Below are 110425 nucleotides of genomic sequence, written 5' to 3'. Positions count from 1 at the left end.
AACGACACCGAGTGGGACCGCGCGGTCGGCCCGATGCAGTTCATCCCCTCGACCTGGCAGGTCGTCGGCGTGGACGCCGACGACGACGCCGCCCGCAACCCGCAGGACATCGACGACGCCGCGCTCGCCGCAGCCGTCTACCTCTGCTCCGGCGACGGCGACCTCTCCACGGTCGTCGGCCAGCGGGCCGCGGTCTACCGCTACAACCACAGCCAGGCGTACGTCGACCTGGTCCTCAAGATCATGAACGCCTATCTCGAGGGCGACTTCACCTCGGTGCCGAACAACTCGACCGCCGCGGGCTATGTCGTCCCCGAGCCGCCGAGCTACGACGTCCGCGGCCCCGGCAGCATCAAGAAGGGCAAGGGCTCGAAGGGCACCACCACCGGCTCGCCCACCCCGCCCCCGACCACCGGCACCGACGGCGGCACCGGCGGCGGCACGGGTGGCGGCGGCACCGGCGGCGGTGGCGGCGGCACCGGCGGCGGTGGCGGCGGCACCGGCGGCACCCCGTCGATCCCGAAGACCAACACCCCGCTCGACCCCGTCATCGAGGGCGTCGACGAGGGCGTGGGCGCGGTCACCTCGAACCTGATCAGCGGCGTCCTCGGGCTCCTCGCCAAGGACGACGCCCAGGCCGCCTGCCAGTCGGCGTACCCGAAGCTGACCCAGTCGCTGCAGCTGGTCAACTGCCTGCTGAGCTACGGCCTCAAGACGCCGTAGCACCCCGCACGACCCGCGAGAGCCCCGGACCTGTCCCCCCAGCCCGGGGCTCTCGGCGTTTGTGGGCCCGAGCGTGGCGCAGATCGGCGGCCGCGCACGGACCCTTCGGGCCCATGCTTGCCACCGATGCGGCTTCGCCGCCGTGCGCCACGCTGCCGGGCGCGCGGTCGGGGTTCGCTCGGTGCAAGGTCGCCCGGCGGCCAGACGTCCGCACCATTCGGAGGTCGAGGTGCGAGGAGCGCCAGCGACGAGCCTCGAGACCCTCAGCGCAGCCAGCCGGCGGCCTCCGTGGCCCAGTAGGTGAGGATGACGTCCGCGCCGGCGCGGCGGATCGAGGTGAGGGTCTCCACGATGGCGGCCTCCCGCTCGATCCAGCCGTGCGCGGCGGCGGCCTCGAGCATCGCGTACTCCCCCGAGATGTTGTACGCCGCAGTCGGCACGCCGAGCTCGGCGGCGGCGTCCGCCACCCGGCGGAGCACGTCGAGATAGGCCAGCGCGGGCTTCACCATCACGATGTCGGCGCCCTCCTCGATGTCGAGCAGGGCCTCCCGCACCCCTTCCCCCGCGCTGCGGCGGCCGTCCTGCTGGTAGGTCCGCCGGTCACCCTGCAGGGCGCTGTCGACGGCCTCGCGGAAGGGACCGAAGAAGGCGGAGGCGTACTTCGCCGAGTAGGCGAGGATCCCCGTGTCGGTGAACCCGGCGTCGTCGAGGGCCGCGCGGACCACCGCGACCTGGCCGTCCATCATCCCGCTGGGACCCACCATGCCGGCGCCGGCCCGGGCCTGCACCACCGCCATGTCGGCGTACCGCGCCAGGGTGGCGTCGTTGTCGACGCGACCGGCGGCGTCGAGGACGCCGCAGTGGCCGTGGTCGGTGAACTCGTCGAGGCACAGGTCGCCCATGACCACGAGGGCGTCCCCTACCTCGGCCGCCACGTCGGCGATCGCGACGTTGAGGATGCCGTCCGGGTCGGTGGCACCGCTCCCCACCGCGTCCTTCGTCGTGGGTACGCCGAACAGCATGATGCCGCGCAGCCCCGCCTCGGCCGCCTCGACCGCCGCCTTCCGCAGCGAGTCGCGCGTGTGCTGCACGACGCCCGGCATGGAGCTGATCGGGGTGGTCTCCGTGGCGCCCTCGCGGACGAAGGCCGGCAGCACGAGCTGGGAGGGCCGCAGCGTGGTCTCGGCCACCAGCTCGCGCATCGCCGCCGTGGTCCGCAGGCGACGGGGACGGACGACGGGGGGCAGGATCTCGGTCACCCGCCCATTGTCGCGCAGGCCCCTCAGCCGGCGTGCCACCTGGCCAGCCACTGGGTGGCGCCGGGGATCGGCTGCTCGGGGCCGGGCGCCTCGCCGACCGGGGTGTCCCACAGCAGGTAGCCGGGCGGCGTCGGCCCGCCGAGCCCGAAGGACGAGTTGGCCTCGGAGACGCGGGTCAGCCTGCCGCTGTCGGGCTCGTAGACGAAGGTCCCAGCGCGCTCGCGACCGTGCGAGGACACCTTGACGACGCCTCCGGTCACCCACCCGTCGATGCCGTCCCCCTGGATCGTGGTGACCAGGTCCCCGCCGGTCGTGTAGACCCCGATGCGGTCGTCGCGGCCGTCGTCGTAGGTGCCGCAGTACTGGCTGAGGACGATCCGGTCGTCCACGGCGCCGAAGCCGAGCAGGTTGCACCGCTCACCCGAGCGCGGGTCGAAGTCGTGCTCGTCCCCGGTGGCGAGGTCGCGGACGTGGATCCGGTCGTTGGTCCCGTTGGTGGTCTCCGACCAGATCATCGCGTCGTCGGTGAAGGCGAGGGCGCCGTACCGGATCCCCTCGTCGCGGACGTCGGCCGGGTCGGTCGGCGACACCGACCAGAGGTCGTAGGTCTCCCCCTCGGCGCCGGCGTCGTCCGCCTCTCCGTCCGGCCCGGTCGGCCAGCCTCCGGGGGGCGGGGAGCCCTGCGTGGCCGGGACGCCGACGTAGATGCGGCCGTCGGGGCCCATCACCGGGCTCCGGCTCCCGGAGGTCCTCGGGAGCCCGGGCCAGGACACGGTCGTCCAGGCCCGCGCGGCCCGGTCGTAGACGTGGGCGCGCAGCGTGCCCCCGAACGGCTCGGTGTCGTCGTAGGCGACGCTGGCCAGCGTGAGCCGCTGCGCACCGAGCTCGACGGGCCAGGTCTGCTCCCGCTCGTCCAGGCCGGGCAGCCAGTCCCGCTCGCCGGTCGCCGGGTCGAGCAGCGCCAGGCGCACCTTGTTCCGCAGTCCCCGCGGACCGTCGCGGAACAGGATCAGCCCGTCGTCCGTCACGCCGTCGTAGTACTGCCCGTTGGCGGCGTCGAGGTCCTCGTTCGTGTACGACGCGATCACGTCGTAGTCGACGCCCTCCCGCGCCTGCCGGGCGTCGGCGAGCCGGAGGACCGGCCCGTCGGGGCGGGGCACGGCGGTGGCGGCGGGGGCGTCCCGGCCGGCGTCGGGCCGTCCGACCAGGGCGGTCGCCGCGACCGCGGTGGCGAGGGTCAGCGCGACCCCACCGGCGAGCCCGGCCCGGCGCCGCCGTACCTGCCGGCGTCCGCCGGCGAGGACCGCGGCCAGGTCGATGTCGTCGGCCGGCGGGCTCGCCGCGGCCTCGTGCAGCAGGGCACGCATCTCGTTCACCATGTCATCACCACGTTCCAGCTCCCAGGGTCAGCTCGCCGAGCGACGAGTCCTCGAACACGGAGCGGAGCCGGTCCAGCGCACGCGCGGTCTGGCTCTTGACGGTGCCCTCGCTGCAGCCCAGCGCCTTCGCCGTGTCGGCGACGCTGAGGTCCTCGAAGTAGCGCAGGACCACGCAGGCACGCTGCCGGGGCGGCAGCTCGGCCATCACCTGCAGCAGGGTCGCCCGGGCGCTCACCAGCTCGGCGACGTCGACATCGGCCGCCCGCTGAGGGTCGGCCTCCGCGACGAGCTCCGTGCTCGACCGGCGTCGTGCGTGGTCGAGCACGACGCTGACCACCGCCTTGCGTGCGTAGGCGTACTCGCGCCCCGCCCGGGTCAGCCGCGGCCAGGCGACGTACACCCGGATCAGCGCGTCCTGCACGTGGTCCGCCGCCCGGTCCCAGTCGCCGCACAGGAGGTACGCCGTACGCCGCAGCCGGTCGCGTGCCCCGTGGGCGAAGGCGACGAACTCGTCCTCGTCACGCATCGCTCATCCGCTCCATGCCGGGTCAAACGTGGTGAGCACCCGACCAGGTTGCACCGACCCGGCACGAAACTGTCGCCGAACTGCGCCGACCCGGCAGAAAGCAGCGCGCGCGGAGCTACTTCCTGCCGGGTCGGCGTCAGATGCGGGTCGGCTTCTGCCGGGTCAGGCCTTCCGGCGGCGGGCCGACGGCTTGCGGTCGCTCGGCTTGGTGACCGGCTCGCCCGCCTCGATCATCGCGGCCCGGCGGCTCGCGCCGAACCCGGCGAGAGCCTCGACCAGCAGCTCGACGTCCGGCTTGGGCGCCATCACGTCGACGCGCAGGCCGTGCTCCTCGGCCGTCTTGGCCGTGGCGGGCCCGATCACGGCGATGACCGTCGAGGGGTGCGGCTTGCCCGCGATCCCGACCAGGTTGCGCACCGTCGAGGAGGAGGTGAACACGACCGCGTCGAACTTGCCGGTCTTGATCGCGTCGCGGGTCGGCGCCGGCGGCGGGGCCGCCCGGACCGTGCGGTACGCCGTGACGTCGTCGCACTCCCAGCCGAGGTCGATCAGGCCGGCGACGAGGTTCTCGGTCGCGATGTCGGCGCGCGGCAGGAACACCCGGTTGATCGGGTCCAGCTGCTCGTCGTACTCGGGCCAGTCCTCCAGCAGGCCGGCGGCGGACTGCTCGCCGGAGGGGACGAGATCGGCGCGCAGGCCCCAGTCGGCGATCGCCTGGGCGGTCTTGTCACCGACGGCGGCGATCTTGAGCCCGGAGAACGCGCGGGCGTCCAGGCCGTACTCCTCGAACTTCTCGCGCACGGCCTTCACGGCGTTCACCGAGGTGAAGGCGATCCACTCGTAGCGGCCCTCGACCAGACCTCGGACCGCCTTGTCCATCTGCTGCGGGTTGCGCGGCGGCTCGACCGAGATCGTCGGGACCTCCTCCGGGACGCCGCCGAACTCCCGCAGCCGGTTGGACAGCGACGCGGACTGCTCCTTGGTGCGCGGCACCAGGACCCGCCAGCCGAAGAGCGGCTTGGTCTCGAACCACGAGAGCTTCTCGCGCAGGTCCACCACGGCGCCGATGACGGTGATGGCCGGGGGCGAGATCCGCGCCGCGCGGGCCTCGGCGGCGATCTGCTCCAAGGTGGAGGTGATGGTCTGCTGCTCCGTCGTGGTGCCGACCCGGGTCATGGCGACCGGCGTCTGCGGCGAGCGACCGGTCGCGATGAGCTGCTTCGCGATCTCGGCGATCTGGCCGACGGCGGAGAGGAGCACGAGCGTCGGGGTGTCGGCGTACCGGGTCCAGTCGACCTTGTCCCCGCAGGTCACCACGGCCACCTCGCGGTGGTCCTTGGTGGTCAGCGGGATGCCGGCGTACGCCGGGACCGCACCGACGGACGAGACGCCCGGGACGATCTCGAACGCCAGGTTGGCCTTGGCGACCGCCTGGGCCTCCTCCGGTCCGGACGCGTAGAGGAAGGGGTCCCCGCCCAGGAGGCGGACCACCCGCAGGCCGCGCTTGGCCTGCTTGACGACGACCTTCGCGCGGGCGGCGTGGGTCAGCGGCTGGCCGTCCTCGCCGAATCCGCCGTCGACGATCTCGGGCTCCCGCGCCGGCTCGTCGCCCACCTGCTCGGCGCGCGCCCGCACCACGGCCACCAGGTCGGCGTGACCGGGCTCCTCGGTGATGACGACGTCGGCGTCCTGGATCAGCCGCACGGCCCGCACGGTCAGCAGGTCGGGGTCGCCGGGACCGGTGCCGACGAACGCCGTGAAGCCGGGGCCCTGCGGCTGTCCGGGCTGGACCTGGGCTGCGGCGGGAGTCGAAGCAGCCTTCTTGGCTGTCGTGGCTCGCGTCATGGGTTGTGCACCTCTGCAGATCGTGCGGATGGGTGGGAGTTCGAGCGGGGGGTGGAGGACTCGTGGTCCCGTTGTCGTGGGTGCTGCTGGTCGCCCTGCTGGACGCCCTGTTGGACCGTGTGCTGGGCCGTCATCTGGGCCATCAGCTCGGCGCCTCCGTCGGCCAGCATCTCGGCCCCGAGGTCGCCGCCGAGCTTCGCCGCGGCAGCGGGCCAGGACGCCGCGTCGGCGTCGAGCCCGGCCGACGCGGAGCGGCGTACGGCGAGCGCGCCGTCCTCGGACAGCACGATCGCCCGCAACCACAGCTCGGGGCCGTCCTCGCCCTCGGCGACCTCCGCGAGGGCGCCGATCGGTGCGGCACAGCCGCCCTCGAGGGTGGCCATCAGGGTGCGCTCGGCCGTGACGGCGGCGCGGGACCAGACGTCGTCCAGGCGAGCCAGCAGGGCGAGGGTGGCGGCGTCGTCGGCGCGGCACTCGACGGCCAGGGCACCCTGGCCGGGGGCCGGGAGCACCTGGAGGGGGTCGAGCACCTCGGTGACCTCGCCGAGCCGGCCGAGCCGGGCCAGGCCGGCGCGGGCGAGCACGACGGCGTCGTACGCCCCCTCACGGATCCGCGCGATCCGGGTGTCCACGTTGCCGCGCACGCCGACCAGCCGGACGCCCAGGCCGAGGGCCTCGATCTGGGCGACCCGCCGGGGGGAGCCGGTAGCGACCAGGCTGCCCTGCGGCAGCTCGCCCAGGGTGAGCCCGTCGCGGGCCACGACCACGTCCCGCGGGTCCTCGCGTGGCGGCACGGCGGCCAGCGCGATCCCCTCGGTGCCGTAGGTCGGCAGGTCCTTGAGGGAGTGCACCGCGACGTCCACCTCGCCAGCGAGCAGCGCGTCGCGCAGCGCGCTCACGAAGACGCCGGTCGACGGCGCGCCGGCGAGCGGCGTGCCGCTGGCCTGGCTGCGGTCGCCGTCGGTGGTGATCTCGACCAGCTCGGTCGCGACGCCCAGCGCCTCGAGCGCCTCGGCGACGTGGCCGGACTGGGTGGTGGCGAGGGCGCTGCGGCGGGTGCCGATGCGCAGGGCCGGACCAGTGCTCATGACCGGCCCTCCTCGTTGACGACGGGCCGCGTGACGGCGTCGACGGCGTCCGGGTCGAGCGCGAACAGCTCGGCCAGCGCGGCGGCATAGGACACCGCGCCCTGCTCGTTGGCGAGCTCCTTCACCCGCACCGTCGGCTCGTGGAGCAGCTTGTCCGCCACCCGGCGCACGGTCTGGCGGATCTCCTCGCGGGTGGCGTCGTCGAGGCCCGCGAGCCGGCCCTCGAGGCGGGTCATCTCGGCGTCGACGACGTTGGTCGCCATCGACCGCAGGGCGACGACGGTCGGGGTGACGCTCGCCTGGCGGCGGGCGGCGAGGAAGGCGGTGACCTCCTCGCCGAGGATGCGCCGCACCTCCTGGACCTCGCGTCCGGTGGCGCCGCCGTGGAGCAGCTCGGCGAGCTCGGCCAGGCCGACCAGGCGCACCCCGGGCAGGTCGGCCACGTCGGGCGCGATGTCGTGCGGGAGCGCGAGGTCGATGAGGGCCAGCGGACGCTCGCTCGCCGACCGGACGCGGGACAACAGCGCGCGGTCCACGATCGTGCCGGACGACCCGGTGCAGCTGATCACGATGTCGGCGCGGGAGAGCTCGTCGCCGAGGTCGGCGAGCCGCACGGCCTCACCGGAGTACTGGCTCGCGAGCCGGACCGCGCGGTCCACCGACCGGTTGACGACCGACAGGTGCCCTGCGCCGAGGCGGCTGGCGGTGGCGGTCGCGAGACCGGCCATCGCGCCGGCTCCGACCACGACGACGTACTTGCCCTCGACCGCGCCGACGACCTTGGCGGTCTCCTCGAGCGCGGCGCTGACCAGGGTCGGGGCGACCTGGTCGATGCCCGTCTCCGCCCGGGTGCGCTTGCCGACCCGCAGGGCCTGCTGGAAGAGGAGGTTGAGCGCCGGCCCGACCGTGCCGAGCTCCTGGCCGCGGCGCAGCGCCTCGCGGGTCTGGCCGAGGATCTGGCCCTCGCCCACCGCCATCGAGTCGAGCCCGGCGGCGACCTGGAACAGGTGCGAGATCGCGCCGTCGTCGTAGTGGACGTACAGGTGCGGCAGCATCGCCTCGGTCGTCTCGCCGGCGCGCTCGACGAGGAGCCGGGAGATCTGCTCGATGCTGCCGTGGAAGCGCTCGACCTCGGTGTAGATCTCGAGCCGGTTGCAGGTGGCGATCACGGTCGCCTCGCTGACGTGCTCGCACGAGGCGGCGTCGGTGATGAGCTTCTGGACGCCGTCCCGGTCGAGCGCGACCCGCTCCAGCAGGGACACGGGCGCCGAGTTGTGGGAGATCCCCACGACGAGCACGCTCATGCCGCACCTCCTCCCGCGTCGGCGCCGTTGGCCTTGCGCTGCTCGTGGTAGGCGAGGATCTGCAGCTCGATCGACAGGTCGACCTTGCGCACGTCGACGCCCTCGGGCACCGCCACCACGGCCGGCGCGAAGTTGAGGATGCTGGTGATGCCGATGGCGACCATCCGGTCGGCGACGTCCTGCGCCGCGATCGCGGGCGTCGCGATCACGCCGATCGCGACGTCGTGCTCGCGGACGATCTCCTCGAGGTCGTCGAAGGGACGGACGACGACCCCGGCCACGGTCTGCCCCACCACCGACTCGTCGGCGTCGAGGAGGGCGACCACGCGGAAGCCGCGGCTGCGGAAGCCGGAGTAGTTGGCCAGGGCGTGGCCGAGGTTGCCGATGCCGACGATGACGACCGGCCAGTCCTGGGTCACGCCGATCTCGCGGGCGATCTGGTAGCGGAGGTAGTCGACGTCGTAGCCCACCCCGCGGGTGCCGTAGCTGCCGAGATAGGACAGGTCCTTGCGCAGCTTGGCGCTGTTGACGCCCGCGGCGGTCGCGAGGTCCTCGCTCGAGCACGTGCGGATCCCACTGTCGGCCAGCGCCGTCAGGGCCCGCAGGTAGACGGGCAGACGCGCGACCGTGGCCTCAGGGATGACCCGGGCGGCATCCGTCGAACTCCGTGTGGTCACAGCTCCACTTTCCAGCCGCGCAGCCGAACGTCAGTGGCGCGGCTCGATCACTGTAGGAGTTTGTGAACGTGAGAACAAAATGGACGGAACCACAATGCAGCCCGGTGACTGAAAGGTCACACCGGGCGGGCCCGCGCCGCCGCCGCGCGACCGCTCAGCCGCCCAGCGCCCGGCGCAGCCGTTCGGGGCTGACCCGCCAGAAGTCGTGCTGGCGGCCGTCGACGAAGGTCACCGGGATCTCGTTCGCGAAGCGGTCGGCCAGCTCGGGGTCGTCGTCGATCGAGACCTCCGTGTAGCGCTCGCCCAGCTCGGCGCACACCGCCTCGATCACTGCGCGCGCGTCGTCGCACAGGTGGCAGCCGGGCCGGCTGTAGAGCGTGACGCGGGCCGTCACTCGAGGATCCCCAGCGCCTTGCGCCGCTCGGCCCCGCGCAGCACGCCCTTGCGGATCTTGCCCGTCACGGTGCGCGGCAGGGCCGCCACCACCTCGACCCGGACCGGACGCTTGTACGGCGCCAGCCGCTCCTGCGCCGCGGCGCGCACCGCGCTGACGACGTCCTCCGCGGGTCCGCCCGCCGTGGCGTCGTCGGTGGGCACGACGTACGCGACCACGGCCTCGCCCGTCTGCGCGTCGGGCACGCCCAGCACCGCGGCCTGCCGCACCCCCGGGACCTCCTCGATGACGGCCTCGACCTCGGTGGGGTAGACGTTGAAGCCCGAGACGATGACCAGCTCCTTGACCCGGTCGACGAGGAAGAGGTCGCCGTCGGCGTCGAGGAAGCCGACGTCGCCGGTCGACCACCACCCGTCCTCTCCCGGCCCGTCGTGACCGTCGGGCCAGTAGCCGCTGAACAGGTTGCGCCCGCGGATCTGGATCTCCCCGGGATCGTCGGCCGCGGCGTCCTCGAGCGGGACGCCCTCGTCGTCGACCAGGCGGATGTCGATGCCGTCGAGCGCCGCGCCGACCGAGCCCGGCTTCACCTGCGCCGAGCGCAGGGTGCTCGTCACCACGGGCGAGGCCTCGGTGAGGCCGTAGCCCTGGTGGACCGGGACCTGGGCGACCGCGCCGAAGGCCTCGACGGCCTCCGCGGCCAGCGGGGCCGATCCGGACAGGATCATCCGGACCGGGCCGAGCCGCTCGGCGAGGGCGTCGACGCCCTGCCAGGCCGCGAACACCGGCGGCGCGACCGGGACCACGCTGCAGGCCTCGTCCTCGATCAGGTCGAGGGTGCCCTCGGGGTCGAACCGCTCGGCGAGGACCAGCTTCGCGCGGTGGCGGATCACCCCGCCGAGGACGGCGCCGAGCCCGTAGACGTGGAAGAGGGGCAGAACGCCGAGCACCACGTCGTCGGAGTGGATCATCGGCGGCTCGACCGAGGCGACCTGGTCGACATTGGCCAGCAGCGCGCGGTGGGTCAGCATCGCGGCGCGCGGGCGGCCGGTGGTGCCGCTGGTGTAGAGCAGCACGGCCAGCTTCTCCGGGTCCTGCAGCGGCGGCACCGGCACGGCCTCCCGCGCGCGCAGCTCGTCGTAGGCGAGCTCGCCGTCGTCCGGGTCCTCGCCCACCAGCACCACCCGCGGTGCCGGGCGATGCTCGTCGAGCGCGGCCGCCGCGACCTCCGGGCGCGCCACCGCGTCGCGGACGGCGGCGACCGTACGACCGTCGGCGACCACGAGCCGGGCGCCGCAGTCGACGAGCAGCGCCGCCAGCTCCGTGGGCGTGGAGCCGGGGTTGACCGGAACGGCGACCGCCTGGGCGCGCAGCACACCGAGATAGGACGTGACGAACTCCAGCCGGTTGCCGAGCACCAGCATCACGCGGCTCCCCGCGAGCACGCCCGCCCGGCCCAGGCCGGTCGCGACCCGGCCCACCTCGTCCTCCAGCTCGGCCCAGGTGAGCCCTCGGCCACCGGCCTCGACGACCGCGAGCCGACCAGGGTGGTCGGCGGCGGCGGAGGCGACCAGCGCCGCCACGTCCGGCGCGCCCGCGCCACCGGGGGCGTAGGGGGCGTCGTGGGCGTCGAGCGGCGTCCCGGGCCGCTGCGGCGACTCCCGAGCACCGGACTGCTCCGGCGAGGACTCCGGCGAGGACTCCGGCGAGGACTCCGGCGAGGACATGGAGGGATACTAGGAGATCGTGTCGATCCGGGCCTGGCCCGGAGCCGGCCGGGTCCTTCTAGGCTGGACCCATGGTGCCGCCCTCCGACCGACCCCGCCGCCTGAACCTGCAGCAGCGGTCCCGGCTGGCCGGCGAGGCGGCCGCCGCGGCCGCCGAGGTGGAGACCGCGCTGGCGCACCCGGCCGACGCGCGCGCCGCCGCGTTCTTCGACGTCGACAACACCGTCATGCAGGGCGCCAGCATCTTCCACCTGGCGCGAGGGCTGTACCGGCGCAAGTTCTTCACCACCCGCGACATCCTCGGCGCGGCGTACAAGCAGGCCTACTTCCGCATCGCCGGCGTCGAGGATCCCGAGCACGTCGCCGAGGCCCGCAACTCGGCGCTCGCGTTCATCGCCGGCCACACGGTGCAGGAGCTCGAGGAGATCGGGGAGGAGATCTTCGACGAGGCCATGGCGCACCGGATCTGGCCCGGCACCCGCGCCCTCGCACAGATGCACCTCGACCAGGGCCAGCGGGTCTGGCTGGTCACCGCCGCGCCGATCGAGATCGCGAGCCTGATCGCCCGCAGGCTCGGCCTCACCGGGGCCCTGGGCACGGTCGCCGAGCACGTCGACGGCGTCTACACCGGCAAGCTCGTCGGCGACATGCTGCACGGGCCCGCGAAGGCGGAGGCCGTGACGGCCCTCGCCGAGCGCGAGGGCCTCGACCTGTCCCTGTGCTCCGCCTACAGCGACTCCGCCAACGACCTGCCGATGCTGGGCCTGGTCGGCGACCCCTGCGCGATCAACCCCGACGCCCGCCTGCGGGCCCACGCCCGCGCCCACGGCTGGCGGGTCCACGACTACCGGACCGGGCGCAAGGCCGCCCGGATCGGGCTGATCGCGGGCTCGGCCGCCACCGGCGCGGCGGTCGCCGGCGCCGTCGTACGGCACCAGGTGCGCCGCCATCTCTCCTGAGCCGTCCTTACCGGACGGTAACCAGTCCTTTCGGGTGGTCCGGGATCCGGTCGACCGGTTGTCGCGTTCCGGTACCACTGCGCAAGGATCCGCCGTAGGATCCCCTGCGGGGGCAGTAGGGAGGGAACCCGCATGACCTGGCAGCGCACTGACCTGTCGCGAGGGCTCGACGCCCTGCGCGAGGCCGTGCTGACTGCACTCTCCGCGGCGTCGGGCGGTCCCGCTGTGGCGCTCGCGGGCTCCCCCGCCTCCTCCGGGTCGTCCCGGCCGTCCGCCCAGCGCGGGTACGCCGAGCACTGGTTGCTCAGCGAGGCCCCGGTCGAGGGCAGCGGCACGAGCGAGTTCGGCGACGCCACCTTGGCGACCTCCTCGGAGGAGTCCGCCGAGGCGCGCGAGCGGCTGATCGGCCTGGTCGAGCTCGCCCGCGGCGGCGACGCCGAGGCCTTCGGCCTGCTCTACGACCACTACCAGCCGTCGGTCTACCGCTTCCTCTACTACCGGACGCGGTCCGTGGTGATCGCCGAGGACCTCTGCTCCGAGACCTTCTTCCGCGCCCTGCGCAACATGGCCTCCTTCCGCTGGCAGGGCAAGGACTTCGGCGCCTGGCTGATGACCATCGCGCGCAACCTGGCCACCGACCACTTCAAGGCCGGCCGCACCCGCCTCGAGCTGACCACCGAGGACATGGGCCAGCACGACGACGCCACGGAGGGGCCCGAGAACGCCGTCCTCGCCAGCCTCACCAACGAGATCCTGCTCGAGTCGCTCACGAAGCTCCCCAACGAGCAGCGCGACTGTCTGATCATGCGCTTCCTGCAGGGCATGAGCATCGCGGAGACGGCCGCGGCCCTCGGCCGCAGCGACGGCGCCATCAAGCAGCTGCAGCTGCGCGGCGTGCGCAACCTCGCCAAGCTGATGCCGGAGGGGATCCGATGAGCGCCCGTCCGAGCGTGCCGCTCCTCGGCCCGGACTGCGCACCGGCGCACGCAGGCATGGTCACTTCGGGCTATGCCCGGCCGACCGTCCGGACCGTAACCACCGGGACCCTCCCGTCGTTGGTCCTGCGACAGGGCACGATGGGTCGGGCGACCCTTCCGACACGAGGACGGACGTTGTGATGCGCGGGAACGGCGGGACGCGCGGCGCCGAGGAGTTCGCGGCGCTGGTCTCCGGCCACGCCCAGGACGCCGGCGAGAGCAGCGCGAGCCGCCAGCGTCACGCCGAGCTCCTCGAGCTCGTCGAGGCCCTGCGCGCCGTCCCCCCGGTCACGGCCCGCCCCGAGTTCGTCGCCTCGCTGCGCAGCCAGCTCGTCGCGGCGGCCGAGCGCGAGCCGGCCCGAGCCGACGAGGCCCTGGCCGCCCGGCTCACCCCGCGCCAGCGTCGCGGCTCCCGGGAGCGCCGCCTGGCCACGGTGATCGGCGGCTTCGCCGTCGTCTCCGCCACCGGCTCGATGGCGATGGCCTCGCAGGACGCGCTCCCCGGTGACGTCCTGTACCCGGTCAAGCGGGCGATCGAGAACGCCCAGACGAACCTCCAGCCCGACGGCGCCGGCAAGGCCGACGCGCTGATCTCCCACGCCGAGGCCCGCCTCGGGGAGCTGCGCGTGCTCGTCGACCGCGGTGCCGACGCCGACGCCATCAACGACACCCTGCAGGACTTCACCGACCAGGCCCGCCAGGCCTCCGAGCTCGCGCTCGACGACTACGCCGCGACCGGCAAGTCCGACCGGATCGCGGACCTGCGCTCCTTCGCCGACTCGAGCATGAGCGTGCTGGGCGCCGTCGGCCCGCTGGTGCCGTCGGAGAGCCGCTCGGTCGTCATCACCGCATCCCAGACGATCCGCCAGATCGACGCCGCTGCGTGGGAGGCCTGCCCGAGCTGCTCGGGCGGCGCCATCACCGAGATGCCCGCGTTCGCGACGCTGCCGCTCAGCGCCGTCCTGAACCCGGACATCACCGCGTCCGTCACCCAGACGCCCGAGCCGGCCAAGAAGAAGGACAAGCCGGCCGGACAGCAGGCGCCGCCGGTCTCGACCGAGGCAGCGACGACGTCGCCGTTGGACGCGCCCGTCACCCTGCCCGGTGTGCCCGAGGCGACCAAGGCGCCCAAGAACACGGTGGGTGGCACGGTCGACCAGGTCACCCGAGGCCTGACCGGCACCCTCGGCATCGACGGGCAGAGCCAGCCGACGCAGGGAGCCACCGACCCCTCGCTCGCGGGCGCGCTCATCGACGGCGTGACGGGCATCGTCGGCGGCCTGCTCGGCACCAACACGCCCAAGGCGCCGACGACCCCGTAGGCCCGGCTGCCCCCTGGACGGGCCGGCCGGCCGGCGGGCGGCCGCGGGTCAGCGGAAGACCGACTCCCGCTGCATGAGCAGGCTGTAGAGGGTCTGCTGGATGGTCTCGCGGACCTGGTCGGTGACGTTGAAGACCAGCATCGGGTCGTCCGCCGCGCCGTCGTCGTACTCGTCGGTGCGGATCGGCTCACCGAACTCCAGGAGCCACTTCGACGGCAGCGGCACCAGCCCGAGCGGGCCGAGCAGCGGGAAGAAGGGCGTGATCGGGATGTACGGCACGCCCAGCAGGCGCGCCAGCGAGGGGATGTTGCCGACCAGCGGATAGATCTCCTCGGCGCCGACGACCGAGAGCGGCACGATCGGGACGCCGGTGCGCAGCGCGGCGGACACGAAGCCGCCGCGGCCGAAGCGCTGCAGCTTGTAGCGGTCGGAGAACGGCTTCCCGATGCCCTTGAAGCCCTCCGGCCAGACCCCGACCAGCTCGCCGCCGCGCAGCATCCGCTCGGCGTCCTCGGTGCAGGCCAAGGTGGCGCCGCCCTTGCGCGCCACCGAGCCCACGACGGGCAGCCGGAACACCAGGTCGGCACCGAGCGGGCGCAGGAAGCGCCCGGTGTGGTCGTGGATCGACACCATCGTCATCAGCCCGTCGACCGGGATGGTGCCGGAGTGGTTCGAGACCACGAGAGCGCCGCCCTCGGTGGGAATGTTCTCGACGCCGCGCACCTCGATCCGGAACCACTTCTGCGCGACCGGACGCAGCGCCGCCATGAAGAAGCGCTCGGTGACCTCCGCGTCGAAGCCGTACTCGTCCACGGTGTAGTCGCCCGTGACGCGGCGGCGCAGGAAGGCGAGGAAGCGCGCGAGCTGCGGCTCCCACTGGTCGCCGAAGAGCTCCTTGCTGGCGTGCTGGAAGGCCGCCAGCCAGTCGCCGACCGGGATGCCGGCGAGCGGTCCGGTGGTGCCGCGCTCGGCGGTGCGGGCCGCGGGTGTCGCGAGCGGCAGGTCGCGCGGCGCGTCGAGCAGGCTCGGGGCGTCGACGACCGGCGCGCTCCGGTCCGCTCGCTCCGCAGCGGGCTTCGCGGCGGCGTCGTCGGCGGGCTTCCTCGCCGCGGGCTTCTTCCCCGCGGGCTTCTTCCCCGCGGGCTGCTCACCAGGGGACTTCGCGGCGTCGGGCTTCGCCGCGGTGGGCTTCTTCGCCGCGGGCGGGCGCGGGGTGCCGCTCTTCGGCGCCAGCCCGCGAGCGGCCGCCGAGGGGCGCTTGCCGGTGCCACGGCCGGGCTGGCCGCGGGTGCCGATCGGGATGATCTCGGCGTCAGCCATCCGTGCCTCCAGCGAGGGTGAGCTGAGCGGGACGGTCGTCCTCGACCGCGGGAAGGCGCTCGGCCAGGGCGCCGAGCACCCGTTCGGTACGGCGGGCTCCCGGGGGGAGCGTCGCGGCGAACTCGGCGAACGCCGAGGCGGTCGTGTACTGGGGCTCGAAGCCGAGCTCGGCGCGCATCCGGGTGGTGTCGACGCCGCGACCGTAGGTCAAGAACGCGACCAGCTCCGGCGACAGGTCGGCGCGCCGGGTCGACTTCAGCGTGGAGCCGAGGCCGCCGAAGGCGAACCCGGGCACCGGCACGCTCGGGCGGCCGGCGCGACGCAGCGCCTGGGAGAGCATGAGCAGGCCGTCGCCGGCCACGTTGAACGTGCCTCCGCGGTCCTCGCGCACGGCGTGGCGCAGGACCCGGTAGAGGTCGGTCTCGTGCAGGAACTGCAGCCGCGGGTCGAAGCCCAGGACGGTCGGCACCACCGGCAGCCGGAAGTACGACGCCAGCGGGCTGACCACGCGCGGGCCGATCACGTTGGCACAGCGCAGGAGGGTGACCGTGACGTCGGGCCGCCGGCGGGCGAAGCCGCGGACGTACTGCTCGACCTCCGCGACGTCCTTGGCGTACCCGGTGCGGGCCGGACGGCGAGGCTCCATGTCCTCGGTGAACATGGCGGGGTCACGGCTGCTGGCGCCGTACGCGGTGGTCGAGGACTTCACGACCAGGGTGCGCACCCCGTCGGCCTTCTGGCAGGCCGCGAGGAGCTGCATCGTCCCGATGACGTTGAGCTCCTTCATGGTGCCGCGGGCACCGGCGGAGCCGGGGGTCGCGATCACGCTCATGTGGACGACGGTGTCGACGTCCTCCTTGGCGATGACCTTCGCGATGACCGGGTTGCGGATGTCGGCGCGCACGAACGTGACGTCGCCGAGGTCGCCCCGCGGGGGGATGACGTCGACGCCGATGACCCGGTCGATCCCGGGGTCGGTGGCCAGGCTGCGGGCAAGGGTCCGGCCGAGGTCGCGCGAGACCCCCGTGACCAGGACCGTGCGTCCGGCGCCCATCTCCACCGACTCCTCGGAATCAGGCCGACGCGCGCGAGGCGCACCGGCGAGGTGAGACTGCGTGAGCTACTGGCTCGCTCGGATCACTTGCCGAGCTTGCGACGCTGGACGCGCGTCTTCTTCAGCAGCTTGCGGTGCTTCTTCTTCGCCATGCGCTTGCGGCGCTTCTTGATGACAGAACCCACGTGGAACCTCTCCAGAGCGCCGGGCGCGACAGCGCTCGGCGTGACGTACGACGCCCCGGGAGACCCCGGAGCACCGGGTCAGCCTATCCGGACCCTCGTGAGCGCAGTGAATCAGCGCAGGAGATGGGATGAAGATCGCACTGCCGGGTGGCGCCGGGGCGACGGGCGGGAGCGGGTCGGGCCGCGATCAGCCCGCGGAGTAGAAGGACTTGCGCAGGTACTCGTTGACGTCGTCCTCGGTGACCCGGAACGACCGACCGACACGGACGGCCGGCAGCTCTCCGCCGTGGACCAGGCGGTACACGGTCATCTTGGAGACGCGCATGACGGAGGCGACCTCCGCGATGGTGAGGAACTTCGGGTCCGGAAGGGACTCGGCGCGCTCGCGCGACGTAGGAGCCATGACCAACCACGCTTTCTGTGCGCGTCCGTCACCGCCTTCCCCAGCTGTGAACACCGGACGCCCTGTGCGTGACAATAGGGCCAGATGTGACTCGTGGGGAAGAGATTCGTCCGTGAAACTTTCCGCGCTCGGCGTGTCGCCTTGACCGGAGGCCCTTGGGGGCGCGTCACCCGGCTCTCGTGGCCCGGCTCTTGTCGTACACCCCTGTTCGACTTATGATCTCGAACATCGACGTCCGACTTACTGGCCGCGGGCGTCCGTCACCGGAGGTCACCGTGAGCGCACGCCAGGTCCGTAGGTTCGCACTGCACTACGGCGAGATGGTCGCCGCGATGCTCATCGGGATGATGGTGCTCTGGCCGCTGTGGATGCTCGCCACGCGCGCCGCCGGCGACGGCTCGTGGCTGCGCTCGGCGAGCGTCGAGGCGCTGGTGATGGCGACCACCATGGCGCTCCCGATGGCCGGCTGGATGCGGGTGCGCGGGCACCGCTGGGCACCGGTCCTGGAGATGTGTGCGGTCATGTACGCCGGCTTCGCGGTCGCGCTGCCGCTGTACTGGGGTGGCGTCCTCGACGGCGGCGGCCTGATGCTGGTCGGTCACGTCGCGATGTTCGTGCTGATGCTGGCGGCGATGGCGTGGCGCTGGCAGGAGTACGCGGGCTGCGCCAGCGCCCACCGGTCGTCGATGCTGACCTCGTGAGCGCCCGCCCCCTGCGCGCCGACGCCCGGCGCAACGTGGAGGCCATCGTGGACGCGGCGACCGCGACGCTGGCCCGCGACCCCGACGTCAGCATCAACGACATCGCCCGCGCGGCCGGCGTGGGCCGGGTCACCCTCTACGGCCACTTCCCGAGCCGTGCCGTGCTCGTCGCCGCGGTCGTCGAGCGGGCCATGCGGGAGTCCGAGGCCTCGCTCCGCGGCGTCGACCTCACCGGCGACCCCGCTGCCGCCCTGGTTCGGCTGGTGGAGGCGACCTGGCAGGTCACCCTGCGCTACGGCGCCCTCGTGGTCGCCGCGGAGAAGAGCCTGCCGGTCGCCGACATGGCCGCCGCGCACGCCGAGCCGCGCCGCCGGGCCGAGCGGCTGCTCGAGCGCGGCCGCGCCGAGGGCCGCTTCCGGACCGACCTCCCGGTCTCGTGGCTGGTGACCACCCTGCACACGCTCACCCATGCCGCGGCGACCTCGGTGTACGCCGGGGAGCTGGGCGAGGACCAGGCCGCCCGCGCCATCGCGGCGACCATGCTGGGCGCGCTGACCCCGCCCGGCCGGGCCGTCCCGGACGCCGCCGGCCTGCGGTGACGGCGGGGCCGGGCGCGAGAGAGCGGGGAAGGTGAGGGTGGCACCAGTGTGTCGGCGGCCGCTGGCAGACTGCACCGCATGACGTTCCGGGCCCTGCTCCTCGACCTGGACGACACCCTGGTGGACCACCGCGGCGCGGCCGACCGCGGCCTCCGGGCGTGGCTGACCGGCCTCGGGCTGGCCGAGTCGCCCGCCGAGCTGGAGTCGCACGTCGAGCGCTGGTTCCTGCTGGAGGCGCGTCACTACGAGCGCGCGCAGCGCGGCGAGGTGAGCTACCTCGAGCACCGGCGCGCCCGGATCCGCGACTTCCTGCCGGGCTGGGACCTGACCGACGACGCGCTCGCCGACGACGTGTACGCCGGCTTCCTGGGCTGCTACCGCGCCGCGTGGCGGGCCTTCGACGATGCCGCGGCCGCCATCGAGCGGGCCCGCGGCGCCGGACTGCCGGTCGGCATCCTCACCAACGGCGAGCAGGCGATCCAGACCGAGAAGCTGCGGCGCACCGGGCTGCTGCGGGCCGACGTACCGGTGTTCGCGTCCTCCGCGCTGCCGGCGGCCAAGCCCGACCCGCGCTCCTATCTCTCGGCATGCGCCCGCCTCGGGTCCGAGCCCGCCGCGACGCTCATGGTCGGCGACTCGCTGCGCCACGACGTGGTCGGCGCCCAGCGCGCGGGCCTGCAGGCGCGGCTGCTGGACCGCTACGGCCGCCACGACCCCCGCCGGTCCGGCGTACGGGTGCCGACCGTGCGCGGCCTCGCCGAGGTCGCCTGAGCCCACCCCCCGGGGTTGAGTCGTCACTTCTGACCCGTCGACTCGTCACATCCGACCCGTCCAGTCGTCGCTTGTGGCCAGTGGCGCCTCATGACCACTCGAGCGGTCGGAACTGACGGCTCGGCCGGTCGGATGTGACGACTCGACGGGTCAGAACCGACGACTCAACGGCCGAGCGGGGTCAGCTGCCGAGCTCGCGGGAGCGGTCCCGCGCGGCCTCGAGGGCGGCGAGGAAGGCGGCCCGCACGCGGTGCACCTCGAGCTCGCGGAGGGCGGCGGCCGTCGTGCCGCCCGGCGAGGTCACCTGCTCGCGGAGCACCGCCGGGTGCTCCCCTGTCTCGCGGAGCATCGTCGCCGAGCCGACCAGCGTCTGGACCACGAGCTCCTGCGCGATCGTGCGCGGCAGGCCGAGGTGGACGCCGGCCTCGATCATGGACTCCACGACGAAGAAGACGTACGCCGGTCCGGAGCCGCTGATCGCGGTGACGGCGTCCTGCTGCTTCTCGGGCACCTGGACGACGCGGCCCACCGAGGCCATCAGGTCCTCGGCCTCCGCGAGATGGCCCTCGTCGCAGTGGGTCCCCGGCGAGATCGCCGCCATGCCCTGGTCGACGAGGGCGGGCGTGTTGGGCATGACCCGGACGACGGCGACCCCATCGGGCACGCGCGACTCGACGAAGCCGGTGGTGATGCCCGCGGCGAGGGACACGAGCAGCTGCCCGGGGTGCAGCGCCGGGGCCAGCTCGGCGAGTACGTCGGCCATGTCCTGCGGCTTGACGACGAGCAGCACCGTGTCGGCCTCGCCGGCGGCGGCGACGTCGCCGACCACGCGTACGCCGTACCGCTCGGCGAGCTCGGCCGCGCGGTCGGCCCGCTTCTCGACGACGACGAGGGCATCGGCGCTGCGCCCGGCGCGGATCAGCCCGGACAGCAGGGTCTCGCCCATCACTCCCGCACCGACGACAGCGGTCCGCTTCTCAGCCACGCTCTGCTCTCCCACCTCTCGGGTCACCGTCCGGGGACCAACGACGTGAGGAAGAGTCGCAGGTTGGCCGGATGCTCCGCCAGTCGCCGCATCACATAGCCGTGCCAGCCGGGGCCGTAGGGCAGGTAGACCCGCACCTGCTCGCCGGCCTCGTCCAGCCGGTGGTGCTCGGCGGGTCGGACGCCGTAGGCCAGCTGCAGCTCGTAGGTCGAGGGCGCCCGTCCGTAGCGGCTGGCCAGGGCGACGGCGATCTCGACGAGACGCGGGTCATCGGTGGCCACGCTCGGGTGGCCCTCCCCCGACAGCAGCACCTTGAGGCAGCGCACGAAGGACCGGTCGACCTCCGCCGGGTCGGTGAACGCCAGCTCGGCCGGCTCGTCCCGGGTCCCCTTGTCCAGCCGGACCCGGCTGCCGGGGCCGGCGAGGGCGCGACAGTCGTCCTCGGTACGGCGCAGCTGGGCGTGCAGGAGCACTCCGGTCCCCGGGAACTCCTCGCGCAGGGCGGCGACGATCCGCAGCGTGGCATCGGTGGTCGCGTGGTCCGCAACGGCCAGCGTGACGCTCGCGCCGGCGCGCGCCGCCGTACGGCAGACCTTGTGGGCGCCTGCCAGGGCGAGGGCCTCGCCACCGGGCAGGCGCAGACCGAGGGAGGTCAGTCGCACCGACACGTCGCAGCCGGCCGCGAGACCGGCGTCCGCCAGCTGGTCGAGCAGGGTGCGGTACGCCGCCACCGCGGCGAGTGCCTGGGTCTCGGCGGCGGGCGCCTCGGCGAGGAGGTCGATGGTGACGGCGAAGCCCTCGCGCTGTAGCGCCCGGGCCGCGGCGACCGCGTCGTCGGCGCGCTCGCCGGCGACGCAGCTGCGGACCACGGTCGACGAGACCGGCAGCAGGGACACCAGGCGCTTCACCGCGGAGCTGTGCGAGAGCGACAGCAGCGGGTCGCGGAAGGGGCGCATGCCCCCAAAGTACGGGCCTTCCGGTGGTCGCGGTCAGTCGGTACGACGTCGCAGGGTCACCGCGCCCAGCGCCAGCGCCGCGAGGGCGAAGCCCGTCACGACCGCCACGTCCCGCCACACCTCGCCGGTCCGGGTGGTCGTCGCGAGATGCTCCATGGCGTCCACGGCCCAGGTGAGCGGCAGCACGGCCGCCACCGCCTCGAGCACCTGCGGCAGCCGCTCGCGGGGGACGAGCAGGCCGCACAGCAGGATCTGCGGTACGACGACCGCCGGCAGGAACTGCACCGCCTGGAACTCGGTGCGGGCGAAGGCGGACACGAGCAGGCCGAGCGCCGTGCCGAGGACGGCGTCGGCGACCCCCACGACGACGAGCAGCGCGTCGGGACCGCGCAGGTCGAGGTCGAGCAGGCCGATCGCGACCCCGGCGGCCAGGGCGGCCTGGACGGCGGCGACGGCCCCGAAGGCGAGGGCGTAACCGCACAGGAAGTCCAGGCGGCCCATCGGCAGGGTGAACAGGCGCTCCAGCGTGCCGCCGGAGCGCTCGCGCAGGGTGGTGATGCTGGTGACGAGGAACATCACGAAGAACGGGAAGATCGCCAGCAGCGCCGGGCCGATCCGGTCGAAGACCAGCGGGGTGTCCTCGAAGATCCACCACAGCAGGGCCTGGAGCAGGCACGGCAGGACCAGCAGCATCGCCAGGGTGCGGTGGTCGCGGCGCAGCTGGGTGAGCACCCGCATCGCGATCGCGCCGGTGACCCGCGGCGTCAGGGGCGCGCTCATGCGACCCCCTCCTCGACGAGGGCGAGGAAGGCGGACTCGACGTCCGCCGCGCCCCGGGCGGCCTTGATCTCCGCCGGTGTCCCGTGCGCGATGATCCGGCCCTCGCGCATGAGCAGCAGTGCGTCGCAGCGCTCGGCCTCGTCCATCACATGGCTGGAGACGAGGACGGCGGTCCCCGCGCCGGCGATCCGGTGGAACAGCTCCCACAGGTCGCGGCGCAGCACCGGGTCGAGGCCGACGGTCGGCTCGTCGAGCACGAGCAGCGCGGGCGTGCCGAGGAGGGCCACCGCCAGGCCGACCCGCGAGCGCTGACCGCCGCTGAGCCGGCCGGCCACCGTGTCGCGGTGCGGACCGAGGTCGACCGCGGTCAGGGCCTCGTCCGCCGCAGCGAGCGGCAGGCCGAGCACGCGCGCGAAGAAGCGGAGGTTCTCGCCGACCGTGAGGTCGTCGTACGTGCTCGCGGACTGGGTCTGGTAGCCGACCCGGTGGCGCAGCGGCGCCGACCCGGCGGGATGCCCGAGCACCGTGACCGTGCCGGCCGCCACCCGCTGGACGCCCACGATGCTGCGCAGCAGCGTGGACTTGCCGCAGCCGGAGGGTCCGAGCAGCCCGGTCACCCCCGCGCCGATCTCCAGGTCCAGACCCGGCAGGACCGGCCGTCCCCCGCGGACCACGTGGAGACCACGGATCGCGATCACCGAATTCATCATGTGTTGAATAGTGCGCCCGGGGCAGCGGTGTGCGCAAGGGCCGCCGACGACGTCATGGCGCCCGGGACGGGCGAGCCGTCACAGCGGACCGGCGAGGAAGCCGTCCAGGACCGGCGCGTACGCCGTCACGAGGGCGTCCGCGTCCATCGCGACGATGGCCTCGGCCCGGACGACGTAGCGCAGCACGATGACCCCGATGACCTGGCTGGCGACCAGCTGCATCCGCCGCTCCGGGTCGTCGACGCCGAGCGCCGCGCCGAGCGGCGCCAGGACGACGGGGAGGAAGCCCTCGCGGAACAGCGTCTCGCCGCCGGGCTCGATCAGCCGGCGCACCATCGCCAGCAGTGCGGGGCGGACCTCCGGGTCGTCCCAGACCGACAGCAGCGCGCGCAGCAGCCGCTCGCCCGCTCCCTCCAGGGGCCCGGCGACCCGCTCGGCCAGCACCGCCCTCGGGTCCACGGGCAGCTCCAGGGCCGCCACGAACAGGTCGTCCTTGGAGCCGAAGTAGTGGTGCACCAGGGCCGGGTCGACGCCGGCGTCCGCGGCGACCCCGCGGATCGTCGTACCGGAGAAGCCGGCGTCGGCGAAGCGCGCGCGGGCCGCCTCGAGGATCGCCGCGCGCGTGTCGGGGCTGCCGCGGCGCCGGCCCCGGCCACTCGGCGCGGTCGTCACGACGGGTCGCCCGCGCCGGAGGGTGCCGTGGGAACGGCGAGATGCTCGAGCGCGAAGTCCAGCGACGCGCGCAGGTCGGCCTCGCGCTCCTCGCGGGTGGCGCAGCGGCGGGTGTTGATTTCCAGCACGACCTCCCCGGCGAAGCCGGTGGCCGCGAGATGGCGCAGGAACCGGTCGGCGCCGATGTCGCCGCGGCCTGGCACGAGGTGCTCGTCCTTGGCGGAGTCGGTGCCGTCGGTCAGGTGGACGTGGCGCAGTCGCGGGCCGAGCCGCTCGGCCATCGCGACCGGGTCGGACTGCGCGATCGCCGCGTGGGAGAGGTCGATGGTCGTATTGGCGTAGGGCTCGGTCGAGGGGTCCCAGCCCGGGAGGTACATCTCCATCCGGCGGCGCGAGGCCCGCCAGGGGTACATGTTCTCCACGGCGAAGGCGACGCCGGAGGACTCCTCCAGGGCGGCGATCCCGTTGACGAAGTCCCGTGCGTACTCCCGCTGCCACCGGAACGGCGGATGCACCACGACGACCTCGGCGCCCACGGCCCTCGCCATCGCGGCCGAGCGCTCGAGCTTGCCCCAGGGCTCGACCCCCCAGACCCGCTGCGTGAAGAGCAGGCAGGGGGCGTGGACGGCGCTGACCGGGATCGCGTGGTGCTCCGCGAGCTGCCGGACGGCGTCGACCTGCTGGGAGAGGGCGTCGATGCCGACCATCACCTCGACCGCCTCGTAGCCCACCGACGCGGCGTAGGCGAACGCGTGCGCGGTCGACTCCGGGTAGACCGAGCTCGTGGAGAGCCCGATCCGGGGACGCCCCGGCGCGTCGGCGGTCATGACGGGTCGTTGACGCTGAGCTTGTCGATCCGCTCGAGGATGACGCCCTCGCGCAGCGCCCACGGGCAGATCTCCAGCTCCGCCAGGTCGAAGATGTCCATGCAGGCCTCGGCGACGAGCGCCCCCGGCACGATCTGGTGGGCGCGGCTCGGCGAGACCCCCGGCAGTGCGGCCAGCTCCTCGGGGGTCATCGCGACCAGCTTGGGGATCCACTGGCGCAGCTCCGCCAGCGGCAGGGTCCGCGGCACCAGCGGGCCCTCGGCCGACGGCGCCGCGCCGCAGATGCGAGCGAGCGAACGGAAGGTCTTGGAGGTGGCCGACGCGCGGTGCGTCGTACCGGCGCGCAGCAGGTGGCCCGCGTCGCGCGCGATGTCGGCCCGGATCCGGCGGCGGATCTGGCGCAGCTGGTCGTCGTCGGGCCGCGCCGCGAACTCGGCGCGCGCCAGCCGGGCCGCACCCAGCGGCAGGGACCAGGCGACATCGGGCCGCTCGTCGGACCCGGCCGCGATCTCGAGGGACCCGCCGCCGATGTCGAAGACGGCCAGGCGCCCGGCCGACCAGCCGAACCACCGCCGTACGGCGAGGAAGGTCAGCCGCGCCTCGTCCTCGCCCGGGAGCACCGCGATCTGCACGCCGGTCTGGGCCGCGACGTGGGCGAGCACCTCCTCGGAGTTGCCCGCGTCGCGCACGGCCGAGGTGGCGAAGGACAGCATCTCCTCGCAGCCCTTCTCCTCGGCCACGACCAGCGCCTGCGCGGTGAACGCAGTCAGCGCCGCGATGCCGGTCGGCGAGATGTCGCCGTCGGCGTCGAGGTGCTCGGCGAGGCGCAGCGGCTCCTTGTAGGAGTACGCCGGCAGCGGCGCCGCGCCGCCGTGGGCGTCGACCACCAGGAGGTGGCCGGTGTTCGAGCCGATGTCGAGGACACCCAGACGCATACGTCCACGGTACTAGTGGACGGCCAGGGACACGCGAACAGCCCTTATCGTAGGGCGATGCTCCGCCATCACCGGACGACGGGCCGGCCGGCTCTCGTCATCCTCAGCTGCCTGGCGACCCTGCTCGCCGTCCTCGCCGGCCCGGCGCCGGCCCAGGCAGGGGAGAAGTCGGCGAAGGACCCCGCCGACACGAGACCGAGCGTCGACATCCGCAAGGTGCGCTTCGTCAACACCGCGACGTCCTACAAGGCGGTGGTGCATATCCCCCATCTGCGGCGACGCGCGAAGCTCGGGGTCGAGCTGGTCGTCGTGCGGTGCCCGCACCTGGACACCGTCTGCCCGAGGGAGTGGACCGCCTCCGCGGAGTTCGACGCGCAAGGCCAGCTGGTCACCGGCCTGTACGTATGGGACCTCGGCTACTCGAACCGGGTGGAGTGCCCGGGGCTGAGCGCCTCCGTCCATCGCAAGCGGGTGACCATCGAGGTGCCGAACGGCTGCGCCGGCGCCGGCGAACCGGGAGGCGAGGTCCTCTGGATGCAGATCCTGACCTACATCCGAAAGTACGACGTCCATCCCGACAGCGCACCGTCATCCATGACCTGGCGCGGAGACCGCTCTCCCCAGCGCGCCGTTCGGCGCTGACCGTGCCTCACCGGCTCTGCACTATCGTGGCCCGGCCCTGACCCTTGAAAGGACCACCGTGCCCGAGGTCCCGCTCGACTTTCCCCGTGCGTGGGTGGAGTTCGCCAACCCGGCCGACGAGTCCGAGGTCCTCAAGTGCGACCTCACCTGGCTCACGTCGTCCTTCACCTGCATCTTCGGCAGCGGCTGCGCCGGCATCTACGCCGACTCCCCCGACGTCGGCTGCTGCACGCTCGGCGCGCACTTCGCCGACAAGGACGACGAGCGCCGCGTCCAGGGCTTCGTCGAGCAGCTGACGCCGGCGCACTGGCAGGCCCATCCGGGACGGCCGGTCAAGCGCAAGGACTGGGTCGAGAAGGACGAGGACGGCGAGCGCAAGACCCGGATGCACGAGGTCGACGGCCAGCGCTCGTGCGTGTTCTCCAACCGGCCCGGCTTCGCCGGCGGCGCCGGCTGCGCCCTGCACGGGCTCGCCCTCGAACTCGGGCGCAACCCGCTCGAGACCAAGCCGGACGTGTGCTGGCAGCTGCCCATCCGCCGTACCTTCCGCGAGATCGAGCGGATGGACGGGACGTCGTACGTCGAGGTGACGATCACCGAGTACGACCGGCGCGGCTGGGGTCCCGGCGGCCACGACCTGGACTGGTACTGCTCGGGCAACACCGAGGCCCACGTCGGGATGGAGCCGGTCTACGTCACCAACCAGGCCGAGCTGGTCGCCCTGATGGGCCAGGCGGCGTACGACGAGCTCGTCCACCACTGCGAGGCGCACCTGCGCTCCCGCTCGGCGCTGGCGCTGCATCCGGCCGACCCGCGCTGACGGTTTGTGGGGCGCGAGACCTAGGCGGTGCGGATTCACCACGGGATGTAGCCGAATCCGCCTGGGCGGTGCGGATTCACCACGGGATGTAGCCGAACCAGCACTTCTGTAGCGGAATTCCACGCGGGAAGCTCCGCTTCGCCTACATCCCGTGGTGAATCCGTCCCCCGCCAACCACCCCACCACGACTCTCGACATCAAGAGACAGCGACCCCGATTCGTCGGACCATCGGCCGCATGCTCAGAATGTCTGGCATGCGCCTGGATCATCTCTCCTACGCGGCTGGCCCCGACGGACTCGCGAGCACGGCTGCCCGCCTGGGCGCGGCCATCGGGCGTGACTTCGTCGACGGCGGCGTCCACCCGCGCTTCGGCACCCGCAACATGATCCTTCCGCTGACCGACGGCACCTACCTGGAGGTCGTCGAGGCTCTCGACCACCCGGCCTCCGACAAGGCGCCCTTCGGGCAGGCGGTCAAGGCCCGCTCGGCGCTCGGCGGCGGCTGGCTCGGCTGGGCGGTGGCGGTCCCCGACATCGCGATCGTCGAGGAGCGCCTGGGCCGCCCGGCGGTCCCCGGCTCGCGGCACCGCCCCGACGGCACCGAGCTGCGCTGGAAGCAGATCGGCATCAACGGGCTGATCGCGGACCCGCAGCTGCCGTTCTTCCTGCAGTGGGACGTCCCCGGCGAGCTGCACCCCTCGACCGGCGGCGACGGCACCGTCTCGCTGGCGGGCATCGAGATCGCCGGCGACCCGCAGCGCGTCAGCGAGTGGCTGGGCGAGACCGTCGAGGCGCCCCTGGAGGACGTCAAGGTCGAGTGGGTCGCCCCCCACGGCACGCCCGGCATCCTCGCCGCGCAGGTGCTGACCCCCGGCGGCATCGTCCGCATCTGAGGCGGATGCAGCCGCGGGGCACCATCCCCAGCCCCAACATCTGGCACCACACCGCGACGTACGAGCTGGAGAACCGCGCCGCCGACCCCGACGGCCGGCTCTGGGCGGCGATGCGCGAGCGTGCGGACTGGGCCGGGCGCACCGTGCTCGACCTGGGCTGCGGTACGGGCTTCCATCTCCCCTCCTTCGCCGAGACGGCGTCGCAGGTGATCGGCGTCGAGCCCCATGCCGGGCTCGCCAGGCTCGCCGCCCGACGCCTGCGCACCCGCGGCATCGCGCACGCGGAGGTACGCCGCGGCACGGCGCAGGAGATCCCGCTCCCCGACGCGTCGGTGGACGTGGTGCACGCGCGGTGGGCGTACTTCTTCGGGCGCGGCTGCGAGCCGGGCCTGGCGGAGCTGGACCGGGTCGTGCGCCGCGGGGGCGTCGCGCTGGTCATCGACAACGACGGCTCGCGCTCGACCTTCGGCGGCTGGTTCCGACGCGGCTACCCGCAGCTGGACCCGCCCGAGGAGACGGAGCGGTTCTGGACGACCCGCGGCTGGACCCTCGACCGGGTCGATATGGGCTGGCGGTTCGACTCCCGTGCGGACCTGGAGGCCGTCGTGCGCATCGAGCTGGCGCCGGCGCTCGCCGACGAGGTGCTGCGCGAGCACCACGGCCTGGAGGTCGACTACGCGGTCAACCTCTGGTCCAAGCGCTTCTGAGCCTTCTGGCCGAGCGCGTCGCCGATCGACGGCGGCGCGCAGGCCCTTCGGGCCCACGCTTGCCGACGATGCGCTCCGGGCTACCGGACACTGGACGCCCGGACCTGAAGGGACGGCTGGAGCAGGACCGCGTCGCGCTCGGCACGGCCCGGTGCGAGCAGGGCGCGCAGCGCGGCGACGAGGTGCACCGCGACCTCCTCCAGCGGCTGCCGCACCGACGACAGGCCCATCACCTGCGCCACCTGCGAGTCGTCGAAGCCCACCACCGCGACCTCGCGCCCCGGCGCGCGACCTCGTTCGGCGAGGGTGTGCAGCACGCCGACCGCCAGCGTGTCGGAGGCGCAGACGAACGCCGTGGGCGCGCTCGTGTCGAGCAGCGTCGCCGCCGCCTCGCGGCCGGCGTCGACCGTGTCGGGCACCGCGGCCTCCAGGCCGGTGGTCGTCAGCCCGTGCGCGGCCATGCAACGGTGCCAGCCCGCCCGCCGGTCCTCGCCGATCCGGGAGCCGGGCTGCCAGCCCAGCCAGGCGATCCGCTCGTGCCCCTGAGCGCGGACGTGCTCGGTGGCCGCCTCGACCCCGGCCGCCCCGTCGACGTCGACCCACGGATGGGTCGCCGCGGGGTCGTCCCAGGGGCGCCCGAACGCCACGAAGGGCGCCCGCCGCTGCGCCAGGCCGACCGTCTGGGGGTTGCCGAGATAGGTGTCGGTCACGACGAAGGCGTCGACCGCGGTCGAGCGGAGGAGGTCGTCGTACCCGCCGAGCGGGTCGGGCAGCTCCCCCTCGGCCACGCGGCCTCCGGAGAAGAGGAGCACGTGGTAGCCGGCCTCGCGCGAGGCCTCCACGAGCGCGTGCACGAAGCGGTCCATCGCCATGTTGGCGGTGAACTCCTGCGCCGGGCTCAGCCGCAGCCCGACGAGATGGGAGGAGCGGGTGCGCAGGTGCCGCGCGGCCTGGTTGGGGGTGTAGTCGAGGTGCTCGATGGCCTCCTGCACGCGGGCCAGGGTGTCCGGGCGCAGCAGGTCGGGGTTGTTCACCGCATTGGAGACCGTCTGCCGGGAGACGCCCGCGCGCTCGGCGACGTCGGCCAGGGTCGCCGGTGGCCGGGGGGTGTCCATCGCGCGATTCTCCCACGAGCCCGCGGTGCCTCGTGCCCGCGCTTTCCCTCCGGCCGCCGCGCGCCGGGTCCCTTCTGTCGGCAGGGTGTCCTACTGTCGGCCCATGGCTGGTTCGAAAACACGTTCGACCTATCGGTGCAGCGAGTGCGGCTGGTCGACAGCGCGCTGGGTGGGCCGCTGCGGCGAGTGCCAGGCCTGGGGGTCGGTGGCCGAGGTCGCCGCCTCCGCGGCCGGCTCCTCGGGTCGTACGACGGCGGCGCCGGTCACCCAGGCGGCGGTCCCGATCGGCCAGGTGTCCGCGGAGCGTGCCGGCCACCAGCGCTCCGGCGTCCCCGAGCTCGACCGGGTCCTCGGTGGCGGCCTGGTGCCCGGCGCCGCGGTGCTCCTGGCGGGCGAGCCGGGGGTCGGGAAGTCGACCCTGCTGCTCGAGGTCGCCGCGCGCACCGCCGCGGCTCGGCAGCGGACGCTCTACGTCACGGGCGAGGAGTCCGCCGCCCAGGTGCGGCTGCGCGCCGACCGCACGGGCGGCATCCACGACCAGCTCTACCTCGCCGCGGAGACCGACCTCGGCGCGGTGCTCACCCACATCGAGCAGGTCCGGCCGAGCACCGTCGTCATCGACTCGGTGCAGACGATCGGCGCCTCCGGCGTCGACGGCGTGCCGGGGGGCGTCACTCAGGTCAAGGAGGTCGCGCAGGCGCTGGTCCGGATGGCGAAGAGCCGCAATGTCACCGTCGTGATGATCGGACACGTCACGAAGGACGGGGCGATCGCCGGTCCTCGGGTCCTGGAGCACCTCGTCGACGTCGTGCTCCACTTCGAGGGCGAGCGCAACTCGCGCTTCCGGATGCTGCGCGCGGTCAAGAACCGGTTCGGCCCCGTCGACGAGGTCGGCTGCTTCGACCTCGGCCCCGACGGCATCCGCACGGTCGAGGACCCCACCGGCATCTTCGTCGAGCGCCACCACGGCCGGGTGCCGGGCACCTGCGTCGCCGTGTCGATGGAGGGGCGTCGCCCGATGCTGGCGGAGGTGCAGGGCCTGGTCACGCTCTCGCCGGCCGAGCGGCCGCGGCGGACGACGTCGGGCATCGACGGCTCCCGCCTGGCGATGGTCCTCGCCGTCCTGCAGCAGCACTGCGGTCTCCGGCTCCACCAGCACGACGTCTTCGCCTCCACCGTCGGCGGCGCACGGCTCAGCGACCCCGGAGCCGACCTCGCCCTCGCCGTCGCGGTCGCCTCGGCCCACTTCGTGAGCGCGCCACCCGCGGGGGTGGTCGCGCTCGGCGAGATCGGCCTCTCCGGCGAGCTGCGGCGCGTCCGCGACCTGCCGCAGCGCCTCGCCGAGGCGGCCCGCCTGGGCTTCGCGATGGCGGTCGTGCCGGCCGACCCGGGCACCGCGCAGGGGGTGCGCCGCACCGGAGGCGAGCGCACGGTGGACGGGATGCGGGTCGTCGAGGTGCCCGACGTCGCCTCCGCGCTGCGTGCGCTGCACGTCGACCAGCGCACGAAGCACGCGCTGGAGGTGGTCGAGTAGGACGATCCCGGCCCGGGGATGCCCCCGCGGCGCGCACCACCGGCACCTCGGCGCCATCGATCGGGGCACGAAGCGCATAGCCGAGGGCCGGCGCGGATAGGGTGACACCGTCCGAGCAGCACGTCAGCAGGGAGCACCAGTGGTCACGTCGGCCGATCCGCGACTTCGCGAGGCCCTCGCATCCATCGCCCCGGGCACGCCGCTGCGCGACGGACTCGAGCGGATCCTGCGCGGACGCACCGGCGCACTCATCGTGCTCGGCCAGGACCGCCTGGTCGACAGCCTGTGCACCGGCGGCTTCGAGCTCGACGTGCCCTTCAGCGCCACGGGGCTGCGCGAGCTGGCCAAGATGGACGGCGCGATCATCATCGACGGCGCCGTGAGCCGGATCATCCGGGCAGCGGTGCACCTGATGCCCGACCAGAGCATCCCCTCCGACGAGACCGGCACCCGCCACCGCACAGCGGACCGGGTCGCCAAGCAGACCGGACACCCGGTCATCTCGGTCTCGCAGTCGATGCAGATCATCGCGGCGTACGTCGGCGAGACCCGGCACGTCCTGGAGGACTCGGGCCAGATCCTGTCCCGCGCCAACCAGGCCCTGGCGACGCTGGAGCGGTACAAGCTCCGTCTCGACGAGGTCTCCAGCACGCTCTCGGCCCTCGAGATCGAGGACCTCGTGACGGTCCGCGATGTCGCGGTCGTCGCCCAGCGACTCGAGATGGTCAGCCGCATCGCCCGCGAGATCGAGGACTACGTCCTCGAGCTCGGCACCGACGGCCGCCTGCTCGCCCTCCAGCTCGAGGAGCTGGTGACCGGCGTCGACACCGAGCGCGAGCTGGTCATCCGCGACTACGCGCCCTCGCGCCGCCGCAGCCGCGAGCCCAGTGACCTCCTGGTCAAGCTGGAGCAGCTCTCCTCCACCGACCTGGTCGATCCCTCGGCCGTGGCCAAGGTCCTCGGGATCGGCACCGGCGAGCACCTCGACGGCGCCGTCGCGCCGCGCGGCTACCGCCTGCTGACCAAGGTCCCCCGCCTGCCCGCCACCGTGATCGAGGGCCTGGTCGACCACTTCGGGACCTTGCAGAAGCTGCTCTCCGCCGGCATCGACGACCTGCAGGCCGTCGAGGGGGTCGGCGAGCTGCGCGCCCGCAGCGTCCGCGAGGGCCTGAGCCGACTGGCCGAGTCGACGATCCTCGAGCGGTACGTCTGAGGCCAGTCGGCGCGGGATTGCGAGCGAGGACCGGCCTAGCAGCTGGCGGCCGGTGGAGCGCTGGCGTCGTCGACCGCGAGCGCGATCAGCTGGCTGACCTGCGCCACCCCCGGGATCGCCCGTAGGGCGAAGTTGTCGTCGGCGACCAGGAGCAGGCTCCGCTCGCCGGTGGGGAGACCAGGCCCCCACGTCATCCCCTCCACGATGCCCGGCTCCACGCCGAGGTCGGCGAGGTCGGCGACCAGCTCCTTGTGAAGCGGCCGGAGGGTGCGCCCCGGCGCCAGGTCGGCGAGCGCGTCGATCCCGGCGATGTCGGTGGCGGGCGGACCCGGCCACTCGCCCGCGGCTCCTCGGGCTCCCGGGACTGCGGGGAGCGTCACGGCGTACAGCCGGACCCGGGTGCCCGCGCCGAGCACGACCGCGCGCTCCAGCACCAGGTACCGCCCCGGCCGACGTGGGTCCTCGAGGATCGCCGCGACCCCGTTGGCGCCGGGCGTGCCGTCGACGGCGTCCATCGGGTAGGCGTACTGCGCCCGGAGCGTCCCGCCCCGGCTCTGCACCGAGAGCCGCGCCAGCGCTCCCTCGGTGGCGGTGGGCTCGGGCCCGTCCTGGAGGAGGGGGCCCTCGACGACGGAGGTCACCAGGCGGCCGCATGCGGCGAAGGTGAACGCCTCCAGCCCGAGGTTGGCCCGGGGTCCGCGCGGCCCGGCGTCGACCCGCAGCATCTCGGGAACGCGCATCTGCCCGGCGAAACCACCGTCCCTCTCGGCCCGCCGGATCGACGGGTCGGACAGGAAGGGGACGGGGCCGGTCTGCCGGTCGCCCTCCTGGCTCCACCAGACCGTCCCGGAGCGGGGGTCGACGCGGACGTCCTCGGGGTCGACCGTCGCGCGCCGCTCGCACACCGCCTCTCCCTGCCGGCAGGGCTCGGACAGCCAGCTCGTCAGGCTGGGGTACGGCATGGCGTCGTCGCGCAGCAGGATGTGCCTCCCGGTCAGCGCGACGTCCGGCGCACCGCCGTCGAGCGTGATCCGAGCGGTGTAGAACCGCGCCGGCGCCAGTTCCGAGCGGTCGTTGGAGATCAGGACGTAGTCACCACGACGGGGGTCGCGGTCGATCCCCGACAGGCCGCCGACGGTCGTACCCGCGTAGCGCATCCCCGAGGGAAGGGTCGTGACGCCGAGCAGGCGGACGTCCGGCGCACCGGCCGTCGAGCCCGGGGCGGCCCCGGGACCGAGCAGTGCGGACGCGCTCAGCAGCGCGGAGACGAGGAGAGCACGACGGCGCGGGACCATGCGCGGATGCCACCAGGCCCGAGCCTCGGCCAGAGCGGGGGTCTCGGACAGCGGGACCGGCCGAGGGCCGCTAGTTCACCGGCGTGGTCGGCTTCTTCGCCTTCTTCGTCTTCGGCGCCTTGGGGGTGACCTGGATGGTCTCGGGGGCGGGTGCCCCCAGCACGAAGTCGGCCTGGGCCGGCTCGCCGCCGAGCGCGGCCGCAGCGACCGTGAACGTGCCGGGCAGGACCCAGTCCGCGCGGCGCGTACAGCCCTCGGTGGACTCGCGCGCCTCGTGCCACACCACCTGGACCGTCGTCGGCACCGCACGTCGTATGACGACCGCCTGGTCGGTCACGGCCTGCGGACACTGCCGGGTGGTCCAGACGTCGTCTCCGTCGCTGACCACCTTCACCACGACCGTGCTGGCGCTGACCTGCCAGGTGCAGGCCTCGGACTCGCGGGTCTGCAGCGAGAGCGTCACCGGCACGTCGCGGCCGGCGACGGCGCCCTCGGCGACCGAGGGCGTGACGACCACGTCGGCGGCCGCGCACTCGCCCTGGGGCTCGGCCAGGGTCGGTGTCGTCGGGACGGTCGCGGGCGCCGTCGCGCCCTCGCCGTCTGCCTCGCCCGCGTCGCCCGCTTCGGTCGCACCGTCCGTCGCGGACCCCTCGCGGTCCGCGGCCGCAGTCCCGCTCGCTCGGTCCGGCTCCCGGCCTGGGCTGCCGCGGGATCGTCCGAGCGGGCGTCGCTGCCCGCGGTCAGGACCCGCGCGATGAGGAACACCAGGGCGAACGCGATCCCGAGCACGAAGGCCCGGCGACGCCAGTAGACCCCCGGCGGGAGCGGACGACGGCTCGCCGCGCCGCGAGCGGGGCTCGGGCGGCGCGTCGTGGGCATGGGACGACGGTAGTCAGGCGGGCGGCGCGATCCCCGGTGACCCGCCGTGACGGACGCCGATCGGGCACAGGTCACAATGAGGGCGCCATGACGAGCCCCCTGGTCGCGCCCATCGTGCGCTGGTACGACGAGAATGCCCGCGACCTGCCGTGGCGGCGCCCCGAGGCGAGCCCGTGGTCGGTCCTGGTCAGCGAGTTCATGCTGCAGCAGACACCGGTCGCGCGGGTGCTGCCGGTCCACGAGGCCTGGCTGGCCCGGTGGCCCACACCGGGCGCACTGGCCGCGGAGCCGTCGGGCGAGGCGGTGCGCGCGTGGGGCCGGCTCGGCTACCCGCGGCGGGCGCTGCGGCTGCACGCGGCGGCGGTCGCGATCACCGAGGAGCACGCCGGGGAGGTCCCGTCGACGTACGACGCGCTGCTGGCCCTGCCGGGCGTCGGCGACTACACCGCGGCGGCCGTGGCCGCCTTCGCCTACGGGCAGCGCCAGGTCGTGCTGGACACCAACGTGCGCCGGGTGCTGGCTCGCACGGTCTCCGGCGTGGAGTTCCCGCCGCGCTCGGTGAACCGCGCCGAGCGCGAGCTCGGTGCCGCGCTGCTGCCCGAGGACGCCCCGACCGCGGCGACCTGGTCGGTGGCGGTGATGGAGCTCGGCGCCCTCGTCTGCACCGCCGACCGGCCGCGGTGCGGGCACTGCCCCGTGGTCGACGCCTGCGCCTGGCAGCGGGCCGGCGCGCCGGCGTACGACGGTCCGCCGCGGCCGGTCCAGACCTACGCCGGCACCGACCGGCAGTGCCGCGGCCGGCTCCTGGCCGTGCTCCGCGACGCCCCGGGGGCGGTCGACAAGGCGCGGCTCGACGCGACCTGGGACCAGGCGGGCCAGCGCGAGCGTGCGCTCGCCTCGCTGGTCGCCGACGGCCTCGTGGTCGTCGGCCCCGACGGTCGGTACCGCCTGCCCTGAGCGCGGGTCAGCAGCGGGCGATGGCGGCGACGGCGTCGGCCAGGTCCTCGACGGAGCAATCGAGGGCGGGCGTACCGCGGTCGAGCGGCAGGTCGAGCTGCAGCCCCATCATCGCGGCGTCGAGCAGGTTCGCCGCCCGCGGCGCGGCCTCCGCCGGGCAGCCGGCGGCGGTGAGCCAGCCGGCGAGCGCCGCGGTCCACACCCGGTTGGACTCGCGGACGACGCCGGCATACGGCTCACGGCCGAAGAACCCGAGCGCCGCGGCCTCGACGTAGAGCCGCTGGCACCGCTCCAGCTGGCCCTCGGTGGACGCCGTCCACAGCGCGAGCACCGCCTCGCGCACCGTTGCCGCGACCGGGAGGGAGCGGAGGTGAGCGACGGAGCGGGCGTTCGAGGTGTGCAGCACCGTCGCGACCAGGTCGTCCTTGCCGGCGAAGTGGTAGAGCAGCATCCGGTCGCTGGTGCCCAGCGCGGCCGCCAACGGCCGCAGGCTCAGCCCGATCAGGCCGTGCTCGAGGACGTAGTCGGTCGCCCCCTCGGCCAGCTCGCGGCGCCGGTCGCTCGCGCTGTCCTCGTCGCTCACGCCGTCAATGTAGCAGGTGCTACAGTAGAGGATGTAGCAGTCGCTACATCGATCGAGAGGTGTGCGTGATGGCCTGGGTGCTCCTGATGGCGGCGATCGGCGTCGAGGTCGCGGCGAGCGCGGCGCTGCCGCGCACGCAGAGCTTCCGCGACCCCCTGTGGACGGCCCTGGTACTCGGTGGGTACGCGACGTCGATCTGGCTGCTCGCCGTCGTCGTGCGGCAGCTGCCCGTGTCGGTCGCGTACGCCGTCTGGGCCGGTCTCGGCACCGCCGGCATGGCCGCCGTCGGCGTGCTCTTCCTCGGCGAGCACCTGGGTGCGCTCAAGGCGGCCGCCCTGGCGATGATCGTGGCCGGCGTCGTGCTGCTCAACCTGTCCGGCGCCCACTGAGCACGACCCGGCGCGAACGAGCGCGCGGAACGCGCCGACCCGGCAGGAGCTTCCTGCCGGGTCGTTGTCGTTCAGCGGACGGTTGGGGCCGGGTCAGTCGTTGCCGGTGGCCGGCAGGTCGCTCTCGCCGGTGTCGCCACCCTCGACGGTCTCGGCGACCGTCTCCAGCGGCGGCAGGTCGGGCAGCTCCCCCACCTTCTGGCCCTCGAAGGTGAAGGTCGCGTTCGGACCCTCGCCGTCGACGTCCACCAGGACGATCTGGCCGGGACCGACCTCGCCGAAGAGCATCTTCTCGGCGAGCACGTCCTCGATCTCGCGCTGGACCGTGCGGCGCAGCGGGCGCGCCCCGAGCACCGGGTCGAAGCCCCGCTCGGCGAGCAGCGCCTTCGCCTTCTGGGTCAGCTCCAGCTGCATGTCGCGGTCCTTGAGACGCAGCTCGACGGAGGCGATCATGTTGTCGACCATCGCGACGATCTGCTCCTGCGAGAGCGGCGGGAAGACGATGACCTCGTCGACGCGGTTGAGGAACTCCGGACGGAAGTGCTGCTTGAGCTCGTCGGAGACCTTGGCCTTCATCCGGTCGTAGGAGCCCGCCGCGTCGCCCGAGTTGAAGCCCAGGCCGACGGACTTGCCGATGTCGCGCGAGCCGAGGTTCGTCGTCATGATGATGACGGTGTTCTTGAAGTCCACGACCCGGCCCTGCGAGTCGGTCAGGCGACCTTCCTCGAGGATCTGCAGCAGGCTGTTGAAGATGTCCGGGTGGGCCTTCTCCACCTCGTCGAAGAGGACGACGGAGAACGGCTTGCGCCGGACCTTCTCGGTGAGCTGGCCGCCCTCCTCGTAGCCGACATAGCCCGGAGGCGAGCCGAACAGCCGGGAGACGGTGTGCTTCTCGCCGAACTCCGACATGTCGAGCTGGATCAGCGCGTCCTCGTCGCCGAAGAGGAACTCCGCCAGCGTCTTGGACAGCCAGGTCTTACCGACACCGGACGGTCCGGCGAAGATGAACGAGCCGCCGGGCCGCTTGGGGTCCTTCAGGCCGGCACGGGTACGCCGGATCGCGCGGGAGAGCGCCTTGACGGCCTCCTCCTGCCCGATGACCCGCTTGTGGAGCTCGTCCTCCATCTTGAGCAGACGGGTGGACTCCTCCTCGGAGAGCTTCACGATCGGGATGCCGGTCGCCACGGCGAGCACCTCGGCGATCAGCTCCTCGTCGACCTCGGCCACCTCGTCCATGTCCCCGGCGCGCCACTGCTTCTCGCGCTCGGACTTCTTCAAGATGAGCTGCTTCTCCTCGTCGCGCAGGCGCGCGGCAGCCTCGAAGTCCTGGCCGTCGATGGCCGCCTCCTTGCGCTGGCGCACCTCGGCGATCTTCTCGTCGTACTCGCGCAGGTCGGCGGGCGCCGTCATCCGGCGGATCCGCAGCCGCGAGCCGGCCTCGTCGATCAGGTCGATCGCCTTGTCCGGCAGGAAGCGGTCGGAGATGTAGCGGTCGGCGAGGGTCGCGGCGGAGACGAGGGCCTCGTCGGTGATCGTCACCCGGTGGTGCGCCTCGTAGCGGTCGCGGATGCCCTTGAGCATCTCGATCGTGTCGGCGATCGACGGCTCGGGGACCTGGATCGGCTGGAAGCGGCGCTCGAGCGCGGCGTCCTTCTCGAGGTACTTGCGGTACTCGTCGAGGGTCGTCGCGCCGATGGTCTGCAGCTCGCCGCGGGCCAGCATCGGCTTGAGGATGGAGGCCGCGTCGATCGCGCCCTCCGCCGCGCCGGCGCCGACCAGCGTGTGGATCTCGTCGATGAACAAGACGATGTCGCCGCGGGTGCGGATCTCCTTGAGCACCTTCTTCAGACGCTCCTCGAAGTCACCGCGGTAGCGGGAGCCGGCGACCAGGGCCCCCAGGTCCAGGGTGTAGATCTGCTTGTCCTTCAGCGTCTCGGGGACGTTGCCCTTGACGATGTCCTGCGCCAGGCCCTCGACGATCGACGTCTTGCCGACGCCGGGCTCGCCGATGAGGACCGGGTTGTTCTTGGTACGACGCGACAGCACCTGCATCACGCGCTCGATCTGCTGCGCGCGGCCGATGATCGGGTCGAGCTTGCCCTCGCGGGCGTCCTGGGTCAGGTTGCGGCCGAACTGGTCGAGGACCAGCGAGGACGACGGCTGGTCGCCGCTGCCGGTGCTGCCGGTGCTGGCCGCGGCCGCCGTACCCTCCTTGCCCTGGAAGCCGGAGAGCAGCTGGATGACCTGCTGGCGCACCCGGTTGAGGTCGGCCCCGAGCTTCTGCAGGACCTGCGCCGCGACGCCCTCGCCCTCCCGGATCAGGCCGAGCAGGATGTGCTCGGTGCCGATGTAGGAGTGGCCCAGCTGCAGCGCCTCGCGCAGGGACAGCTCGAGCACCTTCTTGGCGCGCGGCGTGAAGGGGATGTGTCCCGACGGCGCCTGCTGGCCCTGGCCGATGATCTCCTCGACCTGCGCGCGGACCGCCTCCAGGGAGATGTCCAGCGACTCGAGCGCCTTGGCGGCGACACCCTCGCCCTCGTGGATGAGGCCGAGCAGGATGTGCTCGGTCCCGATGTAGTTGTGGGAGAGCATGCGGGCCTCTTCCTGGGCCAGCACGACCACCCGGCGGGCACGGTCAGTGAACCGCTCGAACATTGCACGCTCCTCACACGTCACACGGGGCTGTTCAAAGGGTTACAACCCCGCTCCCACCCTACGCGTTCCATGGGAGCGGCCTTTCTTCGTCCGCTGTCAGCGAACGGGGCCGGCGCGAGTTTCACCGGCCGGCCGGTGAAACTCACGCTTGGACGAAGAAGGTTCATCGTCCAAGCGTGAGTTTCGTCGTCCAGGATCGCCTTATGTCAGCGCCTCAGTGCGCGCTGTCGTACGCCTCCCGCACCTCCGAGGGGATCCGGCCCCGCTCCGGCACGGTGAACCCGTTCTCCCGGGCCCACGCGCGGACCTCCTTGGCGGAGGCGCCGCCGGCCGCGGACGCCGACCGGCCGCCACCGCTGCGGCGCGCCCCACCGCTGCCGCCGCCGCGGCCCACCTTGCGGCCGTGGCCGACGTACGGCGCGAGCGCCTCGCGCAGCGCGGAGGCGTTCTCGTCGTTGAGGTCGATCTCGTAGGTGGCGCCGTCGATCCCGAAGGAGACGGTCTGGGTGGCGTCGGTGCCGTCGATGTCGTCGACCAGGACGATGTTGACCTTCTGGGCCATGGCGCGGATCTCCTCAGACGTTGGCGTGGAGTTGATGAAAAGCGCCGCATCGGCGCGATATCGGATCCTTGCACAAATGGCGCGGAATATGAATCAGCGCTGATTGCGGGTGAATACCTTCTCCAAGCCGCGCAATGTCAGCCACGGCGCGCGGTGGGTGAAACAACGGCACTCGTCGGCGACCAGAGGAGCGAGATATCCGGTGGAGATCACCGAGATGTCGCCGGGCGCGGCGCCGAGCGCGGCGGTGAGCCGCTCGACCATCCCCTCGACCTGGCTGGCTACGCCGAACACCATGCCGGACTGCAGCGCCTCGACCGTGTTCTTGCCGATCACCCCACGGGGGCGGACGAGCTCGACCATGCGCAGCTGGGCGCCGCCGCGGCTGAGCGCCTCGAGCGAGATCTCGATGCCCGGCGTGATGGCGCCGCCGACATAGCGACCCTGCGCGTCGACCACGTCATAGGTCGTGGCGGTGCCGCCGAAATCGACGACGATGGCCGGGCACGGGAAATCCGCGGCGGCCGCGAGCGCATTGACGATGCGGTCGGTGCCGACCTCGCGCGGATTGTCGACGAGAATCGGGACGCCGGTGCGAATTCCGGGCTCGACGATGACGCGGGGAATGTCGGGGAAATGGGCCGGCAGCATCTCGCGCCACGCATTCAGGACCGCCGGCACGGTCGCGCACACCGCGATCCCGCTGACCTCCTGCTCGCGGGCGCCGAGCAGTCCGCGCAGCAGCACCGCCCACTCGTCGGCCGTGCGGTGCTCGGCGGTGGAGACCCGCCAGTCCGCGTGCACGGCACCGTCGGCGACCAGGCCGAGGACGGTGTGGGCGTTGCCGATGTCGGCGGCGAGGAGCGGCATCGCCTCAGCCCGTCCGGAAGTCCAGCCCGAGGTCGAACACGTTGACCGAGTGGGTCAGCGCCCCGACCGAGATGAAGTCGACGCCGGTCAGCGCCACCTCGCGCGCCCGCTCGAGGGTGAGCCCGCCCGAGGCCTCGAGCGTCGCGTGCCCCCCGGCCTCCTGGTTGATCCGGACCGCCTCCGCCATGTCCTCGGTGCTCATGTTGTCGAGCAGCACCTCGGTGCACCCCGCGGCGAGCACCGCCCGCAGCTCGTCGAGGTCCATCACCTCGACCTCGACCCGCAGGCCGGGATGCGCCGCGACGACGGCCTGGTACGCCGCCACGACACCGCCCGCGGCGACCGCGTGGTTGTCCTTGACCATGGCGCGGTCGACGAGGCTGAACCGGTGGTTGACGCCGCCCCCGCAGCGCACGGCGTACTTCTGCAGCGCGCGCCACCCAGGCAGCGTCTTGCGGGTGTCGAGGACGCGGGCCCGGGTGCCGGCCAGGGCGTCCACCCAATGCGCGGTCGCGGTCGCGACGCCGGAGAGGTGGGAGGCGAAGTTGAGCGCCGTCCGCTCCGCGGTGAGCACGCCGCGCACGGGACCCGAGACGGTGAGCACCACGTCGCCGGGACGCACTCGGGTGCCGTCGGGGACCCGCCCCGTGAGCTCGACGGTGTCGCCGAGGGCGTAGACGAAGGCCAGCTCGGCGACCGCCAGGCCGGCGACCACGCCCGGCTCGCGGGCCGCGAAGTCGGCCACGGCGCGGCCCATGTCGGGCAGCGCGTCGCTCGTGACGTCGTCGACGCCGCCGGGCAGGTCCTCCTCGAAGGCGAGCACGACGTGCTCGTAGACCGCGCGCGGGTCGAGGCCGGCGCCGGCGAGCTCGTCGACCAGCGCCGCCGGGAGCTCGTCGTACGGCGTGCGGACGATCACCGGGCTCCTCCGTCGGTCGCGGGGGCCGGGACGAAGGCGACCGTCGTCGCGCCGTCGTCCATGGTCACGTCGAAGTGCCCCGCCCACTGCTCGTCGTCGCGCTCGGGGAAGTCCTCGCGCCAGTGCGAGCCGCGGGTCTCCTCGCGCAGGGCCGCGGCGCCGGCGAGGGCCGCGCTGATCGTGAGCAGGTTGGTGGCCTCCCACGACGACTGGTCGACGGTCTCGGCGCCGCGCCCCGCGAGCTTGTCGAGCACGGCGGACGCCTCGTCGAGGCCGGGCGCCGAGCGCAGGACGCCGACCCGCGAGGTCATCGTCTCCTGCAGCTCGCGGCGGATGTCGCCCGCGACCAGGCCGGCGGTACGACGGTCCACGGCGGGCTCGCGCCAGGGCGGCAGCTCGCGCGGCAGCACCTCCGCGATCCGGCGCGAGAACACCAGGCCCTCGAGCAGCGAGTTGGAGGCGAGCCGGTTGGCCCCGTGCACCCCGGAGCAGGCCACCTCGCCGGTCGCGTAGAGGCCGGGGACGTCGGTGCGGCCGTGGAGGTCGGTCCGCACGCCGCCGGAGGCGTAGTGGCAGGCCGGTGCGACCGGGATCAGCTCGGTGACCGGGTCGATGCCGTGCGACCGGGCCGTCGCGAGGATGGTCGGGAAGCGGCGCTCCCAGAACTCCCGGCCCAGGTGCCGGGCGTCGAGCCACATGTGCGGGCGCCCGGTCTCGAGCATCCGCTTCATGATCGCCTTGGCGACGACATCGCGCGGCGCGAGGTCGGCGAGCTCGTGCACGCCCTGCATGAACCGCCGACCGCCCGCCTCGGGCAGACCGTCGACCAGGAAGGCGCCCTCGCCGCGGACGGCCTCGGAGATCAGCGGCTGCTGGCCGCGGGAGTCGGGCCCGAGGTACATGACCGTCGGGTGGAACTGGACGAACTCCAGGTCGCGCAGGGTCGCACCGGCGCGCAGCGCCAGGGCCATGCCGTCGCCGGTCGAGACCGACGGGTTGGTGGTCTGGGAGAACACCTGACCGAGTCCGCCGCTGGCCAGCACGACCGCCCGGCAGTGCACCGCGCCGACACCGTCGCGCTCGCCCTCGCCGATCACGTGCAGGGTCAGGCCGGCGACGCCGGTGCGGCCCTCCGCGTCCTCGCCGAGGAGCAGGTCGACGGCCAGGGCGTGCTGGATGACCTCGATGTCGGGAGCGGCCTCGATGGCGGCGATGAGCGCCCGCTGGATCTCCGCGCCGGTGGCGTCGCCGCCGGCGTGGGCGATCCGGTCGCGGTGGTGGCCGCCCTCGCGGGTCAGCGACAGCTCGCCGTCGTCGGTGTGGTCGAAGTTGGTGCCGAGCGCGATCAGCTCGCGGACCGCCTCGGGGCCCTCGTTGACGAGCACCCGCACGGCGTCCCGGTCGCAGGCGCCCGCACCGGCGACGAGGGTGTCGACCTCGTGCTGCTCAGGCGTGTCCTCGGGCCCGAGCGCCGCGGCGATCCCGCCCTGCGCCCACTGGGTCGACCCGGCGTTGAGCACGTCCTTGGTCACGACCAGGACCTTCTCGACGTGCTGGCGCAGGCGGAGGGCGGCCGTGAGGCCGGCGATGCCGGAGCCGACGATGACGACGTCGGCGCGCGTGGTCCACCCCGGGCTCGGGGCGCTCAGGCGCCCCGGGAGGCGCAGCTGTTCGGGCATCCCCGCAGGCTACCGAGTCCGGAGGTCAGCGCGTCGCGGTGACGTCGCCGCGGGACAGCGACGGGTCGCCGAAGGTCTCGGCGGGGTCGAACCCGGTGGCCATGATCTTGTTGTCGGCGTCGACGAAGACGACATGGGGCTGGTACTCCTTGGCCTCCTCGGTCGTCATCTGGCCGTAGCCGATGAGGATGACGAGGTCGCCCGGGTGCACCAGGCGCGCCGCGGCGCCGTTGATGCCGATCACGCCGCTGCCCCGCTCCCCCGCGATCGTGTAGGTCTCGAGGCGGGCGCCGTTGGTGATGTCGACGATGTGCACGAGCTCACCGGCCAGCAGGTCGGCCGCGTCGAGCAGGTCCTCGTCGACCGTGACCGAGCCGACGTAGTGCAGGTCGGCCTGCGTCACGGTGGCGCGGTGGATCTTGCTCTTCATCATGGTGCGCAGCATTGGGCTCTCCCCCGTGTGGAAACTGCTGGTCAGAACTGGATGGGCAGGTTGTCGATGAGGCGGGTGGTGCCGACGCGCGCGGCGACGAGGATGCGGCCCTCGGTGCCGGGCTCCGGATAGTCGGGCAGCTCCTCCAGCCCGGTGGTCCGCAGCGCGAGATAGTCGAGCTCGACCCCCGGCTCGGCCTTGAGCACGCCCATCGCGGCCCACCGCGCCGCCGGGACGCCGTACGCCGCGCGCTCCTGGGCCGCGCGCAGGGCCCGGCTCAGCGCGACCGCCTGCTGGCGCTGGTCGGCGTCGAGATAGCGGTTGCGGCTGGAGCGGGCCAGGCCGTCGGGCTCCCGGTCGGTGGGGGCGCCGACGATGTCGATGCCGAGGCACAGGTCCGCGGTCATCCGGCGGATGAGCGCGAGCTGCTGGTAGTCCTTCTCCCCGAAGATCGCCACGTCGGGCCGGACGAGGCCGAAGAGCTTCGCCACGACCGTCAGCACGCCGCGGAAGTGGCCGGGCCGGCTCGCTCCCTCGAGGATGTCGCCGAGAGGGCCGGGCTGGACGGTGACGGCCTCCGTCGGGACCCCCTCGTGGGGGACGCCGTCGGGGTACATCTCGGCAACGACGGGCGCGAACACGACGTCGACGCCCTCGACCCCGGCGAGCTCGAGGTCGGCCTCGAAGGTGCGCGGGTAGCGGTCGAGGTCCTCACCGGGCCCGAACTGGAGCGGGTTGACGAACACCGACACGACGACCGTACCGGCGGCTCCCGCGCGCTCCCGGGCGACCCGCATCAGGGTCGCGTGCCCCTCGTGCAGCGCGCCCATGGTGGGGACGAGAACGACCGGCGCGGACCGGCCCCCGGGCCGCGACGCGAGCAGGCCGGCGAGGTCGGCCCGGCTGCGCGCGACGGCAGGGGTGGTCAGGGTGCTCACGCCGACTCCACCCGGTGGGCGGGCCGGACCCGGCGCTCGCCGTACGCGCTGAGCACGGTGGCGATGGCCTGGGCGCGGATCGGCAGGAGCCGGCCGTCGGTCACCGCGCGGTCGAGGGTGGCCCACGCCATCGCGACGTACGACGGCACGGTGTCGGGCGCGTTGGTCGAGATGTCCGCGAGGTGGGCCGCGACCGTCTGCACGTCGCCGCGGACGATCGGGCCGGTCAGCGCGGCGTCGCCGTGCGCCAGGGCGTTGTCGAGGGCGGCCTCGAGCAGCGGCCGGAGCGTGCCGGCCGGGTCGTCGACGCCCGCGGCGCCGAGCAGGCCCATGGCCTCGCTGACGAGGGTCACCAGGTGGTTCGCGCCGTGGGCCAGGCCCGCGTGGTAGAGGGTGCGCATCTCCTCGGGCACCCAGGTCGGCCGGCCGCCGAGGTCGGCGACGAGGGACTCGGCGAGCTCCCTCTCGTCGGCGCCCGCGGTGAGCCCGAAGACGCACCCGTCCAGCCGCTCCAGGTCGACCGCCGTGCCGGTGAAGGTCATCGCCGGGTGCAGCGCGATCACCCGGGCGCCGACGGCGGCGGCCGGCGCGAGGACGGCGAGGCCGTGGCGGCCGGAGGTGTGCGCGACGACCTGGCCGGCACGGAGGGCACCGCTGTCGGCGAGCACCGTCACGACATTGGGCAGCATGTCGTCGGGCACGGTGAGCAGCAGGAGCTCGGCCTCGCGCGCGACCTCGCTCGGCTTGCGCAGCGCCACTCCGGGCAGCAGGTCGGCGGCGCGACGCCGGGAGGCGTCGGACTCGCCGGCGGCGGCGACGACCGGGTGGCCGGCGGCGCGGAGACCCGCGGCCAGGACGGCGCCGACACGGCCGGCGCCGATCACACCCACACGCAACAGGTGGGACATCGTGAACCTTTCGTTCCCGTCCCTCCGACCACTCCTGCCGCGAGGCGGAGCCGGTGTGGGTACCGGACGTTGTGCTCAGTGGTGTCGCCCCGGGGCTCCGGGACGCCTCAACGGTACGCCTGCCCAGGAGGGCCGGGAACGGGTCGGGCCGGTGGCCTGCATCACAGGCTGGCGAGCACCGTCCGGAGCAGGGGGCCCTCGCGCGCGTCGTCGTAGCGGAACGGCGACTGGAACGCGCGACGGTCGGCGCGGCACACGATCGTGTCGATCCGGTGCCCACGCACCGCGGCGATGAGCAGCTCGTTCCGCGCGTGGTAGGCGTCCGAGACCACCTCGACCACCCGGGTGGGCTCGGCGACGAAGGCGAGCTGGAAGAGCCCGCTGCCGCCGAACCCGGCGACCACCTCGGCCGCCCTGAACATCCGCACCTGGTCGCCGAGGCTGTGGTCCTCGGGGTGCACGACCTCGAAGCCGTGCGCGCGGAACTGCGCCTCGACCTCGGCGGCGTTGTGGCAGCGCCGCTTGCGTTCGCGCCGGCCGACGAAGATGCGCCGCGGCCAGGCGCGCGGCTGCGCCTGGGCCGCCAGCCGGTCGCCCACCAGGTCCCAGGTCTCCGCGATCCGCGGGTGCACGTAGTGCGGGTTGGACAGCATCGGCGTGCCGGACAGCAGGCGCTCCACGCGGGTCGCCCCCTCGGCGAGCACGACCCGGTCGCCCGGGATGCCGCAGGCGGCGTAGATCTCCCGCTCGTAGGCCATCAGCGCGGGCCGCTGCGGGGTCGCGCACACGACGACGCGCGCGTCGGGGTCCCGGGCCAGCGCCTCGGGCCAGGCCCAGACCCGCGACAGGGTCTCGGTCAGCAGGTGGCCGAAGTGGCCGCGCGACTCGTCGTCGAGGTGGACGAGGGTCCCCTCCAGCCTCGGGAGGTCTGCGGGCGGCGGGTACACCGGCACCGCGTGGCCGGGAGACACCCCCGCGAGGGCCTTGTTCCACAGCAGCGGGCTCTGGTGGTGCCGGAAGCTGTCCGGCAGGACCACCCGGCCGGCGAGGACCACCTGGTGGGGCGCCACGACGACGTCGCGATACTCGCGCAGGCGCAGGGGTACGGCGGCGAGCCCGCGCCCGGCGTGCCGGGACCTCGGCACCGGCCCCTCCTCGGCCCGCGGGAGCGGCGGAGCGGCCGCCTCGACCACCGCCAGCACCCGATGGCCACCCGGCAGCAGCGGCAGGATGCCGTCGAGGTCCTCCTCGCGGATCAGGGCGTGCACGTCGGGCAGGTCGTGGGTGAGGACGAGGTCACCGGCCTCGGCCCGGGCCCGGACGTGCTCGCGCAGTGCCCGCAGCTCGCTGGGCCGCGGAGGGACCTTGAAGGTGCGCAGCGGCCCGGCCGCAGGACCCGGTGCATCGGCGGCGTCCGCCGCGTCGCACAACAGCCGTCCCAGCGGGCCCGGCCGCGGACCGAGCTCGCCGGCGCCGTCGGCGATGACCTGGCTCCCACCGGGGCGGAGGTGGAAGAAGCAGGTGCGGAAGGTGCGCAGCCGGTCCTGGGCACCGGTGTCGACGACCAGGTCGACGGGCTCGCTCGTCGCCAGCACGAGATGGTGCCGGTCCGGGTCCGGGGGCAGGGCCACCAGCTCGGCCGCGGGAAGGTGCTCCAACAATGCCTGCTCGACGGCGGTCCGGTGCGGCCCGAGGACGACGACGCGGGGCGCCGTACCCGTGACGAGGCGAGCGGCCCGCGCGGCCACACGCGCGGGGCGCGACCGGAGGAACGGGCGCCGCCTCATGGATGTCCATGCTGACACCGCGACCCCAGGCGCGTCCGCAGGCGAGACACCCGGGGTGCGTGTCGTCCCGCGGGCGGGCCGGCCGGCACGGCTCAGCCGCGCGGCCGCCGCATGCGCCGGAGCAGTCCGCCCTGTCCGCGGGTCCGTCGGGGCGGTGCCTCCACGCGCGGAGCGGCCGTCCGGGGGGCATCCGCCCGCGTGGCGCCGGCGGCGCGGACCCGCCGCCACTCGGCACGGCGGCGCTCGCGCTCCGAGGTGGCGAGCTCGGCGCGCAGCCAGGCCACCTGGTCCCGCGCGGCCTCCAGGTCGGACAGCGTCGAGGGGGTGATCGGGGGCGGGAAGTCGAGCGCCGCCAGCCGCTCCTCGAAGGCTCGGCCGCCGTCGCCGTCGTCGAAGGCGTTGCCCAGGCCGTGCCGTCGCAGGTAGCCGGCGAAGCGCTCCCACCGGGCGCGGTGGCCGGCGTGCATCGGCGCCCAGTCCGCCTCCTCGAGGAGTCGCGCGGGGTCGACCTCCTCGGGCAGCGAGCGGAGCAGCCGGTGCGGGATCTCGAAGTAGCGGCTCAGCTCGAGGGTGCGCGCGTCGCCGGTCAGGACCAGCGCGGGGGTGCCGGCGAGCACGGCGGCGATGTTGCCGTGGATGCGCCCGCCGACGGAGTAGTCCACCTCGCGCAGGGCCGCGATCCAGGTGGTCGGGTCCACGTGGAGCCGGGCCCGTCCCGCCCGGTAGAGGGGATGCTCGGGGTGGGTCGGGACGTCGGTCAGCCCGCCGAAGTCCGACGAGACGTCACGCCAGCGCAGCTGCAGGCCTTCGAGGGCGTTCTGTCCGAAGAAGGTGGTCTCGGGGAAGCGGTCGACCAGCCGCTCCACGAAGCGCCCGAAGCCCTGCTCGGCGAAGAGAGCATGCGCCCCGTTCACGGCGATGCGCGTGTCGTCGGTGACCGGAGCCGTGCGGGTGGGCGGCAGCTCGGGGCCGTAGCGGAACATCGACGGGCAGCCGATGACCTCCACGTCGGCGAAGCCGAGGCCCTGGAGGTACTCGGCGGTGAACTCGCCGCGGACGCCGATCGTCGGCCCGTGGTCGAGCACGGCCGCCACGAACGCGCGGACGTCGTCCTCGACCGCCGCCATCGCGGTCACGTCGCCGTCGACCCCCGCCTGCGCGCCGACGCCAAGCACGACCACGGGCACGTCGAGGCGGCGGATGATCCGGGTCAGGTCCTGCAGACTGCGCTGGAACGAGGGCCGGAAGGCGTTCGCGAGCGGGATGACCAGGGCGTCGTACTCGCTGTTGATCCACGCCGAGATGCCCTTGCGCAGCCGGAGCCGGTCGAGGTCGACCGTGGTGTCCGGCGTGCCGAGGATCTTCTGCGCGGCCTCGGTGAACACGAGGTTCCCGACGTTGCCGCCGAAGGTGCCCCCGCGCTCGATGGACTGCTCCGGGCTGAGCACCTCGAAGGGGCTCTTGAAGGAGCGCTGCAGGAGCCGCACGACCCTCAGCCGCCGATGACGAAGGGGTCGTCCTTGCGGACGTCGTAGACGTGTCCGGACTGGTCGGAGATCAGGACGTCGACGGAGGTGCGCGCGACGGTCTGCGAGTCGAGCAGCGTGCCGGGGGCCTCCTGCCCGAAGGCCTTCGTGCGCATCGGGGTCGCGGTGCGCTCGGGGTTGATGCAGTTGACCCGGACGCCGGAGTCCGCCCACTCGTCCGCGAGCGCCTGGGTGAGGTTGACCGTCGCGGCCTTCGCCGAGGAGTAGAGGCTGTAGCCCCCGCGGCCGCGGGTGTAGGAGCTCGACGTGAACAGCAGGAGGGAGCCCTGGGTCGCCTTGAGGTGGGGGAAGAACTCCTGGGCGATGAAGATCGGCCCGAGGTAGTTGATCTCCGTCGCCGCGTAGATCGTCTCCTCGGAGGTCTCCAGGAGCTCGCCGCGCGGCAGGACGCCGGCCGTGTTGACCACGAAGTCGATCGCGCCGGCGCGCTCGACGGCCTCCTTCGCCGCCGCCGCGACGTCCGACCGCCGGCCGACGTCGGTGTTGGTGGTCGACCGGCTGAAGGTGAGGACGGTGGCGCCATAGGACCGCGCCAGCTCGGCGATGTCGGCCCCGATGCCGTAGCTGCCCCCGAACACGACCATGGTCTTGCCCGCCAGGTCGGCACGGTAGCCCGCGTCGTCCTTGGCCCGCGGCAGGTCGATCCCGGTGAGCTGGAAGAGCTTGTCGGCGATGAAGACGTCGATCGGCTCGGTGACCTTCATGTTCCGGTCGTCGCCGTGGACCACGATGATCGGCTCGTCCGGGAGATACTTGAGCACCACGCTGCAGTCGTCGGTCGCCGTGAAGTCGGGGTCGCCCGCCGCGATCTCGTAGGCCCGGGCGAGGACGTCGAGACGGAACGCCTGGGGGGTCTGGCCGCGACGCAGGGACGCGCGGGGCGGGATCGCGCGGATCGTGTCGTCCGCGGCGACCTCGATGATCGTGTCCGCGGACGGGATCGCCACGTCGACCGCCGGATAGCTGTCGAGCGCGGTGAAGCACTCGCCGATGATCCGCGGCGTGACGAGCGGCCGGACCGCGTCGTGCAGCAGGATCCGGGTGGCGGAGGGGTCGCCGGTGCCGGCGAGGTGGTCGATGGCGCGCTGGGTCGTGTCGTTGCGGGTCTCGCCGCCCTCGAGGATGGCGGTGACCTTCGGGTAGGCGCCCTTGCGGGTGATGTCGCGGACCGCGTCGGTGTGCCCGGGCGTCATCATGACGACGACCTCGTCGACGTCGGGGTGGTCGTGCAGTGCCAGCAGGGTGTGCTCGAGCAGCGTCTTCCCGGCGACCTTGATGAGCTGCTTCGGGATGTCGAGCCCGACCCGGCTCCCGACCCCGCCGGCGAGCAGGACGGCGACATTCCTCGTCATGGTGGGCAGTCTCCCACGCGTCACGCGTCGCGGCGGATTCGGCGGAGCGCGCGCCGGCGCAGCTCGGCGAGGATGTCCCGCCCGGCCGCGGACTCCAGCCCGGCGCTCGCCGGTGCTCCGGGCTCACCGATGCGGCGCGGCAGCTTGAGCCCCACCCGGAAGTAGGCGTCCATCATCCGGCCGGCCGACGCCACGTCGACGACCTCGGGCACCTCGACCTCCGCGGGAAAGGCGTCCGGGTCGCTGAACAGGTGGCGCACGTCGCCGAGCACCTGCGCGCCCGACGCCTGCAGGGCCTCCACCCAGTCGGCGACGTGCTCGTTGGCCCGCTCGACCGCCCAGCGCGGCACCCGGATCGGCTGCTGGCGGGGTGCGGCCTCGACGACGGGGCGCAGCTTGATCTTCCGGGTGTCTCCGGCGGTGGCCATCCACGCGTCGACGTCGCCGCCGTGGTCGCGGTACGACGCGGCGAGCTGGCGCAGCATCTCGGCCTCGGGCATCGGCAGCGACAGGTTGCGCGACGGCGAGAGCTCGAGCAGCTCCGGGACGCCGAGCAGGCCCTCGAAGACGCGCAGCAGCCAGGTGTGGTCCGTCGGGTCCAGCACCACGAAGACCAGCCGGTCCTCGCCGAACGCCGAGCCCCAGTCACGCAGCACCCGGCGCGGGTTGAGCCGGCGCAGCGACTGGCCGGGGGTGTAGCCCTCGCCGACGCCGCCGGGCGGCTCCTCCGCGAAGCGCACGCGCAGCCAGTCGTCCAGCGGCAGGCGCTCGGCCCGGCGCAGGCTCTGCTGCCACAGCGAGCCCAGCTGCGGACCGAGGGCGCGGATCGTCGTGACCACGTACGACGGACCGAGCTCCTCGCGCAGGCCCCGGATCCGCTCCGGCATCGCCAGCGAGAGCGACTCGCTGGACCAGAACGTCGCGCGGGCGGTCGACGTACGGAACTCCTCGGCGAGCTCCCGCCAGCGCTCGTTCTCGGCCGGCCAGTACGAGCGCACGTCGCCGGCCGCGGTGATGGCGACCTTGCGCTCGTGGGCGCGCCGGGAGACGTTGTGGGCGCCATGCTCCTCGAGCGCCGCACGGGCGGCCCACAGCGAGTGCTGCAGGACGGTGGTGCCGGTCTTCGGCATCCCGATGTGGAGCAGCCTCGCTCCGTCGGGCAGTCGGTGGCGGACATGGCGGGCGTGGTCGGCGCTGGTCATCCGGACCTCCTCGATGCTCTTCCCCGCGCGATCGCCCGGCGCCCGAGCTCGCGGACGAGGGCGCGCCCGCCGACGGCGGACAGGTCGGGCGGCCGGGCGGGCGACGCCGCCGGGCGGGCGAGCGCCGCGCGGAAGCAGGCGTCCATCAGCCGGCCCGCCGACGCGACGTCGACACGCGTCGGCGGCTCGAGCTCCTCCGGCCGGCCCTCGGCGTCGACGAAGAGGTGGGCGACGTCGCCGACGATCGTCGCGCCGGACGCCCGGAGGCCGGCGACCCAGGCGGCGGTGTGCTCGTTCGCGCGCTCGGCCGCCCAGCGCGGCACCGGGATGGGACTGCGCGGCGCGGCGTCGACGACCTCCTGGAGGGAGGTACGCCCCGGGTCGCCGATCGTGGCCATCCAGTCCCGGCGCTCGCCTCCGGAGTCGTGGAAGGCCCGCGCCAGGTGCCGCAGCGCCTCGGCCTCCGGCCAGGGCAGTGAGGCGTTCGTCGACGGCACCGGCTCGAGCAGTCGCGGGACGCCGAGGAGGGCCTCGAACCGTCGCAGGAGCGCGTCGCGGTCGGTGGGGTCCAGCACGACGAAGACGAGCCGGTCCTCGCCGAAGGCCCGCCCCCAGGCGTGGACGACGCGACGCGGGTCGCTGCGGCGCACCGCGTCCCCCCGGACGTGTGGACGCTCGAAGTCCGGCTCCTCGCCCGGGTCCCCCAACCGGTCGTGCAGCCAGTCGTCGAGCGGGACGGTCGCACCCCGGCGCACCCCCTGCTGCCAGCGGGACGCGAGCTGCGGGGCGAGGGCGCGCAGGGTGGTCACGACGTACGCCGGGCCGAGCTCGGCACGCAGGTGCGCGACCCGCTCCGCCGACGCGAGCGAGAGCGCCTCGCTCGACCAGACGGTGCGGCGGGCGGTGGAGGTGCGGAAGTCCGCGGCGAGCGCCGCCCACCGCTCGGGTCGCGGCTGGTGATGCTCCCGGGCGCTGCCGACCGCGGTCAGCGCGACGTCACGCTCGTGCGGTCCGCGCGAGACGTTGTGGACGCCGTGGGCCGCGAGCTGCTCGCGCGCCCGCCACAGGGCGTGCTGCACGGCGGTCGTGCCGGTCTTGGGCATCCCGATGTGGAGCACCTTGGCGCCGTCGGGGAGGGCGGTCGCGGTCACCGGTCGTCCCCGCTCACGAGTCGGCGTCGGGCCCGCCGGGCGAGCTCGCGGGCCGCCGCCGCGCGGGGCCGCTCGCGGTCCCGCTCGGCGTCGCGGTGCTCCGTGACCGCGCGATGGCGCGACCACGCCGCCCGTTCGACGGGGCCGGCCAGGTCACGGTGCTGGGGCAGCGGGTGGACGCCGGTGAGCTTGCTGACGATGCCGGCCGCGAGCGCCGCGGCCGCGGCGGCGTCGATCGCGGTGACCGGGGCGTTCTCGCCCTCGGCGGGGGCGAGCGCGCGGTCGGAGAGGAGGCCGAGGTCGCCGATGATCCGGGCGCCCGAGCCGGCGATCCGCGCGGCCATGGCCGCGCCGATCTCGAGCGCGCGGTCGACGGCCCACGGCGGCGTCAGCAGGCGCTCGGCGGTGGGGTCCGGCGGGGCGGCCTGCAGGCCGCGGGCCGCACCGAAGCGGACGAAACGGCCGTGGTCGGCGCTGGACCACGGGGCCTGCGTGGTGCGCTCCACGAGCGCCTGCATCAGCGTGGCCTCGGCGGAGGTGAGGGACCGGTTGGTCTTGTCCGCCGGTGGCCGGAGCATCCCCTCCGGGAGGCCGAGGAGGGTCTCGAAGGCTGCCGGGAGCCCACGGTGGTCGCGGTCGTCGACGACGATGACGCTCACCCGGTCGCCCCCGACGAGACCGACCCAGCGCTCGACCAGGCGGTCGTGTCGGTGCCGCCGCCAGAACGACGGCGTGAGGGTGCCGCTCTCCGGCTCCCCCTCCTCTCCCAGGATCTCCCGCAGCCACGCGTCGTACGACGGCACCCGGATGTTCTGGGTGTACTGCTGCCACTGCGAGCCGACGAGGCGCACGATGGGGCGCACCGTGATCACCACGTGCGTGCGGGGGCCGAGGGTGTCGAGCACCAGGCGCGCGCCCTCGTCGGTCGCCTCGCAGAAGACCTCGCTGCTCAGCACGCCGATCCGCGGCTCGCTCGCACGCATCTGGTCCACGAGGTCGAACCAGCGCTGCCGGTAGATGTCGAGGTTCTTGCCCGGGTACACGTGGCCCAGGGCCACGGCCATCGACGCGTCGATCTCGTGGGCCGCCTCCCCCGGGTAGGCCACGCCCCGCTCGGCGAGGGCGGCGCGTGCCTCCCAGAGCGCGCCCTGCATGGCGGTCGTGCCGGTCTTGTAGGGACCGATGTGGACCAGGGTGCTGCCGTCGGGCAGCGGCCGGAGCGCGCTCATCGCACACCGCTGCGCATGCGCGCCAGGAGCGCCCGGGCCGGCAGCTGGTCGAGCGGCACCACCGTCGGCCGGTCCGGCGCGAGGTCGACCCGGGTCTCCAGCAGGCCGAGCATCACCTCCAGGGCCGCGTCGGCGGCGACCTCGATGGGGACCCGGCCGTGCTCGGGCGGCACCGGCCACAGCAGCGCGTCGCGCGGCCCGCTGACGGTGACGCCGTCGGCCTCCAACGCCGCGAGGGCGGCGCGGCAGGCGTCGCGCAGGGTCCGCGCCTCGGTCGCGTCGACGTCGGGGTCCGTGTCGAGCGCCCGGGCGATGCAGGCGGTCGCGTACTCGATGCCGTCGGCGGCGGTCTGCCAGCTCGGCGGGAGCAGGACCTCGACCTGGCCGGCCAGCGCGTCGGCGTAGGCACGCGCGGTCTCCTGCCCGCCGGGCACGCTCTGCAGCGGCAGGGGGTCGGCCTCGGTGTGCCGGGCGGCGGCCGCGACGTCGAAGCGCGGCCAGCGGCGGCCGGCGGCCAGCTCGAGCAGCTGCTCGAGCGAGGTCACCTCGTCGAGCGAGACCGCCAGGTGCAGCGGCGCGGCCTCCGAGTGCAGCGACCGGACCTCGGCCACCCACGCCGCGAGACCCTCCGGCGTGGGCTCCGCCAGCAGCTCGGCGATCGCGCCGACGACCAGCAGGGTCCGGTCCGCCGGCAGCGCGTCGACCTCGACCGCCGTGATCTCGGGACGCTCGTCCTCGTCGCGGCCGACCCGGTCGTCCTCGAGCGAGGCCCACCAGGTGGGCACGGCGAAGACGTTCATCCCCGGTCGCGCGTCGGGGACGTGGAGCAGGCTCATCGGCCCCGCGCCCGTCGCCGCGCGCGGCGGGCCAGCTCGCGCACCAGGGCCCGGCCGTCGTACGTCGTCAGGTCGGGCGGGCCCGTCGCCGGAGACGGCTGCGCGGCGGCGTGGCGGAGCGCGGCCGTGAACGCGACGTCCATCAGCCGCCCCGCGCTCGCGACGCCGACGGTGCTCGGGACCTCGACCTCCTCCGGCTGCTCGGCGGGGTCGACGAACAGGTGCGCGAGGTCCCCGACCACCGTGACGCCGGAGGCCTCCACGGCGGCGTTCCACGCGGCGACGTACTCGTTGGCGCGCTCGGCCACCCAGCGGGGCGCGCGGATCGGGTGCGGCGTGGTGGTCGCGGTGTAGTCCCGCAGCGGCTGGCGGGCCAGGACGTTCATGACGGCCATCCAGGTCGGGTGGTCGCCGCCGTTGGCGGTCCAGGCGCGGTTGAAGTGCCGCAGCATCTCGGCCTCCGGATAGGGCAGCGAGGCGTTGGCCTCGGGCACCGCCTCGAGGAGCTCGGGCACGCCCATCAGCCGCTCGAAGACCCGGAAGGTGCGCGCGCGGTCCGCGGGGTCCGGGACGACCAGGACGATCCGCTCCTCGCCGAACACCGCGCCCCACTCCTCGACGATCCGGCGCAGGCTGAACCGGTGCAGCGCCGGCATGAAGCGGGTGTACTCGACGGTGACCTCGCCGTCGACCGTGACCGCCGCGAACTGGTTGGCCGCCCACTCCTCCAGGGACTCGGTGCCACGGCGCCGCAGCCACTGCTGCCAGTGCGAGACCATCAGCGAGCCGAGCGGGCGCAGGGTCACGACGATCCGGGTGTCCGCCCCCAGCTGCTCGGCGAGGTACGGCAGGCGGGGCGCCTGCGCGACGCAGAGCGACTCGCTGGACCAGAAGGTGCACCGCGCATCGGAGGTGCGGAAGTCCCTCGCCAGCTCCTCCCAGCGGGCACGCCACCGTTCCTGGCCGGACCAGTAGTCCTCGAGCGCGCCGGTCGCGAGCTGGGCCACGCGCATCTCGTGCCGGCCCTTGCCCACGTTGTGGACGCCCAGCTCCTCCAGCCGCGGCCGGGCCCGGTCGAGGGCGCCCTGCAGCGCCGTCGTACCCGTCTTCGGCAGTCCGATGTGGAGGAACCGCGAGCCGTCGGGCAGCGCCTCGGGAAGGTCGACTGAGCGCATCGCGCGGACTACTCCTTCGATGGTGCGGGAGCCTCGATCCTAGAGGGCCGTCGCCCGGGCGGCTGTCGGCCGCCCGGTCACGCCTCCCCGAAGAACGCCGACGCGACCCGCTCGGCGGCGTGCCCGTCCATGTGCCTGCTGAACCGCGCGTGGAAGGCGTCCATCGCCCCGGCGTACCGGCGCTGCAGGCCGTCGATGTCGCGGAGCAGCTCGACCACCTGGTCGGCGGTGTCGACGTGCGGACCGGGGGCGGTGGGGCCGTAGTCGTAGAGGAACCCGCGCACGCCACCGACGTAGGTGTCGAGGTCGGGGACGAGGAAGACGATCGGCCGCCGGGTCAGCGCGAAGTCGAAGCGCAGCGAGGAGTAGTCGAGCACCGCCGCGTCGGCCGCGAGGATCAGGTCGTTGATCTCGGGATACTCGGTGACGTCGAGGAAGCGGGTCGCCCCGGTGCCGTCGCCCGCGGGGTTGTGGAAGCGGTGGCCGCGCAGCAGCAGGACGTAGTCGGGCCCGAGCTCGCGGGCCGCCGCGGCGATGTCCAGGTGGTGGACCGCGTCGGCCGCACGCCAGTTGGTCGCCTGGTCGTCGCGCCAGGTCGGGGCGTAGAGGATCGCCTTCTGGTGCGCCTCGATGCCGAGGCGCCGCCGCGTGTCCTCGCGTACGGCGTCCGCGCGCTCGCCCACGAGGACGTCGTCGCGCGGGTAGCCCTCGCTGTGGATCGGCCCGTCGTAGGCGTACTCCCGGCGGTAGTACTGGTCCATGTCCGGGTCGGGCGTGAGGATCAGGTCCCACTGTCGCGAGGTGCGGTCGAGCTCGAGCTCGATGCGGCGCGGCGGGTAGTGCTTGGCCTCCCACATCCGGATGCCCATCGACTTCGACGGGTAGCCGTGGAAGGTCTGCAGCAGCCGCTGGCCGGGGCGCTTGCGGAACCAGCGCTCGGGGTCGATGTTCATGCAGAGGTGGCCCGCGGCGGCCAGGACGCGGTACCACTCGCGCGTGGTCAGGACGACGGGGACGCCGCCCTCGGGGACCCAGGAGGCGGAGGACGCGACGCCCCAGTAGAGCGTGAGGTCGGGACGGGTGCGGCGCAGGTGCTCGTGCAGCGCGAGCTGGCTGTCGGTGGCGGAGGCGCCGACATAGGACTGGAAGTACACCGCGTCCGGCTCGAGCGGGATGTCGCCGTCGGCGTACCACTCCTGGAGCCGGGTCTGCCCGAAGGGCACCCGCTCCTCGACCGGGACCGGCGGCAGGAGCTCGACGCCGGCGGTCCGGCCCTCCTGCACGATGCGGGCGGAGTAGTGGGTGCCCACCATGAAGTGGTGCAGCCGGTCGATCGCGCGCTCGCCGAGGAGCGCGCGGACCGTGCTCTGGCCCGAGGCGACCGCGAGCCAGAGCCAGCCGGGAGCCAGGGGGCGCTGGCCGAGACCCCAGCGGTCGCTGGTGAGCTCCACGCTGGCGCGGACCTCGCCTGGGGCGTCGCCGGGACGCAGGTCCGTGGCGAGGATCTCGGCGCCGCCGGCCTGGGCGAGCAGCACCAGGCGGGCACCGTCGGCGACGGGGGCGCCGAGCCAGCGACCCGCGACCTCGAGCCGCAGGTCCTCGACCGTCAGCTCGTCGACGACGAGGGTGCCGGCGGTCTCGTAGAGCTCGGTGTCTCCCGTCGGGGTGCGGGAGCCGACCACCTCGCCGGCACCGACGGCGAGCCACTGCGGAGCGCCCGCCGGCCAGCCCAGGGCGAGCGCCCGCCCGTCGGCGGCCAGTGCCTGCACCTGCCAGCGGCGCTGGCCGGTCCAGGCCGCGGGCAGCTGGAGCCGGAACCCCAGGCCGCCGTCCGTGGGCGTCGCCTCGCCCCTCACCTGCTGGGTGCCCTGGGTGACCCGCACCGCGGTGATCGCGGTCCCGTCCGTGGGCTGGTCGAGCACGCCGGACACGGTCCGCCCGGTGACCTCGAGCGCGCGCAGCCGCGGCCCGCGGTCGGGGCGCACCCGCAGGCCGACCACGTCGGAGCGGGGGTTGAAGGCGACGACGGAGCCGGCGACGGGACGGGGGGCGAGGTGGTCGCGGCCGATGAACCCGGCGGAGGCCTGCTCGTCGATGAGCGGCACGGCGCCGGAGCGTCGTACGCCGTCGACGTCGATGTCGACCTCGAGCACCCAGGTGGCCTCACCCCGCTCCGCGCTGGCGGCGACGACGTCGGCGACCGGCACCGTGGCGTCGAAGGCTCCCCAGGAGAAGTCCTGGTGCCGGCGCAGCGCCTGGTTGGCGCGGTGGTCGCGGAACGGGCGGACCTCCAGCGGGATCCGCTGGCCGGTCTCCCGGTCGACGAGGGCGCAGGCGAGTACCGGGAAGCCGCTCATGTGGACGAAGTCGATGGCGGCGAAGACGGTGAGCTCGAGGGTGGTCGCGTCGACCCAGCGCGCCTCGCGCAGCATCCCGCGGAAGCGCGTCTCGTCGGCGGTCATCTCGAAGAGCTCGGGCGGGATCCCGAGCGTGGTGTCGTCGTGGTGCGGCAGGAGCGCCCACACCCGGCCGTCCCGCACCTCCGTCGGTCGGTTGCCGCGGGTGAACAGCCGGCCGCCCAGGAATTCCTCCAGCGCGGCGCGGTGGTCGTGCTGCAGGAGCCAGAGCTTGACCCGGGACTCGGCGGCGAGCCGGGCCCACACGTGCTCGTCGGCGGCGTCGAGGAGCATCCCTACGTGGTCGCGCAGGGTCGTCCACTGGTGCTCGTCGGCGCGCTCGACGTCGGCGATGAGCGGCTGGACGGCGGTGTCGAGGACGCCCCACAGGAACCACTCGCTGACCTCCGGCAGGCCGAGCGCCTCGACCCGGTGCCAGGTGTGGTCGTTGCGGTCGATCCAGTCGGGGAGGCCGCTCAGCACGTCCGGGACGGCGCCCACCTGGACGCCGTCGCGGCGGTTCGTGGGGATGTAGGTGAAGTCGGTGAGCAGGTCGAAGGCGGGTGCGCGCTCGACCAGGCCGAGGGCGACGTCCGCGCCGTCGGGGAAGTCGTCGGTGAAGCGCAGCCCCGAGGACCTCCAGAAGTCGCGGGTCACGAGCTTGTTGCCGAGGCCGAGGTCCGTGACGGCGACCGGTGTCGCCGCGAGGGTGGTGGCACGCACCGGGGTGTGGTGCGCCGCGTCGTACGCCGAGTCGGGAATCCAGCCGGCGATGTCGGGCTCGCGCATCGCTCCCACCACCACCGGCGAGGAGGTGCGCCGGTGGGCCTCGACGAGGCGCTCGATGCCGGTGTGGACGAAGTCGTCTCCCGCGGCCGTGACCACCACCACGAGCTCACCGGAGGCGGCCGCGACACCGGCGTTCCGGGCGGCGGCCAACGACCGCTCGACGCGGACGCGGGTCTTGATCCGCCAGTCGTGCGCGGCGTGCTCGCGCACGGTCGCGGTGACCCGCTCGTGGCGGCCGAAGCGCACGACGAGGACCTCGATGTTGCGATAGGACTGGACCTTCAGCGAGTCCAGGCAGGTGCCGATCCGCGTCGTGTCGTCGTCGCTGACCGGGAGCACCACCGTGACGAGCGGCCCCGAGAACTCACCGCGGAACCTACGGGTCGCCCGGCCGACGGGCCCTCGCAACCGTCCGGGTCCTGCCTTGGCGAGCCGGATCAGGCTCTGCTGGGCGCGGGCGCGGTCGAAGGCCAAGGCGGCAGCGTCCTTCCGGGTGGCGGGTCGGGTCGCCCGATGCTACCCAGCCCCCGCGGGCGCGAGGTGCGAGGAAGGGGGGTGCGAGGTGTCAGGCCCGGGCGTGCGAGGTGTCAGGCGTGGGTGGCGGCGTACCCACTTCTCACACCTCGGGACCCCGCTTCTCACACCTCGTCAGGCGGGGCGGCGGGCCTGGGTGCGGGCCTGCGCCTCGAGGGCGTGGATCTGCGCGGTGAGGACGTCCAGCTCCGCCTCGAGCTCGGCGACCCGTACGACGGCCTGGCCGGCGCGCTCCTCCGCGTCGGCGAGCTGGCGGCTGAGGCGCTCGATGGTGCGCTGCGCCTCCTCGGCCCGCTCGCCCGCGTCGGCGAGCTCGCGCCGGGCGTCCGCCAGCTCGGCGGCGGCGTCGCCGAGGCGCTTCTCGAGACGGGCGATGGTGGCGTCGCGCTTGGCGACCTTGCCGGTCATGTCGGCGGCGAACTCGACGTTCTCCGCGGTCCGGGCCTCGGTGAGGTCGGCGTACGCCCGTGCCTGGCCGGCACGATCGCGGGCGGCCTCACGACGGGAGTCCAGGAGCTCGGCGTGGGTGATCTTGGTGGCGGCCGTCCCCAGGGCGACGGCGACTGCGGCGGCGATCGTGACCAGGACCCAGGAGCCGGTCACGGCGGTGCCGGCGACGGCGAGCGCCGCGAGCACGAGGAGGAGCGCAGCGACCACGACCCGGGTCGAGCGCTGACGACGGCGGTTGCCGGACATCGCGGGGGAAGCCATGCCAGCCACGCTATGCCTCCGCGGCGCCGTGGCCGCGCAGACACGCTCGTCACATCCGTCCCAACCGTCACAGCAGGCCTCGGTCAGGCTGCCAGCGCGGCCTAGGGGTCGTCGTGGACGCGGCACGCTCGCTCGAGCAGCAGCGCCGCGGCGACCGCGGCGAGCGCACAGGCCGCGGCCACGAAGGAGCGCACCATCCGCTCGTCGGCGAGCTCGGCGTGGTCGCCGACCCAGGACAGCCCGTAGCCGACGTACCCACCGGTGACGAGGGCGGCGACCAACGCGCTGGCGCGGGCGAGCACCAGCCGGTTCACCGCCTGGTGCGTCTCCAGCCGCTCGCGCCGGACGTGCACCGCGCGGTGGGTCACCCAGGCGACATAGCCCAGGATCGCGGCCAGCAGGAGCAGGGCGAGCGGCTGCGCCCCCGACACGAGGGGAGGTACGACGCCCAGCCGGTCGCAGAGCGGGTGGAGGGCCCAGCCGCCGACGAGCCCGACGGCCGCCCAGGCCAGCAGCGTGCCGGCTCCGGTCGGGCGCAGCTCGCCCGCGGGCGGGCTCGGGGGCTCCTCGTCGGGCTCCCGGACGGGGCCCTCGCGGCTCACTCGAACTCGAGGACCAGGTCGTCGCGCAGCTTCAGGCCGTCGGTGCCGACCTTGTCGAGCAGCTCGGCGACCGGGCCGTGGTCGAGCAGCTCGGCGTCGGGCTCGAGGTCCAGCCACGGCTTGAGGACGAAGGCGCGCTCGTGGGCGCGCGGGTGGGGCAGCCTCAGCACGTCGGTGTCGCTGCGGCGGTCACCCACCGCGATCAGGTCGACGTCGAGCGTGCGCGGAGCGTTCTTGACCTCGCTGCGCTCGCGGTCGAAGGCGTCCTCGATCGCCAGGGCCCGGTCCAGCAGGCGGTGCGCTGAGAGCGTGGTGTCCGCGAGGACGACCGCATTGAGGAAGTCCTGGGTGTCGGGAGGGCAGTCGACCGGGGCGCTCTCGTAGACCGGGGAGACGCCGGTGACCCACACCTCCGGCGTGTCCGCGAGCACCCCCAGCGCTCCCTGGAGGGTGGCGAACCGCTCGCCGAGGTTGGATCCGAGGGCGATCACCACGCGCCGGATCGGTCGCATCTCGCCCGTCAGCGTGTCCGCGTCGACGATGTTCGGATTGGGGGTCTCGGTCATGCTGGGCCCTCTGCCTTCCCGGTTCGGTCTCCCGTGCCCGCCGCGTCACGGCGCCGGGTGATGGTGAGCTGTACGTCGGCGAACGTCGCCTGGATCGGCGCATCCGGCTTGTGGACGGTCACACGCACCCATTCAACACGAGGGTCCAACAGGCAGGTGTCCGCGATCCGCTGCGCGAGCGTCTCGATGAGGTCGACCGGGTCCCTCGTCACGGCGGCCGCGACCTGGTCCACGAGGCTTCCGTAGTCCACGGTGTCGCGCAAGTCGTCCGACGCCGCCGCGGGCGCGGTGTCGACGCCCAGCGTGAGGTCGATCCTGAAGACCTGGCCGTCGCGCCGCTCGTGGTCGAAGACCCCGTGGTGGGCGAAGCACTCGATGCCGAGGATGCTCAGCTCGTCGCTCATGTCCTGCTGTCCCTTCCCGGCGCCGCGGCCCGGTCCGCGGCGGCACCACCCCACTGTGCCGCAACGGCGAGGGCGTCGCGGTGGGCACGCACATCGTGGACCCGCAGGCACCACACCGGAGCGCCGCCGAGGCCGGCGGCGAGGAGCCCGCTCAGCGCGACGCCGGCCGCCTCCCGCTCCCCCACCGGCCGGGGCTCGCCGTCGGCGTCCTCGAGGAGCCGGCCGAGGAAGGTCTTGCGGCTCGCGCCCACCAGGAGCGGAAAGCCGAGCTCGGCCAGCACGTCGAGGCGGCGCAACAGCTCCCAGTTGTGGTGCGCGAGCTTGGCGAAGCCCAGGCCGGGGTCGAGCACGACCTGCTCGTCGTGCACGCCCGCGGCGCGCATCGCCGCGACCCGATCCGCGAGCTCGTCGCGGACCGCGGTCACCACGCCGCCCTGCTCGTCGTACGCCGCGAACTGCTGCATGCGGTCGCTGTGGGCGCGCCAGTGCATCGCGACATAGGTGACGCCGGTGCGGGCCACCACGTCGAGGATCTCCGGGTCCGCCAGTCCGCCGGACACGTCGTTGACGATCTCCGCGCCCGCCTCCACCGCTCGCGCCGCGACCTCCGCGCGCATCGTGTCGACCGACACCCGCGCCCCGTCGGCGGCCAGCGCCTCGATGACGGGTACGACGCGGTCGAGCTCCTCGGCGGGCACGGGTCGGGTCGCGCCGGGCCGGGTGGACTCGCCGCCGACGTCGAGGATGTCGGCGCCCTGGGCCAGCAGCGCCCGGCCGTGCGCGACCGCCCGCGCCGGGTCGTCGTACCGCCCACCGTCGGAGAACGAGTCGGGCGTGACGTTGACGACCCCCATGACGAGGGGCGTCGACGAGCGGCCGGTCATGGCCCAAACCCTAGTGGTCGGCGCGCTCAGCGCCAGCGGCCGGTGAGGCGCAGCAGTCGCTCCTGGGGGGCGGCGCCGTGGTCAGGTGCGCCGGGCGCCGCAGGGGCGTAGTAGCCCTGCTCGCGGAGCCGGTCGACGGTGGATGCGGCAGCCAGCAGGAAGGCGCACAGGTCCGGGTCGATGGTGCGGTCGCCGTCGATGCCGACGGCGATGTCCCAGGCGTGCAGGGTCTGCTCGAGGACCCGCAGCTCGAGCAGACCGCGACCCGGGATCTCTCCGGCGACGTGGGCGACCGGCCGCTCCAGGGCGCCCGGCTCGGCCAGTGCGGCGCGCAGGGACGCCGCGTGCTCGTCCAGCGCGGCCACCGCATCGGTGCCCACGAAGTCCCAGGCGCGGCTGGCCTCCACCTCCGCGCGGGGCGCCCCGGTCAGCCACAGGCGGTAGCGGTAGCCCCCGCCGAGGACGTGGTCGGCCACCTGGCGCACCGACCATCCCTCGCAGGCGCTGGGCTCGTCCCACTGGTCCGGGGCGACCGCGGCGAGCTGGCGGCGCAGCAGGGCGGTCGAGGCGTCGAGAGCGACGAAGGCGTCCACAGGCCGACACTAGACTCCCGCCATGGCCGAGGCTCCCCACGACCCCTCCGTCGCCCCCCTCGTCTCGGTCGTGATCCCGACCTTCCGCTCCGGGCCCGGCCTGGACCGGGCGATCGCGTCACTGGACGCCCAGACGCTCCCCCAGGACCGGCTCGAGGTGCTCCTGCTCGACGACGGCTCGCCGGACGACACGGCGGCCCGGATCGAGGCGATCGCGGCCGGGCGCGCCAACTACCGGGCCTTCGCGCTGGAGCCGTCGGGGTGGCCGAGCCGGCCCCGCAACATCGGCGTACGCGAGGCGCGGGGCCGCTATGTGCTCTTCCTCGACCACGACGACGAGCTCTACCCCGACGCGCTGCGGGCCGCGGTGGCGCTCGGCGACGAGGCCGGGGCCGACGTCGTCAACGGCAAGGAGGTGCGCACCCAGGTCGCCCGCTGGGGGCTGACCCAGTACACCCGCGACCTGCGCGACGCCCGGGACGAGCCGCTGCGCGGGCTGCTGCCGATGACGCCCCACAAGCTCTACCGGCGCGCGTTCCTGCTCGAGCACGACATCCGCTTCCCCGAGGCGCCGCGGCACCTGTGGGAGGACCTGTTCTTCCACGTCGACGTGATTCGACACCTGCCCGCCGTAGCCGTGCTGAGCTCCACGCCCTTCTACCACTGGCGCAAGACGGCGGAGAACAGCTCCACCTCCACCGACGGCACGAAGCTCGACTACAGCGGCGACCCGGAGTACTGGCCCTACCTGGACAAGCTCTTCCGGCTCGTCTCCACCGTCGAGGACGCCTCCGTCCGCGACGAGCTGCTCGTGCAGAACGTCCACGTGCGCCTCGTCTCGCAGCTCGGCCAGCGAGCGGGCGAGGACGCCGGGGCGGTCGCGTCGGCTCGGGCGGAGGTCGCCCGCATGCTCGCGGCCTACGTGCCGGCCGAGCTCGACCGACGCCTCCCCGACCGCAGCCGGGTGGCCATCACGCTGTTCCGCGCCGGCCACGCCGAGGCGGCCGCCGACTACCTCCGCGACGGGATCGGCCGGCGTCCGGAGTTCACCGTCACCGCCGTCGAGGACGCTGGGGAGGGCGCCGTGACGATCACCGGCACCGTGCGGTGGAGCCGGATCCCGGGGCAGCCCTTCGCCCGGCGTACGGCGGCGGGCGAGGTGGTGCGCGACCTGCCCGAGCCTCTCGCCGGCCTGCTCGCCGAGCGCGGGCTGACCCCCTCCGCGGACGTCTCGGCGGCCTTCGTCGACGTGGCGATCCGGCACGCACCGACCCGGGTGAACTGGCTGCTGCCCTCGACCTCGGAGGTCCGGCTCGTCGAGCAGGCGGACGGCACGCTCGAGCCCGAGGGGCGCTTCACCGCCCGCTTCGACCCCCGCACGGCGGCGATGGGCAACGCGCTTCCACCGGGCGCACACCTGGTCCTCGGCATGTGCGAGCTCGACGGGCGTACCGGGATCAAGCGCGCGTTCAGCGACCTGCCCGCCGGCACCGCGGTGGGGCCGGTGCGGCTCGACTACTCCGCCCAGGACGGGCTGCTGCTGCGGCTGCCGGCCGAGGAGCCTCCCGCCGCGCGCCGGTCGCTGCTTCAGCGGCTGCGGCGGGGGTGAGAGTCGGCTCCGGGGGGGCTCCGGCGGGGGCGCCCGGTGGCGGATTCACCACGGGATGTAGGCGAGTGCGCACTTCCCGGGTGGAACTCCGCTACAGATGCGCGGGTTCGGCTACATCCCGTGGTGAATCCGCGCCCCGCGGGACGGTCCACCTACATCCCGTGGTGAATCCGCCACCCCCCTCACAGCAGGTGGTTCGGCCCCGCGTCCGCGGCCTCGGCCAGCAGGTCGAGCAGGTACCGGCCGTAGCCGCTCTTCAGCAGCGGCTTGGCGAGCTCCTCGAGCCGCGCGTCGTCGATGATGCCCAGCCGCCAGGCGATCTCCTCGGGGGCGCCGACCTTGGTCCCCTGCCGCGCCTCGAGCGCGCGGACGAAGTTGCTGGCGTCGTTGAGGTCGTCGAAGGTGCCGGTGTCGAGCCACGCCGAGCCGCGCGGGAGGACCTCGACCTGGAGCCGGCCCTCGTCGAGGTAGAGCCGGTTGAGGTCGGTGATCTCGAGCTCGCCGCGTGCCGACGGCTTCAGGGACTTGGCCTTCTCCACGACGTCGGAGCCGTAGAAGTACAGGCCCGGCACGGCGTAGTGGCTGCGCGGCTTCTCGGGCTTCTCCTCGAGCGAGAGCGCCCGGCCGTCGGCATCGAACTCGACCACGCCGTACGCCGTGGGGTCGGCCACGCGATAGCCGAACACGGCCGCCCCGTCGAGCCCGTCGAAGCGGCGCAGCCGCGTGCCGAGACCCGCGCCGTAGAAGATGTTGTCGCCCAGCACCAGGCCGGCACCGCCGCCCGAGAGGTGCTCCTCGCCGATCAGGAAGGCCTGGGCGAGGCCGTCGGGCGAGGGCTGGACGGCGTAGGTGATGTCGATGCCGAACTGGCTGCCGTCGCCGAGCAGGCGGCGGAACTGGTCGGCCTCGTGGGGGGTGGTGATCACCAGCACCTCGCGGATGCCGGAGAGCATCAGCGTGGAGAGCGGGTAGTAGATCATCGGCTTGTCGTAGATCGGCATCAGCTGCTTGCTGATGGCGTGCGTGATCGGGTGCAGTCGGCTCCCCGTGCCGCCGGCCAGGATGATCCCGCGCATGATGTCTCCCACTCCTCGTTCGTCCTGCGGACGTGTCGTCGTGTGTCTCGATACGTCGAGACGGCATTGTCCTTCATACACTGACCGACGTGCGCATCCTCGTGACCGGCGGAGCCGGGTTCATCGGCTCGAACTTCGTCCACCACCTCGTCCGCCACACCGACGCCACGGTGACGGTGCTCGACAAGCTGACCTACGCGGCGAGCCGCGAGTCGCTGGCCGGGCTGCCCGAGGACCGGGTCCAGCTGGTCGTCGGCGACATCGTCGACTCGAGCCTGGTCGAGCCGCTCGTCAACCAGCACGACGCGGTCGTCCACTACGCCGCCGAGTCGCACAACGACAACTCGCTCAACGACCCCTCGCCGTTCATCCAGACCAACCTGATCGGCACCTTCACCCTGCTCGAGGCGGTCCGCAAGGCGGGCGTGCGCTTCCACCACGTCTCGACCGACGAGGTGTACGGCGACCTCGAGCTCGACGACCCGAAGAAGTTCACCGAGGACACGCCCTACACCCCGTCCTCGCCGTACTCCGCCTCCAAGGCCGGCTCCGACCACCTCGTGCGCGCGTGGGTGCGGAGCTTCGGCGTCCAGGCCACGATCTCGAACTGCTCGAACAACTACGGACCGTGGCAGCACATCGAGAAGTTCATCCCGCGCCAGATCACCGAGGTGATCGACGGTCGCCGGCCCAAGCTGTACGGCTCGGGTGAGAACGTCCGCGACTGGATCCACACCGAGGACCACTCGTCCGCGGTGCTCCGGATCCTCGAGCAGGGCCGGATCGGCGAGACCTACCTGATCGGTGCCGAGGGAGAGAAGTCGAACCTCGAGGTGGTCCGGATGATCCTGACCCTGATGGGTCGCGACGCGGACGACTTCGAGCACGTCACCGACCGCGCCGGCCACGACCTGCGCTACGCCATCGACGCCGGCAAGCTGCGCACCGAGCTCGGCTGGACCCCGCAGTACGGCGACTTCGAGGCCGGTCTCGCCCAGACCGTGGAGTGGTACCAGGCGAACGAGGCCTGGTGGCGGCCGAAGAAGGACGCCACCGAGGCCGCCTACGCCGCCAAGGGCCAGTAGCCGTGACGGACCTCCGCGTCGAGACGACGCCGATCCCCGGCCTGCTCGTGGTCCACCTGCCGGTGCACCGCGACGACCGCGGCTGGTTCAAGGAGAACTGGCAGCGCGCGAAGATGGTGGAGCTCGGCCTGCCCGACTTCGGCCCGGTGCAGAACAACATGAGCTTCAACGCCGCCCGCGGTGCGACCCGTGGCATCCACACCGAGCCGTGGGACAAGTTCGTCTCGGTGGCCACCGGCAGGGTGTTCGCGGCCTGGGTCGACATGCGCGAGGGCGACAGCTTCGGGGCGACGTACTGGACCGAGGTCGACGAGAGCGTGGCGGTCTTCGTGCCGCGCGGGGTCGGCAACTCCTACCAGGCCCTGGCGGACGGCACCGTGTACTCGTACCTGGTCAACGACCACTACGTGCCTGGCCGGACCTACCCGGCCCTGCACCTGGGTGACCCGACCGTCGCCATCCCGTGGCCGATCGCGCTGGACTCGGACGAGGTCGAGATCTCCGCGAAGGACCGCGCCAACCCGCTGCTCGCGGAGGTCACCCCGCTGGCGGCGAAGAAGACCCTCATCACCGGCTGCCGCGGGCAGCTCGGCCGGGCGCTGGCGCCGCTGTTCCCGGACGCCACGCTGGTCGACCTCGACGAGCTCGACCTCACCGACGCCGCGGCGCTCGCGGCGTGGCCGTGGGAGGACTACGGGCTGATCCTCAACGCGGCGGCGTACACCGCCGTCGACAAGGCGGAGACCCCCGAGGGCCGGCCGGTCGCATGGGCCGCCAACGCCGCCGCTCCGGCCGCCCTCGCCCGGATCGCCGCCGAGCGGGGCATCACCCTGGTCCACTACTCGACCGACTACGTCTTCGACGGACGCGAGGTCGAGGGCGGGCACACCGAGGACGAGGGCTTCGCGCCCCTGGGCGTCTACGGACAGACCAAGGCCGCCGGCGACCTCGCCGTCTCCGCCGCCCCGCGCCACTACGTGCTGCGCACCTCCTGGGTGATCGGCGAGGGGCACAACTTCGTGCGCACCATGGCCCAGCTCGCCGCCGACGGCGTGGACCCCGCCGTCGTCGACGACCAGGTCGGGCGGCTCACCTTCACCGCCGAGCTCGCCCGGGCCACCCGGCACCTCGTGGACACCGGCGCGCCGTACGGCACCTACAACGTGACCAACAGCGGCGAGCCGCGCTCCTGGGCGGGCTACGCCCGCCGCGTCTTCGAGCTCACCGGCCACGACCCCGCTCGGGTCAGCACCGTCACGACCGAGGAGTACAGCGCGGGCAAGGAGCTCTCGCCCCGGCCGCTGCACAGCACGCTCGCGCTCGGCAAGCTCGCCGGCACGGGCTTCGTGAGCGCCGACGCGGACGAGGCGCTGGCGGCGTACCTCGCGGGGTGAGGTGGGGTGCGGGAATCGCCGCTGAAGCGGTGACTCCCGCACCCGCGGCTCAGCGCCGCGAGCTGTGGATCAGCGCCATCGCCTCGGCCCGCGTGGCGGGGTCCTTGAGCATCGTGCCGCGCACGGCGGAGGTGATCGTGCGGGCGCCGGCCTTGCGGACGCCGCGCATGGTCATGCACAGGTGCTCGGCCTCGATCACCACGATCGCGCCGCGCGCGTCCAGCAGCTCCATCAGCGAGTCGGCGACCTGGGTGGTGAGCCGCTCCTGGACCTGGGGGCGCTTGGCGTAGAGGTCGACGAGGCGGGCCAGCTTGGACAGCCCGGTGATCTTGCCGCTCTCGGCGGGGATGTAGCCGACGTGGGCGACGCCGGTGAACGGCACCAGGTGGTGCTCGCACATCGACCACAGCTCGATGTCGCGCACCAGCACCATCTCGTCGTGGCCGAGGTCGAAGGTGGTGGTGAGGACGTCCCGCGGCTCCATCCGCAGCCCGGCGGTGAGCTCGGCGTACGCCCGGGCCACCCGGGCCGGCGTCTCCCGCAGGCCCTCCCGGTCCGGGTCCTCGCCGATCGCGGCGAGCAGCTCGCGTACGGCGGCCTCCGCGCGCGGCTGGTCGAACGGCGGGACGTCCTGCGGGCCGCGGTCGGGCATGCTGATCGGGTCGGTCACGCGCTCGCCCGCCGTCAGGTCCCGGCGGGCGGGGTCGGCGGGGTCGGGTCGCTCGGAGGTACGGCGGGCCCGCCGCCGTACACGTCGCCGCCCGGCCCGGGCGGGGTCAGGATCTGCCCGCTGTCGGACTCGGCGCCCTGCCCGTTCTGGCCGTTCTGCCCGGCGCGGCGGCGGATCTCCTCGGGGATCTCCACCGGCGGGATCGTGGACGGCACCCGGGTCGGGGACCCGGTCCACGCCGGTCGGGCCGGGCGCAGGCGCAGGGCCGTGAAGATCTCGGCGACCTGCTCCTTGTCGAGGGTCTCCTTGTCGAGCAGCGCGAGCACCAGCGCGTCGAGCACGTCGCGGTTCTCGACCAGGATGTCGAAGGCCTCCTGGTGCGCGGTGGCGAGGAAGTTCTTCGTCTCCTCGTCGATGATCGCGGCGACGTCCTCGGAGTAGTTGCGCGAGTGGCCGATGTCGCGGCCCAGGAAGGGCTCGGAGTTGGACTCGCCGAGCTTGATCGCACCGAGCCGGTCGGTCATGCCGTACTGGGTCACCATCGCCCGCGCGAGCGCGGTCGCCTTCTCGATGTCGTTGCCCGCGCCCGTCGTCGGGTCGTGGAAGATCAGCTCCTCCGCGGCCCGCCCGCCGAGCATGTACGCGAGCTTGTCGAGCATCTCCGAGCGGGTCTGGGAGTACTTGTCCTCGTCGGGCAGCACCATCGTGTAGCCCAGCGCCCGCCCGCGCGGCAGGATCGTGATCTTGTGGACCGGGTCCGTGCCCGGCAGCGCCGCCGCGACGAGGGCGTGGCCGCCCTCGTGGTAGGCGGTGATCAGCTTCTCCTTCTCCGACATGAGCCGGGAGTTGCGCTGCGGGCCCGCGATCACGCGGTCGATCGCCTCGTCGAGGAGCGGTGCCGTGATGATCTTCTGGTTGTTGCGCGCGGTGAGCAGCGCCGCCTCGTTGAGCACGTTGGCGAGGTCGGCGCCGGAGAAGCCCGGCGTACGGCGCGCGACCGACATCAGGTCGACGTCGCCACCGAGGGGCTTGCCCCGGGAGTGGACCTCGAGGATCCGCTTGCGGCCGGCCAGGTCGGGGGCGTCGACCTGGATCTGGCGGTCGAAGCGACCCGGGCGCAGCAGCGCGGGGTCGAGGACGTCGGGGCGGTTGGTGGCGGCGATCAGGATGACGCCGCCGCGGACGTCGAAGCCGTCCATCTCGACGAGGAGCTGGTTGAGGGTCTGCTCCCGCTCGTCGTGACCGCCACCCATGCCCGCGCCCCGGTGGCGCCCGACGGCGTCGATCTCGTCGATGAAGACGATCGCGGGCGCGTTCTCCTTGGCCTGCTCGAACAGGTCGCGCACGCGGGAGGCACCGACACCGACGAACATCTCGACGAAGTCGGAGCCGGAGATGGAGTAGAACGGCACGCCCGCCTCGCCCGCGACGGCGCGGGCGAGCAGGGTCTTGCCGGTGCCCGGCGGGCCGTAGAGCAGAACGCCCTTGGGGATCTTCGCGCCGACGGCCTGGAACTTGGCCGGCTCCTGGAGGAACTCCTTGATCTCCCCGAGCTCCTCGATCGCCTCGTCGCAGCCGGCGACGTCGGCGAACGTGGTCTTGGGCATGTCCTTGCTGATCATCTTGGCCTTGGACTTGCCGAACTGCATCACGCCCCGGCCACCGCCCTGGACGTTGTTCATCAGGAAGATGAACAGCAAGATGATCAGCGCGAACGGCAGCAGCGTGGCGAGGATCGAGCCGAGCAGGCTGGGCTGCGGGTTCTTCGAGTTGGCCTTGTCGATGGTGCCCTTCGCGACCTGCTCGTCGACCTGCGTGAGCAGGGTCTCCTGCTGGCCGTCGATGTAGTAGGCCATGACCTTGTCACCCGACTCGCGGGTGCCCTTGTCGAGGGTGGCCTCGATGGCCTGGTCGCCGTCGACGAAGGTGATCTCGTCGACCTGGCCCTTCTCGATGTACGTCGACATCTGCGACGTCTGGATCTCGTCGTACCCACCGCCGGGTGCGAGGAGCTGCAGGCCGAGGACAACGGCGACCACGGCCACCACGATCCAGAGCCAGGGGCCCCTGAAAACGCGCTTCACAGACTTACTCGCTCCCCACACTCCGCAGACAGGATCCGACGACGGTACACGCCGCCGACGGCACCATTCTGTCTGGTCCCTGGTTGCGAAGGCGAGGCGTCGCGCCTCGGGGGAGCGATCGGGGCTCGCGGCGCGCGTCGAGCCTAGGAGTAGACGGACGGCGCGAGGGTGCCGATGTCGCGCATGTTGCGGTAGCGCTCGCGGTAGTCGAGGCCGTAGCCCACGACGAACTCGTTGGGGATGTCCCAGCCGACGTAGCGGGCCTTGACCGGCATCTGCAGCGCCTCCGGCTTGCGCAGCAGGGTCGCGATCTCCACGCTCGCGGGACCGCGCGAGCCCAGGTTGGACGTCAGCCACGACAGGGTCAGGCCGGTGTCGATGATCTCGTCGACGATGAGGACGTGGCGTCCGGTGATGTCGGCGTCGAGGTCCTTGAGGATGCGCACGACGCCGGAGGACTTGGTGCCCGAGCCGTACGACGACACCGCCATCCAGTCCATCTCGACGTGCTTGTTCAGCGCGCGGGCCAGGTCGGCCATGATCATGACGGCGCCACGCAGGACGCCGACCAGGACCAGGTCCTTGCCCTCGTAGTCGCGCTCGATCTCCGCGGCGAGCTCCTTGACCCGGTCCAGGATCTGGTCCTCGGTGAAGAGCACCTCGACCAGGTCGTCCGCGACGTCGCTTGCGTGCATGGGCGTCAGCCTGCCACAGCCGTCGGCCGGAAGCGGAGGTGGTCGCCGTCGCGGTAGGCGCTGACCCGGCCGGGGAGCTGGACCTCTGCGCCCGACCGGCCCCGGACGAGGCCCTGGAGCGCGAGGACGTGGACGTGGAACAGCTCGGCGTCGCTCGCCCCGGCGTCCAGCGCGGCCAGTCGCAGCACCCGGGTGGCGAGGGCGGGGACCAGGGCGTCCAGCGGCGCCAGCGGCAGGCCGGCGGGGCCCGCCAGGTCGTCGTACGCCGCCTCGGCGAGCGCGTCGAGCGCCTCCACGTCGGCCCGGACCTGGTCGGCCGTGCGCGCGAGCGTGGCGGCGATGCCGGGTCCGAGCTCCGCCTCGAGGACCGGGAGGACCCGCTGCCGGACCCGGACCCGAGCGAAGCCGGGGTCGCTGTTGTGCGGGTCGTCCCAGTAGTCGATCCCGTCGGCCAGGCAGGCGGCGACGGTGTCGGCGCGCGCGACGTCGAGCAGTGGGCGACGGTAGTGGTCGAAGCCCCGGCGCATCCCGGCGAGGCTGCGCCCGCCGGACCCGCGGGCGAGCCCGAGCAGGACCGTCTCCGCCTGGTCGTCGCGGGTGTGCCCGAGCAGCACGACGGCGGCGCCCACGTGCTCGCGCAGCTGCTCCAGGACGGCGTACCGGGCTCGGCGGGCGGCGGCCTCGACGCCGAGACCGGCGGGGTCGACGTGGACCCGGGCCGCGGCCGTCTCGTCGGCGCCCAGCGCCGCCATCTGCTCCACGACCCGCGCGGCATGCTCGGCCGAGTCGGCCTGGAGCCCGTGGTCGACCGTCGCGCCGACCACGCGCAGTGCGGCCTTGCGGCCCTCGAAGACGGTCGCGGCGAGCAGGGCGAGCGAGTCGGCCCCGCCGGAGCAGGCCACCAGGACCGTCGTACCCGGGTCGAGCTCGCTGAGGGTGCGTCGTACGCCGTGGCGCACGGCCGCGATCGCGGGATGGAGGGCCATCGGGGGCGGCTCGTCGAGGGCTACAGGACCCGGCGGACCCAGCCGTCGGGGTCGCTCAGCTCGGCCTTGCTGGGGAGGTTCTGCGGGCCGGCCCACACGGCGTTGAACTCGTCCATCCCGACCTTGTCGACGACGGAGCGCACGAAGTGGGCGCCGTCGCGGTACTGCGCCATCTTCGCCTCGAGGCCGAGCAGGCGCCGCAGGATCCGGTCGAGGGTGCCGACGCCCTGGCGCCGCTTGGTGAACTTCGTGCGGATCTGGGCGACGCTCGGGATCACCGTGGGGCCGACGTCGTCCATGACGACGTCGGCGTGGCCCTCGAGGAGCGACATCATCCCGGTGACCCGGTCGATGACGGCGCGCTGCTCGGGGGTGCTGAACATCTCGACGATGCTGCCGCCGTTGCGGCCGGCCTTGACCGCCTCGGTGATCCGCTCCAGGCCGCCCTCGAGCAGGCTGGCGGGCTCCACCGTGTCGCTGATCGCGCGGATCTCGGAGAACAGGTGCTCGCGCATCCACGGCACCGCGGTGAACTGCACCCGGTGGGTCTCCTCATGCAGACAGACCCACAGCCGGAAGTCGCGGGGGTCGACGCCGAGCTCCCGCTCGACGTGGACGATGTTGGGGGCCACCAGGAGCAGCCGGCCGTGCGGCTCGTGGAAGGGGTCGAACTGTCCCAGCACCTTGCTCGCGAGGAACCCGAGCAGGCCGCCGACCTCGGCTCCGGTGATCTTCGCGCCGACCTTCAGGCCGATCCCGCTCGGCTGCTTGGTGGCGGCGAGCTTCTCGATCATCGGCCGGGTGGCGACGGCGAAGCCCTCCGCGTTGGCCCGCACCCAGCCGGGACGGTCGACGACCAGGATCGGCGCCGTCCCCTCGGGGGCGTCGAGCCCGGTGAACTCCCGGACCAGCCCGGTCGAGCGGTGCGCCCCGGAGCGCAGCTCCGCGACCGCGTCGTCCGCCTCGGACCGGCTCACCACGGGTCCCTCCCCGGCCAGCCGGGACCCGAGCGCGACCGCGAGCCCCCAGTCGATCATCGGGGGCAGCGGCGCGGCGGGTGCGGTCATGTCCGGAAGCCTAGACACCCACCCCCCACGGTCACCCCCGTCGCACCCGCGAGGTGTGGGGTGTGGGGGCGCGAGGTGTGAGGTGTGGGGGCGCGAGGTGTGAGGTGTGGGGGCGCGAGGTGTGAGGGGTGCGGGCGCGAGGTGTGAGGGGTGCGGGCGCGGCGCCATCGAGCGCACCTCGCGGGCCCACTTCTCACACGTCGTCAGCAGGCGCAGGCACCGAGACCGGCCGCGGCGTCGTCCATCGCGGTCCGGGCGAGGGCGCCCTTGACCTTCTTGACCTTGTCGGCCATGAGCGCGAAGGCGAGGAGGTGGCCCTCGGAGTCGACCGCGATCCCGGCGAGCGAGGTGACGCCGGTGAGGGTCCCGGTCTTCGCCCGGACCCGGCCCCGGCCGGCCGGAGGGCCGTGATCCATCCGGTACGCCAGCGACCCGGTGTAGCCCGCGACGGGAAGGCCCGCCAGGAGCGGGCGGAGCTGGGGATGCTGCGGCGAGGCCGCGAGGCGCAGTACGTCGACCAGGACGCCGGGCGCGAGCCGGTTGTCGCGGGACAGCCCGCTGCCGTCGTACAGGACCGAGCCGCGCAGGTCGATGCCGTTCGCGGTGAGCATGCGCTCTACCGCCCGCCGCCCGCCGTCGAACGAGCCCTCGCCCTGGTCGGCGAGCCCGGCGTGGCGCAGGAGGATCTCGGCGGCGGCGTTGTCGCTCACCTCGAGGAGCCGCTGGACGATCTGCGCCACGGTGGGACTCGTCACCCGCGCCATCTCGGTGGCGCTCGCGGGAACGGAGGTGCGGGTGGGGCCACCGGTGACGGTGATGCCCCGCCGGGACAGCTCCTGGGCGAAGGCCCGCGCGGCCTCGAGAGCCGGGTCGGCGACCGGACCCTGCCCGGGGAGGGCCGCACCCTCGTTCACCCACAGCGCGCTGATCGGGTTGACCTCGTCGGGGATGTACTCCGGCCGCCAGCTCGGGTGGACCGCCGGCCCCGTGAACAGGCTGTCGTCGAAGCCGAGCTCGACGCTCGACGTACCTGCCTGGCGCAGGGCGCGGGCGGTGCGCTTGGCGAGGGTGCGCACGTCGGCGCGCTCGGGGTCGTACGTCGTGCCGCTCGTGGCGCTGCCCGGCTCACGGGCCAGGAGGGGGTCGCCGCCGCCGACGAGGACCAGCCGCGGCGCGGCCCCGGAGCTGTCCAGGACGGTCGTCGTGGCGAAGGTGCGGTCCGGGCCGAGCAGGAAGAGCGCCGCAGCACCCGTGACGATCTTCGTCGTCGAGGCCGGGATCGCGACGTCGGCGCCCTCGGCCGCCTCGTAGGCCAGCCCGGATCCCGCGAGCGGGCCCACGGCGGCGATCACGTGGCGACCCAGGTCGGGCGAGTCCAACGGGGCCAGCGCCTGTCGTACGGCCTGCGGGTCCAGCGGCGCCGTACCGTCGGCGGCGACCGCCACCGCCCCCGGTACGACGACGGGCGGGACGTCCACCTCGGGCGGCGGTGCGACCGCGGCCGGGTCGGCAGGCGTGCCCGCGTCGGCCCGCAGCTCGTCCCACCATCGCTGCGCCCAGCCGGTCTGCCACGCGACAGCCGCGCCGGCCAGCAGCGCCAGCACGAGCCCTCCGGCGAGCACACGGCGAGCACCGCCCGCGCGCTGCTCGCGCTCCCTCTTCGCCACGCCTCTCCTCCCGCACGGCGCAGCCGCGGGGCTCCCCGACTGCGCGTTCCGGGACATTGTGCGGGACAATGGCGCGAACATCGGCGCCGGGCAGGTTCACAGCTCCCGCGAGCACGTCCGCGCCAAGACCCTTTCCGGGCCGAGATCGTGTGGAGGAAGCCAGTGCTGGAGTTCGACGTCCTTGTGGAGATCCCCAAGGGGAGCCGCAACAAGTACGAGGTCGACCACGAGTCCGGGCGCATGCGCCTGGACCGGTTCCTCTTCACCTCCACGATGTACCCGGCCGACTACGGCTACATCGAGGACACCCTCGGCCAGGACGGCGACCCCCTCGACGCGCTGGTCCTCCTCCAGGAGCCCACCTTCCCGGGCTGTCTCATCAAGTGCCGCGCGATCGGCATGTTCCGGATGACCGACGAGGCCGGCGGCGACGACAAGGTCCTCTGCGTCCCGGCGGGCGACCCGCGCATGGAGCACCTGCGCGACATCAACCACGTCCCGAACTTCGACCGGCTGGAGATCCAGCACTTCTTCGAGGTCTACAAGGACCTCGAGCCCGGCAAGTCCGTCGAGGGCGCCGACTGGGTCGGCCGTACCGAGGCCGAGACCGAGATCGTCGCCTCCTTCGAGCGGTTCAAGACCAGCGGCCACTGAGCCTGCGTCGTCGAGTCGTCGGTTCCGACCCGTCGAGTCGTCGGTTCCGACCGCCCGAGTCGTCGGTTCCGACCCGTCCAACCGTCATCTGGCGCCGGCGCGGCGGCATCTGACGACTCAACAGGTCGAAAATGACGACTCGACGGGTCGAAAGCGACGACTCGACGGGTCGAAAGCGACGACTCGACGGGTCGAAAGCGACGACTCAACGGGGGGCGAGCAGGTCCGCGAGGTCGGCGGCGATCGTGGCCGGGCCGTCGTCGTACTCCGGAGGCGTCGTCACGTAGCTGAGGGCGAGCCGGGCGAGGGTACGCGCCAGCGGGGCGTGGTGGGCCGGGTCGGTCCCCGGCCATGCGACGCGGGCGGCCTCCTCGAGCAGACCGGCGACCCGGACCAGCAGCGGACCGGCGTCGGTCGTGACGATCCGGACCAGGTCGTGGTGGGCCTCCCCCGCCCGGACCCGGGCGATCAGCGGGTCCTCGGCGGCGGTCTCGAGGAACATCCGCAGCGCCTCCTCGAGCCCTCGGCGGGGGTCGTCGGCGTGGGTGGTGAGGGTCTCGGCGATCAGCGCACACAGCGCGTCGGCCAGGTGCACGGTGTACGCCTGCGCGAGGCCCGAGCGCGAGCCGAACGCGTTGTAGAGCGTCTGCCGGCTCACCCCCGCGTCGCGCGCGACGGCCTCCAGCGTGAGGTCCCCCCACGGCCGCTCGAGGAGGAGGGACCGCAGCGCCGCGAACACCGCGGTACGACGCTCCGCGGCTCCGCTCATGCCCGCTTGACCCCGCGGAAGTAGGCGATCGCCCCGCTGGTCTCGAGTACGACGTCCGCGACGTCCTGCTCGGCGAGCCACGTCTCCAGCTCGGCGCTGGTGCACCCGGGACCGAGCAGGCCCGCCACCCGGCCGACCTGGCGCAGCGGCTCGAACCGCAGGCCGGTGTCGTTGAGCAGCGCGCTGCCGGTGAGCACGCCTCCCGGACGCAGGACCCGGGCGATCTCGACGACCGCGCGCCTCGGGTCGGGGAAGCAGTGCAGGCCGGTGAAGGTGACCACGAGGTCGAAGGCGCCGTCCTCGAACGGCAGTGCGCCCACGTCGGCGATCCGCGGGGCGACCTGGTCGGCGACGCCGCGCCTCGCAGCCACCCGCATCGTGCGGTCCAGCATGGTCTGCGCGATGTCGCCGGCGACGTACTCCACCCCTTGACCGGGGCGCAGGCCGCGCAGCGCGACCCCGCCGCCGCAGGGGATATCGAGGATCCTGCTGCCCGCTGGCTGTCGCCCGATCTCGTCGGCGGCGCGGTAGAGCCGCCGCAGGTCGCTGTTGATGCCGACCCGCCACAGCGCGCCGCCGGCGGTCGGGTGCTCGACGGTCCAGTCGTAGACCGAGGCCCACAGCGGGTCCTCGGACCAGCCGCCGAGTCCGGGCAGACGGGACAGGGCGGACCGGATCACGACGGCCCTCCCACCAGCTCCGTGCCGAGCAGCCGGGGCGCCCGGAGCAGCTCCTCGGGTACGTCGAAGGCGTCGACGAGCTCGCGCGCGACCGGACGGACCCGGCGGCACAGCTCGGCGACCTCGCGCGTGATCGCCTTGGAGCGCGGGATGGTGAGGCGGCCGTGCTCGATGAACCAGGCGCGGTCGGCCTCGATGCCGGACAGGGCGTGCAGGTCGCACAGCGCGTTGAGGGTCGCCCGGAGCTCGCCCGCCTCCTCCGGCACGGCGGCGACCTTGTCGACGAACGCCTCGAGTACCAGCCGCTCGACATGGGCCCGCGCGGCGGCGATGACGTGGTCCTGGACGCGGGAGAAGACCTCGCCGGGGTTCATCCCCTCGTCGATGCCGCGCTTGAGCCGCCGCGCCACGCCGCCGATCAGGTGCTCCTCGCGGAAGCGGTACATCGCGAGGTGGTAGGCGGGGTCGCGCAGCCCGCTGTCGGTGTGCCACTCCTCCTGGCCACCCGGGAGCGCATCGCGGATCTGCTCGAAGAGCCGGTGCACGCGGGTGCGCTCCAGGACGGTGTCGACCGCGAGACCCGCGACGAAGCGGACCATCCCGAGCTGGTCGAGGTCGGAGAAGTCGCTCGCGTAGTCGGTCAGCAGCCCCTTGCCGACGAGCTGGAGCAGCACGTGGTTGTCGCCCTCGAAGGTCGTGAACACGTCGGTGTCCGCCTTGAGCGCGGCGAAGCGGTTCACCGCGAGGTAGCCGGCGCCGCCGCATGCCTCGCGGCACTCCTGGATGACGTCGGTGGCGTGCCAGGTCGCGAGCGCCTTGGTGCCGGCGGCCCGGGACTCCAGCAGCCGCCGGGTCTCCTCGTCGGTGCGTACGCCGGAGAAGACGTCGTGGAGCTCCCCGGCCAGCACCTCCTGGGCGAAGTGCAGCGCGTAGGTCCGTGCCAGCCGCGGGAGCAGGCGACGCTGGTGGAGGCCGTAGTCGAGGAGGAGCTGCTCGACACCGTCCTCCTCGACGCCGGTCTCGAACTGGCGGCGCTGCAGTCCGTAGCGCACGGCGATGGTGAGCGCGCTCTTCGCGGCGCTCAGCCCCGCCCCACCGACCGAGACCCGACCCTGGACGAGGGTGCCGAGCATCGTGAAGAACCGCCGTCCCGGGCTCTCGATCTCGCTGACGTAGGCGCCGTCCTCGGTGACGTCGGCGAACCTGTTGAGCAGGGCCTCGCGCGGCACCCGGACGCCGTCGAACCAGATCCGGCCGTTGTCCACGCCGTTGAGGCCCATCTTGTGCCCGTCGTCCTCGATCCGGACGCCCGGCAGGGTGGCACCGTCCTCGTCGCGCAGGGGTACGACGAGGGCGTGCACCCCGTGCCCCTCGCCGGCCACCTCCAGCTGGGCGAACACCACGGCGACCCGCGCATGCCTCGCGGCGTTGCCGATGTAGTCCTTGCCGGCCTCCGGGGTCGTCGTGGTGACGACGAAGGACGCCGTCTCCGGGTCGTAGGTCGCGACCGTGCCCAGCGCCTGGACGTTGCTCCCGTGGCCCGTCTCGGTCATCGCGAAGCAGCCGAGCAGCCGCCCGCTGACGATGTCCTCGAGATAGGCGTCGTGGTGGCGCTGCGTGCCCAGCTGCAGGATCGCGCCGCCGAACAGGCCGAACTGGACCCCGACCTTGACCAGGACCGACAGGTCGCCGTACGCGAGGCTCTCGAAGGCCGCGATCGAGGCGCCGATGTCGCCCCCTCCGCCGTACTCCTTCGGGAAGCCCATCCCCGCGGCGCCGGTGCCGGCGATCTCCAGGACGACGTCCTTGACCCGTTCCCGGAACTCGTCGCGGGTCATCGTCTCGGCGTCGTCGAGCACGGAGGCGTACGCCGGCAGCAGCTCGCGCACCGTGCGGCGCACCTCGGCGTACCTCCCGTCGAGCAGCTCGGTGAGCGCGGCGACGTCGACCGTCAGCTCGGGGGGCGCGGTCGCGGGAGTCTCCTCGGCCATGGGGCGAACCTAACGTGTCCGGCCGAGCGGCGCCGGTCGGTGGCAGGTCGGGGCGGGTTGGCGGGTGGAGGTCGGGGTGCGGGCCGGCGGCCGGCGGCCGGCGGCCGGAGACAGTTTCACCGGCCGGCCGGTGAAACTGTTCAGGGTTGGACGACAAAACTCACGCTTGGACGATGAAACTTCTTCGTCCAAGCGTGAGTTTCTCCGGCCGGCCGGTGAAACTGTCTTTTCGCGACCCCAGCAACCCCAGCGACCCCAGCGACCCCAGCGACCTCAGTCGACCTCGACCGGGACCTTCGACGTGGTCGTCGTGGGGTGGGAGTGCAGATGTCGGTCGAACTTCTGCCCGCTGGCGATGCCGCCGACGTAGAAGGACACGATCGCGATGGCGATGCCCGCGATGTCGTCGGCGACGTAGTGCCAGCCGAAGTAGAGCGTGGCGATGACGGTGAGCCCGAAGTTCACCCAGAAGATCCACTTGAGCACCTTCGAGTGCAGCGTGTACTGCACCATGAGCGCGATGAGCAGGGTGATCGCGCAGTGCAGGCTGGCGAAGCCGGCGATGGAGTTCACCGAGGTGGTGGCGCCGCCGTAGAGCACGTTCCCGCGCGCGCTGACGATGCTGTCCATCAGGTCGGTCGTGCCGGTGTGGGCGAGCTCCTGGTACTCCGGCCAGAAGGCGATGCCCGGGCCGAGCGTCGGCAGCAGGTAGTACGACAGCGTGCCGAGCGACCAGGCGAGGCACTGGGACGTCACGAACCAGTAGCCGAAGGAGAGGTTGCGCGACCAGACCAGCCAGGCCGTGAGGCCGAGCGGCACCAGCGGCAGGAACATCAGGTAGATCGGCGAGAGGACGTGCGCGGTGATGCCGGTGCCGAAGACGGCGTGGAGGACGTCGCTCGGGTCGTGGCCGAAGAACATCACGCGGTCCATGAGGTGGAGCTCGCGGTCGTAGGACAGCGCCTTGACGACGCCCGGCTCGGCGTTCGGGTCCGAGCGCACGAAGGGCAGGAAGGACTTGAGGTTCCGGTAGCTGACGTAGGTCAGGTAGAACCCGATGACGCCGATGGCGACGAGCGTCGCCCGCTCCTTCGTCCAGTGTGTCCGCAGCCGCTCCCGGACGACGGGCACCACCCGGCTGGGGCGCCCGTGGGCCTTCCACAGTGCCAGTGGCAGCAGGTCGAGCAGCAGCGCGCCGAAGAGCAGCAGCGGGAGGCGGATGTACGACGGGCCGAGGAAGCTGCCCTCCGGGTCGAGCAGGCGGCGGTCCAGCTTCCACGCGGTGAAGACGGCGAGACCCAGCATGACCGCGGCCGTGCCGATGAGGAGGGTGTAGGCGCGGCGGTACACCCGAGGGATCCTACGGTGCGCTGCCAGCGGGCCGTGCGGCAGCGCCCGGCAGCGCGGCGGTCCCGTGCTCCTCGACACGTACGACGACCCGCTCGCCGGGCCGCGCGACCCAGCCCGGGGCGCCGACGGCGTCCAACTCCCCCACGCCATGGACGTCCACCACGAGCCGGCCGGCCTCGGGGGTGGGGCGGAAGCTGCGCACCACGGCGGGGATCCCCGGCCCGGGCGCGGGAGCGGCGTGCACGGCGGAGGGCCGCAGCGCGACCGGGCCGCTCCCGCGGCCCAGCAGGGTCGCTGCCGCCGCACCGTCGAGGAGGCGGGTGTAGCCGAGGAAGAGCGCGGTCTCGTCGTCGGCGGGGTGCGCCCACACCTCGCCGGTCGGCCCCTCCTGCACGATCCGTCCCGCTCGCATCACCGCCAGCCGGTCGGCCACGGCGAACGCCTCGTCCTGGTCGTGCGTGACCAGCAGCGCGGTCGTGCCGGACTCGGTGAGGATCCGCCGCAGGTCGGCGGCCAGCCGGCCGCGGAGCCCGGCGTCGAGAGCGCTGAGCGGCTCGTCGAGCAGCAGCAGCCGCGGTCGCGCCGCGAGGGAGCGGGCGAGGGCGACCCGTTGCCGCTCGCCCCCGGAGAGGGTGCGGGGCAGCCGGTCGGCGTACCCGGCCAGGCCCACCAGCTCGAGCAGGTCGTCGACCTCGGCGCGGACGGTGGCGCGGGAGGCTCCCCGCAGGCGTGGCGCGTAGCCGACGTTCCGGGCGACCGTGAGGTGGTCGAAGAGCTGGCCGTCCTGGAACATCAGCGCGAACCCGCGTCGATGGGTCGGCGTACCGGCCAGGTCGGTGCCGTCCCAGGCGATGCGGCCGGACGCCGTCGGCTCGAGTCCGGCGACCGCGCGCAGCAGCGTGGACTTGCCGCAGCCCGAGGGCCCGAGCACGGCGAGCACGGCCCCGTCGGCGACGGTGAGGTCGACCGCGTCCACGGCGCGCGTCCCGTCGAAGGCGACGGTGACTCCCTGCAGGTCCAGCATCAGCGGCTCACCACGCTCCGACCCCGGGAACGCGCAGGCGCTCCACGACCAGGATGACCCCCGCGGTGACCGCGGCGAGCACGACCGACGCGGCCATCGCCGTGCCGTAGTTGAGCGCGCCGGGGTGTCCGAGCAGCCGGTAGATCACCACCGGCAGCGTGGGCTCGGCCGGACGCACGATGAACGAGGTCGCCCCGAACTCCCCGAGCGACACCGCGAACGCGAAGCCCGCCGCGGCCAGCAGCGGGCGCCAGACGACCGCGAGGTCGACGGTGAGGAGGGCGCGCAGCGGACCGGCGCCCAGCGAGGCCGCGGCCTGGCGCTGCCGGTCGTCGATGCCGGCGAGCACCGGCACCAGGGTCCTCACCACGAGCGGCAGGGCCACGAGGGCCTGCGCGATCGGCACGAGCAGCGGGCTGGCGCGCAGGTCCAGCGGGGGCTGGTCCAAGGCGATGAGGAAGCCGAAGCCGAGGGTCACCGCGGACACCCCGAGGGGGAGCATGAAGAAGGCGTCGAGCAGGGCGCGGGCGCGTCGACCGGCGCGCGATCGCACCGTGCGCGTCACGACGAAGGCGACGACGAGCCCGAGCGACAGCGACATCCAGGTCGCGTCCACGGCGATGCGCAGCGACGCCGCCAGCGCGTCGGTGACCGGCACCTGGAGCAGGCCGTCGGCCGAGCCGGAGAGTGCCCGGTAGTGCGCGAGGCTCCATCCGCCCTCCCGGCGGACCGATCCGACGAGCAGCGCGAGCACCGGCAGCGCGACGAGCGCGAGGGTGAGCACCGTCGCCGCGACCGCGGGGGCGTCGCGCCAGCGCGGACGGGCGGGCACGGCGGCGACCCGCCGCACCGTCGGGTCCGGTACGGCGCGCAGCCGGCCGACCACGACGAGCAGCGCGACCACCGCCAGCATCTGCACCAGCGAGAGCGCCGCGGCCGCGGGCAGGTCGAGCAGGTCGGCGGTGAGCAGGTAGATCTCGGTCTCGACCGAGGAGTAGCGCACGCCGCCGAGGACGAGCACGACGCCGAAGGCGGTGGCGCAGAACAGGAAGACGACACTCGCCGCCGACACGATCGCCGGGCGCAATGCCGGCAGGGTGACCGTCCGGAAGACCTGCGCCGGGCCGGCACCCAGGGCCGCCGCCGCCTCGGCCGGGCGACGGTCGAGACCCTCCCACGCGACGCCGACGGTGCGGACGACCACGGCGACGTTGAAGAACACCAGGCCCACCAGGATCGCCACGGGTGTGCCGTCCAGGTCGAGGAAGCCGAGCGGCCCCGACGAGGAGATCAGCTCCCGCACGGCGAGGCCGACCACGACGGTGGGCAGCACGAAGGGCACCAGCATCGCGGTGCGCACCAGGGCCCGGCCCGGGAAGCGCAGCCGGTGCAGGACGTAGGCGGCGGGCAGTCCGAGCAGCACCGCGACGGTCGTCGCGGCGGTGCTCGTCCAGAGCGTGAACCAGAGCACGCGCCCGGTGCGAGGCCGGCGCAGCACGTCGACCACCGCGCCGGGGTCGAACGAGCCGTCGGGCCAGACCCCCCGGTGGAGCATCGCGCCGACCGGCAGCACGAAGAACACGGCGACGACGGCGACCGGGACGGCGGCGAGCAGTCCCAGTCCGAGCCGTCGGGACGTCATCTGGAGACGATCTCCGTCCACTGCTCCAGCCACGCCTTGCGCTTCTCGGTGATCTCGGCAGGAGCGATCCGCTCGGTGCGCTCGGGACGCTCGGCGAAGCGCGACCAGTCGGCCGGCAGGTCGACGCCGGCGTCGACGGGGAAGACGTACATCGACTCCGGCAGCGCCGCCTGGACCTCGGGCGAGATCAGCCAGTCGATCACCGCTCGGGCGCCGGCGGTGTCGGTGTCCTCGCCGGCCAGCACGCCGGCGTACTCCACCTGCTGGAAGCAGCCGTCCAGCAGGGCGCTGGTGGTGGAGCGCTCGCCGGCCTCGTCGGGGGTGAACGCCGGCGAGGAGTCGTAGGACACGACGATGGGCCGGTCGCCGCCGGAGAAGGTGAAGTCGGTGAAGTAGGCGTCCGACCAGCCCTTGACCACCTTGGCGCCGTTGTCCATGAGCCGGGTCCAGTACGACGGCCACTCGTCGCCGTACCGGGCGATGGTGGCCAGCAGGAAGGCGAGGCCGGGCGAGCTCGTGCTGGCGCCGGGGACGACGAACAGGTCGCGGTAGGCGGGCTTCGTGAGGTCGTCCAGGCTGGCCGGCGCCGGGACGCCCTTGGCCTCGAACCACGCGTCGTCCACGTTGACGCAGACGTTGCCCGTGTCGACCGGCGTCAGCCCGTCCTCGTCGTCACCCTCGAGCTCGTACGCCGCGGCGCCCTCCGGCAGGGTCGGGGCATAGGACGCGAACACGCCCTCCTCGAGCGCGCGCGTGGCGAAGGTGTTGTCGACGCCGAAAACCACGTCGCCGACGGGCGCGTCCTTGGTGAGGACCAGCTCGTTGGTCAGCGCACCGGCGTCCTCCAGCTTGCTGACCTTCAGCTGGTAGCCGCTGTCCTCCTCGAACGCCTCGACCAGCCCCTCGGGGATCGCGAACGACTCGTGGGTCACCAGGGTGACCGACCGGGCGCCGGCGTCGGCGCCCTCGTCGTCGCCGCCGAGGACCGAGCAGCCGCTCGCGAGCAGGACGGACGTCGTGAGGGCCACGAGGGTCAGGCGGCCGGTGTGCAGGCGCGTACGCATCGGTTGACTCCCTTCGCCGGTGCTAGCCGGATCAGGTTCGGAGGGTCTGCGGCCCGCGCCGCACTCTCAGCACCCGGTGGTGCTCCCCTGTCGGACGTCCCGATTCTAGGACGCGGCGTACACGACCCCGTCGGGGTGGTCGACCGCCGTCGCCTGGCCGCGCGCGACGAGCAGGTCGAGATGGGCCTTCGTCTCCATCGCGGCCATCCCCTGGCTGAAGACGTCGAGCTCGTCGAAGGCGCGCTCGTGGCGGGTCCAGCCCAGGTCCTTCGCGACCGTCAGCGAGGTCACCTCGCCGCGCTCCTTGAGCGAGACCAGGCACAGGTCCAGGCGGTGCTCGTGGTGGGCGAGGAGCTCGTCGACCCGCTCGTACGACGACGGGGCGACCGGGCCGTGCGCCGGCAGGATGCGCAGGTCGGGCAGCTCCCGGACCCGGGCGAGGGAGGCCATGAACTGGCCGAGCGGCTCCTCCGCCGGGGGTACCGTGAAGCCGATCGACGGGGTGATCGTCGGGAGCACGTGGTCGCCGGAGAACAGGACGCCCTCCGCCTGGTCGGCGAAGACGTAGTGGCCCGGCGTGTGGCCCGGCGTGTGGACCGCGTCGAGCCTCCTGCGGCCGACGTCGAAGGCACGGTCGCCCTCGAGCCAGAGGTCGGGGAACGCCCAGTCCAGCGCGTCGGGGAGCTCCCCGTCGTGACCGGCGGCCCACAGCTGGGCGATCTCCTCGGCCCCGGCGGTGCGCAGCACGGCGAGGAAGGGGCTCTCCCCCAGCTCCGCCTCGGCCGCACGGTGCAGCAGCTCCAGGGCGGGCCGCTCCTGGGCGCCCAGGGCGACCTCGGCGCCGTACTGGTGACCGAGGACGGTCGCCAGCGTGAAGTGGTCGCGGTGCACATGGGTGACCAGGAAGCGCCGGATGTCGCCGAAGCCCGAGCCGATCGAGCGCAGGCTGGTGTCGAGCAGCTCGCGGGCGACGGGGATCGCCCAGCCGCCGTCGATCAGGGTGAGCCCGTCGTCGCCCTGGACGACGTACACGTTGACGGCCTTGAGGGCGTCCATCGGCAGCGGGAGCGGGATCCGGTAGATGCCCTCCGCCACCTGCCAGGCGCCCTCGTCGGCCCAGTGACGGCCCGAGTCGGGGGAGACGGCATGACCCGTGGCGACCCCTCCAGTGCTCATGCGGGCACTCTAGGCGGGCGTCACATCGGGCCGGAGGTCGGGCAGGTGGAGGTCGAGGTTCGGCTCCTGGATGCCGCCGTCGACCTCGAGCATCTTGCCCGTGACGTACTTCCCGGCGGGCGAGGCGAGATAGACCACCGCGGCGGCGATGTCCTCGGCCTCGCCGATGCGGCCCAGCGGGGTCGCCTCCTCGAGCTGGGTCCGCATCTCCGGCACCCCCGCGACGAACTCCAGCGCGCTGGTCATCACCGAGCCGACGAACACGCCGTTCACCCGGATCTCCGGGTTGAGGTCGGTCGCCGCGAGCCGCGACCAGTGCGCGAGCGCCGCCTTGGCGGTGCCATAGGCGAGATAGCCCCGGCCGGCGAGGCGGCCCATCGCCGACGAGATGGACGTGATCGACTTCTGCCGCCCCTCCCCGGCCGAGCGCAGCATCAGCGGGACGGCGGCCCGGCTCAGGGCGTGCGCGGTGGCGACGTTGAAGTGGAAGGCCTCCTCCAGGTACGCCACGTCGGTGTCGAGGAAGGCGTTGGGGATGGTGCCGCCGACGTTGTTGACGACGACGTCGAGGCGGCCGAAGGCGTCATAGGCCTGCTGGGCGAGGGCGGCGACCTCGTCGGTGTGCGCGAGGTTGGCCGGTACGACGAGCGCGCGGCGTCCCGCCGCCTCGATCCGTCCCGCCACCTCCCGGAGCTGGGCCTCGGTCCGCGAGGAGATGACGACGTCCGCACCGGCCTCGGCCAGGGCTACGGCGGTCGCGGCGCCGATGCCGCGCCCGGCGCCGGTGACCACCGCGACGTGGTCGGTGAGCAGGAAGCGGTCGAGGACGCTCATCGCCGGCCCCCGTCCCCGGTCCCGGCGACGAGTCCGCGGCCGGTCACGAGCGGGAGGTCGAGCGCGGTCACCAGTCCGGGCCTCGCGGCGACGACCGCGGGGACGGCGTTGATCAGCCGCTGCGCGGTGATGATCATGCCCGAGACGTTGTGGTCGCCGTTCTCGCCGTGGTGGGTGAACTCGAGCTTCATGCACGGCTCTCCGGTGATCTCGACCCGGTAGCAGCCGTCGCCCTCGGCCGGGGTGGGCCATTCGGGGACCTGGTCGGGCGCCGTCCGCGTGACGTGCTCGAGGGTGACCCGCGGGATCCCGTCGACCGTGCCGACGACGCGGAAGCGGACGGCCCCCATGGTGCCCTCCGCCACGTCCAGCGACACGGTCTTGGTGTCACGCGGCGCCGGTCGCCGGTCGACCTCCTCGACGAGCGGCTCGTCGAGGGTCACCCCGAGGCCCGCCGCGATCACGCGCACCACGGGGCCCCAGGCGGTGGTCAGGATCCCCGGCTCCCACAGCAGCGGCGTCGCCCCGCCGTCGAGCGGCTGACCGAAGCCGAACAGGTCGCGCATCACGACCGGCTGGTAGTACGTCGAGTAGTCCGCGATCTCACTGACCGTGATGTGGTCGATGCGCTGGCTGAGGCTGGTCAACACCAGCGGCAGCACGTCGTTGGCGAAGCCGGGGTCGATGCCGTTGACGTGCAGGCTCGCGCCACCCTGCCGACCGGCCTCGTCGATCTCCTCGATCATCTCCGCCGGCAGGGTGCCCTCACGGTGGAGCAGGATGACCGGACCCGAGGAGACCACGTTGACCCCGTCGCGGATCAGCTCGGTGAGGTCCGCGATCGACTCGAAGACCCGGTCGTCGGTCATCGCTGCGTGCACCACGCAGTCCGGCCGGAGCGCGACCAGCTCGTCGCGGTCCGTCGTCGCCCGCACGCCCAGCTCGCGCCCCAGTCCCGCGAGCACCCCGGCGTCCTGGCCGTGCTTCTCCGGCGTCGAGGTCCACACCCCCACCAGCTCGAGGTCGGGATGGGCGTCGACGCCGGCGATCGCGTGCCGGCCGATCGTCCCCGTGGACCAGACGACGACCCGCAGCGGCTTCTCGGGGATGACCTGTGACATGCGGGTCAATGTAGAACGAGTTCTAGTTTTGGGGAAGGGGTGCCGAGACAGTTTCACCGGCCGGCCGGTGAAACTCACGCTGGGACGAAGAAGGTTCATCGTCCCAGCGTGAGTTTCGTCGTCCCAGTTCGCGTTATGTCAGCCCCGGGGGCGCGCCAGCGGGATCACCTGCTCCGGCGACCACTCCGGGCAGCGGGTCCCGGAGTAGATCGTGGGCATGCATCGGTTGCAGTGGATGCAGCTGCCACCGCCGACCTCGCCCGCGCGCAGCCGGTTCACGAGGTCCGGCTCGCGCAGCAGGGCCCGTCCCATCACGACGAAGTCGAAGCCGTCCGCCATCGCCTGTCGCATCGTGGCCAGCTCGTTGATGCCCCCCAGGAGCATGAGGGGCATCGCGACGGCCGAGCGGACCTCGAGTGCCTTGGCCCGGAAGTACGCCTCCTCGAACGTGTAGCGCTTCATGAAGCCCCGACCGACCGGCGTGCGCATCCCCCAGCGCACCAGCGGGGGCATCGTCGCGGCGAACTCCGCGACCGGAGCGTCGCCCCGGAAGAGGTACATCGGGTTCATCAGCGACGAGCCGCCGGAGAGCTGCAGCGCGTCGAGGTGGCCGTCGGCCTCCAGGAGCTGGGCGAGCTCGACGCACATCGGCGTCGTGACGCCGCCGCCGAAGCCGTCGGAGACGGACACCTTGGCGGTGACGGCCACCGCGTCCCCGACCTCCTCCCGTACGACGCGCGCGACCTGCCGGGCGAGCCGGGCCCGCCGCTCGAGCGGCCCGCCCCACCGGTCACGGCGGCGGTTCAGCCCGGGAGCCAGGAACGAGGAGAGGAGGTAGGAGTGCGCCATGTGCAGCTCCAGGACGTCGAAGCCGGCGCGGGCCAGGGTGCGGGCGGTGTCGACGTACGTCGGTCACCAGCCCGTCCGGCGTACGCCCCTCGAAGGTCGCGGCCTTCACGGTGCGGTTGCGCAGCCGCACCGGACCGAGGTCGACCGGGCTGAACACGTCGGGGACGCTTGGGATGCCCATGCGCCGCACTCTAGACCCGCACTGGAACACGTTCTAGAAAGCGTGCGGCCAGCGAAAGTGAAAGGAAAGTGAGAACTCGTCATCTATTGCGGAGACGAATCGCGCGCCTAGGCTCCGAGCCATGGCCAAGACGCTGTGGCGGGACCGGAACGAGACCCTCGACCCGGAGACGGACTACGTCGAGATCTACCAGAACCTCGCGCTCTACGAGTTCACCTGGGATCTCACCCAGGCGCTCAGCTTCGCCCTCTTCCGCACCTACGCCGTGCCGAGCATCGGACGCCTGCTCGACCAGACGGGCGCCTTCACCGGCGCCGTGCAGAAGCGGTACGACGACACGGCACTGCTCCTCGAGGCGCCCTTCGTGCACGGCTTCGACTCCGAGGCCGGCAGGACCGCGATGCGGCGCATCAACCAGATGCACCGGATGTACGACATCTCCAACGACGACTTCCGCTACGTGCTGTCGACCTTCGTCGTCGTCCCGAAGCGCTGGCTCGACGACTACGGCTGGCGCACGCTCACCGACACCGAGCTGCGGGCGAGCGTCAACTACTACCGCGCGCTCGGGCGGCACATGGGGATCAAGGACATCCCCGACACCTACGACGCGTTCATGCACCTGATGGACGACTACGAGCGCGACCACTTCGACTTCGACGCCGGCGGCCGGCGGGTCGCCGACTCCACGCTGCGCCTGCTGACCACCTTCTACCCGCGTCCGCTGCGCAAGCCGGTCGAGCTGTTCAGCCGCGGCCTGATGGACGCGCCGCTGCTCGACGCGTTCGCGTACGCCGACCCGGGCCCGGTCGTCCGTCGGCTCAGCGTCGGCGCGATGCGGGCGCGCGCACGCCTGCTGCGCTACACCCCGTCGAACCGCAAGCCGACCTTCACCGCCGACCTGCCGCGGATCAAGAGCTACCCGGACGGCTACCGACTCGGCGAGCTCGGCACCTTCCCCGTCCCCGGAGTCGCCGGCTGTCCGGTGCGGCACGACCCGGCACCCCAGGAGAGCTCGGCCTGAGCCGCCTCTCGCAGGTCAGGCGTTGAACTTCGGCGCCCGCTTCCCGACGAAGGCGGCGACGCCCTCACGCCCGTCGGGGCTCGCCGCCAGCTCCCGGATCGAGAGCGTCTCCTTGCGCAGCGCGGTCTCCGGCGACGGGGCGGCGACCTCCCGCAGCAGGCGCTTCGCCGCGGCGTTCGCCGTCGCCGACCCGGCGGCGAGGACCGAGACGACCTCCTCGGCGGCGGCACCCAGGTCCCCGGCGGGCACGACCCGCGCGACCAGCCCGGCGTCGTACGCCTCCTGCGCGGTGAGGAGGTCCCCGAGGAGCGCCAGGCGCAGCGCCCGGTGCAGGCCGAGGGTGTGGACGAGCAGCGAGCTCCCACCGTCCGGCGAGAGGCCGACCTTGGTGTAGGCCAGGCTGAACTTCGCGCTGTCCGCGGCGAGCACCACGTCGGCGGCCGCGGCGAGCGGGAAGCCCGCGCCCGCGGCGGTGCCCTGCACGACGCTGACGACGACCGCGTCGGAGCGGACCAGCTCGCTGACGACGCGGTGCAGCGCATCGGCCAGGTCGTCGATGAAGGCGGCGACGTCGTCGGCGCCTGCGAACGCGCCGAGATCACCGCCGACGGAGAAGAAGCGGCCTTCGGCGGCGAGGACGACGACCCGGGCGCCGTCACGCGCGGCGGAGCGCACCGCGTCGTGCAGCTGGGCCACCGAAGCGTGGTGGATCGGGTTGCCCCGCTCGCCGTCGGCCAGGGTGATCCGGGCGACGCCGTCGGCGTGCTCGTAGCGGACGAAGGTCTCGGTCATGCGCCCACTATGGCGTAGCGGCGGGGGCGGCCGGCGGGCGGTCTGGTCGTGGGGTCGGATTCACCACGGGATGTAGGTGAGTCCGAGCTTCTGTAGTGGAAGTCCGCTACAGAAGCTCGGCTCGGCCTACATCCCGTGGTGAATCCGACCCCGACCCCCGACCCCGACCCAGCGTCTCAGGACGCGCAGTCCCCCGTCGCCACCTCGGCACCCTCGGTGCCGGGGGCGGTCCCGGCGCGGGCGCTGGCCTGCACCTGGCGGGCGGTGAGGGCGTACCCGGTCTCGGGGTCGGTGACCGAGGCGGCGAAGACGACCCCCGCGACGCGGCCCTGGGGCGTGACGATCGGCCCGCCGGAGTTGCCGGGACGCACCAGGCCGCGCACGGAGTAGACCTCGCGCACGACGGTGCCCTCGCCGTAGATGTCGGGCGAGCGGAGGTTCTGCATCGACCGCACACGGCCGGTCTGGACGTCGAACGGGCCGTCCTGCGGGTAGCCGACGATCGCCACGGGATCCTCGGCGCCGACCGCCGTGTCGAACCTCAGGACCGGCGCGTCGTCGGTCTCCAGCGCGAGGACGGCGATGTCGAGCTCGCGGTCGTAGAGCACGACCCGCGCCAGCTCGGTGCCGCCGCCGATGCTGACCTCGGGGTCCTCGACGCCGGCGACGACGTGCGCGTTGGTCATCACGCGGTCCTCGGCGAAGACGAAGCCGGTGCCCTCCACACCGCGTCCGCACCGGTTGGCGCCCCGGATCTTCACCACGCTGGAGCGGGTGTCCTTCACCGCCTGCGACCCCGGGAGCTCGGCGGGACCGGGCGCGACCTCGACGATCCGCTCCGGGGCGAAGGGCTCCAGGTAGCGCGGGAAGAAGCCGGTGCCGACGACGTTGTTGAACGCCTGCAGCGCATTCGGCGCGGTCTCCGGCAGCACCGCGTTGACCTTCGACAGCACCACCGAGCTGCGGACCATCGAGGTGACCGGGCCGATCCGGGTACCCGAGATCGCGACGCCGAGCGCCCAGGCGACCAGCAGGACGGCGAGCGCGCTCAGTACGGCGCCGCCGACCGCGTCGAGCGCCCGCGCCGGCTGCCAGGTGATCCGCTCGCGCACCCGCGCGCCGGCGTACTGCAGCACGGCCTGACCGAGCGAGGCGCACAGGATGACGATGAACAGGGCACCGAGCGACACCGCCAGCGACGGCTCGAGCCCGCCGAGCACGAACGGGGCGAGGAGGATGCCGCCGAGTCCCCCGGAGAGCAGGCCGACGGTCGCGAACGCGCCGGTGACGAAGCCCTGCCAGTAGCCCGACAGGGCATAGGCGACGACGAGGACGACGAGCAGCCAGTCGAGGACGTTCACGCGGGGCTCACTCGGGGGCTCACTCGTTCGGCTCCAAGATGTCCATGCCGTCCCCCGCGTCCTCGTCGACAGCCGCCGCGGCCGTCCTGCGGACGTGCTCGGCGAGCATGTAGTCCGGGAGATCATGCACCGGCGGGTCCGCGACGGGTGGGAGCCACCCGAGGAAGTCGAAGAACCGGGTGAGGATCCCGCCCGTGAAGCCCCACAGGATCACGTCCTTGTCGGGGCCGATGAGGAAGCCGGGGCCCATCCACCCGCCGGGGTGGCGGACCTGGATCCGGTGCTCGGGCGCGAACAGCTCCTCGAGCGTGACCCGGTGGATCGCGTGCACCTCCTGGGGCGAGGCGACCCGGATCGGCGCGGGCTCGCGCCACCAGCCGAGCACGGGGGTGACCGCGAAGTTGGAGGGCGGCAGCCACAGCTCGGGCAGGGTCCCGAAGACCTCCACGCCGGCCGGGTCGACGCCGATCTCCTCGTCGGCCTCGCGCAGCGCCGCCTCGATCTCCGTCTCGCCCGGGTCGATGCTCCCGCCGGGGAAGGACACCTGGCCCGGGTGCGACCGCATGTCGTGGGCCCGCTCGGTGAGGAGCACGTCGCGGTCGCCGAAGAGCATGAGCACCGCCCCGCGCCGCACGGGCCTGCCCTGCGGCGGCAGGAACGCCGTCAGGTCGCCACCGCGGATCCGGCGGGCGCCCTCCGCGACCGGCCGGAGCCAGTCGGGCAGGTCGGCAGGCAGGTCCTGCGGGGTGCCGGAGGGTACGTCGCTCACGAGGCCGCCTTCGCCGTCAGGTCGATGCCGAGGTTGTCCTCGACCAGGTCCACGACCTCGTCGGGGGATGCGACGCCCCCGGCGTGCGGTCGGGACACCGTGCCGTCCTCGGCGACGAACAGGAAGAAGGGGAGCCCGGCACCCAGCTCGAGGTCGGTCTCCTGCAGGTCGCCGCAGCCGTCGGCGAGCGAGGGGTAGGTGACGCCGCTCTGTCGGGCCAGGTCGATGCCCGCGCCGGGGTAGGTGTCGAGCCAGTTCACTCCGAGGACGGTGACCTGGTCGCCGTACCTCTCGTGGAACTCCTGCAGCGCGGGCATCTCCGTGCGGCAGGGGCCGCAATTGGAGGCCCAGAAGTTGATGACCGCGGGCCCGTGGACCTCGGAGAGGGCCGCGCCGCTCTCGCCTCCGAGGCAGTCCAGCTCGAGGTCGGGCAGGCGCGCCGCCTCGCCGCGACCGGCCGTCCAGGCGGCGGGGTCGCAGTCGGCGATGCCGGCGGCCTCGCGGTCCTGGACGAGCTCGGGCGTGGTGGCGTCGACCTTGCAAGCCAGGCTGGGCGCGGCGCCGTCGCAGGCCGTGAGCAGGACCCCGGCCGCCACCAGGGCGACCGCAGCGGCCGGGCGACGCATCAGTTGGGTCCCTCAGTGCGCACCAGCTTCTCCGCCTCGACCGGGTCCGTCGGGCCCGTGCCGTACGACGGGCACCAGCGCGCCACCGGGCAGGCGCCGCACGCGGGCTTCTTGGCGTGGCAGCGCCGGCGGCCGTGCCAGATCAGGTGGTGCGACAGCATCGTCCAGTCCCGCTTCGGGAAGAGCGCGCCGACGGCGTGCTCGACCTTGACCGGGTCGGTCTCCTCGGTCCATCCCAGCCGACGGGCCAGTCGGCCGAAGTGGGTGTCGACGGTGATGCCGGGGAGGTCGAAGGCGTTGCCGAGCACGACATTGGCGGTCTTGCGCCCGACCCCCGGCAGCGTCACCAGATCCTCGAGCCGCGCGGGCACCCGGCCGTCGTACCGCTCGACGAGGGCGGCGCTGAGCTTGAGCAGGGACTCGGTCTTGGCCCGGAAGAAGCCCAGTGGGCCGACGATCTGCTCCAGGTGGGCACGGTCGGCGGCGGCCATCGACGCGGGGTCGGGATAGGCCGCGAACAGCAGCGGACGCACCGCGTTGACGCGCTTGTCGGTCGTCTGCGCGGAGAGGACGGTCACGACCAGGCACTGGAACGGGTCGTCGAAGTCGAGCTCGGCCTTGGCGTCGGGGTAGGTCTCGGCGAGCACCCGGTCGATCTTGCGGGCCCGCCGCACGAGCTGGGTCGGCGTCTCCCCGGTGATGTCGATCGGCCGCACGGAGGCCACCCTACGGTGTCGGTCCGACAGCCCGGCCCTGCGCGTCGGGTTAGGTGTGACATGCCGCACTGGCTAGGATGCGGCCGACCGGGTCTAACGTTCTTTGGAGGAAGCGTGGACAACGACGTACTCCGTCAGGCGCCACTGTTCAGTGCCCTCGACGACGAGGCGATGGCAGGGCTGCGCTCGTCGCTGGCCACGACCCGTCTGCGCCGGGGTGAGGTGCTGTTCCACGAGGGCGACAGCGGCGACAAGCTCTACGTCGTCCTCGAGGGCAAGGTGAAGCTCGGCCGCACCTCCTCCGACGGACGCGAGAACCTCCTCGCGATCATGGGCCCCGGACAGATGTTCGGCGAGCTCTCCCTCTTCGACCCGGGCCCGCGGTCGGCGACCGTCACCTGCGTGACCGACGCCGAGTTCGCCTCGCTCTCGCACGAGGACCTGCTGCGCTGGCTGGAGGGCCGCCCGACGGTCGCCCGCGGCCTGCTCTCCCAGCTGGCCGCCCGGCTGCGCAAGGCCAACGACGTCGTGGCCGACCTGGTCTTCTCCGACGTCCCCGGCCGCGTCGCCAAGGCCCTGCTCGACCTGGCGGACCGCTTCGGGCGCACCGCGGACGACGGCGTCCACGTGCACCACGACCTCACCCAGGAGGAGCTCGCCCAGCTGGTCGGCGCCTCCCGCGAGACGGTCAACAAGGCGCTCGCCGACTTCGCCTCGCGCGGGTGGCTGCGCCTCGAGCCGCGCTCCGTCGTCATCCTCGACATGGAGCGGATGTCGCGCCGGGCGCGGTGAGGCCGGGCGGCTGGGCGGGCTCTCGGCCCGCCCGGGGCGGATTCACCACGGGATGTAGGTGAGTGCGCACTTCTGTAGCGGAGTTCCGCTACAGAGGCTCTGCTCCGCCTACATCCCGTGGTGAATCCGCACCCGCAACCGCCGACCGCTCACCGCCGCGCGAGGAACGCCAGCTGGGCGCGGACGGACGACTCCGCCGCATCCCACAGCGACTCGTCGACGTCGGCATAGACGACCTCCACGACCCGGCGGGGCAGGACGGGATCCTCCGCCACGTCGGGCGGCAGCCGGTCCGGCGACAGGCCCAGCGCCGCCAGGGCACCCTCGACCTGGGCGAGGCGCTCGCGGCGGTGCACGACGTAGTGGTCGAGCACACCGGCGGCGTCGGGCAGCACCGGTCCGTGCGCGGGCCACAGCGAGGCCGCGCGCCCGGCCGTGACGAGCGCCCGCATCCGGGCGATCGAGTCGAAGTACGAGCCCAGGTCGCCGTCCGGGTGGACGATCACCGTGGTGCCGCGCCCGAGGACCATGTCGCCGGTCAGCAGCGCGCCGTCCGCCTCGACCAGCAGGGAGATCGAGTCGGTCGTGTGCCCCGGCGTGGTCAGGACCTCGACGTCGAGCCCGCCGACGGAGAGCACCTCGCCGTCGACGAGCGGGTCCGCGCGCCAGCACTGCGCGGGGTCCAGGCCGCGCACGCCGCAGCCCATCCGCTCCGCGAACGAGCGAGCCGCCTCGGTGTGGTCGAGGTGATGGTGAGTGACGACCACGGTCTCGACCTCCCCGGCGACCGCGGCCACGGCCTCGAGGTGGTCGTCGTGCAGCGGCCCGGGGTCGACGACGACCGAGCGCCCCGAGCCGGGCTCGCGCAGCACCCAGGTGTTCGTGCCGTCGAGCGTCATCAGGCCCGGGTTGGGCGCGAGGACGCAACGGCCGCGCGCGCCGTACTCCCCTCCGGTCCACGCCTCCACGTCAGGACCTCCGCGCGGCGAGCAGCGGTCGCAGCGGCTCGGGGACCGACAGCGTGAAGCCGTCGCCCAGCGGCACCACCTCGGGCATGAACATCTCGACGCTGCGCCCGGCGCTGGTGGCGATGACGTCCTCGACGGTGCCGACGGCGGCGATCTCCATGCAGGTCAGGTACGTCGGCGGCAGCATCGCCATCTCGCCGCGCTCGGTCTGCGCGACCGCCTCGTCGGCCGCAAGCCAGACCACCTCGGAGGACTCGGAGGAGACGTCGCGGGTCACCTGCCCCTCGGGCAGCCGGGCGACGAAGAACCAGGTCCGGTAGCGCTTGGGCTCGAAGACCGGCGTGAGCCAGCCGCTCCAGATCCCGAGCAGGTCGGTGCGCAGCACCAGCCCGCGCTGGTCGAGGAAGTCGGTCATGGACAGGGCACGCGACTCGAGCGCGACCCGGTCGGACTCCCAGTCCGCACCGGTCGTGTCGGCGACGACGCTGTCGGCGGAGGCTCCGGCCAGCAGCACGCCGGACTCCTCGAAGGTCTCGCGGACCGCGGCGCAGACCAGGGCGCGGGCGACGTCCTCGGTGGTCCCGAGGCGGGCCGCCCACTCCGACGGCTGCGGGCCGGCCCAGGCGACCGCGTGGTCGTAGTCCCGCGGGTCCACCCCGCCTCCGGGGAAGACGCACATGCCACCGGCGAAGGTCATCGAGACCTGGCGGCGCAGCAGGTAGACCTCGGGGCGTCCGCTCGGACCGGGCCGCTGCAGGACGACGGTGGCGGCGTCGCGCGGCTCGGCCGGGTCGCGGCGGCCGTCGGCGTACTCCGCCGCCAGGTCGGCGAGGCGCGCCGGGAGCGGGACCGGCGGCAGCGGGATGCCCCGACCCGCGCCGTCCGAGCTCACCCCGCGTCCAGGATCTCGGCGACGACCTCGACCTCCACCGGCGCATCCAGCGGGAGGACCGGGACACCGACGGCCGAGCGCGCGTGCACGCCGGCATCGCCGAAGACGTCGCCGAACAGCTCGGACGCCCCGTTCGCCACGCCCGGCTGGCCGGTGAAGTCCGGCGTGGAGGCTACGAAGGCGACCACCTTCACGATCCGGACCTTCGCCAGGTCGCCGGCGACGGACCGGATGGCCGCGATCGCGTTGAGGGCGCACTGGCGCGCACAGGCGTAGGCCTCCTCGGCGCTCACGCCGGCGCCGACCTTGCCGGTCGCCATCAGCGCGCCGTCGCGCATCGGCAGCTGGCCCGCGGTGTACACGTAGGCGCCGCTGCGGGTCGCCGGGACGTACGCCGCCACGGGAGGAACGACGTCGGGCACGCTCAGGCCGAGCTCGACGAGCCGGGCCTCCGGTCCGGGATGGGCCGTCATCCCTCAGCCCTCGGCGGGGCGCTTGAAGTACGCGATGTCGTTGCCACCCTGGCCCGGGACGAGGGTGACGAGCTCCCAGCCGTCCTGGCCGAAGTTGTTGAGGATCTGCGCCGCGACGTGGTTGAGGACGGGCGCCACCTGGTACTCCCACTTGGTCATGGGCCGACCTTACTCAGCAGGCTCGGCCGCCCGGCAGGCCGTCAGCCGTAGCGGTTCACGACCCAGAGCAGCTCGCGGTAGGCGTCGTCCTCCTCCGGCGGCGGCGGGTCCACGTCCTGCGTGGTCCGCAGCGTCTCGGGGTCGATCGGCGCAGGCAGGTGCTTGTAGCGCTCGAGCCGGGACTGCGCGGCCATGGCGACTCCTTCCGACGCACCCATGCTACGCGGCGGATCCACCCGTGGTCTGACGTGCGATGCCTGCGCGACGTCTACCGTGGCCCGGTGCATCGGCAACCCTGGCGGCTCGGCCCCCGTGGCGAGCGGTGGTTCGACATCGGGCTGACCGCCTTCCTGCTGCTGCCCGCCCTCCCCTACCAGCTCTTCGTCGACGCCGTCGACGGCACCCTGATGGTCGTCCAGATCGTGCCGCTGCTGTTGCGTCGGCGCCATCCGGTCGCGGTGTTCGCGGTCGTCGCCGCGGCCACGGCCGTCCAGCCGCTGCTCAACGACAACCCGCTGTGGAGCCAGCTCGCGTTCCCGATCGCGGTCTACTCCGTGGCGCGCTACGCCGGCCCGCGCTGGGCCGCCGTCGCCGCCGCCACCGGCCTGGTCGGCGCCGGGATCGCCGCCGTCGACTGGCTCCACGGATTCGGCGCGGACCTGCTGACCCCGGAGAACCTGACCGCCTACACCGTCACCATCGCGCTCTTCGTCGTCGTGGCCTGGACCCTGGGAACCCTCGGGCGCACCCGTCAGGCGTACGTCGACGCGCTCGTCGAGCGCGGGGAGCGACTCGAGCGGGAGGCTGCCCAGCAGGCGGCGCTCGCCGCGGTCGAGGAGCGGCACCGGATCGCCCGGGAGATGCACGACGTGGTGGCGCACGGCCTCACGACGATCGTCGTACAGGCCGACGGCGCCCGGGCCGCCGCCGAGCACGACCCCTCCGTGACCGGTCCGGCGCTGTCCACCATCGCGGCGACGGGACGCGAGGCGATCGCCGAGCTGCGCCGGATGCTGGGCCTGCTGCGCGCCGAGGAGGCGCCGACCGCCCCGCAGCCGCGTCTCGACGACCTCCCGGCGCTGCTCGGCGAGGCGCGCGCGGCGGGGACGCCGGTCGTCGCCCAGCTGCCCGCGCCGCTGCCGGTCGTGTCGGACGGCGTCGCCCTGACGTCGTACCGGATCGTGCAGGAGGCGCTCAGCAACGTACGCAAGCACGCGGGACCGGGCAGCACCGCCACCGTCGCGGTGCGGGTGGAGGCCGGCGCCGTCGTCGTGGAGGTGAGGGACGACGGGCGGGGCGCGGCCGCGCCGGACGACGGGCGCGGGCTGGGGCTGGCCGGGATGCGCGAGCGGGTGGACGCCCACGGCGGCACGCTGACGAGCGGACCCGCGCCGGGCGGCGGCTTCGCGGTGTGCGCGAGGATCCCGCTGTGAGCCCCTCCCCTGCGCCTGCGCCGATCCGGGTGTTCCTCGTCGACGACCAGGACCTGGTCCGGGCGGGGTTCCGGATGCTCATCGACAGCCAGCCCGACCTGACCGTGGTCGGCGAGGCCGGGGACGGCGGCGAGGCGCTGGAGCGGCTGGCGGTCACCCGCTGCGACGTCGTGCTGATGGACGTGCGGATGCCGCGGCTCGACGGGGTCGAGGCGACCCGCCGCCTCGCCGAGCGGGCGGACCCGCCCCAGGTGATCGTGCTGACCACCTTCGACCTCGACGAGTACGCCTTCGCGGCGATCCGGGCCGGGGCGGCGGCGTTCCTGCTCAAGGACGCCACCCCCGAGACCCTCCTGGACGCGATCCGCACGGTCCACGCCGGCGACTCGGTCGTCGCGCCGAGCACCACCCGGCGGCTGCTCGAGCACTTCGCCGGCGTCCTGCCCGACCCCGCGACGACGGTTCCCGACGGCCGCCTGGACGCCCTCACCGAGCGCGAGCGCGAGACCCTGGTGCTCGTCGGCCGCGGACTCGCCAACGCGGAGATCGCCGCGGAGTTCGTGGTGTCCGAGGCGACCGTGAAGACCCACATCGGTCGGCTGCTCGCCAAGACGGGCTCCCGCGACCGGGTCCAGCTGGTCGTGCTCGCCTACGAGACCGGGCTCGTCCGGCCCTGACCGCGCTGTAACTAACTGTTCGTGTCACTACCTGATCCGTCTACGGGTCAGGTAGTGACACGAACAGTTAGTTACAGCTGCCGGCCGGTCCCACCCCGGCCCCGCCCCACCCGCCCGGGATCCCCCTGGCGTCGTACGGCGGATCCACCTGCAGCCTGACGAACGCGCCGTCGATCCCGGCGAGGCTCGTGCCATGACCTCGTTGACCTCCCCCCAGCACCCGGCCCAGCACCCGGCCCAGTCCCCAGCACCGTCCCCGGCCCAGGCCCCCTCCCCGGCGGCCACCCTCGCCGCGAGCGCCCGCGGCCTCACCCGCTCCTACGGCCGGGGCGACACCGTCGTCCACGCGCTCCGCGGCGTCGACCTCGACCTGCCCGCGGGCCGGTTCACCGCGATCATGGGCCCCTCCGGGTCCGGGAAGTCCACCCTGATGCACTGCCTGGCCGGTCTCGACCAGCCGACCTCGGGCAGCGTCAGCGTCGCCGGCCAGGCCCTGGAGTCGATGGACGACGATGCGCTGACCCGCTTCCGCCGCGACCACGTGGGCTTCGTGTTCCAGGCGTTCAACCTCCTGCCCATGCTCACCGCGGAGCAGAACATCTGGCTGCCCATCGAGCTCGCGGGCGGAGCGACGCGCGACCTGCGCGGACGCTTCGACGGGATCGTCGAGACCCTCGGCCTGACCGGCAGGCTCGCGCACCGGCCGGCGGAGCTGTCCGGCGGCCAGCAGCAGCGCGTCGCCATCGCCCGCGCCCTGCTGTCGGCGCCGGCGATCGTGTTCGCCGACGAGCCGACCGGCAACCTCGACAGCTCCAGCTCGGCCGAGGTCCTCTCGCTGCTGCGCCAGTCGGTGCGCGAGCTGGGCCAGACGGTCGTCATGGTCACCCACGAGCACGAGGCCGCGCAGTACGCCGACGACATCGTCGTCCTCGCCGACGGTCGCATCACCGAGCGGCGCGCGGTCGCGGGCGGCACCCGCTGATGCGCACCGTCATCCTGGCCTCGCTGCGCACCCACACCCGCCGGTACGGCGCCGCGCTCCTCGCCGTCGTCGTCGGGTCCGCGTTCATCGTGGTCACCGCCGCGCTCTCCTCCTCGATCCGGTCCGGGCTGACGGCCGGCATCGGCGAGCCGTACCAGGGCGCCGACGCGGTCGTCGACAGTCCGGCCCCGGCCGACGCCGTCCGCCTGCTCGACGCCGCCGCCGAGACCGACGCCGATGCGTGGCTGATCGGGTGGACCATGGAGCAGGTCTCCGTCGAGGCCGACGGCACCCGCAGGGTCGTCGACAGCGACACCGACATCGGCCAGCTCCCCGACCGACCCGACCGGCGCTGGCAGGAGCTGGTCTCCGGACGCTTCCCCGGCGGTCCCGGCGAGGCCGTCGTCGACACCAACACGGCGAAGGTCGCGAAGATCGGGGTCGGCGACGCGCTGCGGGTCGGGACGGGCGGCCACGCGCTCGACGTCACCGTCGTCGGTCTCGTGGACTCGCCCTCCACCTATGCGTACGCGTCGGTCTACCTCCTGTGGGCGGACCTCGCCCGCTGGAAGGACACCCTGTACGTCACCAGCGTCGCCTGGGCCGACACCGGAGACGCGGCCGAGGCCCGGGCGGCGATCCGTGCCGTCGTACCGGACGCGGAGGTCGCGCAGGTCGACGCCTACGTCCAGCAGCTGCAGACCGAGGTCAACAACGGCGTGGACATCGTGCAGATCGTGGTGATGCTGTTCGGGGCGATCGCCCTGGTCGTCGCCGTCCTCGTCATCAACAACACCTTCACGATCCTGTTCGCCCAGCGGATGCGGGACTTCGCGCTGCTGCGCTGCGTCGGCGCGACCCGCCGACAGGTGCTGCGGTCGGTCCGCCTGGAGTCCCTCGCCCTGGGGGTCCTCTCGGCAGTGATCGGCGTCCTGACCGGACTCGGCGCAGGTCACGGACTGGTGGCGCTGGTCCGGTCGCAGTGGCCGCAGGCCCGGCTCGGCGAGGCCGAGGTCGCTCCGGGCTGGCTGGCGGGGGCCGCCGGCGTGGCGGTCGTGGTCACCCTCGTGGCGGCCTGGCTGCCCACCCGCCGCGCGGTCCGGGTCAGCCCGCTTGCCGCGCTGCGCCCCGACGACAGCACCCAGGCCCGGACCCGGACCGGCCGAGTCCGGATCGGCCTGGGCATGCTCACCGTCGGTGCGGGCATCGCCGGCCTGGGCGCGGCCGTCGCCACGGCCAACATCGGCGCGCTGGTGGTCGGCGGGACCGCCGTCTTCGCGGGCGTGCTGCTCCTCGGCCCGGTCGTCGTCCCGGCCCTGATCCGCGGCGCCGGCCCGCTCACCCACCGCCTGCTCGGCCCGGCCGGGCGGCTGGCCGCCGGGAACGCGGTGCGCAACCCGCGCCGGACCGCCGCGACGACGGCGTCGCTGCTCATCGGCGTCACCCTGACCACGGCCGTCCTCACCGGCATGGCGAGCTCGCGCTCGGCCGTCGCGACCGACATGGACCAGCAGCACCCGATCGACCTCGCGGTCACCGGGTCCGGCCCCCTGCCGGGCGAGGTGCTCGACCGTCTCGAGGCGGTGGACGGGATCGCGGCCGCCGTCCCCGTGCCCGGCGCCGTGGCGCGCATCGGCGACCTCGACCCGCTCCCCCTGGTCGCTGACACGGCCCCGGGCGACACGACGGTGCTGCACGGCGACCTGCCGGCCCCGGGGCCGCGCCAGGTGGTCGTCCCGTGGGACCTGCTCGGCGACGGGCTCGAGGTCGGGGACGTCGTCCCCGTCACCGTCGGCGAGACGACCCGGAGGCTGCGGGTCGTCGGAGGCGAGGGCTGGGGTGAGGCCGCGCTGGTCCGGCGTACGACGCTCGACCGGCTCGCCCCCGACGCCGGCACCCAGGCGGCCTGGCTGCGCGCGGAGGACGACACCGATCCGGAGGACCTGGCCGGCTCGGTCGAGGCCGTGGCAGCACCCGTCGACGCGGGCGTGGAGAACGGCCTGGCCAAGCGGTCCTATGTCGACCTCCAGCTCGACGTCCTCACCGGTGGGGTGGTGGGCCTGCTCGCGATCGCCGTGGTGATCGCACTGGTCGGGATCGGGAACACCCTCGGGCTGTCGGTCCTCGAGCGTGGTCGCGAGCACTCCCTGCTGCGTGCGCTCGGCCTCACCCGGCGGCAGGTCCGGCGGATGCTGGCGACCGAGGCGGTGCTGCTGTCCGTGGTCGCGACCGTGCTGGGCACCGTGCTGGGCGTGGCGTTCGCGTGGACCGCGGTCCGCGCGCTGGTCCAGCCGGCGGTGGCCGGCGCCGGGCTGGTACTCCCCTGGTGGCAGCTGGGCCTGGTCGTGGCGATCTCGGCCCTGGCCGGGCTGGTGGCCGCGCTGCTCCCTTCGCGGCGGGCGTCCCGGATCGCCCCCGCGGCCGGCCTCCAGCTCGACTGACGCTCGGGCCCGGCCCGACCGCTCACCCGACGGGGCTAGGCTCCGTCGGGTGAGCGATTGGCCGAAGGTGCGTCTCCACGTCGTCACCGGCAAGGGAGGCACGGGGAAGTCCACGGTGGCGTCCGCCCTCGCCCTGGCGCTCGCGACGCGCGGCCGCAACGTGCTGCTGTGCGAGGTGGAGGGACGCCAGGGCATCGCGCGGATGTTCGACGTCGACCCGCTCCCCTATGCGGAGCGCCGGCTGACCACCGGGCTCCCGGAGGGCGACGGCGGCCGAGGCGTCGTGCACGCGCTGCACATCGACGCCGAGTCGGCCCTTCTGGAGTACCTCTCGATGTACTACCGCCTCGGCCGCGCCGGCAAGGCGCTGGACCGCTTCGGCGTGATCGAGTTCGCCACGACGATCGCCCCGGGCGTCCGCGATGTGCTGCTGACCGGCAAGGTCTACGAGGCCGTGCAGCGCAACAGCCGCAACAAGTCCGCCATCGAGTACGACGCCGTCGTGCTCGACGCGCCGCCGACGGGCCGCATCACCCAGTTCCTCAACGTCAGCAACGAGCTCGCCGGGCTGGCGAAGGTGGGCCCGATCAAGTCGCAGTCGGACACGATGATGACCCTGTTCCGCTCTGCGCGCACCGCAGTGCACCTGGTGACCGTGCTGGAGGAGATGCCGGTCCAGGAGACCGCGGACGGGATCGCCGAGCTCCGCTCCGCCCGGCTGCCCGTGGGCGGCGTCGTCGTGAACCAGGTCCGGCCCCGCGATCTCAGCCAGGCGGACCTGGCCGCCGCCCGCGCGGGCACGCTCGACCGGACCGGCATCGAGCGGGACCTCGCGGCCGGCGGCATCGCCGTGGGCCCCGAGCTGGTGGACGGCCTCCTCGCCGAGGCCGCCGACCATGCGGAGCGCCGGGCCCTCGAGGACTCCCAGCGCGACCTGGTCGCCCGGCTGGACGCCCCGTCGTACGAGCTGCCGCGGCTGGCCGGCGGCATCGACCTCGGCGGGCTCTACGAGCTCGCCGGTCACCTCCGAGAGCAGGGGATGGCCTGATGAGCCGCAGCAGCGCCCACCGCCCGTCCCGCGTCGGGCCCGCGACCTCGCCCGGCCGGCCCGCGGGACGCCTCGACGTCGACGCGCTCCTCGACGACCCGGCGACCAGCATCATCGTGTGCTGCGGCTCCGGCGGCGTCGGCAAGACCACGACCAGCGCCGCTCTCGCGCTGCGCGCCGCCGAGCGGGGGCGCAAGGTCGTCGTCCTGACCATCGACCCGGCCCGCCGGCTCGCGCAGTCGATGGGCATCGAGGAGCTCGACAACACCCCGCGCCCGGTGGTCGGGGTGACAGGCAGCGGCAAGCTCGACGCGATGATGCTCGACATGAAGCGCACCTTCGACGAGGTGGTGCTCTCCCAGGCCAGCCCGGAGAAGGCCCAGCAGATCCTGGCCAATCCGTTCTACGTCGCGCTGTCGAGCTCGTTCGCGGGCACGCAGGAGTACATGGCGATGGAGAAGCTCGGCCAGCTCTACCGCGACGCGAAGGCCGCCGGCAGCTATGACCTGATCGTCGTCGACACGCCTCCCTCCCGCTCGGCCCTGGACTTCCTCGACGCCCCCGAGCGGCTCTCCAGCTTCCTGGACGGCCGCTTCGTGCGGCTGCTGATGGCGCCCGCGCGCGGCCCGGCGAAGCTGATGACCGCCGGCTTCACGCTGATCACCAACGCGTTGACCCGGATCCTCGGGGCGCAGTTCCTCAAGGACCTGCAGACCTTCGTCACGGCGCTCGACACCGTCTTCGGTGGCTTCCGGCAGCGCGCCCAGCAGACCTACTCGCTGCTCAAGGCCGACGGTACGGCGTTCCTCGTCGTCGCGGCCCCCGAGGCCGACGCGCTGCGGGAGGCGGAGTACTTCGTCGAGCGGCTCAGCGAGGACGCCATGCCGCTCGCGGGCCTGGTCGTGAACCGGGCGAGCCCGGAGCCGGCGGGCGCGCTGTCGGCCGACGAGGCGATGGCGGCGGCGGAGCGGCTGCGCCGCGGCGAGGGCTCGCCCACGGCGCCGCTGACGGCCGGGCTGCTGCGGCTGCACGCCGACCGGGTGCGGATGGTGGAGCGCGAGCGCACCCTGCGGGACCGGTTCGCGACCGCGCACCCGCAGGTGGCGACGGCCGTCGTACCGGCGCTGGCCGGGGACGTGCACGACCTGGCGGGCCTGCGCCGCGTCGGCGAGCTGCTGGCCGCCTCCGCCGGCGAGCCGGCGGGACCGCGCCTGACCCCCGAGGGCTGAGCCCGAGGGCCCGACCCCGCGCCCGGAGGACCGGGCCTGACCGGGCCTGACCGGGCCTGACCGGGCCTGACCGGGCCTGACCCGACCTGACCGGGTCAGGCCTGGGCCGGGACGCCCGTCGAGTCGCGCGCGTCCTCCAGGACCTTGCGCCACGAGGCATTGGGCCGGCGACGGAGCAGAGCACGGCGCTCCCGCTCGGTCATCCCGCCCCAGACGCCCCACTCGATCTGGTTGTCCAGCGCCTCGGCAAGGCACTCGGTGCGCACCAGGCAGCTGGTGCAGACCTGCTTGGCCTTGTTCTGCTCGGCGCCCCGGACGAAGAGCTGGTCCGGCTGCTGGCTCTTACAGGCGGCGCGCGGCGCCCAGTCCTCAACCCACATGTTGTCCCCTGGTGGTTCCCACAACCGAGAAGCCAACGCCCCCACAGCGTTCGGTCTCCTCGACCGGACCAAAGTAAAGGAGTCTCGCCAAAAGCGATATCGCTCATCGGGCCCAAAGTGCGTAGTCACATCGGACTAGATGCTCCGAGGCCGTGGCGCGGTCTCGGGCGGGCCGTCGCCGGCCGTGACGACTCGGGAAGGCGCGGAGCGGTCACGTACCCTGACCGCATGTCCCGCACCCGGTTCGACGGCCTTCCTCCGGGCAAGGTCGCCTCCCACCTCGGCGTGATGCTGCTGGTCGCGGCCGTGCTCGGCGTCGTCGTCTCCGGCCTGGCGATCCCCTTCGCCGGCGTCCTCGGCTTCTCCGCCCGCAACGTCTCCGAGACCGTCAACGAGCTCCCCCAGGAGCTCGAGACCGAGCAGCTCCCGCAGCGCACCGAGGTCAAGGACGCCGGCGGCCGGACCATCGCGACGCTCTACGACCAGAACCGGGTCAACGTCCCGCTCCGTCAGATCTCGCGCACGATGGTCGAGGCCATCGTCGCGATCGAGGACTACCGCTTCTACCAGCACGGCGCGCTCGACCTGAAGGGCACGATCCGCGCCCTGTTCACCAACCAGGCCGCCGGCGGGGTCACGCAGGGCGGCTCGTCGATCACGCAGCAGCTGGTCAAGCTGACCCTGCTGAACCAGGCCGACACCGACGAGGAGCGCAAGGCCGCCACGGACGACACCTACGGTCGCAAGCTGCGCGAGCTGCGCTACGCGATCGCGCTGGAGAAGCGGCACAGCAAGGACTGGATCCTCGAGCGCTATCTCAACACGGCGTACTTCGGCGACGGCGCGTACGGCGTCCAGGCGGCCGCGCAGCACTTCTTCAACGTCAACGCCAAGGACCTCAACCTGCGCCAGTCGGCGCTGCTCGCCGGGCTCGTGCAGAGTCCCGAGGCCTACAACCCGACCCGGAACAAGCCACAGGCCACCGTGCGCCGCAATGTCGTCCTCGACCGGATGGCGCAGCTGGGCGTCATCACCGAGAAGGAGGCCGACCAGGCCAAGGACCGCAAGCTCGGCCTGCGGGTCCAGGAGCAGCCCAACGGATGCGTGAACTCCGAGGCCCAGTTCTTCTGCGACTACGTGGTGCGCTGGCTGATGACGGACCCGGCCCTCGGCGCCGACCAGGAGGAGCGCCGGCGGCTGATCTCAACGGCGGCCTCACCATCAAGACCACCGTCGACCTGCGCTACCAGAAGGCCGCCAACGACTCGGTGTCCTCCCACGTCTACAAGGACGACCTCGCGATCGGCGGTCTCGCCCTGATCGAGCCCGGCACGGGCAACGTGAAGGGCCTGGCCCAGTCGCGGCCGATGGGCAAGCGGAAGGGCGAGACCTTCCTCAACTACACCGTGCCGACCAGGTACGGCGACGCGTCCGGCTTCCAGCCCGGCTCGACGTTCAAGGCGTTCGTGCTCGCCTCGGCGATCAACCAGGACATCCCCCTCACGCAGCGCTATCCCGCACCGAACCCGGGCTACTTCCCCCTCAACGAGTTCGAGACCTGCGACGGCCCGTACCAGAGCACCGAGATCTGGCGGCCGAAGAACTCGACGAGCTCCTCGTCGGCGCCCAACCTCTACGAGGGCACCCAGAAGTCGGTCAACACCTTTTTCGTCAACCTGGAGAAGCAGACCGGCATTTGCGAGCCGTGGAAGCTCGCCCGGCAGATGGGCATCACCGAGCTCACCGAGGACAACATCATCCCGTCGTTCACGCTCGGCGTCGCCGACGTGAGCCCGCTGGAGATGGCGGAGGCCTACGCCACCTTCGCGGGCGAGGGCCTGCACTGCGACGCCCGACCGGTGACCGAGATCGCCGACGCCCAGGGCAATGTCCTCAAGAAGTACGAGAAGAGCTGCACCCAGGTGCTCGCCAGCCCCGTGGCCAACGCGGTCAACGACGTGCTCCGCGGCGTCGTGGCCCCCGGCGGCTTCGCCGCGCTGCAGTACCCCGGCCAGCCGGCCGCGGGCAAGACGGGTACGACGAACGGCAACAACTCGGTGTGGTTCGTGGGCTACACCCCCAACCTCGCCGGCGCGGCGATGGTCGCGGGCGTCAACCGCGCAGGCCAGCCCGAGTCCTTGGACAACAAGTCCGTCGGCGGCCGCACCCTGTACGCCTCCTCCGGATCGACCACCGCCGGCCCGATCTGGGGCGACGCCTTCAAGGTGATCGCCCAGTGGCTCGACGACGTCGACTTCACCCGACCCTCGACGACCGACATCCGCGGCCTGCTCATCACCGTGCCGGCCGTGTCCGGGAAGTCGTACGACGAGGCGAAGGCGGTCCTGGAAGGCCTCGGCTTCAACGTCGTCAACGGCGGCGAGGTCGACTCCGCGGTCGCCGCCGGCCTGGTCGCGTGGTCGGCTCCCGGCACGGGAGCCCGGCTCGCCGCGGGCGACACGGTCACCCTCTACATCTCCGACGGCACGCCCAAGAAGAAGAAGGGCAAGAAGGGCGGCGGCGCGGGCACGAGCGACGCGGGCACGGGCGGCACCGTGGACGCCCCCGCTCCCCCCGACCCCGGTGGCGAGGGTCCCGGCAACGGCAACGGCAACGGCGTCGGCAACGGCAACGGGAACGGCAACGGCGGGGGCTGAGCCCGGCGGGTCGCGGGGGCGCAGCCGCGTGCTGTAACTATCTGTTCGCGTCGCTCCCTGACCCGTAGACGGGTGAGGGAGCGACGCGAACAGATAGTTACAGCACAGGCAGCCGGCCCGCGCGCCCGAACGCTCAGCCGAGCTGGCGGCGCACCTCCGCGGCGACGGCGGCGCCGTCGGCCCGGCCCTTGACCTGCGGCTGGACGATCCCCATCACCTGGCCCATCGCCTTCGGCCCGGCACCCGCGGCGCCAGCCTGCTCGACGGCGGTGGTGACGATGGCGGCGATCTCCTCCGGGCCGAGCTGGGCGGGCAGGTAGTCCTGGATCACGGCCGCCTCGGCCCGCTCCTTGGCGGCGCTCTCCGGCCGATCGCCCTCCTCGAAGGCCACCGCGGCCTCGCGGCGCTTCTTCGCCTCGGCGGCCAGCACGGTCAGCACCTCGTCGTCGGTGAGCTCCTTGGCGACCTTCCCGGCGACCTCGGCGTTGGTGACCGCGGTCAGGATCATCCGCAGCGTCGACGACCGGACCTCGTCGCGGGCCTTGATCGCGGCGGTGAGGTCGGTGCGCAGCTGCTCCTTGAGGGTGCTCATGCCTCGATTCTGCCTGGCGTGGGTGAGACTGTCCTCATGGGCTTCGGGAGGGTGGCGCTGGGGGCTGCGGGCGCCGGGAGCGCGCTGGGCGCCGCGGTCACGTCGTACGCCCTGTGGGAGGCCCGCCAGTACACCCTGCGCCGGCTCGACCTGCGGGTGCTGCCGCCGGGCATGCGCCCGCTGCGCGTGCTGCATCTCAGCGACCTCCACATGACCCCCGGCCAGACCCGCAAGCAGGAGTGGCTGCGCGCCCTCGCCGCGCTGGAGCCCGACCTGGTGATCGACACCGGGGACAATCTCGCCCACCGCGCCGCGGTGCCGGTGGTGCTCGACAGCCTCGGCGGGCTCCTCGACCGTCCCGGCGTGTTCGTGCACGGCTCGAACGACTACTACGAGCCGGGCTTCCGCAACCCGCTCGGGTATCTGCTGCCCGACGACGGGAAGCGGCACACCGACGTCCCGCAGCTGCCGTGGCGCGAGCTGAGCGCCGGGCTCAGCGGCGCGGGCTGGCTCGACCTGACCAACCGCCGCGCCCGGCTCGACGTCGGCGAGACCGTGCTCGCGTTCGCAGGGGTCGACGACCCCCATCTCGAGTACGACGACCTCGCCGCGGTCGCCGGTCCCGCCGACGACACAGCCGACCTGCGCCTGGGGGTCGCCCACGCGCCGTACCTGCGCGTGCTCGACCGGTTCGCCGCCGACGGGTACGACGCCATCGTCGCCGGGCACACCCACGGCGGTCAGGTGCGGCTGCCCTGGCCCGGCGGGTCGCGCGCCTACGCCACGAACTGCGACCTCGAGCCCGCCCGCGCGCGCGGCCTGCACCGGCACCCGGCGGACTCACGCCCCGGCGACCCCGGCTCGTCGTGGCTGCACGTCTCAGCCGGCCTGGGCACCAACCCCTACACCCGGATCCGGGTCGCCTGCCGACCCGAGGCCACGCTGCTCACCCTGCATCCGCGATGACCGCGCGGCCCCCCGCGATTGCGACTCCCGGGGACCGCTCCGCTATGCTCCCGTGCTTGTGAGCCGGCTTCATCGGAGCCGGGGCACGACGGGCTGTGGCGCAGCTTGGTAGCGCGCCTCGTTCGGGACGAGGAGGCCGCAGGTTCAAATCCTGTCAGCCCGACCGATCGACGGGCGGATCCGGGGAGACCGGATCCGCCCGTCGCGCTTTTCGCCTCCGTGTCGTCCTGCGACCACCCCTCGCCGACCTGCGCGTTCGTGACACACTGCATGCCATGTCAGACGAGCAGGACAAGCTGAAGCTGAGCTTGGAGCCACCCAAGCTGTTCGGGCGGAAGAAGAAGTCCGCCCAGCAGCCCGAGGCGCCCGCCGCAGGTGCCTCGGAGCGCCCTGCCCGTCCCGCCGCCCGCTCTGCTGCCCGTCCGGCCGCCCGTCCGGCCGCCCGCCCGGCCGCCCGCCCCGCCCCCCGTCCTGCGGCGGCGCCGGAGCCGGAGGTCGTCCAGCCCGAAGCCGAGGTCACCGAGCCGGAGGTCGTCGAGCCCCCGGTCGTCGAGGCCGAGGTCACCGAGCCGGAGGCCGTTGAGCCGGAGGCCGTTGAGCCGGAGGCCGTTGAGGCGGAGGCCGTTGAGGCGGAGGCCGTTGAGGCGGAGGCCGTTGAGGCGGAGGCCGAGGCCGCCGATCCGGAGCCCGAGGTCGCCGAGCCCGAGGCCGCCGAGCCCGAGGCCGCCGAGCCCGAGGCCGCCGAGCCAGCGGCTGAGGTCGCCGAGCCCGCAGCAGCCGCGCCCGAAGCCGCGGCGCCGGAGGCCGTCTCGGAGCCCGAGCCGACCGTCGTACTTCCCGAGACCGCCTCGGAAGCCCCCGCGCCGGCCCCGCGCCGGCCCGCGCGCACCAACGCACCTGCCGCGGCCGCCCGGACGCCGGGGCCTCGGGTCACGGCGCCGGTCGACGTCGAGCC

Annotated in this window: 108 protein-coding genes, 1 tRNA gene and 1 riboswitch (2 of these 110 only partly in view); of the genes, 32 read left to right on the top strand and 77 right to left on the bottom strand. The window is 73.4% G+C overall.

The window, feature by feature from the left end:
* Positions 1-723, top strand: partial view of a lytic transglycosylase domain-containing protein gene (locus ACJ5H2_RS02165; RefSeq protein ID WP_408897921.1) — the 3' portion only. The gene continues 513 nt to the left of window position 1, outside the view; 723 of the gene's 1236 nt are visible here — the last part of the coding sequence; the start codon falls outside the window, past its left edge; the stop codon is at positions 721-723.
* Between the two features lie 263 nt (positions 724-986).
* Here the strand turns inward: ACJ5H2_RS02165 and hemB are convergent, their stop codons facing one another.
* From hemB to ACJ5H2_RS02120, 9 genes are all read right to left on the bottom strand, one after another.
* Positions 987-1982: a porphobilinogen synthase gene (gene hemB / locus ACJ5H2_RS02160; RefSeq protein WP_408897920.1), complete on the bottom strand. Its 996-nt coding sequence runs from the start codon at positions 1980-1982 to the stop codon at positions 987-989.
* A 23-nt stretch (positions 1983-2005) separates the two neighbouring features.
* Entirely contained in the window at positions 2006-3361 is a 1356-nt protein-coding gene (locus ACJ5H2_RS02155; RefSeq protein ID WP_408897919.1) for a hypothetical protein, read from the bottom strand.
* Between the two features lie 4 nt (positions 3362-3365).
* Entirely contained in the window at positions 3366-3887 is a 522-nt protein-coding gene (locus ACJ5H2_RS02150; protein WP_408897918.1) for a SigE family RNA polymerase sigma factor, read from the bottom strand.
* Between the two features lie 162 nt (positions 3888-4049).
* Positions 4050-5732, bottom strand: a complete 1683-nt coding sequence (locus tag ACJ5H2_RS02145; RefSeq protein WP_408897917.1) for a uroporphyrinogen-III synthase — start codon at positions 5730-5732, stop codon at positions 4050-4052.
* The gene (hemC, locus tag ACJ5H2_RS02140; protein ID WP_408897916.1) at positions 5729-6820 is read right to left on the bottom strand and encodes a hydroxymethylbilane synthase; all 1092 of its coding nucleotides are present in this window, start codon (positions 6818-6820) and stop codon (positions 5729-5731) included. The genes ACJ5H2_RS02145 and hemC overlap by 4 nt, the downstream gene beginning before the upstream one ends.
* Complete coding sequence (locus ACJ5H2_RS02135; RefSeq protein WP_408897915.1) at positions 6817-8124, bottom strand: glutamyl-tRNA reductase; 1308 nt, start codon at positions 8122-8124, stop codon at positions 6817-6819. The genes hemC and ACJ5H2_RS02135 overlap by 4 nt, the downstream gene beginning before the upstream one ends.
* Positions 8121-8801 (bottom strand): redox-sensing transcriptional repressor Rex, encoded by a 681-nt coding sequence (locus ACJ5H2_RS02130; protein ID WP_408897914.1) that lies wholly within the window; start codon positions 8799-8801, stop codon positions 8121-8123. The genes ACJ5H2_RS02135 and ACJ5H2_RS02130 overlap by 4 nt, the downstream gene beginning before the upstream one ends.
* Before the next feature lie 154 nt (positions 8802-8955).
* Complete coding sequence (locus ACJ5H2_RS02125; RefSeq protein ID WP_408897913.1) at positions 8956-9195, bottom strand: glutaredoxin family protein; 240 nt, start codon at positions 9193-9195, stop codon at positions 8956-8958.
* A complete protein-coding gene (locus tag ACJ5H2_RS02120; protein WP_408897912.1) occupies positions 9192-10919 on the bottom strand; it encodes an AMP-binding protein in 1728 nt (575 codons plus the stop codon). The genes ACJ5H2_RS02125 and ACJ5H2_RS02120 overlap by 4 nt, the downstream gene beginning before the upstream one ends.
* Positions 10920-10990: 71 nt before the next feature.
* Between ACJ5H2_RS02120 and ACJ5H2_RS02115 the strand changes: the two genes are divergently transcribed.
* From ACJ5H2_RS02115 to ACJ5H2_RS02105, 3 genes are all read left to right on the top strand, one after another.
* Complete coding sequence (locus ACJ5H2_RS02115) at positions 10991-11878, top strand: HAD family hydrolase (RefSeq protein WP_408897911.1); 888 nt, start codon at positions 10991-10993, stop codon at positions 11876-11878.
* Positions 11879-12010: 132 nt separating this feature from the next.
* Positions 12011-12814: a sigma-70 family RNA polymerase sigma factor gene (locus ACJ5H2_RS02110; RefSeq protein WP_408897910.1), complete on the top strand. Its 804-nt coding sequence runs from the start codon at positions 12011-12013 to the stop codon at positions 12812-12814.
* A gap of 181 nt (positions 12815-12995) precedes the next feature.
* Positions 12996-14177 carry a DUF5667 domain-containing protein gene (locus tag ACJ5H2_RS02105; protein ID WP_408897909.1) on the top strand — a complete coding sequence of 394 codons (1182 nt, stop codon included), beginning with the start codon at positions 12996-12998 and terminating at the stop codon, positions 14175-14177.
* Positions 14178-14225: 48 nt separating this feature from the next.
* Here the strand turns inward: ACJ5H2_RS02105 and ACJ5H2_RS02100 are convergent, their stop codons facing one another.
* The 4 genes from ACJ5H2_RS02100 to ACJ5H2_RS02085 all read right to left on the bottom strand — a co-directional run bounded on the left by ACJ5H2_RS02100 (position 14226) and on the right by ACJ5H2_RS02085 (position 17139).
* Positions 14226-15497, bottom strand: a complete 1272-nt coding sequence (locus tag ACJ5H2_RS02100; RefSeq protein WP_408897908.1) for a 1-acyl-sn-glycerol-3-phosphate acyltransferase — start codon at positions 15495-15497, stop codon at positions 14226-14228.
* Positions 15490-16551: an NAD-dependent epimerase/dehydratase family protein gene (locus ACJ5H2_RS02095; protein ID WP_408897907.1), complete on the bottom strand. Its 1062-nt coding sequence runs from the start codon at positions 16549-16551 to the stop codon at positions 15490-15492. Before ACJ5H2_RS02095 ends, ACJ5H2_RS02100 begins: the two co-directional genes overlap by 8 nt.
* 83 nt (positions 16552-16634) lie before the next feature.
* A complete protein-coding gene (locus ACJ5H2_RS02090; protein WP_008356322.1) occupies positions 16635-16736 on the bottom strand; it encodes a 30S ribosomal protein bS22 in 102 nt (33 codons plus the stop codon).
* 187 nt (positions 16737-16923) lie between these two features.
* The gene (locus ACJ5H2_RS02085) at positions 16924-17139 is read right to left on the bottom strand and encodes a helix-turn-helix domain-containing protein (protein ID WP_139624465.1); all 216 of its coding nucleotides are present in this window, start codon (positions 17137-17139) and stop codon (positions 16924-16926) included.
* A 275-nt stretch (positions 17140-17414) separates the two neighbouring features.
* On the opposite strand from ACJ5H2_RS02085, the gene ACJ5H2_RS02080 reads away from it, so the two are divergent.
* From ACJ5H2_RS02080 to ACJ5H2_RS02070, 3 genes are all read left to right on the top strand, one after another.
* A complete protein-coding gene (locus ACJ5H2_RS02080; RefSeq protein WP_408897906.1) occupies positions 17415-17840 on the top strand; it encodes a hypothetical protein in 426 nt (141 codons plus the stop codon).
* Entirely contained in the window at positions 17837-18439 is a 603-nt protein-coding gene (locus tag ACJ5H2_RS02075; protein WP_408897905.1) for a TetR/AcrR family transcriptional regulator, read from the top strand. Before ACJ5H2_RS02080 ends, ACJ5H2_RS02075 begins: the two co-directional genes overlap by 4 nt.
* Positions 18440-18517: 78 nt before the next feature.
* Positions 18518-19210 (top strand): HAD family hydrolase, encoded by a 693-nt coding sequence (locus ACJ5H2_RS02070; protein WP_408897904.1) that lies wholly within the window; start codon positions 18518-18520, stop codon positions 19208-19210.
* Between the two features lie 181 nt (positions 19211-19391).
* Here the strand turns inward: ACJ5H2_RS02070 and proC are convergent, their stop codons facing one another.
* The 7 genes from proC to ACJ5H2_RS02035 form a co-directional block, all read right to left on the bottom strand.
* Complete coding sequence (proC, locus tag ACJ5H2_RS02065) at positions 19392-20195, bottom strand: pyrroline-5-carboxylate reductase (RefSeq protein ID WP_408897903.1); 804 nt, start codon at positions 20193-20195, stop codon at positions 19392-19394.
* A 23-nt stretch (positions 20196-20218) separates the two neighbouring features.
* Positions 20219-21151: a proline dehydrogenase family protein gene (locus tag ACJ5H2_RS02060; protein ID WP_408897902.1), complete on the bottom strand. Its 933-nt coding sequence runs from the start codon at positions 21149-21151 to the stop codon at positions 20219-20221.
* Positions 21152-21184: 33 nt separating this feature from the next.
* Entirely contained in the window at positions 21185-21931 is a 747-nt protein-coding gene (locus ACJ5H2_RS02055; RefSeq protein WP_408897901.1) for an ABC transporter permease, read from the bottom strand.
* A complete protein-coding gene (locus ACJ5H2_RS02050) occupies positions 21928-22641 on the bottom strand; it encodes an ABC transporter ATP-binding protein (RefSeq protein WP_408897900.1) in 714 nt (237 codons plus the stop codon). Before ACJ5H2_RS02050 ends, ACJ5H2_RS02055 begins: the two co-directional genes overlap by 4 nt.
* A 78-nt stretch (positions 22642-22719) precedes the next feature.
* Positions 22720-23313: a TetR/AcrR family transcriptional regulator gene (locus tag ACJ5H2_RS02045; protein ID WP_408897899.1), complete on the bottom strand. Its 594-nt coding sequence runs from the start codon at positions 23311-23313 to the stop codon at positions 22720-22722.
* A complete protein-coding gene (locus ACJ5H2_RS02040; RefSeq protein WP_408897898.1) occupies positions 23310-24140 on the bottom strand; it encodes a sugar phosphate isomerase/epimerase family protein in 831 nt (276 codons plus the stop codon). Before ACJ5H2_RS02040 ends, ACJ5H2_RS02045 begins: the two co-directional genes overlap by 4 nt.
* The gene (locus ACJ5H2_RS02035; RefSeq protein ID WP_408897897.1) at positions 24137-25075 is read right to left on the bottom strand and encodes a Ppx/GppA family phosphatase; all 939 of its coding nucleotides are present in this window, start codon (positions 25073-25075) and stop codon (positions 24137-24139) included. Before ACJ5H2_RS02035 ends, ACJ5H2_RS02040 begins: the two co-directional genes overlap by 4 nt.
* Positions 25076-25132: 57 nt before the next feature.
* Between ACJ5H2_RS02035 and ACJ5H2_RS02030 the strand changes: the two genes are divergently transcribed.
* The 4 genes from ACJ5H2_RS02030 (at position 25133) to ACJ5H2_RS02015 (ending at position 28138) form a co-directional block, all read left to right on the top strand.
* The gene (locus tag ACJ5H2_RS02030; protein ID WP_408897896.1) at positions 25133-25717 is read left to right on the top strand and encodes a hypothetical protein; all 585 of its coding nucleotides are present in this window, start codon (positions 25133-25135) and stop codon (positions 25715-25717) included.
* Positions 25718-25775: 58 nt separating this feature from the next.
* Positions 25776-26537, top strand: coding sequence for a hypothetical protein (locus ACJ5H2_RS02025; RefSeq protein WP_408897895.1), 762 nt, complete (start codon positions 25776-25778; stop codon positions 26535-26537).
* A gap of 255 nt (positions 26538-26792) precedes the next feature.
* A complete protein-coding gene (locus ACJ5H2_RS02020) occupies positions 26793-27431 on the top strand; it encodes a VOC family protein (protein ID WP_408897894.1) in 639 nt (212 codons plus the stop codon).
* A gap of 5 nt (positions 27432-27436) precedes the next feature.
* Complete coding sequence (locus tag ACJ5H2_RS02015) at positions 27437-28138, top strand: class I SAM-dependent methyltransferase (protein WP_408897893.1); 702 nt, start codon at positions 27437-27439, stop codon at positions 28136-28138.
* A gap of 80 nt (positions 28139-28218) precedes the next feature.
* Here ACJ5H2_RS02015 and ACJ5H2_RS02010 read toward each other — a convergent pair whose 3' ends face one another.
* Positions 28219-29253 (bottom strand): LacI family DNA-binding transcriptional regulator, encoded by a 1035-nt coding sequence (locus ACJ5H2_RS02010; protein WP_408897892.1) that lies wholly within the window; start codon positions 29251-29253, stop codon positions 28219-28221.
* A gap of 103 nt (positions 29254-29356) precedes the next feature.
* Here ACJ5H2_RS02010 and radA point away from each other — a divergent pair, with 103 nt between their 5' ends.
* Entirely contained in the window at positions 29357-30787 is a 1431-nt protein-coding gene (gene radA / locus ACJ5H2_RS02005) for a DNA repair protein RadA (RefSeq protein WP_408897891.1), read from the top strand.
* Positions 30788-30926: 139 nt separating this feature from the next.
* Positions 30927-32000 (top strand): DNA integrity scanning diadenylate cyclase DisA, encoded by a 1074-nt coding sequence (gene disA, locus ACJ5H2_RS02000; RefSeq protein ID WP_408897890.1) that lies wholly within the window; start codon positions 30927-30929, stop codon positions 31998-32000.
* A 35-nt stretch (positions 32001-32035) separates the two neighbouring features.
* On the opposite strand, the gene ACJ5H2_RS01995 is transcribed toward disA, so the two are convergent.
* Positions 32036-33295 carry an esterase-like activity of phytase family protein gene (locus tag ACJ5H2_RS01995; RefSeq protein WP_408897889.1) on the bottom strand — a complete coding sequence of 420 codons (1260 nt, stop codon included), beginning with the start codon at positions 33293-33295 and terminating at the stop codon, positions 32036-32038.
* Between the two features lie 70 nt (positions 33296-33365).
* The gene (locus tag ACJ5H2_RS01990; RefSeq protein ID WP_408897888.1) at positions 33366-33812 is read right to left on the bottom strand and encodes a hypothetical protein; all 447 of its coding nucleotides are present in this window, start codon (positions 33810-33812) and stop codon (positions 33366-33368) included.
* 449 nt (positions 33813-34261) lie between these two features.
* Here ACJ5H2_RS01990 and ACJ5H2_RS01985 point away from each other — a divergent pair, with 449 nt between their 5' ends.
* A complete protein-coding gene (locus ACJ5H2_RS01985) occupies positions 34262-35131 on the top strand; it encodes an A/G-specific adenine glycosylase (protein WP_408897887.1) in 870 nt (289 codons plus the stop codon).
* A 7-nt stretch (positions 35132-35138) separates the two neighbouring features.
* Here ACJ5H2_RS01985 and ACJ5H2_RS01980 read toward each other — a convergent pair whose 3' ends face one another.
* Entirely contained in the window at positions 35139-35714 is a 576-nt protein-coding gene (locus ACJ5H2_RS01980; protein ID WP_408897886.1) for a TetR/AcrR family transcriptional regulator, read from the bottom strand.
* Positions 35715-35782: 68 nt separating this feature from the next.
* Here ACJ5H2_RS01980 and ACJ5H2_RS01975 point away from each other — a divergent pair, with 68 nt between their 5' ends.
* Entirely contained in the window at positions 35783-36103 is a 321-nt protein-coding gene (locus ACJ5H2_RS01975) for a DMT family transporter (RefSeq protein ID WP_408897885.1), read from the top strand.
* A 93-nt stretch (positions 36104-36196) separates the two neighbouring features.
* Here ACJ5H2_RS01975 and ACJ5H2_RS01970 read toward each other — a convergent pair whose 3' ends face one another.
* From ACJ5H2_RS01970 to ACJ5H2_RS01860, 23 genes are all read right to left on the bottom strand, one after another.
* On the bottom strand, positions 36197-38758 hold the full coding sequence (locus ACJ5H2_RS01970; protein WP_408897884.1) for an ATP-dependent Clp protease ATP-binding subunit: 2562 nt from the start codon (positions 38756-38758) through the stop codon (positions 36197-36199).
* Positions 38759-38972: 214 nt separating this feature from the next.
* A complete protein-coding gene (locus tag ACJ5H2_RS01965) occupies positions 38973-39320 on the bottom strand; it encodes an Lsr2 family protein (RefSeq protein WP_408897883.1) in 348 nt (115 codons plus the stop codon).
* Between the two features lie 93 nt (positions 39321-39413).
* On the bottom strand, positions 39414-40190 hold the full coding sequence (locus ACJ5H2_RS01960) for a type III pantothenate kinase (RefSeq protein ID WP_408897882.1): 777 nt from the start codon (positions 40188-40190) through the stop codon (positions 39414-39416).
* Between the two features lie 4 nt (positions 40191-40194).
* Positions 40195-41109: a carboxylating nicotinate-nucleotide diphosphorylase gene (gene nadC, locus ACJ5H2_RS01955; RefSeq protein ID WP_408897881.1), complete on the bottom strand. Its 915-nt coding sequence runs from the start codon at positions 41107-41109 to the stop codon at positions 40195-40197.
* On the bottom strand, positions 41106-42788 hold the full coding sequence (locus tag ACJ5H2_RS01950) for an L-aspartate oxidase (RefSeq protein WP_408897880.1): 1683 nt from the start codon (positions 42786-42788) through the stop codon (positions 41106-41108). The genes nadC and ACJ5H2_RS01950 overlap by 4 nt, the downstream gene beginning before the upstream one ends.
* Before the next feature lie 25 nt (positions 42789-42813).
* Positions 42814-43233, bottom strand: a complete 420-nt coding sequence (gene panD / locus ACJ5H2_RS01945) for an aspartate 1-decarboxylase (RefSeq protein WP_408897879.1) — start codon at positions 43231-43233, stop codon at positions 42814-42816.
* A gap of 29 nt (positions 43234-43262) precedes the next feature.
* Positions 43263-44159, bottom strand: a complete 897-nt coding sequence (gene panC, locus ACJ5H2_RS01940; protein ID WP_408897878.1) for a pantoate--beta-alanine ligase — start codon at positions 44157-44159, stop codon at positions 43263-43265.
* Positions 44156-45067 (bottom strand): Rossmann-like and DUF2520 domain-containing protein, encoded by a 912-nt coding sequence (locus ACJ5H2_RS01935; protein ID WP_408897877.1) that lies wholly within the window; start codon positions 45065-45067, stop codon positions 44156-44158. The genes panC and ACJ5H2_RS01935 overlap by 4 nt, the downstream gene beginning before the upstream one ends.
* Before the next feature lie 161 nt (positions 45068-45228).
* Positions 45229-46854, bottom strand: coding sequence for a glycosyltransferase family 61 protein (locus ACJ5H2_RS01930; RefSeq protein WP_408897876.1), 1626 nt, complete (start codon positions 46852-46854; stop codon positions 45229-45231).
* A 92-nt stretch (positions 46855-46946) separates the two neighbouring features.
* The gene (locus tag ACJ5H2_RS01925; protein WP_408897875.1) at positions 46947-48341 is read right to left on the bottom strand and encodes a polysaccharide pyruvyl transferase family protein; all 1395 of its coding nucleotides are present in this window, start codon (positions 48339-48341) and stop codon (positions 46947-46949) included.
* 5 nt (positions 48342-48346) lie between these two features.
* Positions 48347-49753, bottom strand: a complete 1407-nt coding sequence (locus tag ACJ5H2_RS01920; RefSeq protein WP_408897874.1) for an SDR family NAD(P)-dependent oxidoreductase — start codon at positions 49751-49753, stop codon at positions 48347-48349.
* 20 nt (positions 49754-49773) lie between these two features.
* Positions 49774-50955: a hypothetical protein gene (locus tag ACJ5H2_RS01915; protein WP_408897873.1), complete on the bottom strand. Its 1182-nt coding sequence runs from the start codon at positions 50953-50955 to the stop codon at positions 49774-49776.
* Positions 50952-52106, bottom strand: coding sequence for a hypothetical protein (locus tag ACJ5H2_RS01910; RefSeq protein WP_408897872.1), 1155 nt, complete (start codon positions 52104-52106; stop codon positions 50952-50954). Before ACJ5H2_RS01910 ends, ACJ5H2_RS01915 begins: the two co-directional genes overlap by 4 nt.
* On the bottom strand, positions 52103-53335 hold the full coding sequence (locus tag ACJ5H2_RS01905) for a hypothetical protein (RefSeq protein WP_408897871.1): 1233 nt from the start codon (positions 53333-53335) through the stop codon (positions 52103-52105). The genes ACJ5H2_RS01910 and ACJ5H2_RS01905 overlap by 4 nt, the downstream gene beginning before the upstream one ends.
* The gene (locus ACJ5H2_RS01900; protein WP_408897870.1) at positions 53332-54171 is read right to left on the bottom strand and encodes a hypothetical protein; all 840 of its coding nucleotides are present in this window, start codon (positions 54169-54171) and stop codon (positions 53332-53334) included. Before ACJ5H2_RS01900 ends, ACJ5H2_RS01905 begins: the two co-directional genes overlap by 4 nt.
* Positions 54168-55346 (bottom strand): hypothetical protein, encoded by a 1179-nt coding sequence (locus ACJ5H2_RS01895; protein WP_408897869.1) that lies wholly within the window; start codon positions 55344-55346, stop codon positions 54168-54170. Before ACJ5H2_RS01895 ends, ACJ5H2_RS01900 begins: the two co-directional genes overlap by 4 nt.
* Positions 55347-55423: 77 nt before the next feature.
* Positions 55424-59005, bottom strand: a complete 3582-nt coding sequence (locus ACJ5H2_RS01890) for a CDP-glycerol glycerophosphotransferase family protein (protein WP_408897868.1) — start codon at positions 59003-59005, stop codon at positions 55424-55426.
* 174 nt (positions 59006-59179) lie between these two features.
* Entirely contained in the window at positions 59180-59776 is a 597-nt protein-coding gene (locus tag ACJ5H2_RS01885; RefSeq protein ID WP_408897867.1) for a hypothetical protein, read from the bottom strand.
* Positions 59777-59877: 101 nt separating this feature from the next.
* Positions 59878-60378, bottom strand: a complete 501-nt coding sequence (locus ACJ5H2_RS01880; RefSeq protein ID WP_408897866.1) for a DUF3180 family protein — start codon at positions 60376-60378, stop codon at positions 59878-59880.
* Positions 60375-60944 (bottom strand): 2-amino-4-hydroxy-6-hydroxymethyldihydropteridine diphosphokinase, encoded by a 570-nt coding sequence (folK, locus tag ACJ5H2_RS01875; RefSeq protein ID WP_408897865.1) that lies wholly within the window; start codon positions 60942-60944, stop codon positions 60375-60377. Before folK ends, ACJ5H2_RS01880 begins: the two co-directional genes overlap by 4 nt.
* The gene (gene folB / locus ACJ5H2_RS01870; protein WP_408897864.1) at positions 60941-61348 is read right to left on the bottom strand and encodes a dihydroneopterin aldolase; all 408 of its coding nucleotides are present in this window, start codon (positions 61346-61348) and stop codon (positions 60941-60943) included. Before folB ends, folK begins: the two co-directional genes overlap by 4 nt.
* A complete protein-coding gene (folP, locus tag ACJ5H2_RS01865; protein ID WP_408897863.1) occupies positions 61345-62232 on the bottom strand; it encodes a dihydropteroate synthase in 888 nt (295 codons plus the stop codon). Before folP ends, folB begins: the two co-directional genes overlap by 4 nt.
* Before the next feature lie 26 nt (positions 62233-62258).
* Positions 62259-62825, bottom strand: coding sequence for a TIGR03086 family metal-binding protein (locus tag ACJ5H2_RS01860; protein ID WP_408897862.1), 567 nt, complete (start codon positions 62823-62825; stop codon positions 62259-62261).
* A gap of 22 nt (positions 62826-62847) precedes the next feature.
* On the opposite strand from ACJ5H2_RS01860, the gene ACJ5H2_RS01855 reads away from it, so the two are divergent.
* Entirely contained in the window at positions 62848-64434 is a 1587-nt protein-coding gene (locus ACJ5H2_RS01855; RefSeq protein ID WP_408897861.1) for a glycosyltransferase family 2 protein, read from the top strand.
* 182 nt (positions 64435-64616) lie between these two features.
* Here the strand turns inward: ACJ5H2_RS01855 and rfbA are convergent, their stop codons facing one another.
* Complete coding sequence (gene rfbA / locus ACJ5H2_RS01850; RefSeq protein WP_408897860.1) at positions 64617-65510, bottom strand: glucose-1-phosphate thymidylyltransferase RfbA; 894 nt, start codon at positions 65508-65510, stop codon at positions 64617-64619.
* A gap of 89 nt (positions 65511-65599) precedes the next feature.
* Here rfbA and rfbB point away from each other — a divergent pair, with 89 nt between their 5' ends.
* Positions 65600-66595 (top strand): dTDP-glucose 4,6-dehydratase, encoded by a 996-nt coding sequence (gene rfbB, locus ACJ5H2_RS01845; RefSeq protein ID WP_408897859.1) that lies wholly within the window; start codon positions 65600-65602, stop codon positions 66593-66595.
* Positions 66596-66597: 2 nt separating this feature from the next.
* Positions 66598-67989 carry a sugar nucleotide-binding protein gene (locus tag ACJ5H2_RS01840; protein ID WP_408897858.1) on the top strand — a complete coding sequence of 464 codons (1392 nt, stop codon included), beginning with the start codon at positions 66598-66600 and terminating at the stop codon, positions 67987-67989.
* A 49-nt stretch (positions 67990-68038) separates the two neighbouring features.
* Here the strand turns inward: ACJ5H2_RS01840 and folE are convergent, their stop codons facing one another.
* From folE to dacB, 6 genes are all read right to left on the bottom strand, one after another.
* A complete protein-coding gene (gene folE / locus ACJ5H2_RS01835; RefSeq protein ID WP_408897857.1) occupies positions 68039-68659 on the bottom strand; it encodes a GTP cyclohydrolase I FolE in 621 nt (206 codons plus the stop codon).
* A gap of 14 nt (positions 68660-68673) precedes the next feature.
* Positions 68674-70764 (bottom strand): ATP-dependent zinc metalloprotease FtsH, encoded by a 2091-nt coding sequence (ftsH, locus tag ACJ5H2_RS01830; protein WP_408897856.1) that lies wholly within the window; start codon positions 70762-70764, stop codon positions 68674-68676.
* Positions 70765-70886: 122 nt separating this feature from the next.
* Entirely contained in the window at positions 70887-71438 is a 552-nt protein-coding gene (gene hpt / locus ACJ5H2_RS01825) for a hypoxanthine phosphoribosyltransferase (RefSeq protein ID WP_408897855.1), read from the bottom strand.
* 5 nt (positions 71439-71443) lie between these two features.
* On the bottom strand, positions 71444-72424 hold the full coding sequence (gene tilS / locus ACJ5H2_RS01820; RefSeq protein ID WP_408897854.1) for a tRNA lysidine(34) synthetase TilS: 981 nt from the start codon (positions 72422-72424) through the stop codon (positions 71444-71446).
* 20 nt (positions 72425-72444) lie between these two features.
* Positions 72445-73491, bottom strand: coding sequence for a zinc-dependent metalloprotease (locus tag ACJ5H2_RS01815; RefSeq protein ID WP_408897853.1), 1047 nt, complete (start codon positions 73489-73491; stop codon positions 72445-72447).
* 203 nt (positions 73492-73694) lie between these two features.
* Complete coding sequence (gene dacB, locus ACJ5H2_RS01810) at positions 73695-75158, bottom strand: D-alanyl-D-alanine carboxypeptidase/D-alanyl-D-alanine-endopeptidase (protein ID WP_408897852.1); 1464 nt, start codon at positions 75156-75158, stop codon at positions 73695-73697.
* Positions 75159-75323: 165 nt separating this feature from the next.
* Between dacB and ACJ5H2_RS01805 the strand changes: the two genes are divergently transcribed.
* Complete coding sequence (locus ACJ5H2_RS01805; protein WP_408899579.1) at positions 75324-75812, top strand: inorganic diphosphatase; 489 nt, start codon at positions 75324-75326, stop codon at positions 75810-75812.
* A gap of 205 nt (positions 75813-76017) precedes the next feature.
* Here the strand turns inward: ACJ5H2_RS01805 and ACJ5H2_RS01800 are convergent, their stop codons facing one another.
* The 11 genes from ACJ5H2_RS01800 to ACJ5H2_RS01750 form a co-directional block, all read right to left on the bottom strand.
* Positions 76018-76581: a TetR family transcriptional regulator gene (locus ACJ5H2_RS01800; protein ID WP_408897851.1), complete on the bottom strand. Its 564-nt coding sequence runs from the start codon at positions 76579-76581 to the stop codon at positions 76018-76020.
* Positions 76578-77261: a class I SAM-dependent methyltransferase gene (locus ACJ5H2_RS01795; protein ID WP_408897850.1), complete on the bottom strand. Its 684-nt coding sequence runs from the start codon at positions 77259-77261 to the stop codon at positions 76578-76580. The genes ACJ5H2_RS01800 and ACJ5H2_RS01795 overlap by 4 nt, the downstream gene beginning before the upstream one ends.
* Positions 77258-79252, bottom strand: a complete 1995-nt coding sequence (locus tag ACJ5H2_RS01790; protein ID WP_408897849.1) for an acyl-CoA dehydrogenase — start codon at positions 79250-79252, stop codon at positions 77258-77260. The genes ACJ5H2_RS01795 and ACJ5H2_RS01790 overlap by 4 nt, the downstream gene beginning before the upstream one ends.
* Positions 79253-79525: 273 nt before the next feature.
* A complete protein-coding gene (locus tag ACJ5H2_RS01785) occupies positions 79526-80602 on the bottom strand; it encodes a phosphatase PAP2 family protein (protein ID WP_408897848.1) in 1077 nt (358 codons plus the stop codon).
* Between the two features lie 10 nt (positions 80603-80612).
* Complete coding sequence (locus tag ACJ5H2_RS01780; protein WP_408897847.1) at positions 80613-81626, bottom strand: ABC transporter ATP-binding protein; 1014 nt, start codon at positions 81624-81626, stop codon at positions 80613-80615.
* A gap of 7 nt (positions 81627-81633) precedes the next feature.
* Positions 81634-83268 carry an ABC transporter permease gene (locus ACJ5H2_RS01775; protein ID WP_408897846.1) on the bottom strand — a complete coding sequence of 545 codons (1635 nt, stop codon included), beginning with the start codon at positions 83266-83268 and terminating at the stop codon, positions 81634-81636.
* Positions 83265-84332: a thiamine ABC transporter substrate binding subunit gene (locus tag ACJ5H2_RS01770; protein ID WP_408897845.1), complete on the bottom strand. Its 1068-nt coding sequence runs from the start codon at positions 84330-84332 to the stop codon at positions 83265-83267. The genes ACJ5H2_RS01775 and ACJ5H2_RS01770 overlap by 4 nt, the downstream gene beginning before the upstream one ends.
* Positions 84324-84431, bottom strand: a riboswitch (TPP riboswitch). (Overlaps the previous gene by 9 nt.)
* Positions 84432-84437: 6 nt before the next feature.
* Positions 84438-85508, bottom strand: coding sequence for an MBL fold metallo-hydrolase (locus ACJ5H2_RS01765; protein ID WP_408897844.1), 1071 nt, complete (start codon positions 85506-85508; stop codon positions 84438-84440).
* Between the two features lie 9 nt (positions 85509-85517).
* Positions 85518-86342: an SDR family oxidoreductase gene (locus ACJ5H2_RS01760; protein WP_408897843.1), complete on the bottom strand. Its 825-nt coding sequence runs from the start codon at positions 86340-86342 to the stop codon at positions 85518-85520.
* On the bottom strand, positions 86339-87463 hold the full coding sequence (locus tag ACJ5H2_RS01755; protein ID WP_408897842.1) for a diacylglycerol kinase: 1125 nt from the start codon (positions 87461-87463) through the stop codon (positions 86339-86341). Before ACJ5H2_RS01755 ends, ACJ5H2_RS01760 begins: the two co-directional genes overlap by 4 nt.
* Positions 87464-87601: 138 nt before the next feature.
* Positions 87602-88312, bottom strand: coding sequence for a hypothetical protein (locus ACJ5H2_RS01750; RefSeq protein ID WP_408897841.1), 711 nt, complete (start codon positions 88310-88312; stop codon positions 87602-87604).
* A gap of 302 nt (positions 88313-88614) precedes the next feature.
* On the opposite strand from ACJ5H2_RS01750, the gene ACJ5H2_RS01745 reads away from it, so the two are divergent.
* On the top strand, positions 88615-89517 hold the full coding sequence (locus ACJ5H2_RS01745; protein ID WP_408897840.1) for an oxygenase MpaB family protein: 903 nt from the start codon (positions 88615-88617) through the stop codon (positions 89515-89517).
* 15 nt (positions 89518-89532) lie between these two features.
* On the opposite strand, the gene ACJ5H2_RS01740 is transcribed toward ACJ5H2_RS01745, so the two are convergent.
* The 5 genes from ACJ5H2_RS01740 to nth form a co-directional block, all read right to left on the bottom strand.
* On the bottom strand, positions 89533-90309 hold the full coding sequence (locus ACJ5H2_RS01740; protein WP_408897839.1) for an enoyl-CoA hydratase/isomerase family protein: 777 nt from the start codon (positions 90307-90309) through the stop codon (positions 89533-89535).
* Between the two features lie 176 nt (positions 90310-90485).
* Positions 90486-91670, bottom strand: a complete 1185-nt coding sequence (locus tag ACJ5H2_RS01735; protein ID WP_408897838.1) for a MarP family serine protease — start codon at positions 91668-91670, stop codon at positions 90486-90488.
* Between the two features lie 19 nt (positions 91671-91689).
* Entirely contained in the window at positions 91690-92439 is a 750-nt protein-coding gene (locus ACJ5H2_RS01730) for an NUDIX hydrolase (RefSeq protein WP_408897837.1), read from the bottom strand.
* Positions 92436-93065, bottom strand: a complete 630-nt coding sequence (locus ACJ5H2_RS01725; protein WP_408897836.1) for a TlpA family protein disulfide reductase — start codon at positions 93063-93065, stop codon at positions 92436-92438. The genes ACJ5H2_RS01730 and ACJ5H2_RS01725 overlap by 4 nt, the downstream gene beginning before the upstream one ends.
* Positions 93065-93781, bottom strand: coding sequence for an endonuclease III (gene nth, locus ACJ5H2_RS01720; RefSeq protein ID WP_408897835.1), 717 nt, complete (start codon positions 93779-93781; stop codon positions 93065-93067). The genes ACJ5H2_RS01725 and nth overlap by 1 nt, the downstream gene beginning before the upstream one ends.
* A gap of 171 nt (positions 93782-93952) precedes the next feature.
* Here nth and ACJ5H2_RS01715 point away from each other — a divergent pair, with 171 nt between their 5' ends.
* Positions 93953-94573 carry a Crp/Fnr family transcriptional regulator gene (locus tag ACJ5H2_RS01715; protein WP_408899578.1) on the top strand — a complete coding sequence of 207 codons (621 nt, stop codon included), beginning with the start codon at positions 93953-93955 and terminating at the stop codon, positions 94571-94573.
* A 149-nt stretch (positions 94574-94722) separates the two neighbouring features.
* Here ACJ5H2_RS01715 and ACJ5H2_RS01710 read toward each other — a convergent pair whose 3' ends face one another.
* The 5 genes from ACJ5H2_RS01710 to ACJ5H2_RS01690 are packed head-to-tail and all read right to left on the bottom strand — an operon-like array spanning position 94723 to position 97259.
* Positions 94723-95541, bottom strand: coding sequence for an MBL fold metallo-hydrolase (locus ACJ5H2_RS01710; protein ID WP_408897834.1), 819 nt, complete (start codon positions 95539-95541; stop codon positions 94723-94725).
* Between the two features lies 1 nt (position 95542).
* Positions 95543-96433, bottom strand: coding sequence for an NUDIX hydrolase (locus ACJ5H2_RS01705; RefSeq protein WP_408897833.1), 891 nt, complete (start codon positions 96431-96433; stop codon positions 95543-95545).
* On the bottom strand, positions 96430-96906 hold the full coding sequence (locus ACJ5H2_RS01700) for a RidA family protein (RefSeq protein WP_408897832.1): 477 nt from the start codon (positions 96904-96906) through the stop codon (positions 96430-96432). Before ACJ5H2_RS01700 ends, ACJ5H2_RS01705 begins: the two co-directional genes overlap by 4 nt.
* A gap of 3 nt (positions 96907-96909) precedes the next feature.
* Positions 96910-97065: a hypothetical protein gene (locus tag ACJ5H2_RS01695; protein WP_162851546.1), complete on the bottom strand. Its 156-nt coding sequence runs from the start codon at positions 97063-97065 to the stop codon at positions 96910-96912.
* Between the two features lie 41 nt (positions 97066-97106).
* Positions 97107-97259: a hypothetical protein gene (locus tag ACJ5H2_RS01690; protein WP_408897831.1), complete on the bottom strand. Its 153-nt coding sequence runs from the start codon at positions 97257-97259 to the stop codon at positions 97107-97109.
* An 87-nt stretch (positions 97260-97346) separates the two neighbouring features.
* Between ACJ5H2_RS01690 and ACJ5H2_RS01685 the strand changes: the two genes are divergently transcribed.
* The 6 genes from ACJ5H2_RS01685 (at position 97347) to ACJ5H2_RS01660 (ending at position 104875) form a co-directional block, all read left to right on the top strand.
* Positions 97347-98498 carry a sensor histidine kinase gene (locus ACJ5H2_RS01685; protein ID WP_408897830.1) on the top strand — a complete coding sequence of 384 codons (1152 nt, stop codon included), beginning with the start codon at positions 97347-97349 and terminating at the stop codon, positions 98496-98498.
* Complete coding sequence (locus ACJ5H2_RS01680; protein ID WP_408897829.1) at positions 98495-99175, top strand: response regulator; 681 nt, start codon at positions 98495-98497, stop codon at positions 99173-99175. Before ACJ5H2_RS01685 ends, ACJ5H2_RS01680 begins: the two co-directional genes overlap by 4 nt.
* 193 nt (positions 99176-99368) lie before the next feature.
* Positions 99369-100157: an ABC transporter ATP-binding protein gene (locus tag ACJ5H2_RS01675; protein ID WP_408897828.1), complete on the top strand. Its 789-nt coding sequence runs from the start codon at positions 99369-99371 to the stop codon at positions 100155-100157.
* On the top strand, positions 100157-102598 hold the full coding sequence (locus tag ACJ5H2_RS01670; protein WP_408897827.1) for an ABC transporter permease: 2442 nt from the start codon (positions 100157-100159) through the stop codon (positions 102596-102598). The genes ACJ5H2_RS01675 and ACJ5H2_RS01670 overlap by 1 nt, the downstream gene beginning before the upstream one ends.
* Before the next feature lie 49 nt (positions 102599-102647).
* Positions 102648-103646: an ArsA-related P-loop ATPase gene (locus tag ACJ5H2_RS01665; RefSeq protein ID WP_408897826.1), complete on the top strand. Its 999-nt coding sequence runs from the start codon at positions 102648-102650 to the stop codon at positions 103644-103646.
* A complete protein-coding gene (locus tag ACJ5H2_RS01660) occupies positions 103646-104875 on the top strand; it encodes an ArsA family ATPase (RefSeq protein ID WP_408897825.1) in 1230 nt (409 codons plus the stop codon). Before ACJ5H2_RS01665 ends, ACJ5H2_RS01660 begins: the two co-directional genes overlap by 1 nt.
* 95 nt (positions 104876-104970) lie before the next feature.
* Here the strand turns inward: ACJ5H2_RS01660 and ACJ5H2_RS01655 are convergent, their stop codons facing one another.
* A complete protein-coding gene (locus ACJ5H2_RS01655; RefSeq protein WP_408897824.1) occupies positions 104971-105255 on the bottom strand; it encodes a WhiB family transcriptional regulator in 285 nt (94 codons plus the stop codon).
* A gap of 228 nt (positions 105256-105483) precedes the next feature.
* Between ACJ5H2_RS01655 and ACJ5H2_RS01650 the strand changes: the two genes are divergently transcribed.
* Positions 105484-106575: a transglycosylase domain-containing protein gene (locus ACJ5H2_RS01650; RefSeq protein WP_408897823.1), complete on the top strand. Its 1092-nt coding sequence runs from the start codon at positions 105484-105486 to the stop codon at positions 106573-106575.
* Entirely contained in the window at positions 106524-107912 is a 1389-nt protein-coding gene (locus tag ACJ5H2_RS01645; RefSeq protein ID WP_408897822.1) for a penicillin-binding transpeptidase domain-containing protein, read from the top strand. The genes ACJ5H2_RS01650 and ACJ5H2_RS01645 overlap by 52 nt, the downstream gene beginning before the upstream one ends.
* Positions 107913-108045: 133 nt before the next feature.
* Here the strand turns inward: ACJ5H2_RS01645 and ACJ5H2_RS01640 are convergent, their stop codons facing one another.
* On the bottom strand, positions 108046-108504 hold the full coding sequence (locus ACJ5H2_RS01640) for a GatB/YqeY domain-containing protein (RefSeq protein ID WP_408897821.1): 459 nt from the start codon (positions 108502-108504) through the stop codon (positions 108046-108048).
* Positions 108505-108540: 36 nt separating this feature from the next.
* Here ACJ5H2_RS01640 and ACJ5H2_RS01635 point away from each other — a divergent pair, with 36 nt between their 5' ends.
* The 3 genes from ACJ5H2_RS01635 to ACJ5H2_RS01625 form a co-directional block, all read left to right on the top strand.
* Complete coding sequence (locus ACJ5H2_RS01635) at positions 108541-109470, top strand: metallophosphoesterase (RefSeq protein ID WP_408899577.1); 930 nt, start codon at positions 108541-108543, stop codon at positions 109468-109470.
* A gap of 89 nt (positions 109471-109559) precedes the next feature.
* Positions 109560-109633, top strand: a tRNA-Pro gene (locus ACJ5H2_RS01630).
* A gap of 112 nt (positions 109634-109745) precedes the next feature.
* A protein-coding gene (locus tag ACJ5H2_RS01625) for a hypothetical protein (RefSeq protein WP_408897820.1) crosses the window boundary here: on the top strand, positions 109746-110425 show its 5' portion. The gene runs 445 nt beyond the window's last position; only the first 680 of its 1125 coding nucleotides appear in the window; it begins with the start codon at positions 109746-109748; its stop codon lies off the right edge, out of view.

Source organism: Nocardioides pymetrozini (genome assembly GCF_046058985.1).
In the GTDB taxonomy this organism is placed as follows: Bacteria; Actinomycetota; Actinomycetes; order Propionibacteriales; family Nocardioidaceae; genus Nocardioides.
Note: the sequence above shows the minus strand (reverse complement) of the source record. Positions and strands in the feature narration are given on the sequence as shown.

What these genes read in the sequence shown, in the direction of transcription:
- ACJ5H2_RS01985 (WP_408897887.1), top strand. Translation starts at nt 34,262, where the DNA reads ATGACGAGCCCCCTGGTCGCGCCCATCGTGCGCTGGTACGACGAGAAT.
- ACJ5H2_RS01975 (WP_408897885.1), top strand. Translation starts at nt 35,783, where the DNA reads ATGGCCTGGGTGCTCCTGATGGCGGCGATCGGCGTCGAGGTCGCGGCG.
- ACJ5H2_RS01780 (WP_408897847.1), bottom strand. Translation starts at nt 81,626, where the DNA reads ATGCTGGACCTGCAGGGAGTCACCGTCGCCTTCGACGGGACGCGCGCC.
- ACJ5H2_RS01930 (WP_408897876.1), bottom strand. Translation starts at nt 46,854, where the DNA reads ATGAGGCGGCGCCCGTTCCTCCGGTCGCGCCCCGCGCGTGTGGCCGCG.
- ACJ5H2_RS02040 (WP_408897898.1), bottom strand. Translation starts at nt 24,140, where the DNA reads ATGACCGCCGACGCGCCGGGGCGTCCCCGGATCGGGCTCTCCACGAGC.
- ACJ5H2_RS02030 (WP_408897896.1), top strand. Translation starts at nt 25,133, where the DNA reads ATGCTCCGCCATCACCGGACGACGGGCCGGCCGGCTCTCGTCATCCTC.
- folB (WP_408897864.1), bottom strand. Translation starts at nt 61,348, where the DNA reads ATGAGCGACGAGCTGAGCATCCTCGGCATCGAGTGCTTCGCCCACCAC.
- ACJ5H2_RS01905 (WP_408897871.1), bottom strand. Translation starts at nt 53,335, where the DNA reads ATGAGCGCGCTCCGGCCGCTGCCCGACGGCAGCACCCTGGTCCACATC.
- ACJ5H2_RS02105 (WP_408897909.1), top strand. Translation starts at nt 12,996, where the DNA reads ATGCGCGGGAACGGCGGGACGCGCGGCGCCGAGGAGTTCGCGGCGCTG.
- ACJ5H2_RS02135 (WP_408897915.1), bottom strand. Translation starts at nt 8,124, where the DNA reads ATGAGCGTGCTCGTCGTGGGGATCTCCCACAACTCGGCGCCCGTGTCC.
- ACJ5H2_RS01815 (WP_408897853.1), bottom strand. Translation starts at nt 73,491, where the DNA reads ATGACCGCACCCGCCGCGCCGCTGCCCCCGATGATCGACTGGGGGCTC.
- ACJ5H2_RS01750 (WP_408897841.1), bottom strand. Translation starts at nt 88,312, where the DNA reads ATGGCGCACTCCTACCTCCTCTCCTCGTTCCTGGCTCCCGGGCTGAAC.
- tilS (WP_408897854.1), bottom strand. Translation starts at nt 72,424, where the DNA reads ATGGCCCTCCATCCCGCGATCGCGGCCGTGCGCCACGGCGTACGACGC.
- ACJ5H2_RS02060 (WP_408897902.1), bottom strand. Translation starts at nt 21,151, where the DNA reads ATGCGCCCCTTCCGCGACCCGCTGCTGTCGCTCTCGCACAGCTCCGCG.
- ACJ5H2_RS01635 (WP_408899577.1), top strand. Translation starts at nt 108,541, where the DNA reads ATGGGCTTCGGGAGGGTGGCGCTGGGGGCTGCGGGCGCCGGGAGCGCG.
- ACJ5H2_RS02050 (WP_408897900.1), bottom strand. Translation starts at nt 22,641, where the DNA reads ATGATGAATTCGGTGATCGCGATCCGTGGTCTCCACGTGGTCCGCGGG.
- ACJ5H2_RS02120 (WP_408897912.1), bottom strand. Translation starts at nt 10,919, where the DNA reads ATGTCCTCGCCGGAGTCCTCGCCGGAGTCCTCGCCGGAGTCCTCGCCG.
- ACJ5H2_RS02155 (WP_408897919.1), bottom strand. Translation starts at nt 3,361, where the DNA reads ATGGTGAACGAGATGCGTGCCCTGCTGCACGAGGCCGCGGCGAGCCCG.
- ACJ5H2_RS01960 (WP_408897882.1), bottom strand. Translation starts at nt 40,190, where the DNA reads ATGCCGCTCCTCGCCGCCGACATCGGCAACGCCCACACCGTCCTCGGC.
- radA (WP_408897891.1), top strand. Translation starts at nt 29,357, where the DNA reads ATGGCTGGTTCGAAAACACGTTCGACCTATCGGTGCAGCGAGTGCGGC.
- folK (WP_408897865.1), bottom strand. Translation starts at nt 60,944, where the DNA reads ATGACCGAGACCCCCAATCCGAACATCGTCGACGCGGACACGCTGACG.
- ACJ5H2_RS01725 (WP_408897836.1), bottom strand. Translation starts at nt 93,065, where the DNA reads ATGCGTCGCCCGGCCGCTGCGGTCGCCCTGGTGGCGGCCGGGGTCCTG.
- panD (WP_408897879.1), bottom strand. Translation starts at nt 43,233, where the DNA reads ATGCTGCGCACCATGATGAAGAGCAAGATCCACCGCGCCACCGTGACG.
- ACJ5H2_RS01885 (WP_408897867.1), bottom strand. Translation starts at nt 59,776, where the DNA reads ATGGCTTCCCCCGCGATGTCCGGCAACCGCCGTCGTCAGCGCTCGACC.
- ACJ5H2_RS01970 (WP_408897884.1), bottom strand. Translation starts at nt 38,758, where the DNA reads ATGTTCGAGCGGTTCACTGACCGTGCCCGCCGGGTGGTCGTGCTGGCC.
- ACJ5H2_RS01965 (WP_408897883.1), bottom strand. Translation starts at nt 39,320, where the DNA reads ATGGCCCAGAAGGTCAACATCGTCCTGGTCGACGACATCGACGGCACC.
- ACJ5H2_RS01740 (WP_408897839.1), bottom strand. Translation starts at nt 90,309, where the DNA reads ATGACCGAGACCTTCGTCCGCTACGAGCACGCCGACGGCGTCGCCCGG.
- ACJ5H2_RS01790 (WP_408897849.1), bottom strand. Translation starts at nt 79,252, where the DNA reads ATGGCCGAGGAGACTCCCGCGACCGCGCCCCCCGAGCTGACGGTCGAC.
- ACJ5H2_RS02150 (WP_408897918.1), bottom strand. Translation starts at nt 3,887, where the DNA reads ATGCGTGACGAGGACGAGTTCGTCGCCTTCGCCCACGGGGCACGCGAC.
- folP (WP_408897863.1), bottom strand. Translation starts at nt 62,232, where the DNA reads ATGACCGGCCGCTCGTCGACGCCCCTCGTCATGGGGGTCGTCAACGTC.
- ACJ5H2_RS01800 (WP_408897851.1), bottom strand. Translation starts at nt 76,581, where the DNA reads ATGAGCGGAGCCGCGGAGCGTCGTACCGCGGTGTTCGCGGCGCTGCGG.
- ACJ5H2_RS02055 (WP_408897901.1), bottom strand. Translation starts at nt 21,931, where the DNA reads ATGAGCGCGCCCCTGACGCCGCGGGTCACCGGCGCGATCGCGATGCGG.
- ACJ5H2_RS02145 (WP_408897917.1), bottom strand. Translation starts at nt 5,732, where the DNA reads ATGACGCGAGCCACGACAGCCAAGAAGGCTGCTTCGACTCCCGCCGCA.
- ACJ5H2_RS01715 (WP_408899578.1), top strand. Translation starts at nt 93,953, where the DNA reads ATGGCAGGGCTGCGCTCGTCGCTGGCCACGACCCGTCTGCGCCGGGGT.
- ACJ5H2_RS02100 (WP_408897908.1), bottom strand. Translation starts at nt 15,497, where the DNA reads ATGGCTGACGCCGAGATCATCCCGATCGGCACCCGCGGCCAGCCCGGC.
- ACJ5H2_RS01745 (WP_408897840.1), top strand. Translation starts at nt 88,615, where the DNA reads ATGGCCAAGACGCTGTGGCGGGACCGGAACGAGACCCTCGACCCGGAG.
- ACJ5H2_RS01920 (WP_408897874.1), bottom strand. Translation starts at nt 49,753, where the DNA reads ATGACGAGGAATGTCGCCGTCCTGCTCGCCGGCGGGGTCGGGAGCCGG.
- ACJ5H2_RS01640 (WP_408897821.1), bottom strand. Translation starts at nt 108,504, where the DNA reads ATGAGCACCCTCAAGGAGCAGCTGCGCACCGACCTCACCGCCGCGATC.
- rfbA (WP_408897860.1), bottom strand. Translation starts at nt 65,510, where the DNA reads ATGCGCGGGATCATCCTGGCCGGCGGCACGGGGAGCCGACTGCACCCG.
- ACJ5H2_RS02085 (WP_139624465.1), bottom strand. Translation starts at nt 17,139, where the DNA reads ATGGCTCCTACGTCGCGCGAGCGCGCCGAGTCCCTTCCGGACCCGAAG.
- ACJ5H2_RS01700 (WP_408897832.1), bottom strand. Translation starts at nt 96,906, where the DNA reads ATGACGGCCCATCCCGGACCGGAGGCCCGGCTCGTCGAGCTCGGCCTG.
- ACJ5H2_RS01770 (WP_408897845.1), bottom strand. Translation starts at nt 84,332, where the DNA reads ATGCGTACGCGCCTGCACACCGGCCGCCTGACCCTCGTGGCCCTCACG.
- ACJ5H2_RS01755 (WP_408897842.1), bottom strand. Translation starts at nt 87,463, where the DNA reads ATGTCACAGGTCATCCCCGAGAAGCCGCTGCGGGTCGTCGTCTGGTCC.
- ACJ5H2_RS02035 (WP_408897897.1), bottom strand. Translation starts at nt 25,075, where the DNA reads ATGCGTCTGGGTGTCCTCGACATCGGCTCGAACACCGGCCACCTCCTG.
- ACJ5H2_RS01675 (WP_408897828.1), top strand. Translation starts at nt 99,369, where the DNA reads ATGACCTCGTTGACCTCCCCCCAGCACCCGGCCCAGCACCCGGCCCAG.
- hpt (WP_408897855.1), bottom strand. Translation starts at nt 71,438, where the DNA reads ATGCACGCAAGCGACGTCGCGGACGACCTGGTCGAGGTGCTCTTCACC.
- ACJ5H2_RS01650 (WP_408897823.1), top strand. Translation starts at nt 105,484, where the DNA reads ATGTCCCGCACCCGGTTCGACGGCCTTCCTCCGGGCAAGGTCGCCTCC.
- ACJ5H2_RS01950 (WP_408897880.1), bottom strand. Translation starts at nt 42,788, where the DNA reads ATGCCCGAACAGCTGCGCCTCCCGGGGCGCCTGAGCGCCCCGAGCCCG.
- ACJ5H2_RS01760 (WP_408897843.1), bottom strand. Translation starts at nt 86,342, where the DNA reads ATGAGCGTCCTCGACCGCTTCCTGCTCACCGACCACGTCGCGGTGGTC.
- ACJ5H2_RS01915 (WP_408897873.1), bottom strand. Translation starts at nt 50,955, where the DNA reads ATGACCAGCGCCGACCACGCCCGCCATGTCCGCCACCGACTGCCCGAC.
- ACJ5H2_RS02095 (WP_408897907.1), bottom strand. Translation starts at nt 16,551, where the DNA reads ATGGGCGCCGGACGCACGGTCCTGGTCACGGGGGTCTCGCGCGACCTC.
- ACJ5H2_RS01775 (WP_408897846.1), bottom strand. Translation starts at nt 83,268, where the DNA reads ATGACGTCCCGACGGCTCGGACTGGGACTGCTCGCCGCCGTCCCGGTC.
- ACJ5H2_RS01690 (WP_408897831.1), bottom strand. Translation starts at nt 97,259, where the DNA reads ATGGCCGCGCAGTCCCGGCTCGAGCGCTACAAGCACCTGCCTGCGCCG.
- ACJ5H2_RS01655 (WP_408897824.1), bottom strand. Translation starts at nt 105,255, where the DNA reads ATGTGGGTTGAGGACTGGGCGCCGCGCGCCGCCTGTAAGAGCCAGCAG.
- ACJ5H2_RS01695 (WP_162851546.1), bottom strand. Translation starts at nt 97,065, where the DNA reads ATGACCAAGTGGGAGTACCAGGTGGCGCCCGTCCTCAACCACGTCGCG.
- ACJ5H2_RS01900 (WP_408897870.1), bottom strand. Translation starts at nt 54,171, where the DNA reads ATGAGCCTGCTCCACGTCCCCGACGCGCGACCGGGGATGAACGTCTTC.
- ACJ5H2_RS01660 (WP_408897825.1), top strand. Translation starts at nt 103,646, where the DNA reads ATGAGCCGCAGCAGCGCCCACCGCCCGTCCCGCGTCGGGCCCGCGACC.
- ACJ5H2_RS01935 (WP_408897877.1), bottom strand. Translation starts at nt 45,067, where the DNA reads ATGTCCCACCTGTTGCGTGTGGGTGTGATCGGCGCCGGCCGTGTCGGC.
- ACJ5H2_RS02020 (WP_408897894.1), top strand. Translation starts at nt 26,793, where the DNA reads ATGCGCCTGGATCATCTCTCCTACGCGGCTGGCCCCGACGGACTCGCG.
- ACJ5H2_RS02015 (WP_408897893.1), top strand. Translation starts at nt 27,437, where the DNA reads ATGCAGCCGCGGGGCACCATCCCCAGCCCCAACATCTGGCACCACACC.
- ACJ5H2_RS01765 (WP_408897844.1), bottom strand. Translation starts at nt 85,508, where the DNA reads ATGAGCACTGGAGGGGTCGCCACGGGTCATGCCGTCTCCCCCGACTCG.
- ACJ5H2_RS02115 (WP_408897911.1), top strand. Translation starts at nt 10,991, where the DNA reads ATGGTGCCGCCCTCCGACCGACCCCGCCGCCTGAACCTGCAGCAGCGG.
- ACJ5H2_RS01995 (WP_408897889.1), bottom strand. Translation starts at nt 33,295, where the DNA reads ATGGTCCCGCGCCGTCGTGCTCTCCTCGTCTCCGCGCTGCTGAGCGCG.
- ACJ5H2_RS01670 (WP_408897827.1), top strand. Translation starts at nt 100,157, where the DNA reads ATGCGCACCGTCATCCTGGCCTCGCTGCGCACCCACACCCGCCGGTAC.
- ACJ5H2_RS01855 (WP_408897861.1), top strand. Translation starts at nt 62,848, where the DNA reads ATGGCCGAGGCTCCCCACGACCCCTCCGTCGCCCCCCTCGTCTCGGTC.
- ACJ5H2_RS01895 (WP_408897869.1), bottom strand. Translation starts at nt 55,346, where the DNA reads ATGCGCTCAGTCGACCTTCCCGAGGCGCTGCCCGACGGCTCGCGGTTC.
- hemC (WP_408897916.1), bottom strand. Translation starts at nt 6,820, where the DNA reads ATGAGCACTGGTCCGGCCCTGCGCATCGGCACCCGCCGCAGCGCCCTC.
- ACJ5H2_RS02110 (WP_408897910.1), top strand. Translation starts at nt 12,011, where the DNA reads ATGACCTGGCAGCGCACTGACCTGTCGCGAGGGCTCGACGCCCTGCGC.
- ACJ5H2_RS02070 (WP_408897904.1), top strand. Translation starts at nt 18,518, where the DNA reads ATGACGTTCCGGGCCCTGCTCCTCGACCTGGACGACACCCTGGTGGAC.
- ACJ5H2_RS02010 (WP_408897892.1), bottom strand. Translation starts at nt 29,253, where the DNA reads ATGGACACCCCCCGGCCACCGGCGACCCTGGCCGACGTCGCCGAGCGC.